This is a genomic window from Blautia coccoides, from assembly GCF_034355335.1.
Taxonomy (GTDB): domain Bacteria; phylum Bacillota; class Clostridia; order Lachnospirales; family Lachnospiraceae; genus Blautia; species Blautia producta.
In genome coordinates this window covers 5,622,228-5,737,570 of record NZ_CP136422.1, presented here as the reverse complement: position 1 = coordinate 5,737,570, position 115,343 = coordinate 5,622,228, and the positions used below count along the sequence as shown (strand labels likewise).

Below are 115,343 nucleotides of genomic sequence, written 5' to 3'. Positions count from 1 at the left end.
ACGGCCAGGGAAATTATGATGGACTGAAGATACAGCCGGGGGATACTATCACTTTAAAGGTACCAAAGGATCAGAAGGTTCCCGAAGAAGTATATAAGTTTCAGTCCGGGGAGGAGTGGTATCAGGAGAAAGAATTTACAGTAGCCGCTCTTGTGAACAGGACAATGGCAAAAACAGATTTCTATATAGGAAGCAGCCCTGATAATCTAAGTCTTATATTTACAAACAAGCAGATGAAAGACAATTTTGGCGTGGAGGGATATCAGATCATCAGCATGGAAAAAGAATCTGCCTCGGATGCTTACGGTGCGGAGAAACAGGTCAGGGAAGTTACTTCTAGTGTTCCGCACTGTGTTCTAAAGGACTACACGGCGGATATTGCCAGAGAGAATACTTTTTTAAAGCAGAAAATGTTATTTTTCTATGGTGTGGGTGTGATCCTTCTGATCATCAGTGTTCTGCATATTATGAACAGTATCAGTTCCATGGTACTTTCCAGGCGCCATGAGTTTGGGATTCTGCGTGCCATGGGTATCAGTGACAGGGGATACATGCTGATGATGCTCAAAGAGGCTCTGAGGTATGGAATCTATGCGAGCCTGGTCATGGGAGCAGGGTATGTGCTGGCGCGGCAGTTTCTGCTCTATATGATGCAGAAGGTTTACCTTTTTGTCCTGCCAAAGGAAGAGGTATCCGTGTGGCTTATTTTGGGATTGACAGCGGTGAATATCCTGCTTAGTATGGCGGCAGTGGCCATGCCGGTCAGGGCAGTTTTGAAGGACTCTGTTGTAGAGGAGATCAGGCGCTGAAAAAAATCTTGCTAATTTCTATCAACATATGATAATATGGTAAAAGCGTAAAAGCGTTTTTGACAAATTCATGCACAGCAGGGGCGGAAGTGGTACTTTCGTCCCCTTTTACCGTGTTATAGCCGGCATCCAACCCATGGTGAAGCAGTCTTTAATGGCAGGGTGTGGAACGGCTCAGCCTGCCTGAACTGTTACACCGGCTGGTTATCAGGACTGTACGGCGGTTATACTGACAAAATATAAATAAAAATTTTGATTTGAAAGGATGAGACAGAGATGACAAAGATTGACATTTTTTCAGGTTTTCTGGGAGCGGGTAAGACTACACTGATCAAGAAGCTTCTGAAAGAGGCATACAGCGGTGAGCAGGTAGTGCTCATTGAAAATGAGTTTGGGGAGATCGGCATTGACGGCGGATTTTTAAAAGAGGCGGGGATTGAGATCCGTGAGATGAATTCCGGCTGTATCTGCTGTTCCCTTGTAGGGGATTTCGGCGAGGCGTTAAAAGAGGTGATCCAGAAATATCAGCCTGACCGCATTATAATTGAGCCATCAGGTGTTGGAAAACTCTCCGATGTGATCAAAGCAGTGAAAAAGGTGGAGGGAGAGGTTGACATAAAACTAAACAGCTTCACAACCCTTGTGGATGTCATGAAATGCAAAATGTATATGAAGAATTTCGGTGAATTCTTCAGCAACCAGATCGAATACGCAGGAACGATTATCTTAAGCAGAACAGACAAGTCTACAGAAGAAAAGGTGATCGCTGCCCTTCAGTTGATCCGGGGACTGAATAAATCCGCAGCAGTTATCACAACACCTATAGAAAAGCTGTCAGGCGCAAAGATTCTGGATACTATGGAAAATAACCGTTCTCTGGAGAAAGAGCTGCTGGAGGAGGAAGTATGCCCGGTATGCGGCGGACACCATGACCACGAGCATCATCACCAAGAAGAATGTGATCATGAGCGTCATCATGACGAAGAATGCGGATGTGAGCACCATCACGGAGAAGAATGTGGTCATGAACACCACCACGGAGAAGAATGCGGATGTGAGCACCACCATGGGGAGGAAGGCAGCCATGAGCACCACCACGGAGAAGAATGCGGCCATGAGCACCACCATGACGGAGAATGCGGCTGCGGACACGACCATCATGACCATCATCACCACCATGCGGATGAGGTCTTCACAAGCTGGGGCCGGGAGACTGCCAAAACTTATACGGAGGAGGAAATCCGTACGATCCTGGAGGCCCTTTCCGATGATGAGGAATACGGCATGATCCTCAGGGCAAAAGGAATGGTGGAAGGCAAGAACGGCGGATGGGTTTATTTTGATATGGTACCGGGTGAGGCTGACGTGCGTGAAGGCTCACCGGAATACACAGGCAGAATCTGTGTAATAGGCTCAAAACTCAGGGAAGACAGCCTGGAAAAACTTTTTAAACTGGTATAAGAGCTGGAGTGTGGCACATTCTGCCAAGAGCAGCGGCTGATCACACTCGAGGGAAAGGATGTGTAGAAATGGATGAAATAACAGTACCTATTTATCTCATGGCGGGATTTTTGGAGAGCGGCAAGACATCTTTCCTGAATTTTACCATTGAACAGGATTACTTTCAGATAGATGGACCCACACTTCTCATTCTCTGTGAGGAGGGGGAAGAAGAATTTGATGAAAAGGCTTTGAAAAAGAGCAGGACATCAGTGGAAATCCTGGAGAATCCGGAGGATATGACACCGGAACGTCTGGTGGCATATGATGCTTTTTATAATCCTGCCCGCATTATTATTGAATACAACAGTATGTGGCAGTTGAGCAGACTGGAAGAATTGGATATGCCCAAAGGCTGGGGAATTGTCCAGCATATTGTGACGGTGGATGCCAGTACCTTCCAGGTGTATATGAACAACATGAAATCACTTTTTGTGGAGATGATAAGAAATGCGGACATGGTACTTTTTAACCGATGTGAACAGGGTATGCCTCTGGCAACCTTCCGCAGAAGCGTTAAAGTTGTGAACCAGGCAGCAGAGATCATCTTTGAGGACGAAGAGGGCGAGATTGAAAATATCTTTGAGGACGAAATGCCTTTTGACGTAAATGCGGATATCATAGAGATCATGGATGAGGACTACGGCATCTGGTTCATTGATGCCATGGACCACCCTGAGACTTATAAAGGAAAAAAAGTTTCCTTTACAGGTATGGTGTTAAAATCCAGGGAATTTGAAAAAGATATGTTTGTACCCGGCCGCATGGCTATGACCTGCTGCGCGGACGATACCACATTTATCGGCTACGTGTGCAAAAGTCCCGAGGCCCGTGCCCTGAGAACGGGAAAATGGGTGAAGGTTGTGGCAGCCGTGGACTATAAGTACATGGACTTCTATAACAAAGTGGGACCCGTGCTCACTGCCGTCTCTGTGGAACGCACAGAGCCCCTGAAAGAAGAACTGGTATATTTCAACTAAAAACCAGGATTCCTCCGCCCCAGCAGGCGGAAAATACCTAAGGAGAACTATATGTATTTAGTAGCAGGACTTGGAAACCCCGGAAAACAGTATGAGAGAACCCGTCACAATATGGGATTTGACACCATAGACGAGCTGGTTGACCGTCACAGGATTCCCGGCTCTGGCGTTCAGCACAAGGCAATGTACGGAAAAGGAATGATCGCCGGGGAAAAAGTGATACTGGCAAAACCTCTTACTTATATGAATCTGAGCGGGGAGTCTATCCGGGAATTTATCAATTACTATAAGATGGACCCCGAAACAGAACTGATCGTCATTTACGATGACATAGACTTGGAGCCGGGCCAGATACGTATCAGAAAAAAGGGCAGTGCCGGCGGACACAATGGCATGAAAAGCATAATCTCCCAGATCGGCACCCAGAATTTTTACCGCATCAAAGTAGGCGTGGGCGCAAAACCAGCAGGATGGGATCTGGCGGATTATGTCTTGGGCCGATTTTCCACCAAGGAGAGGGAAGAAGTGGACAGAGCTATAGAGGAGGCCGCAGACGCGGTAGAAGTAATCCTTACAGAAGGCATAGACGCTGCCATGAATAAATATAATGCAAAGAAGAAGTAGTGAAAACAAGATAAAAATATTGAACGGCAGGTAACAGGAGAGGGATATGCAAGCAGTCATACAGCCACTTTTAAATTTAAATGAATATCAGGAGATCAGGAGCCGTCTTCCTGAGAACAGAGGCGTTCTGCAGCTGTCCGGCTGCATTGAATCCCAGAAAGCCCATGTAATGTACGGACTGTTTGAAGGGATGAGGCAGGATGAAAAGCAAAAGAACGCCAACTGTCTGATCATTGCGGAGAACGACCTGAAAGCAAAAGAACTTTATGAGGACTACCGTTTTTATGACAGGGATGTGCTTTTTTATCCGGCAAAGGACCTTATTTTCTTCCAGGCGGATATTCACGGCAATCTTCTGACAAAGCAGAGGATGCAGGTGATCGCAGCCCTTCTGCAGAAAAAAGGCGTGACTGTCATCACCAGCATGGGCGGCTGTATGGACTATCTGCTTCCGCTTTCAGTCATTGAACAGCATGTGCTGCATTTCAAAAACGACAGTGTGCTGGATCTGGGAAAACTGAAAAAAGATTTGGTCAACATGGGATTTGAGTATAGTGCACAGGTGGAGGCACCGGGGCAGTTTGCCATCCGGGGCGGCATTGTGGACCTTTTTCTTCTCACAGAGGAGAATCCCATCCGTATAGAGCTTTGGGGAGATGAGATCGACTCGATCCGAAGCTTTGAGACAGAGAGCCAGCGCTCCATTGAGAACCTGGAGGAGATAACCATCTATCCCGCGGCGGAAATGGTGCTGACCCAGGAGGTGCTGGAGAAAGGCTTAAAAGCCATAGAGAAGGAAAAAAACACCACTGTGAAAAAGCTGCGGGAGGCATTTCTCACAGAGGAGGCAGCCAGACTGAAAAACGCGGTGGATGAAGCTGTCAATGCCATGAAGGAGTTTGAAGACTTTGCGGCGGCGGAGCACTTTATACGGTATTTTTACAAAGATCCGGTGACTTTTCTGGACTATTTTGACCCGGCAGACACCCTTATATTTCTGGATGAGACAAACCGTCTTCTGGAAAAAGGGGAAGCAGTGGAGAGTGAATTCCGGGAAAGCATGAAAAACCGCCTGGAAAAGGGATATCTACTGGCAGGTCAGACAGACCTGCTGTGCGGATACAAAAAGGTGGTTTACCGCCTCAACCGGAAAAACTGCGTATCTCTCTGTACTATGGAACAACAGAAGGCAGACTGGGAAATGAACGGTCAGTACCGCACAGTGACAAAGTCTGTGAATTCCTACAACAGCAGCTTTGAGCTGCTGGTGAAAGACCTGCGCTATTGGAAGAAAAACGGATACCAGGTACTTCTTCTTTCCGGTTCCAGGACAAGAGCGCAGAGACTTGCCCAGGACCTTCAGGAGGAGGGACTCAGCAGCTTTTATACGGAGGACCTGAACAGAACCATAGCGCCCGGCGAGATCATGACCTCCTACGGCCACGCAAAGCGGGGATTTGAATATCCCCTGATCAAGTTTGTCCTGATCACCGAGACCGACATTTTCGGCCAGGAGAAGAAAAAGCGCAGAAAGAAGACAGAGTACAGCGGAAAGAAGATCCAGAGCTTTTCCGAGCTGAATGTAGGCGACTATGTAGTCCATGAAAATCATGGCCTTGGTATTTACAGGGGTATAGAGAAGGTCACTGTGGACAAAATCGTCAAGGATTATATCAAGATTGAATATTCCGGCAAGAGCAACCTCTATATCCTGGCAACCCAGCTTGACATGCTGCAGAAATACGCAGGCGCGGATGCGAAAGCGCCAAAGCTCAACAAACTGGGCGGTCAGGAGTGGAAGAAGACAAAGACAAGGGTAAGAGGTGCAGTAAAGAATATCGCCAAGGATCTGGTGGCACTTTACGCGGTCAGGCAGTCTCAGAATGGTTATCAGTATGGGCCTGACACTGTCTGGCAGAAGGAGTTTGAGGAAATGTTTCCTTTTGAGGAGACAGAGGATCAGTTAAACGCCATCGAAGCTGCAAAACATGATATGGAGAGCCGGAAGATCATGGACCGTCTGGTCTGTGGGGATGTGGGCTACGGCAAGACAGAGATTGCCATCCGCGCAGCCTTCAAAGCCGTACAGGAAAGTAAACAGGTGGTATATCTTGTACCTACCACGATTCTGGCGCAGCAGCACTACAATACTTTTGTACAGAGGATGAAGGATTTTCCTGTCCGTGTGGATCTGCTCTGCCGTTTTAAGACACCGGCGGAACAGAAGAAAACCATATCAGATCTGCAGAAGGGGCTGGTGGATATTGTCATCGGCACCCACCGTCTCCTCTCAAAGGATGTAAAATACAAGGATCTTGGACTCCTCATAGTGGATGAGGAGCAGCGCTTCGGTGTGACACATAAGGAGAAGATCAAGAGCCTGAAGGAGAATGTGGATGTGCTCACCCTGACAGCCACTCCCATTCCAAGAACTCTTCACATGAGTCTTATAGGGATCCGTGACATGAGCGTTTTGGAAGAGGCTCCCATGGACAGAACCCCTATTCAGACCTATGTCATGGAATATAATGAGGAGATGGTACGTGAGGCGGTCAGCCGGGAAATTGCAAGGGGCGGTCAGGTCTATTACGTCTATAACCGGGTCAACGATATAGATGAGATCACCAACCGCGTGGCAAAGCTGATACCGGAGGCAAACGTGGCATTTGCCCATGGCCAGATGCATGAACATCAGCTTGAAAAGATCATGTACGGCTTCATCAACGGTGAGATCGACGTGCTGGTCTCCACTACCATCATTGAGACAGGACTGGATATTTCCAATGCCAACACCATGATCATCCATGATGCGGACCAGATGGGACTGTCCCAGCTCTATCAGCTCAGAGGGCGTGTAGGCCGCTCCAACAGGACTGCCTATGCATTCCTTATGTACAAGAGAAACAAAATGCTAAAGGAAGTGGCAGAGAAACGCCTCCATGCCATCCGTGAGTTCACGGATCTGGGCAGCGGCTTCAAGATAGCCATGCGTGACCTGGAGATCCGAGGCGCCGGAAATCTTCTGGGAGCGGAGCAGCACGGCCACATGGAAGCTGTGGGATATGACCTCTACTGTAAAATGCTCAACGAGGCGGTGAAAGAGGCAAAGGGAATCAAACAGCAGGAGGAGTTCGAGACAACCATCGATCTGGATATGGATGCCTTCATTCCGCCCCGCTACATTCCCAACGAATACCAGAAATTGGACATTTACAAACGCATTGCCGGTATAGAGAACCAGGAAGAATACGAGGATATGCTGGAAGAACTTATGGACCGGTTCGGGGAACCCCCGAAATCCGTTCAGAATCTGCTTGCCATCGCCAACCTAAAGGCTCTTGCCCACAAAGTCTATGTGCGTGAGATCAAGCAGAACGGTACAGAAGTGAAAATATCCATGTTTGAGCGGGCAAAACTGGACGCGTCAGGTTTTCCTGCTGTTCTGGAAAAATATAAAAACAACATGACCATGCGTATGGAGGGACAGCCTTATTTTCTGGTTTCCCTGAAAGGCCGCAGACCAAAAGAAATCCTGGACGCTATGGATATCGTGTCCGGTATTCTTCATGAATTTGAGGGGATTTTACAGGAAAAAGAGGAAAATCTCTTGCCCTGAACGTAAAAAAAGAATATACTATAAAACATCGGTGCCCTATCTGCCGATGCTTTATTTCAGACCCCTCGGGGGAACAGGAAGACACAGGAGGACTTTATGAATAAATTTACAAAAACTCTCGCCTGCGCAGGACTTGTGGCAGTTCTGGGAACTACAAGCCTTGCAGGCTGCGGAAAATCACTGGACGGAACCAAGATAGCTGCAACCTGCGGTGATGATAAGATAACTTTGGGTACAGCCAATATGATGCTTCGTATGACACAGGCGCAGATGGCTTCGTACTATTCCATGTTCGGCGGCTCTGCAGCCGGAATCTGGGACCAGGACGGGGAGGACGGCAAAACTTACGGTGAAAACACCAAGGACGACATGATGGACCAGATACATAACATGGTGCTTTTAAAACAGCATGCCAAAGATTATGATGTGTCCATCACAGAAGACGAGCAGAAAAAAATCGAAGAGGCAGCTAAAAAATTCATGGAAGACAACGATGCGGATACCATAGCCAAACTTGCTGTCAGCCAGTCTGACATTGAGACCATCCTGGAGTTTTATACCTACCAGGAAAAGATGTATGATCCTATGACCGCTGACGTGGATACGAATGTGGAAGATTCCGAAGCTGCACAGAGCAAAATAACCATCTGCCAGATTTCCACTGCCGGAACACAGGATGCGGAAGGCAAGACTGTAGATCTGACAGACGAAGAAAAACAGGCAAAAAAAGATCAGGCACAGGCTGTCCTTGACAAAATAAATGCACAGGAAGATCCGGCTGCCGCTGATATGGATGCCCTCGCCAAAGAAGTGGACGAGAATCTGAGTGCGTCTGTAAAAACCTTTGGCAGTGATGACACTTCCCTGGATGACAAGCTGAAAGAGGCTGTTAAGTCCCTTACTGACGGCCAGGTAGCCCCGGAAGTTATAGAAGGCGAAAATGCCTATTACGTAGCCCGTATGGACTCTGTCTTTGATGAGGATGCCACCAAATCGAAGAAAGAAAGCATTGTCAGCGAGCGCAAACAGGAGGCCTACAACAATCTTCTCGAGGAATGGGGCAAAGACACTAAAATAGAAGTGGACAAGAAAGTCTGGAAAAAAGTGACCCTTACGGATTCCGACGCCTATACTTTCAAACAGCCTGAAACTCAGGGCACTGACAACGGCTCATCTGATACAGGAGACACCGGAACCGGAGATACCGGGGCCGCTGACAACGGAGACGCTGAAACAGGAGATACAGGAGCAGCCGATACCGGAGATGCTGGAACAGGAGATACAGGAGCGGCTGATACCGGAAATGCTGAAACAGGAGATACGGGAGCTGCTGACAACGGAAATACCGGTGAGGCAAATGCTGAGTAGGCAACAGCACTTAAAAATTACAAAACTGCAGAGTTCAGCCAATAAGCTGAACATCTGCAGTTTTTTAATACCTGTCTTTTTTTCCAAGCGCTATTGCCATTTCCAGAAAAGCCTTTCCTCCGTCTGTCAAAAACTTATTTCTGTGCCAGACCACATAATGTACTCTGTGAAACTGCTCATCCTCAATTTCCCTGGTACACACATTTCCCTCCGCAATTTCTTTCTCTACCAGTCTCTCCGGCAGAACGGATATGCCAATCCCCTTTTTGACCCCTTTGATAATGGCCTGTGTGCTTGCGCTCTCCCAAAGCGGCTCCATTTTTATTCCCCTAACTGCAAACACGTGATCAAGCAAAGTCCTCCCCACACTTCCTTTCTCCCTGGCAAGAAAATCACACTTCTTTAAATCCTCCACAAACACTTTCTCCTTTTCTGCCAGTTCATGTCCCACAGGCAGGATCAGCACCAGCCGGTCTTCTGAGAAAGCCCGTGTCTCCAGCTCAGATTCTGAAATGCCCCCTTCGATCAGGGCCAGATCCAGTTCATTATCCAGCAGGCCCTTCTGCAGGTTCCCTGCATTGGAAACGGTGGCTTTCACTTTCATATCCGGCCGTTTTTTACGGAATTCACATATCAGCTCGGGGAGGAAAAAATTTCCCAGGGAGATACTCGCCCCTACCCGGAGTACGCCGAATGCATCTCCGTTTAGCAGACCCTTTTCCATCATATCAAAAGATTCCACAATAGGAAGGGACTGGGCGTAAAACTGCCGTCCCGCCTCTGTGACAAACAGCCTTCTGTTCATCCGGTCAAACAGCCGTACACCATAATGCCGCTCAATCTCCTGGATCGCCCTTGTAACGGCAGGCTGTGTCATGTGAAGCCTCTTAGCCGCCTGGGTGATGTTTTCCATGCGGTAAACTTCGAGAAAAATCCTCATATGCCGTATAGTCATTATTTTCCCTCAATTCATAACTGAAATGATATCATATCAATAAAATAATAGCATTTTACATATCCATGCACAAGGGATATGATGGAAAAAAGGGGGCAGAATAAAGATATGGAAAAGAATGAAATAAAAAATGAGTTAAATAATGAGTTAAAGAAGAAACATCTTCTGCTGGAATTGTTTTTAAGTACGCTTTATATAAGCAGTTTTACATTCGGCGGGGGATTTGTGATCGTTACATTTATGAAAAGGAAGTTTGTGGATGAACTTCACTGGATAGATGAACAGGAAATGCTGGATCTGGTGGCTCTGGCCCAATCATCGCCCGGAGCCATTGCAGTGAACGCCGCTATTTTAGTGGGGTGGCGGGTATGCGGGTTTGCCGGTATGCTTACAGCCGTACTGGGGACGATCCTGCCGCCTATGATTATCCTGTCAGTCATCTCGTTGTTCTATGCCGCGTTTGCCAGCAACGTATATGTGGCTTTGGTGTTAAAAGGAATGCAGGCAGGAGTTGCCGCCGTGATCCTGGATGTGACATGCAGTCTGGGCGGCAGTGTGCTGAAGGAAAAAAGTGTATTCAGCATTATCATCATGGCAGCAGCTTTTGCCGCTACATTCTTTTTTAATGTGAATGTCATTTATATTATTCTGACTGCCGGACTTCTGGGAGCCGGAAAAGCAGTCTGGATATACAGAAAGGGGAAATCGGCGTGATCTATATTAAATTGTTTTTAAGCTTCCTGCAGGTGGGGCTGTTCAGTATAGGCGGCGGCTATGCGGCATTGCCATTGATCCAGAATCAGGTAGTGGAGGCACATAAATGGCTGACTATGGGTCAGTTTACAGATCTGATCACCATAGCGGAGATGACACCCGGCCCCATAGCTGTCAATTCAGCCACATTTGTGGGAATCCATATTGCAGGATGGCAGGGGGCGGTCATTGCAACCTTTGGCTGTATTCTGCCCTCCTGTCTCATCGTATCCCTGCTTGCTTATATCTATTACAAATATAAAGGGGTGTCTGCCATGCAGTCGGTGCTGGCCTGTCTCAGACCGGCTGTGGTTGCCCTGATCGCGGCGGCGGGCATTTCCATCCTGCGGGTGGTGCTGTTCGCGGATTCAGGTGTGAGTCTGCACGCTGTCAACTGGATTGGAGCAGGATTATTCGTCGCGGCATTTGTGGTGCTGCGTAAGCTGAAATGGAATCCTATCCTGGTCATGGCTCTGTGCGGCGTTCTGAATCTGTGTATCAGAACCGTGATCAGATGAGTCTTCACCACTTTTATACAGCCGTTTAAACGCTATCCTTTTTTCTGTACTGCATAGGGGTCAGTCCATAGGCTCTGCAAAAAGCCCGGGTAAAGTAATTCTGGTCTCCGTAGCCGCAAGAAAACGCGATCTCCCCAATGCTGAGAGAGGTGCTGCGGAGCAGCCTGCACCCGTTTTCCAGGCGTACCTGGCAGATATAATCATGGATGGAGATATGATAGGTTTCTCTGAATTTTCTGGTCAGAGAGGCACGACTGCAGAAGAATTGGCGGCAGAGGTCATCAATGGTGAGCTTCTGGTCATAATGTTTCAGAATGTAGCTGTGGACCTCACTGACAAGTTCATTTTTGGAAAGGTTCATGCGGTTGCTGAGTGTAATATACTGGGCACAGACCTCCATTATGGTCACCAGGGAGTCAATGGTCCTCTGCTCCCGGACAGGAATCCGGGCAACCGCTTCTTTTAAAGCATCCGTATCAGATACCAGGGGAAGGGCCATTTCATACGGCGTTTTATCTGCCTCCGGTCCCGCTTCCAGGGTCTGTCCCATCATCAGATAGCCTGTGAGTGTGCCGAAGCTGTACAGAGGGGCGACTGCCTCGAACAGTCCGAAATGGCATTTATAGATATGGAGCTTTTCCTGCTCCCGCACACGTCCGAATGCCATGGTGTCATGTTCAACACAGAGGCGTTTCCCTTCAGGGTGCTTCTGTATGACCTGGCAGAAGCGTCCAAGTTCATGAGGGTAAGCGGCTATTTCACGAAAATTCGTGTCATAAATGCTGATGCGGAAACCGGATATATGATAAAGTTCTTTCAGGATTCGTTCAATAGACAGAGACTGTTCCATGGGTATTCTCCTTTGCATAAAAAAACTGGTGTACGACCGGATTTGTCCGTATCTTACGCCAGTTTTTTCTTTATGTCAAGTGATGTTCCACATACTTCATGGTGTCTGGGTAACAGTTCTGCCTTTCACTGTCCCGACATGGGTTTACACATATTTTGACACGATCCTCTGCATCTCTTCCATTTTACAATCCATATCGGCTACGAGGGTGATCTGTGTTCTGCACCGGTCCAGGTTGTGATGTTCCCTGTGGATGCGGAAATAAGTATCACCGTTTAAGTAATCTGTGAGAAAACGCATTCCGCACTCCAGTGTCAGAAGCTTGGCGGAGAAGGGGAGGAGTTCAATCTCTTCCCGGGTGAGAGAAGCCCCGGCTTCAGAGAGAAAGCCTGCAGTGTAAGCTTCAAAAAGTCCCAGATCCATGGAGACAAGGGAAAGGTCCTGTTCATCCTCATCAGCCGTGCTTGCGCCGAAACGAATACTGTCCCCAAAATCATAAAGTACGGAGCCGGGCATAACGGTGTCCAGATCAATGACGCAGATGCCCTCATCGGTATCATTGTCCATCATAATGTTATTTAACTTGGTGTCATTGTGGGTAACACGCAGGGGGAGGCGCCCCTCTGCGATGGCATCTGTCACAACGGCACCGTCTGCCTTCCTGTCCAGAAAAAATCGGATTTCTTTTTCTACAGATGCGGCCCGGCCTGCGATATCCCCGGCAACAGCCTTTTCAAAGAGGGCATATCTGTCTGCCGTGTTGTGAAAGTTCGCAATGGTCTCATGCAAGGTGTCAGCCGGATAGTCAGCCAATAGTTTCTGGAAACGGCCAAAGGCTCTGGCTGCGTTGGTGAAGAGGACCGGGCGGTCAACAGACTGATGGCAGGTGGCATTCTCAATAAAAGCATAACTGCGCCAGAATCCCCCTTGGCTGTCCTCGTAGAGAAGCTTTCCGTCCCGTGTGGGTATGAGGGTCAGTGTCTCACGTTCGGGATTTCCGCCCTGCTCCAGAATTTTTTTACGGAGGTGAGAGGTGACACCCTGGATATTTTCCATCAGACCCTGTGGATCTGTGAAAATAGTGGTATTGACTGCCTGCAGAATATAGCGCACAGGCGGTTTTGTCTCTCTTCGGAAATATACGGCATAGGTGGCGTTAATATGGCCGCAGCCAAAGGGTTCTGCGTAGATAAAATCTCCGTCAAAGAGAAACGCTTTTACAATTTCATTTTTGATTCTTTCCAGCATGTTCATTCTCCTTTTTCGTTCCACAGAGTTTCGGGGTATGTACCTTCATGGATCATCCGATCTATGAAATTTACAATCTTTTCTTTATCTTCATGGTAAGTGACTCCGTACCATTTGGCAGGGGTGTCCATGACCTTTACATCACATTTCTGGGTATCCATAAGTTCCTGCACCACGGAGGGAAGGAAAAATTCTTTTTTGGCAAGCCTGTCTGTGCTGTCAGCAAAAAATTCCCGCATCTGATCTTCGATTTCCCTGAATATATCAGGGGTAAAGCCCCAGCAGTTCATGGATACGATACTGTTCTCGTCAATATCTGTCCAGCCCCGGTCTTCCTCGTAAAACTGTGTCTGCCCTTGGTTCCGTTGTATTTTGGTCCGCTCCGTAACTGTGGTCAGATATCCGTCGTCCGCAGTGCAGATTCCTCTTGCCACGTGTCCGTTTTCCGTCAGAGTGTTTTTGAGAAGGTAGCCGGCCATGCAGAAATGATATTTTGAGGTATCCTTCGGCAGGTTCATGAAAAAGTCGTGCAGCAGAGTGAAGGCCTCTCTTCCATAGAAATCGTCCGCGTTGATCACTGCAAAGGGACCGTTCACCAGATTCCGGCAGCTCCACACCGCATGGGCAGTTCCCCATGGTTTTGTGCGGTCCTTGGGAACCCTGGCACCCTCGGGAACCTCTGTGATCTCCTGAAATGCATATTCTACAGGAATGACTTTTTCCAGACGTTTTCCCACAGTCTCCCGGAATACATCCAGGTTTTCTCTTTTGATGATAAAGATAACCTTGTCAAATCCTGCTTTGACGGCATCGTAAACGGAATAGTCCAGGATAAATTCCCCATGTCTTCCTACCGGGTCAATTTGTTTCAGACCGCCGTATCTGCTTCCCATACCAGCCGCCATTATAACCAATGTCATCATATCTGCATTCTCCTTTTCTTTGGGTGTTTTCTCTTGTTAGTTTTTATTATATCGAAAACAGGTGCGGTTTCTATGGAATATCGTATCAAAATTAGCAATAATGGACAAAAAGATTATTAATGCTAAATTTAAACAGTACATAAGCTGCTGTTAGGGGTTTAAGAAAGAGATAAAGGATTGCAGAAAAAGAATATAAGGTTCATAATAAAAAGGAACTGTAAGCACCGGAAGATAAGCGGCCCGTCTGTCTCCGCAGACAGAGCGCCTTGACAGCCTGCGGGATGTATTGCGCCTGACAGCATGGACTGCATAAAATAGCCGATGCCCATAGTTATACGTAAAAGAGGAGTTGTGATATATGAGCAGTTTTGAAAAAGATTTATCCAAGGGAAATGTTGTAAAACAACTGATCCTGTTTGCAGTCCCGTTTCTGGTGTCAAACATTATCCAGTCCTGCTACAACGTGGCAGATATGTTGATAGTGGGAAATTTCAGCGGTACTGTAAGCATGTCGGGAGTGAACATTGGAGGTCAGGTGACATTTATTCTGACGAACATTGTGGTAGGGCTGTGTACCGGAGGAACCGTACTTATAGCCCAATATCTGGGCGCGCAGAAGAGAGAGGAGATGCGCAGGGCAGTGGCCACACTGATGACTACCCTGATCTGCGCTGCGGTGATCATCACAGTGATTTCCCTTCTTCTGAAAACACAGATACTGGGGTGGATCCGGACGCCGGAGGAATCTTTTGAGGAAGCCAGCCGTTACCTGACCGTGACATTGACCGGTATTATTTTTATTTTCGGCTATAACGTGTTATCCGCAGTGATGAGGGGCATGGGTGACAGCAAAAGGCCCTTTTATTTTGTGCTGATCGCATGTGTGACTAACATTATCCTGGACCTGGTACTGGTTGCAGGACTTGGCTGGGGGGCATTCGGTGCTGCAGTGGCCACTGTGTTTTCTCAGGCGCTGAGTATGATACTGTGTATTATCTATATGGTAAGGAACGGATTTGTATTTGACTTCCGGCCTTCCTCCTTTCGTATTTATAAACATGAACTGGAGATGATCTTCAAGATCGGTACCCCGGCGGCCATCCAGAACGGTGTGACCAGTTTTTCTTTCCTGATTATTACCGCACTGGTAAATTCCATCGGCGGTGTCAATGCATCTGCGGCAGTGGGAGTGGTGGGAAAATTCAATGGATTTGCCATTATGCCCGCAGTGGCCATGGGAAGCTCTATCTCTACTATGTGTGCCCAGAATGTGGGTGCAGGGCAGTGGGACAGAGTGAAGAAGACATGCAGAGTGGGAACCTTGGCGGCAGTGGTGTGCAGTTATCTTATCTTTATTCTGGTTAGGATCTTTCCGGAGGATATCCTGCGGATGTTCGACAGCAGCAATACAGAGATGATACGGATCGGTGTGGAATATATCAGCACATTCAGCTTTGACTATCTGCTTGTGCCCCTGTGTTTCTGCCTGAACGGTCTGTTTATTGCCACAGGACACACGACATTTACACTGATGAACTCCATGCTTTCCGCGCTGCTTCTGCGCATCCCGGCCAGTTTTCTCTTTGGCAGCATTATGGGAATGGGAATCATGGGCGTGGGGATCGGTGCTCCCGCAGCGTCTGCGGGAAGCCTTATATTGATCCTGTGGTTCCTGCTCTCCGGAAAGTGGAAGACCAACGTGGTCAAAGGAGGCTGATCCGGGGCAGTGTCCCAGGAAGTGATCGGCTGAACGGATGCGGTGCAGGTACTTTTTTTGGCTGTTATTGCGTAAACTAGAAGAAAGACGGGACAGCCGGTGAGTATATGAGGGTTTTACTCTTTTTGTCGGAAGTTATCATTCCGCTTATTCTGTTTTACATAGTGGGATTCGGTATCCTGATGAAATGTGATGTGTACGAGGATTTTGTAAAAGGCGCAAAGGATGGTCTGAAAACAGTTGTGCAGATCCTTCCCACCCTGATAGGATTAATGGTGGCAGTGGGGGTTCTGCGGGCATCGGGATTTCTGGATATGCTGGGAGGACAGCTTGGCAGGCTCACAGGCGCGGTGGGATTTCCTGCGCAGCTGGTGCCGCTGACCATAGTGAAAATGTTCTCCTCCAGTGCGGCCACAGGGCTTGTGCTGGACATTTTCAAAGAGTTTGGGACGGACTCCAGGATCGGACTCATCGCATCTGTGATGATGTCCTGTACAGAGACAATTTTCTATACAGTGTCCGTCTATTTTATTGCCGCAAAAGTTAAAAATACCCGCTACACCATACCTGGTGCCCTGCTGGCAACGCTTGCAGGGATCATGGCCAGTGTATGGCTTGCGGGGATGATGGCTGTGTAGACAGCCTTTAAGTCCTACGGGCAGGACTTTTTTACGCTAAATACTTTTCAAGAATATTATACAGCTCACGGAGGTCAATAGGCTTGGAGATATGGCCGTTCATTCCGGCGTCAAGGGCCTGCTGCCTGTCCTCTGCAAAAGCGTCGGCAGTCATGGCGATGACAGGCAGGTCCTGCAGATCCGGTCTGTTGATCCTGCGTATTCTGCGACACGCTTCATATCCGTCCATGATGGGCATTCGGATGTCCATCAGGACAAGGCTGTAATATCCCGGGGCCGAGGAAGATACTTTATCCAGCGCCTCCTGTCCGTTTACAGCAGTGTCGATCTGAACATTTGTGGCTGAGATAAGTTCTTTTGCTATTTCCAGATTCAGCTCATTGTCCTCAACCAGAAGGAGATGACGGTTTGAATAGTCAGTATCCTTCCCTGTATGGCCGGAGTCAGAGGCAGCGGACTGGGGAAGGGAAAGTTCCTTAAAGGGATCAGGATGATATGGCTGGGGAGCACCCTTTTGGAAGGGGAGTTCAATATAAAATGTGGTTCCCTCACCCTCTTTGCTTTCTGCGCGGATACTTCCTTTCATTAACTCCGTGATATTTTTGGTGATCGCCATGCCAAGGCCGGTTCCTTCCATTTGAGACGCTCTTGGCACATCAGAGCGCTCAAAAGGCTGGAACATCCGTTTCAGAAATTCCGGTGACATACCTATACCTGTGTCAGAAAAAATAAAGCGCAGGCGCACAGGATCTTCTGAAGGGGAGGGCAGTTCCTGTACCTTTACTGCGATCCTGCCGCCCGGGTCCGTGAATTTTACAGAGTTTCCCACAATATTTAAAAACAACTGTTTGAAACGGAGAGGATCCCCGATGAGATCCAGGTGTTCCACGTCATTCATATCCACAGTAAAGTCAAAATGTCCGCTGCTGATCTGCGGCTGGATAATTCCGATCAAAGTATCCATTAAATCCTTCAGGTTAAATTGTTCGCTGTTCAGTGTAAGTCTACCGCTTTCGATTCTGGACATGTCGAGGACATCATTGATCAGGGACAACAGATGTGCCGAGGAGGCGGAAATCTTCACAAGGCAGTCCCGCACTTTTTCTTTTTTATCTATATGTGAGAGGGCGATTCTTGTCATTCCGATTATGGCATTCATGGGTGTCCGTATGTCGTGGGACATATTGGAGAGAAAAACGGATTTGGCCTGATTTGCCCGTTTCGCCTCTTCCAGGGCTGTCTCCAGCCTTTGTTTGCTGATCTGTTCTTTGGACAGGATCTCCCTGTTCTTTTCATCTATAATATGCTGTCTTCCGGTAAAATGGATGGTACAGAAGAACAGCAGCAGGACGATGGTCACAAGGATCGCGGCAATGATAAAATTGCGGAAAGAGCGCGCAGTGGTTTCCAGCACATGAGCGGGTACGGTGACAAGCAGATACCAGGAACTGCTGCCCACCGGCATATACACCAGATAGCTGCGCCTGCCCATCCGGGAAAAAATCAGGGAACCGGATTCACGGGCAGCCATATCCTGTTCCAACTGGATGTTAGGTTTCACTCCTCCCTGGTCAGAAAGCGCCAGGCTGTCCAGAAAATTGTCTGTTACCATCATGTTGTATTCATAATGGGGCTTGAGAAGGATATCTCCCTCCTGGTCAATGACCGTGGCATAGCCCTCTTCTGTGTATACATTCAGTGCCAGAAGATATTCCAGTTCATCAAAAGCAGGTGTTATAAAAATACCGGCTATCTCAGAGGCGGCATCCATGCCTTCTTTAAGCTCAACATAATATAGAAGTTCATCTCCAATACCGAAATTCACAATACTCATGCTGTCATTATCTATGTATCCCGCGTTCTCTTCTGTAAAGCTTAAATCTTTCAGCCTTCCGGTATCCCCGTCAATGGTCACATATTCCCCTTTTTTATCCATGACTCCGGCTGTACGGTAATTCCAGATATCATGTCTGTCCTTGAAATAGTCAAGAATATCTTCACGGCTGTCATAGCTGCTGCTGTGCACAGTCGCCAGGCAGTTTTCCAGAAGGGAAAAATATTTGTCGTTCATCTCATTAAAATGCGCATCCAATTGGGTGCCGAAAGCAGACAGATTGCTCAGATTGTCATCCTGCACACCAAGACGTATTTGGTGGAAGAAGTAGAAAGCAATAATGATAACCAGAACAACAGCAAGTGCTGATCCCAGTATGTAGATTTTCCGCTTCTTGTTCATATAGCCTCCGTTAATTTTCATGCGGCAGTTCCGCGTATTTATATGGATTCAGTATAACATAGGGAGCTGACCGGCCGCAATGATATAAGCGGAAAGGTGTTTTTTTGCATAAACATATGTAATTTCCCCAAAAAGCTTGTTGACAACTTTATGGTCAGATGGTAATATGGTAGCACGCTAAAGTGAGCGGAGTATAATTCCTCGCAAAACGGCAGAGGGATAAACCATCACCAATACATATATTGATAAGGCAGAGCATAAATGACATTATACAGATCACAGCGCAGCGAATGTGCAGCATACAGTAAGAAAAATAAAACAGAAAGGCAGGGGCAGCAAATGAGATATTATGATAAGGTTACACCGGACGGAACAAAAGATTTGCTGTTTGGAGAGTGCGACCAGCGTTCCCAGGTGACAAAGACCCTGAAGGACCTGTTTGGCGCTCAGGGGTATCGGCGGGTGATGACACCTGCATTGGAATTTTATGATGTGTTTGGAAAGGCGGCAAAATATCTGCCCAAGGAGTCCATGTACAAACTCACAGACCATAAAGGAAGACTTATGGTGCTGCGTCCGGATTGTACGGTTCCCGCGGCCAGATTGGCGGCTACCCGGTTGAAAGGGATGCCGATGCCGCTCCGTTTATTTTATAACCAGAATATTTACCGCATGTTTCCCGAACTGAAGGGAAAGAGTACAGAAATCAATCAGGTAGGTATTGAGCTGATCGGTGGCGTGCCCCTGAGAAGTGACCTGGAAGTGGTAGAGCTGGCATCCAGAAGCCTGGATATCATAAGCGGTGGCAAATACCGTCTGGAGTTGTGCCATATTGGATACTTCAAAGCGATCATGGACAGTCTGGATGTGGATGAGGATACAAAGGAAGATATACGTTTCCAGATCGAGCAGAAGAACTATGCTTCTCTCACCGATATGCTGGGACAATACCAGGACAGCCGCGCAGCCCAGGCGCTTTTAAAACTGCCCAGGCTGTTCGGCGGTTCAGAGGTATTTGAAAAGGCCTATGAACTGTTTGATGAGAACGGCGCGCGAGAGAGCCTGGATTACCTGAAGACAATCTATGAATACCTGCAGACACTGGGGCTGGGGGATAAGGTGATCATTGACCTGGGCCTTGTGAATCTGGCAGAGTATTATACGGATCTTATATTCCGGGGATATTTCCGGGGGATCGGAGAGCAGGTTTTATCCGGCGGGCGTTATGATACACTCATAAAAGAATTTGGGGAGGACCACTGTTCTGTGGGCTTCTGCATCAATGTAGATCTGGCCAGCCAGAAGGTTCAGCCCATGCCGGAGGCCATACCGGAGATTCTGGTGTTCGCACCGGATATGAAGTTTTTGTCAAAAGCAGTCCACCACCGCAGGACACTGGAAGACCAGGGCGTGCTGACGGAGAACTGTGTTTTTGATACCATGGAAGAAGCCTTTGATTATGCAAAAATGAGAGGGATACCGAAAGTACACCTGGTGGGAGAAGATATCACAGTTTGTTTAACAAGAAAAAACTGATACGGCGGCCCTGAATGGGCGGGCTGGAATCTTTCACTGGGAGGCAGAAAAATGAAACCGATTAGAATCGCTCTGACGAAAGGGCGTCTGGAAAGTAAGACAATAGATATGCTGGAGCGTCTGGGATATGACTGTACCAATGCCAGGAAAAAGGGTAGGAAGCTGATCATGCCCATAGGCGACGGCGAAATAGAGGTAGTGCTTGCAAAAGCGGCAGATGTGGTGACATATGTGGAGAGTGGTGTCTGTGACATGGGTGTTGTGGGAAAAGACACGATCATGGAAAAAGGTGGTACTTTTTACGAAGTGGCTGACCTGGGATTCGGAAAATGCAGGTTTGCACTGGCAGTCGTAAAGGGGAAAAATCTGTACGAGGGCTATCACAATCTGACCATTGCCAGCAAATATGTGAACGTGGCAAAGAACTTCTTTGAGCAGAAGAGTATGGATGTGGATATTGTAAAGATTGAGGGAAGTGTGGAGCTGGCTCCGGTTCTGGGCCTGGCAGATGCCATTGTGGATATTGTGGAGACTGGGACCACACTGAAAGAGAATGGCCTGGTGGTGGCAGAGGACGTATGTCCGGTCAGTGCCAGACTGATCGTAAATATTGCCAGCATGAAGCTGCGGAAAAAGGAAATCGAGAGTTTGATCGACAAGATGGAAAATGATGTGCAGAAGCGCAGGGCAAAGGAGGCGTAGATCATGGCGTATACGATCCCGGAGAAGTTGAAGAGACTGGAGATATATGAACCGGTAACGGAGATATACAATGTTCGCCTGGACGCAAATGAGAGCTTCCAGAACCTGCCGGATGATATCCGCAGGGATGTTCTGAAGGCTGTGGAACAGGTGGAATTCAACCGCTACCCGGACCCTTTTGCAGTAAAGCTCTGTGAAAAATTCGGACGGTTCTATCATGTGAAGCCTGAACTTCTGACTGCGGGAAACGGTTCTGACGAACTGATCTCCCTCATTGTTCCTAATTTTCTGGAGAGCGGGGATACCATGCTGGTGGCCCTTCCTGATTTCTCCATGTACACCTTCTATGCGCAGATGAACAATATCCGTGTGGAGGCGCTGCAGAAGGCAGAGGATATGGTGACCAGCGCCGCAGATATCCTGGAGCGGGCAAAAGATAAGAATGCCAGACTGCTTATTTTTTCCAACCCATGTAATCCCACATCCCTGAAGCTTTCCAGGGACGATATCATAAAGATCATTGAGGGTACTGACGCCCTGGTGATCGTGGACGAAGCGTACATGGATTTTGCCGAAGGTTCTGTTCTGGATGTGGTTGAAAAATACCATAATCTCATTGTGTTGAAGACATGTTCCAAGGCCCTGGGCCTGGCGGCTATACGCCTGGGTTTTGCCGCGGCCTGCAAAGAGCTGACAGATATCCTGCACGCCCTCAAGTCCCCATATAACGTAAACTCCCTGACACAGGCTGTGGGCTGTGCCGTCTTAGACCATCCGGACTACATTAAGAACTGTATCCGTTCGATCCAGAAGTCCAGAGATGAACTGTATCAGGGGCTGTTAAAGCTGAAGGAGAAAAAAACAGATATCCTGAGTTTATATCCGACTGTCACAAACTTCATCTTTATGAAGGTTAAAAACGCGGATAAAGTGTTTGAAGAGATGAAAAAGAAAAGCATTTCCATCCGTTACATGAACGGTTATCTGCGGGTGACAGCCGGCAGGAAGCTGGAGAATGAAGCAGTGCTCCGTGTACTGGATGAACTGTTGGATCAATAACTGTGTATTTGTTACTATTCAGCCTTTCGGCTTCATAGCAACAAAAGTATGCACACAGACTGCAAAAACCGCAGTCTGGCGCGTGGCTGCCTCGGGATTGCCTTGCAAATGCAAGGCAACACCTCGCGGGACAGTGGAAGGCTGAACTGTTACGTGTATTTACCGTCTGTGGATCGACAGGCATCTGTAACAGACATACAGAATGGAAAGGAGGAAGCTGATTGAGAATCGGAGAGATTGCAAGAGAGACAAAAGAGACAAGCATCAGACTGAGATGGAATCTGGACGGAAGCGGACGTTACATGGGAACCTGCGGAGTGGGATTTTTTGATCACATGATGCAGGCATTTTGTGTACACGGCGGATTTGATATGGATTTGGATATGAAAGGTGACCTGGAGGTAGACTGCCATCACAGCGTTGAGGATCTGGGCATTGTTATGGGGCAGACATTTGCAAAGGCTCTGGGAGAAAAGGGCGGTATCCGAAGATACGGCAGCTTCTGTATTCCTATGGATGAAGCACTGGGCTTCTGTTCCTTAGATATCAGCGGACGGCCTTATCTGGTGTTTGACGCGGAGTTTGCCAATCAAAGCGTGGGAACCTTAGACTGCTGTATGGTAAAGGAGTTCTTCCGGGCATTTGCATTTAATGGCGGTATCACTCTGCATCTGCGGTGTCCCTATGGGGAAAATGACCACCATAAGATTGAAGCCCTTTTTAAGGCGGCAGCCCATGCCTTGAGAGAGGCACTGGAACCAAATGGAGGAAAAATACTTTCGTCAAAGGGGATGCTGGCATGATAGCGATTATAGATTACGGGGCAGGCAATCTTTTCAGCGTGAAGAATGCCCTTGATTTTTTGGAAGAGAAGAGCGTCATCACAGCGGACTGTGAAGAGATACGCTGTGCGGATGCCATGATACTGCCGGGAGTGGGGGCATTTCCGGATGCCATGCGTATGTTGAATGAGCAGGGGCTTGCAGAGGTCATAAAGGAGGAGGCACAGAAAAAGCCCCTTCTTGGCATATGTCTCGGTATGCAGATGCTGTTTGAAAAGAGTTATGAATTCGGAGAGACAAAGGGCCTTGGGCTGATACCGGGCTGTGTGCAGCTCATTGACGGCAATGGCCTTAAAATACCCCATATGGGATGGAATGACCTGAGGGTCTTAAATCCCTGCGCCATGACAGAGAAGATGCCAAAGGATGCGTATGTATATTTTGTCCATTCCTTTAGGGCAGAGACGGGGGATGAGAATATATCCTGTTATACGGTATATCATGAGCGGATCCCTGCTCTGGTACACCGAGGATATGTATACGGTGCCCAGTTTCATCCTGAGAAAAGCGGTGCAGTGGGATTGGAACTTCTGAAAAATTTTGCAAGGCTGGTGAGAGAATGATTATATTACCTGCAATTGATATAAAAGACAAGACGTGTGTGCGGCTGGTTAAAGGGGATTATGCAACCGCCCATCAGGTGGCGGAAAGTCCCTATGACACGGCAGCTTCTTTCCGGACAGCAGGCGCTGCCTGGATACATATGGTGGACCTGGACGGAGCAAAAGACGGCAGACCGGTGAACGAAGAGATATTTGAGAGAACAGCCAAAGAGTCCGGCCTTAAAGTGGAGGTGGGCGGAGGGATCCGCAGCATGGAAACGATAGAAAGGTTTTTAGACAAAGGCATTTCAAGAGTCATCCTGGGCTCCGCGGCTGTAAAAAATCCGTCTCTTGTAAAAGAGGCAGTCCGGGAATTCGGTGAGAAAATAGCTGTGGGCATAGACGCTAAAAATGGTATAGTGGCCACTGAGGGCTGGCTTAAAAAGAGTGATGTCACCTATTTGGATCTGGCGCAGGCGGTAGAGGATGCTGGGGTCAGAACCATTATCTACACAGATATCTCCAGGGACGGCACCCTTACGGGGGTCAATACGGAACAGCTTGGGAAACTGAATGAAAGAGTATCCTGCAGGATCATAGCAAGCGGCGGGGTACGTTCCATTCAGGACATTATTGACTGTAAAAATCTTGACTTATACGGATGTATCTGCGGCAAGGCTGTATACACCGGGGCACTTGACCTGCGCGAGGCCATAGAGAAGGCAGGTGAGCAGTCATGTTAGCAAAGAGAATTATACCCTGCCTGGACGTAAGAGACGGCAAAGTGGTTAAGGGCGTGAATTTTGTGGGAATCAAAGAGGTGGGAGATCCAGTGGAATGCGCCATTGAGTACGACAGGCAGGGAGCAGATGAAATCTGTTTTCTGGATATCACAGCTACCCATGAGGGAAGAGGAACTATGGTGGATGTGGTATCCAGGACGGCAAAGCATGTATTTGTGCCCCTTACAGTAGGGGGTGGTATCCGCACAGTGGAGGATTTCCGGGAAATCCTCCGTGCCGGAGCCGACAAGGTTTCCGTCAATTCCGCGGCAGTTAAAAATCCTGAGCTTATCAGGGAGGCTGCGGTTGTTTTTGGAAGCCAATGCGTGGTAGCAGCCATTGATGCAAAAAGGGATGAGAAGGGCAGATTCAAAGTCGTGGTGAACGGCGGGAGGATAGATACAGGACTGGACGCAGTCCAATGGGCACAGAAGTGCCAGCAGTTGGGAGCGGGTGAGATCCTGCTCACATCTATGGATACAGACGGATGTCGCGACGGTTTTGATCTGGAACTGACCAATGCGGTCTGTGATGTGGTTTCCATACCGGTCATTGCTAGCGGCGGATGCGGTAAGCTGGAGCATTTTTCAGAGGTGTTTAAGGAGAGTAAAGCAGACGCGGCACTGGCGGCGTCCCTGTTCCACTTCCGGGAGCTCACTGTAGAGCAGGTAAAAGAACATCTGAAAGAGAAACAGATTCCGGTCAGGAGGTAGAGGATGAATTTAGAATGTTATTTTGAGAAGAGTGATTTGATACCTGCCATTGTGCAGGAGGCAGGCACTGGTGAGGTGCTGATGCTGGCCTACATGAACCGGGAGAGCCTTCAGAAAACCCTTGAGACCGGATATACCTGGTTTTACAGCCGTTCCAGACAGGAACTGTGGAACAAGGGTGCGACTTCCGGACATGTTCAGAAGGTGATGGATATAAAAGCAGACTGTGATAAGGATACTTTGCTGGTAACGGTGGTTCAGACAGGCGTTGCCTGTCACACAGGGGCACACAGCTGTTTTTTTAACAGGATAGAGGAAATATAAATTAGGAAAAGGAGGGCGGCTTTTATGATGGATGTGATAAAGGGGCTTTATGATGTGGCTTTGGAACGTAAGGCTGTAAAACAGGAAGGTTCTTATACCTGCTATCTTTTTGAGCAGGGACTTGATAAAATATTGAAAAAGTGCGGCGAGGAGTGCAGCGAGGTAATTATTGCTGCTAAGAATGGGGAGAATGAGGATACTGCAAATGAGATCTGTGATCTTCTCTATCATTTGGTGGTTATGATGGTGGAGAGCGGGATTTCAATTGATGAGGTGGAAGGGATTCTGGAGGAGAGACGGCAGAAAATAGGGAATCTTAAGAAGTTTCACGTAAGTGACCATGAGTCTTGACAGAGGCATGGGATAGGATAATGGAAGAATAGAGGGCGGCTGGTCCGGGAATCTTGCAGATGGTGTGCGGGATGACTGGGGCGGCTGCCTTTTTTGTGACTTGGCAGCGGACGGAAGAGGCCGGAAGAGGGACAAAGGAGAGAGATGCCTGGGAGCGAAGCGTTCCGCTGTTACGGAGCTGGCCTGCTCCCATTTACTATACTCTTGGAAAGGAACTTCTACATTAAGCTGTTGGGGCAGGCGGATCTCCCCGGCGGTATTGGGTGGGGGAGAGGCCCACAGAACGTTTGAATGCTCTGGAAAAGTAGTATTCGTCTTTCATGCCCACATAGGAACAAATTTCCCGGACTGTGTAGTCTGTACGTTCAAGTAGAAGTTTAGAGCGCTGGATGCGGAGGTTCAGGAGGTAGTTCTGGGCTGTGGTTCCAGTGAATTTGTGGAATATCTTGGAGAAGTAACTGCGCTCCAGGCCTACATGATCCACAATGTCCTGGACGGTAATGGGATAGATATAGTTGGATTTTATATAGGATTTGGCCTTCCCTATATGCTCGAAGAGGACGGTCTGGCTCTCTTTCTGGTAATTGCCTGAGAGACTGTAGGACTGGGCAATATTAGAAAAAATGGAGTATATAAGGGACTGGATCGTAAAGTCATTGCAGAAGCCTGCAGAGGACAGTTGTTCCGCCAGAGTTTGAATGTCTTCAGATATGGAGTATTGGGGGTGTAGCTTATGAACCGGGGCGTTGTGGGAAAAGCCCAGCTGGTCCGTGAGGGTATCGGCATGGTCTCCGGTGAAGGCAATCCAGGAAAAATGCAGCGGCTCCTCTGGTGAAGTGTGGTAGCTGACAAGCTGTGAGGGGTATATGATAAACAGTTCTCCCCGGCGGATGGGATACGTCCGGCCTTCACAGATATAGGTTCCCCGGCCCTGGGTGATATAGTGGATTAAGTATTCCGAGCGGGTGTGGGGAGGCATGCGGAAATCGGATGCGCATTCTTCATAGCCGCAGTATCTTAAATTTACATCTCTCTTTGTTTTTGATGCGTAATATTCCTCAATTTTCATAATGAATCCCCCTTTTATGAACAGTATAATGTAAACGTTCAGTACATTCTGCGCATTCGTGGCTTTGGCCTGCTGATTAGTTACAGTATAATACTGAAATGTACAAAAAACAACATGAATCCATCATAAGGACAAGAGAAGGTATTCTGTTTTGAGGGGAATCTTTTATAATGAGAAGTATAAAGAAATGCTGATGGAAACATGGAAAACAGAGAAGGTATTGCCTAAGGAGGTAAAAGGTATGTTGAGAAGAAAAATGTTAGCGGCAGCATTGGCAGTAGGATTGGCAGGGGCTTTGGTGCTTGGGGGCTGCCAGAGCAGCGGCAGTAAGGGAAAGACTGCCGATGGAAAGAACAGCGTGCGGTTCATGGTCGGGGGTTCGGCAGCTGAGCTGGAGCAGTATAAGAAGGCTGTGGATGCCTTCAATGAACAGAGCGAAGATGTTGAAGTGACATTTGTGGGAGTACCGGGGGATAACTACAACGAAAAGATCATGACACAGCTCAAGTCAAAGGAAGCACCGGACTGTTTTTATTCGGAGGAGGCATCCTATGGAGAATTGAACAAATCCGATATGCTTCTGGATATTTCCAAATATTTGGACGAAGATGATTCTAATTTAAAGAGAGGGGATGTACCGGAAAATTTACTGGAAAATTATACATTTCAGGATAAAGTCACAGGAGTTCCGGTGGACTGCAACCCTATGGTGATTTATTACAATGCGGATTTATTCAAGGAGCTGAACATAAAGACGCCCCAGGAATATGCGGATGAGGGGAAATGGAATTTTGAGGCGCTCCAGCATGTGTCGGAACAGCTTAGGGATGCATCAAAGGTGGGATTCGTCTATGAGAACTGGTGGGGGCCTCTCTATTCCTTCCTTTTTTCCGCAGATAAACCGATCTATTCAGATGACATGACAAAAGCGGAATTCGGTTCTGAACGGGCCAGAGCCGGTCTGACTTATCTGGACAGTAATATCAAGTCAAAGGCTTTTACTTTTGCAGGATCCCTGACAAGCGGAGAGTCACCGGATACGCTTTTTGTCTCAGGCCAGGCCGGGATGCTGTACGCAGGGCGCTGGTACGTGGCTGATTTTACAGATTTGAGCTTTGAATATGATGTGGCTCCGTTCCCGTACTATGAGGAGCCGTCTCAGGCAGTCTGTGCCATGCCCGCAACACCCCTGGTTATAAACAAGAAGACATCTGATCCCGATGCGGTGTGGGAGTTTGTATCCTTCTACTGCGGAGAGCAGGGACAGAAGATCAGGATGGAAGGCCAAGGAAACGCAGTTCCCACCGTTGACGGACTGGACGAGATCGTATTGACAGGAACTCCGGAGCATGCACAGAATTTCCTGGATGCTGTGGATATTGCACTGGTGTATCCGAAAGCAGAGGCACTTCATCCGGGCATGACAGATTCCATCACAGGCGAAGTGGAAAAACTGCTTGTGGGAGAACAGGATGTGGAGCAGACTCTGACCAATATGGTACAGACAGTAAACGATGAACTACAGAAATGATAAGGTATGTGCGGAAGGGATGGACATATGAAGAAAAGTAAACTGGAAAAATCCAGAAACAGATGGGGAATTGTGTTTATTCTTCCCCAGCTCATCAGTCTGGTCTGCCTTGGGATCATACCCATTGTGATCGCGTTTGTCCTGAGTTTCTTTGATTGGAACGGGTTCAGCTCACCGGTATTTACAGGCTTTCAGAATTTTAAGGCAGTGTTTACAGATCCGGACACAGCTATTGCCATAAAGAATACCCTTATCTATTCGGTTATCTATGTGCCATGTTCCATTGCCCTTTCACTGGGACTTGCCATGCTTCTGAATAAGGCATGGGGAAAAATGTTTTACCGCGCAGTTTTTTTCCTTCCCCAGATCGTTACCTCTGTGGGTATTGCGGTGGTATGGTCCTGGATTTACCAGCCGCAGTTTGGAATTCTGAACATGATATTGAGGTTTTTGGGGATAGAGGGGAAGGAATGGCTGCGCGATCCCTCCACGGCCATGGGGGCAGTCATTGTAATGAGTATCTGGTGGGGGCTGGGATATAATATTGTGCTTTTTCTGGCGGGATTGCAGAATGTTCCAAAGACTTATGTGGATGCGGCAAAGATTGACGGTGCAAATGAACGTCAGGTGTTTTTCAATATTACGATTCCGCTTATCTCACCAACCACATTACTGGTGACCATCACTACAATGATCAATGCTTTCCAGGTCTTTGACCAGATGTTCCTGCTGACATCAGGGGGGCCGGCAAAGAAAACTTATACCATGGCCATTCATATCTATCAGACAGCATTTAAGAGCTATGAGTTGGGCAAGGCGTCTACAGCGGCGCTGATATTATTCTTTGTAGTAGTGGCTGTGTCTGTGATACAGTTCAAGCTGTCTGACAAATGGGTTCATTACGGGTAATGGTTCAGCTTGTCTGAACTGCTGCTATTACGGAAAGTAGGTGAGAAGATGGAAGACAGAAAGAAAAAAATCACTAAAGGCAGAAGGGCTGGCGTGAAAAAGAAGTTTTATGTCCTGTTGGTCCAGGTGGTGCTTATTGCAATGACTGTTCTTGCGTTATTTCCGTTTCTGTGGATGATATCCACTTCCCTGAAAGGGTCTGAGGAGGCATTTGCCTATCCGCCGAAACTGATACCGAAGATTTTCCACTGGGATAATTACAGAAAAGCCATAACAGCACTGCCCTTTGATAAAGCTTACCTGAACAGCCTGAAACTGGCGGTCATCAATGTAACGGGACAGGTGCTCACCTCCGCTATGGCGGGATATGCCTTGGGAAAGCTGAGGTTTAGAGGTTCAAATGTAGTGTTTGGAGGATTTATTGCGGTCATGATGGTACCTTATACGGTGATTTCCATTCCGCTGTTCCTGATTTTCAGTCAGCTTAATCTGATCGACACACATTTGTCCATTATTTTGATGACAGTGGCTTATATGCCTATGGGGGTATTTCTGTGCAGGCAGTTTATTATGGCTCTGCCCGATGAATTGATGGAGGCCGGGATCATTGACGGGGCAAACTATGGCTCCATGTTTTTCAGGATTGTGCTTCCGCTTGTGAAACCGGCACTGGCATCCCTGGGAATATTCTCATTCATGTGGAACTGGAACAGTTTCTATACGCCTCTGATATTCTTGAACTCCCAGGAAAAATATACAGTGCCCCTGCTGCTCAATATGTTTAAAGGAAAATACACAGTGGACTGGTCGCTGATCATGGCCGCGTCCACCATCGCAGTGATCCCTGTGCTGGCGGTCTACCTGTTTGCACAGAAATATATCATTGAGGGAATTACAATAACAGGAATGAAGAGCTGATGCGAGGAAAAAGAAGAGTGGAAGACAGGAGGAGTTTATGCCAAGAATAGCTTTTATGGGAGCAGGCAGCACAATATTTGCCAAAAGTGTGCTGGGTGACTGCATCCTGACACCGGAGATAAAGGATCTGGAGATTGCGCTGCACGACATTGATCCTGTGCGGCTGGAGGATTCCAGAAAAATGCTGGAAAACATAGCTTCAAATACGGGACGTAAAGTGAGGATTGAGGCTCATGCTGACAGAAAACAGGCTCTGAGAGGGGCAAAATACGTGGTAAATGCCATTCAGGTTGGGGGATATGACCCTTGCACGATCACTGACTTTGAGATTCCGAAAAAATACGGACTGCGTCAGACCATAGGGGATACATTAGGGATAGGAGGTATATTCAGGGCACTGCGCACTATACCGGTGTTGGAGGAATTTGCAGCAGATATGCAGGAGGCATGCCCGGACGCCCTCTTCATCAATTATTCCAATCCTATGGCTATGCTGACAGGATATCTGCAGACATACACCCCAATCCGTTCTATTGGCCTGTGCCACAGTGTGCAGGTCTGTATTCCTCAGCTTTTCAAGGCACTTGATATGGAGGAACTGGTTCCGGAAACCAGATGGGAAATTGCGGGCATCAACCATCAGGCGTGGCTTTTAAAGGTACAGGACGGCAGAGGAAATGATTTATATCCGGAGATTAAAAGGAGGGCGGCGGCTTTTCTCAGCGGTGAGGCTGTATACGACGGGGACTGGGATAAAGTACGATACGAGATGATGCTGAAATTTGGCTATTACATAACGGAGTCATCCGAACATAATGCAGAATACACCCCATGGTTTATAAAGGAAAGATATCCGCAGCTCATTGAGCGGTACAACATCCCTCTGGACGAATACCCGAAACGCTGTATTAAACAGATCGGAGACTGGAAACAGATGCGGGAGGATCTGGTTCAGAATGCAGAGATAAAGCATGAGAAGAGCCGTGAATTTGCATCTTTTATCATAAACGCCATGGAAAATGATATTCCCTACCGTGTACACGGAAATGTACAGAATACGGGCCTGATACCAAATCTTCCGCCCAATGCCTGTGTGGAGGTACCCTGTCTTGTGGACCGGGACGGAATCCATCCCTGCTATGTGGGTAATCTTCCCGAGCAGTGCGCTGCCATTAACCGAACCAATATTAATGTGCAGCTTTTGACCATTCAGGCGGCTAAGTCCAGGAAAAAAGAAGATTTGTATATGGCCGCCATGATGGATCCCCATACAGCAGCAGAACTGTCTATGGATGATATTAAGGCAATGTGTGACGAGATGCTGGAGGCACATGGTTCGTGGATGCCGAAATACAGGTAAAAATACGTTACTATTCAGCCTTACGGCTTCATAGCAACAAAAGCATGCATACAGACTGCAAAAAACGCAGTCTGACGCGTGACTGTCTCGGGATTGCCTTGCAAATGCAAGGCAACACCTCGCGGGATAGTGGAAGGCTGAACTGTTACAAAAATACAGAGGGCATATAAAAATAAGGAGAACAGTTACATGGAGAAAGTGTTGAGAGTAGGCGTGCTGGGCATGGGAAATATGGGAAAAGCGCATGCGCGCAGCATGATGAAAATGGAAAATGTGGAGATTGCAGGGCTGTGTTCCTGGCCGGAAGAGGATGCCAGGGCGTTTGCACGTGAGAACCATCTGGACTGCGGCGTGTACGATGACGGGTTTCGTATGATAGAGGAGGCAGAACTTGACGCCCTATATATCTGCCTGCCGCCCTTTGCCCATAGCGGACAGCTTGAAGCGGCAGCGGACAAGGGGATCCACGTGTTCATTGAAAAGCCCGTGGCCCTCAGTGTGGAGAGAGGAAAATCCATGGCAGAGGCAGTGGAGCGAAATCATATTGTCTCCCAAGTGGGATACCATATGAGATTTGGAAGCGCCGTCAGAAAATTTAAGGAATATCTGGACAATGGAACTGCCGGAAGGCCTACACTTTATATGGCAGATTATGAGTGCAACAGCCTGCACGGTCCCTGGTGGCGTGATATTACAAAATGCGGCGGACAGGTTTTTGAGCAGGTGATCCACCTGTATGATATGGCACTTTATCTGATGGGGGATGCTGACTGTGTGAACGGACATATTGCCAATCTCTGCCATCAGGATGTGGAGGGGTATACCATCGAGGACACCAGTGTCTGCAGCATACATTTTAAAAACGGCTCCCTGGGTTCCGTATGTGGCTCCAATTGTGCTGTGAAGGAGCAATGGAACGGCAGGTTCCGGGTTATCTGTCAGCATATGACTGCAGATTTCAGTGACCATAACCATGCTGTCTTCACCTTTACAGATGAGGAAGAACCCCGTACAGAAACAGTTTCGGAGGATGCGGACGCCACATACCTGGAGGACTGCTGTTTTATAGAAACCATACGGGGCAGGAGAGGAAACACGGCAGGGGTTTTAGAGGGGCTGAAGGGCCTGCGTCTGGTAAGCGCAGTGGTGGAATCGTCATCAAAAAACGGCGCGTGCATTGTGCCGTAAATTAGCAGACATGCGGAACCGTTATCATAATTCAGTATTTAAAGGAGAAGGTAAAATGGCAGGTAAAGAGATTGTTTCAACAGAACCAAGAAAGGCATTCCTGAGGGAATATGAAGATGTTCCGGTAAAGGAGAATGAAATCAGAGCAGAGGTGGATTTTGCCGCAGCTAAACACGGAACAGAGTTTACTCACTTTCGCGGGGAGGACCCGTTTCTGGAAAATGTTTTTGATGAAGAGTATCTTTTGTTCAGAGAGAGCAGGGAGGCGGCGGAGAAACCATTCTTTATGCGGCCAGGTAATATGTGGATCGGTCGTATCACTGAGATGGGAAATGAAGTCAGCGGGTTTGAGATCGGAGAACGGATCGCCGGCTATGGTCCTCTGAAAAGTACCCATACCCTAAAAGCTGAGGAAGCCTTTAAAATGCCTGAGCGTATGACCTGGAAGGAAGCTGTGTGTTATGATCCGGCACAGTTTGCGCTGGGGGGGATTCGCGACGGTCAGGTGAGAGTCGGAGATAATGTGGTGATCTCAGGTCTGGGAGCCATCGGCCTGCTTGCGGCACAGTTTGCAAGGCTGGCAGGAGCGGCAAAGGTTATTGTGTGCGACCCCATCGAAAAACGCCGGAATGTGGCTCTGGAAAACGGTGCGGATCTGGCTCTTGATTCCGCTTCTGTGGATGTTGGACTTGAGATCAAGAAGGCCACCGGAAAACGCGGAGCCGATGTGGTGATAGAGACCAGCGGAAACTATTATGCGCTCCAACAGGCTGTCAGAGGTGTGGCATATAATGGAAATGTGGCAGTCGTGGGATGGTATCATGAATGTCAGGGCGGTTTGAATCTGGGCAGGGAGGCTCACTTTAACCAGCCCAATATCATTATATCCAGAGCATGCAGTGAACCAAACCGAGAATACCCCAGATGGAGTTTTGAAAGGATTTGTGATACCTGTTGGGACATGCTGGCAAAAGGACTGCTGAAATGTGAAAATATTGTTGACCCGGTGGTACCCGTGGACAAGGCGGCAGAGACTTATATGAGTATTGACAACAATCCTGCCAGCAGTGTGAAAATGGGTGTGGCATTTTAAGACGTTGGGGTAATTTTCCATCAGAACAAATAGAGTTTTTATATGAGACGGCCCAGCGGGGGATTCCCCGCCGGCCGTTATTTTTATGTTTCTCTTTCTTCTGTTGGAAGATTGTGTTAAACTAAAGTGTATTTAAGGATTACTTTCTGCAGGATAAAAGCTTTTATATGTCGGAATGTGTCCGGCTTGTGGGAGAACGATTAAGGGATAAAGAGATGAAGATTTTGAAAACGATTGGGAAAGTGATAGCAGCACCTGTGTTTTTATGTGTATTTTTACTGGCAAGGTGTTTTCAGTTTTTTTTAAAGGTCTGCGGGGCTGTGGTGACATTTGTGTGTATACTGGCAGCCGTAGTGCTGACTATCGGCATAGTTACGCAGATTGCTCTGCAGATGCAGGGCCGGGGGCCGGGAATCGCCGCGATCATTATCAGTGTTTTCGTGGCAGCGGTTCTGGCATATGTGCCGGGGGCCGGTGTAGGTGCTGTAATGGTGGTCCTGGAGGGGATATGCAGCTGGATCATGAAGTTCTATAAAGCCGCTCTGGAGAGTGTACATATTGACCACAAAAAGACAGGTTACAAATGGGCGGATTACGACTGGGACAGCAATAAAGTCTACAACAGTGTGAGAAATTCCACAGTTGGTGAGAGCGAGCGGAAGATACATTACTTTAAGGGAATCCGCACCCAGGAGGAATTAAAGAGGCGTGCCTGGGCACTGCTGAAGATATACCAGCCGGACAACCGGTTCGGGGAGGATGAGATCACAAGAAGTATTATGGCTGAGTATGATTATTTAAAAAAGAAACTGCCCAAAAGCAGCATGGAGGAATAACTGCGGATAGTTTTTTGAAGGTGGCATACTTAATTCCATGTACCGTGAAAAATGCAAAAAGTACCAAAAGAATCCCCACCGATGCGTTGACAAGCCTTTAAAAAAAGCTATAATAATAAATAGAGAATGATGATTGCAGCAGAAATAAGGCTGCTGTGTGATTCTGAATTTATTTCTGGGTTTATATAAATTCAGAATGTGATTGAAGTTCATTAAAAATTGTGTGGAGGATATGAAATGAAAGTATTAGTTGAAACATCTGCAAGACATTTACATTTATCCCAGGAACATCTGGAGATCCTGTTTGGAAAAGGACATGAACTGACTGTAAAAAAAATGCTGAGCCAGCCAGGACAGTTTGCCTGTGAAGAAAAAGTTGAAGTGATCGGCACCAAGGGCAGCCTGAAAATGTCTGTTTTAGGACCTGTAAGAAAAGATACTCAGGTTGAAGTGTCCCTGACAGATGCAAGAAGCCTTGGTGTAGCAGCTCCTATCCGTGAGTCCGGCGATATCGCAGGCACAGGTGCATGTAAGTTAGTGGGACCGGAAGGCGAAGTGGAACTGACAGAAGGTGTTATCGCCGCAAAACGTCACGTACATATGACTCCGGAAGATGCTGAGAAGGCAGGCGTAAAAGATAAAGACATTGTAAAACTGGATATCGAGTCTCCCAACGGAAGATCTCTTACATTCGGTGATGTAATTGTCCGTGTAAGCGCTTCTTATGCAACAGCAGCACATATTGATACAGACGAAGCCAACGCTTTAGCTCCGGGAAAAGAGTGCTACGGAGAAATGACGAAATAATTCAAAGAATCAAACATCAAAACATTTGGTTTGGCGGATTTGCGCCCGGTCTATCCGGGCGCTTTTTTGGAAATCAACTTGACAGAATCATCCGGTTCTGTTACCCTATGAACATATTCAAAATCGAAGGCGTTCTGCTTTCTATATCTGCGCAGTATCTGCGGTTATCCATTTTTAACAAATCCATAGAAGAAAGTTGGTGGTTACCGGTCATAGAGTAAACAACAACAGACTTTTGACGGAGTCTGTCTTTTTGTATTGTAATTCCCATTTTAAAAAGATATAATAAAAGGAGGAATGTATGAGTGACATTGCATATCAAAATAAAGATATTGCACTTAAGTATTTTGGCGATGCACTGAAAAATAAAGACCTGACTGTATACGGCCTGCCGCATATAAGGATCAAAGATACCAGGCCCACAAACCTTCCGGCTATAGAAGTCAATGAGTTAAGGATGGACAATTTGTTTATCCTTGAGGACAGCTCTTTTGCGCTGATCGACTATGAGAGTACCTTCGGGATCCACGATATTGTGAAATACGTGAACTACATAGCCAGGATATTGAAGCGTTTTGTCAGACAGGAAGGCGGCCGGAATTCGGAAAGAGGCAGGAAAAGACTGCCTGTTATCCATTTGATCATTATTTTTTCAGCGGATATAAGCGATATAGATCCCAATATTCTGGATGTGGGGTGTATGCAGTTGAAAATAGAACCTGTGTACCTCCTGCGTATGGAGACGGAAAAAGTATATAGTAAAATTCAGTACAAAGTGGAAAATAAAGAAACTTTAAATGATGATGAGATGTTGGAAATGATCGTTCTGCCGCTCACCGTGAAAGGAAAAGAAGAAAAGCGGGCATTGGTGGAGGAAACAGTAAGGCTGGCGCAGGAGATACAGGATGAAGAACAGCGCATGCAGGCTTTGGCCGGAATTCTGACTTTTGCGGATAAGATTTTAGATAAGGAATATGCAAAGCGGATAAAGGAGGTGATCGGGATGAATAAAGTGGAAAAGCTGTTTTATGATGAAGGTGTTGAGACGGGAATAGCGAAAGGCGTTGCGGAGGGCAGAGCGGAGCTGATCCGGTGTATAAGAAAGAAATTAAAGAAAGGCTATGCAGTGATGGAAATTGCCGAGGTACTGGAATTAGATGACCTGTATGTTAAGAAGACTGCGGATCTGATACAAAGCCGTCCGGGTGATTCTGATGTGGAAATTGCGGAGAAGCTTTTCAGGGAAGAAAGGATTCAGAGAACTGCCGGATAAGACATGAATAGAAATGAAATGTAATTATATGGTATAGGAAAGCCGAAGAAAGAAGATATTAAAGACAGATATCTTTTTGACTTCGGCTTTTTCTGTTTTGCTATGGCAGTAAAAAGTGTGAGTGATCGAAATTGACCGGATATAATTAAAAACCCTAAAAACGAATTCAAAACAATCAAAACTGTGCATATTGCACCAAAATAAATCGCCATTTTCGTGAATTAATTTGATTGAATTTGAACGAATATGGTTGTATAATACAGATAGTTAAGAAACAGAGACAACCGGGATAACCGGACAGGAGGGAAGCCATATGATTTACACGGTCACATTCAATCCGTCACTGGATTATATCGTTTCCGTCAAGGATTTTCAGCTTGGTATGACAAACAGAACAGATTCCGAACTGCTGCTTCCGGGCGGCAAGGGTATCAACGTATCCACAGTGCTTATGAATCTGGGGATTGAGAATACAGCACTGGGATTTACCGCCGGATTCACCGGCGATGAGATCCGCCGGAAAGTGGAGGAGATTGGCGTGAAGGCAGATTTCATTCCAATACAGAAAGGAGTCTCCAGGATCAATGTGAAGCTGAAGTCTATTGACGGTACAGAGATCAACGGGCAGGGACCGGATATAGGAAAAGAAAAGGTGGAGGAACTGCTTGGACGGCTGGATGGCCTGAAAGAAGGCGATGTACTTGTTCTTGCAGGCAGTATTCCGTCATCCATGCCGGACAACATTTACAGGAACATTATGAAACGTCTTTTGGGAAAAGGCATTATGATCGTGGTGGACGCCACCAGGGATTTGCTGGTCAATGTACTGGAGTACCACCCATTTCTGATAAAACCCAATAACCATGAGCTGGGAGAGATATTTGACACAGAGATCAAAACCAGGGAGGAAGTCCTCCCTTACGCCAGAAAGCTGCAGGAGAAGGGGGCGCGTAATGTGCTGGTCTCCATGGCAGGAGAAGGGGCTGTGCTGGCAGCAGAGGATGGAAGCTGCCATATGGCACCGGCTCCGAAAGGAAAACTGGTAAATGCAGTGGGAGCAGGGGACTCCATGGTAGCCGGATTTTTGGCCGGATGGATGGAAAAGAAAGATTATATCCACGCATTTCGTATGGGGATCGCAGCGGGAAGCGCCAGCGCATTCTCAGAATATCTGGCGAAACGCGAAGAAGTAGAAGCTGTCTATGAAACCATATAAAGGAAGGAAACAGGTATGAGAATAACGGATTTACTGGATAAGAGGAGTATTTCCCTGAACGGTGCGCCTAAGAGCAAGGAGGAGGCACTTGATCAGGTAGTTGCTCTGATGGCAGAGAGCGGGAAGATCAATGACGAGGAGGCCTACAGAAAGCAGGTCTACGCCAGAGAAGAGGAGAGCACCACAGGAATCGGGGAGGGGATCGCAATTCCCCACGGAAAGTGCGATGCAGTTGACAGACCGGGCCTTGCGGCAATGGTTGTGAAGGATGGAGTTGATTTTGATGCACTGGACGGTGAACCGGTCACTCTGATCTTCCTGATCGCCGCACCGAATACAGAAGACAATGTACATCTGGATGTGCTCAGTAAGCTTTCCGTTCTTATGATGGATGAAGAATTTTCCGACTCCCTGCGAAATGCAAAATCTCCGGATGAATTCCTGGAGATTATAGATAAAGCAGATGATGAGAAGCCCGATATTGACCAGCGCCTGGCGGAACCGGCAGAGGAACAGAAAGGACAGGCGAAGATCCTTGCTGTCACATCCTGCCCTACAGGTATTGCTCACACCTATATGGCCGCTGAGGGTATTGAAAAGGCTGCCAAGGCAAAGGGATGTTTCGTAAAAGTAGAGACAAGGGGATCGGGCGGTGCAAAAAATGTGCTGACGGATAAGGAGATCCAGGAAGCAGACTGTATCATTGTGGCAGCGGACGCACAAGTTCCCATGGACCGCTTTGACGGTAAGAAGGTGATCGAGTGTCAGGTCTCTGACGGAATCAGCAAGGCAGACGCACTGCTGGAAAGAGCTGTCAATGGGGATGCGCCTGTATATCACGCGTCCGGGGCAGTGCAGAAAAGCTCTCAGACAAAGAGCGGCGGTAGCGTGGGCCATCAGATCTATACCCAGCTCATGAATGGTGTATCTCACATGCTCCCCTTTGTGGTGGGCGGCGGTATCCTCATTGCCATTGCGTTTTTGATCGACGGTTTCAGTGTGGATATGAATTCCCTGCCCATGGACCAGAGGGCGGATTTCGGTACTATCACACCGGTGGCGGCTCTGTTTAAGAGTATCGGCGGCACAGCATTTGCGTTTATGCTTCCGGTTCTGGCAGGCTTCATTGCCATGGCCATCGGTGACAGGCCGGCTCTTGCAGTCGGTTTTGTGGGCGGCATGATCGCATCCCAGGGACAGTCCGGTTTTCTGGGAGCATTGGCGGCCGGATTTGCGGCAGGTTATCTTATCAGGCTTCTCCGCAAGCTGTGCGATAAGCTTCCCCAGGCCATTGAGAAGATCGCGCCGGTACTGATCTATCCGGTGGTGGGTATCCTAGTCATGGGACTACTTATGACATTTGTGGTGGAACCTGTCATGGGCTTTATCAACACCTCCCTGAACAATGGATTGACAAGCATGGGCGGCTCCAGTAAGATTGTTTTAGGATTGATTTTAGGAGCCATGATGGCAATTGATATGGGTGGCCCGTTCAACAAGGCAGCCTATGTATTCGGAACAGCATCTATTGCCGCAGGCAATTACGGTATCATGGCAGCGGTTATGATCGGCGGTATGACACCTCCCTGTGCCATTGCCCTGGCTACACTGTTGTTTAAGAATAAATTTACAAAAGAACAGAGGGAAGCAGGCCCTACCAACTTTATCATGGGTCTGGCATTCATCACCGAAGGGGCAATTCCCTTTGCGGCATCAGATCCTCTTCACGTGATCCCCGCGTGTATGATCGGCTCCGGTGTTGCCGGTGCGCTGAGCATGCTCTTTAACTGTACACTGATGGCACCCCACGGTGGAATCTTTGTCTTCCCTGTTGTGGGCAATGCTCTGATGTATCTGGCAGCACTTGTGATCGGAACCCTGGTATCCGCGGGACTGCTGGGAGTTTTAAAAAAGAAAGTAGAAGAGTGACGGTTTCCCATGAATTTCGGCCCATAACTGTGGGCGCGCGGAACAGCCTCGTAAAAGAATAAAAACATCACAAAAGGAGAGAAATACTATGAAAGAATTTAATTACACTATCACAGATCCGGAAGGTATCCATGCACGCCCTGCAGGGGAGTTAGTTAAAGTGGCAAAAGGATTTGCCAGCAGCATCAAGCTTGCAAAGGATGGAAAAGAAGGAGACTGCAAGCGGATTTTTGGCATTATGGGCCTTGGTGTGAAAAAGGGGCAGGAGGTAACCCTGACATTTGAGGGGGAGGACGAAGAGGAAGCATTTGCAGCAGTCAGCAAATTTATGCAGGAAAATCTGTAATTCGGAATAGAAAAGTGTTTGAGTAGGCAAAAAGCTGCTGCAGAGAAAAGCTGCGGCAGCTTTTTTTAAAACCTAAACGTGTCTATATAGTTATTCCCACTATTGTTTTGGGAAGAAAGGAGAACAGGGATGAAGGAATATAGAGGAAAAAGTGTATTTGGCGGTATTGCCATCGGAAGGATCTGTGTTTACCAAAAAGGTGAGCAGCAGGTAAAGCGTGTAAAGACAGAGGATACAGACGGGGAAATGCAGCGCTACACACAGGCAAAGGAGACTGCTGTGAGTCAGCTTAAAGATCTGTATGATAAGGCAGTAAAAGAGGTTGGAGAGGCAAACGCAGCTATTTTTGAGATTCATCAGATGATGCTTGAGGATGACGACTACAGGGAATCCATTGAGAATATGATCAGGACACAGAAGGTGAATGCAGAGTATGCTGTTGCCGCAACCGGCGACAATTTTTCCCAGATGTTTGCATCTATGGAGGATGATTACATGAGGGAACGCGCCGCTGATGTGAAGGACATCTCAGAGCGTATCCTGGCAATCCTTGGGGGAAGCTCCAAAAGTACGGTGAATACGGAGGAACCGGTTATTATCCTTGCTGATGATCTGGCCCCTTCTGAGACTGTTCAGCTTGATAAGGATAAAGTCCTCTCTTTTGTCACGGTCCACGGCTCGGTAAACTCCCACACAGCTATCCTGGCCCGAACCATGGGAATCCCTGCCCTCATCGGAACCAGCATTCCCCTGGATGATCAGGTGGATGGAAAACTGGCTGTAGTAGATGGTGCAAACGGTATGATCTATGTGGACCCTGACCGTAAAACCCTGTCAGAAATGCAGAGGCGGCAGCAGGAGGAAGAGGAGAAAAAAGAACTTCTTCAGCAGTTAAAAGGAAAAGAGAATATAACGCTTGACGGTAAAAAAGTGATGCTATATGCTAATATTGGAAATATAAAAGATCTGGCCACTGTTGTACAGAATGACGCCGGCGGAATCGGGCTATTCAGAAGCGAATTCCTCTATCTTGAGAAAGAGGATTACCCCACAGAGGAGGAACAGTTTAAGATATACAAAACGGTTGCCGAGACCATGGCAGGAAAACGTGTTATCATCCGCACTCTGGATATCGGTGCTGACAAAAAGTGCGGTTATTTTGAAATGGATGAAGAGGAAAACCCTGCACTGGGCTATCGTGCCATCCGAATCTGTCTGACCCGCCCCCAGGTATTTAAGACACAGTTACGAGCCTTGTTCCGTGCGGCTGTGTATGGAAATCTGGCGGTTATGTATCCCATGATAACAAGCCTTTGGGAGATAAAGAAGATTAAGGATATTGTGGGAGAGGTGAAAGCAGAGCTGGAAGAGCAGGGCATGGAGTACAGGATACCTGAGCAGGGCATCATGATCGAGACTCCCGCTGCGGTCATGATAAGCGCAGACCTGGCTGAGGAGGTGGACTTTTTCAGCATCGGTACTAATGACCTGACCCAGTACACCCTGGCAGTTGACCGTCAAAATCCAAAGCTGGATGCGTTTTATGACCCCCATCACCCTGCAGTCCTGGCCATGATCCGGATGACCGTGGAAAATGCCCACAGAGCAGGAATCTGGGCGGGAATCTGCGGGGAGCTGGGAGCTGACTTAGGCCTTACCAGAGAGTTTTTGGCCATGGGGGTAGATGAGCTTTCCGTTTCACCCGGACGTATCCTCCCGATCCGCAGGATCATTCTGGAGACAGATGTAGAAGAATACAAGAGGAAGAAAAATGCTGACTGAGAAACGTTATGAAGAAATACTGAAACTTCTGGATGAGAAGAAAAGCATCACGGTCACGGAGATAAAGGAGATGCTGAACACCTCAGAGTCTACGATCCGCCGTGACCTTACAGCCCTTGACCGTGCCGGAAAGCTGGTAAAGGTTTTTGGCGGCGCTGTGTCTGCAGACGCGGCCTTTACGGCCGCAGAGCCTTCCGTGGCCCAGAAGGTGGGGGTCAACAAGGAAGAAAAGCAGGCCATCGCCCGCTATGCCGCTTCCCTAATCGTACCGGATGATTTTATCTATCTGGATGCAGGGACAACCACAGGATACATGATAGAATATGTCACAGAGCGAACCGCAACCTTCGTGACAAACGCAGTATCCCATGCCCAGCGCCTGGCAGCCCTGGATTTCCGTGTCCTTTTGATTGGCGGAGAGCTGAAGGGAACCACAGAGGCAGTGGTGGGAAATCAGGCGATCCTAAGTCTCCAAAGCTTCCATTTCACCAAAGGCTTTTTCGGAACAAACGGAGTCAGCAGAAAATCAGGCTACACAACCCCTGACTGCAATGAAGCCCTGGTAAAAAAGACAGCCCTGGAACAATCCGCAAAACGCTACATCCTGGCAGACACCGCAAAGTTCGGAAACATCAGCTCCGTCACCTTTGCCCCCTTTGATTCCGCAGATGTCCTAACCGACCAGCATCCCCCGGAAGCCTTTACAGGCTGCAAAAACATCATTGTCATCAGCTAGTAATACAGCGAACAGGTGGGGAAAAGGGACGGAAAAAGCAGCGGTCTTTGGGGAGACTTGCATTGGGTTCTGGAGCCTCGAGCAGAACCCAATGCAAGTCTCCCCAAAGACCGCTGCTTTTTCCTGGTTTTCGCAAACGGAAGGTGTGACGCACAGCTTACCAAAAACAACTTTCACATACACCCCAGTGTTCCATCCGCCCCGAAATCATAGTTTCGGCATCGCCTATTCTGTCATCTGCCATGTTGCCATTAGTCAGCGGAGGAACTATTCCTCTTCCCTCTCCCGCCTTGCAGATTGACAAAGTATTCAGCACATTCCTATTCAGCTTTTCGGCTCCATAGCACCAAAAGTATGCACACAGACTGCAAAACCCGCAGTCTGCCGCATCGCTGCAAAAGTTAAAGGACCATATTCTTCACAATAAGTGCGTCCGCCGCAGGCGCAGCCCGTATGCCTTTTGCTTAGAAAACCAGCATGCAGCAGAGGAAAGGGGTGGGGAAGGATTCAGTAGGTTAAGTGGAGCGGCGGGCAGATCCACCTGCGGCAGTCACTTAATGAGGAGGCCAATGCCGACGAATTTAGTGAATGCCAGCAGGTTAGCTGCCCACCAGCGGAACGTCGGATGAATCTTTCCCCACCCCTTTCCCCTGCTGTATGCGTCCACCTCCTTTCACATACATTTCTTTTGATTATCAAAAATTTTGATTGTTTTATATAAATAAATCATATATAATAGAATCAAACACAAAAAAGGAGTGATAAAGTGGAACCTTACGAAGTCTTTCATGACGTCCTGGTCAATCTCTTCCAGGAAATCATGGACATAGAAGAGAAGGCCCTTATTACTTCTGAATTCAAAGATATTTCCGTAAACGACATGCACATTTTAGAAGCGATCGGAGTAAAGAGTCCCCGAAACATGTCATCCGTGGCAAAGACCCTGTCCGTGACCGTGGGAACCCTGACGATCGCCATAAACAGCCTGGTGAAAAAAGGATATGTAAACCGAGTCAGAAGTGAGGAGGACCGTCGGGTAGTGCTCATATCCCTGACAGAAAAGGGAGAAAAGGCAAACACCCACCATATGAAATTCCATGACGGAATGATTCAGGCTCTGATGAAGGACCTGGATGAAGAGCAGCAGAAGATACTGGTGAAGTCATTGCTGAACCTGAGAAAATTTTTTGATTCCTACAGGGATAAAAAAGAATAGCTGTAGCTGTGGGGGTACTGAACAGATACAACATAGTTACGAAATAGAAACTAAAAATCGCCGTAAGAACAGTCTCTAAAGCCAGAAGCTGTTTTTACGGCGGATTTTTTATTCTTATTTATATTCCATGAGCAGATATTTTTTCAGAACAGGAAACTGCGCCGGGCCAAGTTCCAGAATATACTGGTGAAACTCCTTTAACTGAAAGGATTTTCCAGCGGCTGTCTGCGCTTCTTTTTTCAGATCGATAAAATTTAGATATCCCAGATAATACTTCAGATAATTTCCCGGGTTTTCCACGATATACTGGTAGATCTCCCCGCAGGTGTCCTGTGAGGCAATACCAAAAGAATTCAATGTCTTTGTGACGGTTCCCAGGTCCCATCCGTGGTCATGGATCCCGATATCCAAGAGTGAATAGAGACACAGGCTCACAGAGCGGTTCAGCCACAGAAGTTCCATGAGGGAGTCATCCAGCTTCAGATAATCTGCCCCATACCCGTAAGACAAGGATTCCACATAGGTGGCCCAGCCCTCCACATAGCCGCCAAAGCTCAGGAGATGCCGGATATCATCAGGCTCTGTTTTGCCGAAATACAAAGTCTGATACAGATGCCCCGGAAAACCTTCGTGTGCCAGTGTGGTGAAAAGCTCCGCTTCCGACACCTGGCTGCTCTTGTTGATATATATGACATTGGGACTCAGGGTATCAGCGGGTGGTGTGAGATAAAAGGCCGGACTGGAAAAGTCCTCCATGGATTCGTGTACGTATTTGACCTTATAGGAAGGTTTTCCGCTGTCGGGGAAATCCTGACTTATGGCTTTGTTCAGGTAATCCAGCATCTGCGCAGGTGTACTGCTGCATGTCTCCGGCAGGGAAGAGGCGTCTGTGAGCAGCTTGGGATCAGCCACGATCAGGCTCTGCATTTTTTTATAATCTGTCAGAAGCTGTGTGTACAGCCGTTCCTCAATCTCTTTGATGCTTCTGTAATCTCCAGTTCCACTGCGTATCAGATAACGGTAATAGGCAGTTCCTCCCGGAAGATTTGAAAGCCCTCCGGTATTTGTTCCGTTTCCTTTTAAGTCGGCCAGGCCTTTGGCCAGGGATTGATAAGCGGGGAAGACACGTTTTGCCATGATCTTTTCATGCATTTTTATGTAAGAATCAGCCTGTTTTTGTGTCATGGCCTTCCGGGAAACGAAGCCTTTCATTTTATCCTTAAACATGGTAGAGAGATAATTGGCGGACAGATCCTCTGTAAAAGCATTGCACTGTTCGATGATCCGGTCCACACTAGTATCACTCATGAACAGCCCTTCCCCGGCTTTTTTCTTTTCAAACTCCAGGATTTCATCAAAATATCCGGTCATGGAGGAGAGCAGAGTGAAATAGTCCTTGATATCATCAGCAGTGCGGAAGGTATATTCTGCCAACAGTACAGGAAGCTGGGACTGGATACCCAGATTGGGGCTGAGAGGCTCCTGCAGCATATAATTGTCCTTTATGGACAATTGCGTGGAGAAGTCCAGCTTCAGAATGTCATAGGTGATCCGGTTCTCTTTGGAAAGCTCCTTGTAGGTGAAGTCTTCCAGTTTTTCCTTATACTTTTCCACGGAATCATAGCTTTCTTCCAGTTTATCCGGGTCCATGGATCCCAGTTTGATGGGATAACTCTTGATCCCGTAATTTTCAGGGTAAGCCAGGGTATAATGGAGGTTTAAAGTATTGGAGGTCACTTCTTCGGTAAAAAGCTGCTGTGTAAATTTTTTAAAACGGGCATCTTCTGTAAGAAAGCGGTCTTTTTGGGTAAAAATAATAAGGAAGAGGAAGACAGCCAGGACAATAAAACCAGGTACCAGAAATCTCCTCTTGGAAGATAAGAAATTTTTCAAAAGATGCTCCTTGGATAATGCTTGAGAACTCTTTAACAGTTTATGAAAAAATCATGTATGTATGCGTATTTTCATTGTAAAAAGGCACAGGGATGTGATAAACTTTTGATAGTGGAAGTGAGGGAGGTGACTGGTTTGAACAAAAAAATATATGCGGTATGTATGCTGGCAATGCTTCTGACGGCCGGATGCACACAGAACAAGCAGGAAACTGTGCCTGAGGATGAAGACGTGGTAAATTTGCCCGAAGAAGAACAGCAGGATGAAGAGACAGGAGAAGAACAAAAAGAATATGACGTAGAACTTTCAGACAAACTTTCAGATTTTCAGTTTTCCATCAACGATACAGTCTATACACTTCCGGCAAAGCTAGAGGAATGGAAAAAGGCAGGATGGGCCTACGAAAAAGATGACGGCAAAAAAGCCCTTGATCCGGAATCTTTCCTGGAAGGTGAGACCCTGGACAGTGAGAGCGGTGCTCTTTTTGTGGATGTGGTCAATCTGGATGGGGAGAAAAAACTGCTGGGAGAATGCTATGTAGGCGGCGTACAGCTGGAGAGCCAGGAGGAGGACAGCCGTGTTTACCAGCTTCCCGGAGGGATCAAAATGGGAACCTCCACATTGGACGATGTCACAGAGGCATATGGCATGCCCACGGACCAGTATGAGGAAAAAGATAATATATACCTGACTTATGAATATGGAATCTACAAACAGGCTGACTTGGTCTTTGATGTACAGGATGAAATATTGTATAAGGCAGTGCTGAAAAATTACAGGGAACCTGAGGACAGCAGTGAGGAAGTGAGCAGGGAGACACCTGTGGAAGTAGAAAGCTATCAGGCACCGGGGGCATTTCCGGAGGATATTATGCAGTTCGTGGTGCGGTATGGCGGCGATTTCTATAAGCTTCCGGCACCGGTCTCTGAATTTACGAAAAACGGATGGAAAATATCAGAGGACGGTTCTGACAGCATTGTAAAGCGGGGCCGCCACGGTTATGTGACCCTGGAGCGCGACGGACAGATGCTGTACGCGGTGGTGAATAATTACGCTGATATGGCGGTTCCTCTGGAAAACAGCTTTGTCATCAGTGTGCACGGCGACTTTGATGTTACCAAGGTATCTGTGGAGATCTACAGGGGGATCACTCTGGGAATGAGTGAGGAGACTATGAAGGCTCTGCTTGGGGACAATGCTTATGAGACGGAAGAGACGGACAGCGGTGTTTCCTATTTCATATATGCAGATGAGGAAAAGCGGAATTACACCAGGATCTTTGTGGATAAGGATTTAAAGCTGGTCAGGGAGATTGAGCTGTCCAACAGTCCGGACACACTTTCAGCGGCAGCCATCGGTATGCCCAAGGAGGAGCCGGACAGTGTGGATGCGGCAGCCATGTACGGGGATGATGATTTTCCCGGCGAGGCCAACGAAGAATAGAAAACAGAGGTAAAACAAAATGGAGCAGAAAATATATGACATTATCATTATCGGTTCAGGCCCGGCCGGCCTTTGCGCGGCGATCTATGCAAAAAGGGCACAGCTTGACATGCTGGTGATCGAAAAAGATTTTTCCAGCGGGGGACAGATGGTGAAGACCTATGAGGTGGACAATTACCCGGGACTTCCCGGTATGAGCGGCTACGATATGGCGGAATCCTTCCGCAGCCATGCGGACAAATTGGGGGCCGCGTTTGTCAGGGAGAATGTGAAGGAGGTACGTACAGACGGTGACCTGAAAGAGATCACTACAAATAAGAATCAGTATCTTACAAGAACCCTTGTCATTGCAGCCGGCGCCAGACACCGGACATTGGGAATACCAGGTGAGGAAGAATTTTCCGGAATGGGTGTTTCCTACTGCGCGACCTGTGACGGCGCATTTTTCAAAAACGGAGTCACGGCTGTGATCGGAGGCGGTGATGTAGCTGTGGAGGATGCCATTTTTCTTTCCCGGATCTGTAAGAAAGTGTATCTCATACACCGCAGGGATGAACTCAGAGCCGCTGGTATTCTGCAGGAAAATGTAAAGGCTATTGAAAACGTGGAGATTGTGTGGGATACTATTCCGAGGGAAATCAGGGGCACAGACCAGGTGCAGAGTCTTGCGGTGGAGAATGTCAGGACAGGTGAGACAAAAGAGCTTGCCGTTGACGGGGTATTCGTGGCAGTGGGTATTCTGCCCAACACGGAGGAATTCGGCAGTCTTGTACAGCTCAATGAGGCCGGCTATATCCAGGCAGGAGAAGACTGTGCAGCCAGTGTTCCCGGCATCTATGCCGCCGGTGACATACGGACAAAGCAGCTGCGCCAGATCGTGACAGCAGCGGCAGACGGGGCCAATGCGGTTGATTCTGCCCAGAGATACCTGATGGAACATAAAACCATAGGAAAAATGTAACTGCGGGATACTGAACAGCTCCCGGAATAAGCAGATACCATGCGAAGCAGCAGGATAAAGGAGGAATTACAAATGAAAAACATGAAGGTTCTGGCAGAGGAAATACACCAGGGAAAACACGATGAGATCCTGAAAGAGATCTATGTGGACGAAAGCGTTCTGGAATATCAGAGGAAACGTTATATAAAGGCTATTGAAGAGTTTGAGAATACTTTTGGTGAGGGTGATGTGGAAATCTACAGCGCACCCGGAAGATGCGAGGTCGGCGGCAATCACACAGACCACCAGCACGGCATGGTACTTGCCACATCCATCAACCAGGATGCATTGGCTGTTGTGGGCAGATCAGGGGACGGCATGATCCATGTTCTCTCTGACGGATACGATATGGTAGACGTGGATGTCAATGATCTGGAGGAGCGTTACGATGAAGAGGGCACAACAGCAGCCATTGTACGCGGCGTTGCGGCCGAGTTGAAAGCGAGAGGCTATGAGGTTCAGGGATATAACGCCTATATTGTCAGTGATGTGCTGATTGGCGCCGGTCTGTCATCCTCAGCAGCATTTGAGGTTATTCTGGGCACTATTATTTCGGGACTCTTTAATGAAGGCAGTATTGACCCGGTTGTGATCGCACAGGCAGGCCAGTTTGCAGAAAATGTTTATTTCGGAAAGCCCTGCGGTCTGATGGACCAGATGGCATCCTCTGTAGGCGGTATGATCCATATTGACTTTAAGGAGCCGGGCAGTCCCGTTGTGGAAAAGGTTCCATCCGATTTTGAGGATTACCAGTACAGCATGTGCATTGTGGATACCAAAGCTTCTCACGCCGATATGGGTGATGATTATGCGTCCATCCCGGAAGAGATGAAGAAAGTAGCTAAATTTTTCGGAAAGACATATCTGCGCGAGGTTGAGGAGGATGACTTTTATAAGCAAATCTCAGGCCTGAGAAGTGTTCTGGGTGACCGTCCCATCCTGCGTGCCCTTCATTTTTTTGAGGAAGAGAGAAGGGTTGAAGGAGAGGTGAAGGCTCTGAGAGAAGGGGACTTCAAGGAATTTTTAGAGCTGGTCAAGGATTCAGGAAATTCATCCTTTAAGTATCTCCAGAATATTTACAACAGCAGCAATGTGCAGAAACAGGCCATGTCCATTGCCCTTGCCGTAAGTGATAAGATCCTGAGAAAGCATGGGGTGTCACGTGTACACGGCGGTGGTTTTGCAGGTACCATTGAAATATTTGTGGAAAACAGTTTTGTGGATGAGTATAAGACCAGGATGGACAGGGTTTTTGGAAAAGGCTCCTGTCAGATCCTGAAGGTTCGTCAGTCAGGCGGAAGAAAAGTTTTATAAGTTTAGAAGATACTGCATCGAATATTCCTTTTGGGGATGTCCGGTGCAGTTTTTTTGTAAATGGTTTACATTGGTTTACGTAATTTTACAGACAGGTTACATAATGATATTTGGGACAAGGGGATGCCGTCGAAGAGAGAAAATTGAAGAAAACAGTAGGATTTTCCCAGGGTTATTTTCAGAATATTCATAATTGTAGAATATGCACAATGCTTGTCGAAAAAACCAACATTTACCACATTCCGTCCTCAAAGTTATCCACATATAAAAATCCACAAAACCCCGTAAAAACAAAGTTATCCTCAAAGTTATCCACATTCTCCACAAAAATGTGTGTGGATTAATGTGATTTACATAATAAAAGAAAGAACAAAGGTTTTGTACACTTGTGATAAAAAGAAGAATTTTGGGGAAAAGTGGGGAAAAGGCATTGACATTTTTGAAATCTATTTTTTGACAGGGTGCGACAAAATATGCTAAAATCCAGGGAAAACTGCTGATATTTTCTGAAAATTATTGGTTTCCATAAAGTTGCGGAGCAGAAAATGGCTTAACGTTATGCGGGAGCCGTGAGAGTGTGTCCATATATAAGAGTTTTTATTTGGATATCGCAGGGCTGAGGAATGTGATATTGACAGAACGAGTATCTTGCATTACAATATAGTCAACTACATTGTAATACAAGATAGAGGGAGGGTGAGCGGATGATCTCCACACAGATGCTGAAAGGAACCTTGGAGGGGTGTGTGCTGGCTGTAATTGGGCAAAAGGAGACTTATGGATATGAAATTTCAGAGCAGCTTGGGAAGTATGGGTTTGGGAAAGTAGCGGAGGGGACCATTTATCCGCTTTTGCTGAGACTGGAAAAGAACGGGTTCATAAAGGCTGTTTTCCGGGATTCTGAGAGAGGACCGAGAAGAAAGTATTATTCCATAACAGAAAAGGGAAAAGAGGAATATACCAGATTCGTAGAGAGTTACCTGGAGTTGTCTGGCGCTGTTTCCAGATTGTTGGAAGATATGAAAGGGGATATAAGAGATGAGCAGACGGACGAAACTGTTAATGAAGGAAAATAATGATTTATCTTCTCAACTTAGAGCAGAGGATAATAGGGTTCTGACTGATATGGTGGTCTACATCCGCGGGGCGGATATCAGTGAATATCAGCAGGAGCTGGTAAGACGGGATATCACGCAGATGCTGATCGACGGAGAGCAGAGAGGAGATACCCTGGAGGAGATAATAGGCGGTGACTATAAAGATTTCTGCGACAGTGTGCTGAATGAGGTGCCTCACCTTACCCGTGCGGAAAAAGCTGTTTCATTTCTGGGAGTTGTATCTGCTGCTCTGGCAGTTTTGCTTGGGATCCAGCTTCTTTTCAGCCTGATGGATCTTGCAGGAGAGAATGGCACCTGGCCTTACGTTCTGATGACAACTGGAAATATCACGAGCCTTGTCCTTATTTTGTGTTCTGCCCTTTTGCTCTACAGTGCCATTACCAAAAATTCCTTCAATACAGGATTCTTAAGGGGCAAAAAGCTTTTGTTTCTTCTTGTACTTGTCTTATCCGCATGTATATGCATCAATGTATTTTTCAATACAGTTGTTCTGTCTCTTCATGTATTCGTCATACTGGTTATGATCCTGGTACTGTATATGATATATAAAATAACAGATGCCGTCAGTTAAAGTTACAGATAACTTTCCTGAGTCATGAATACAGCCTCCGGTCTATGACTCCGGAGGCTGCTGCCAATATAAAAGACAAATCTTTAACTTAAACTGCTGTTCTTACCCCATATCAGCCGGAATACACTGCCCTTATCAAGCTGGCTGTCCAATTCCACCTTAGCCCCCAGATAAGCGGCTCCATGCTTTACAATAGACAATCCCAGACCGGTGCCTCCGATTTCCTTTGAGTGGCTTTTATCCACCCGATAGAAACGCTCAAACACTCTGGCCTGATCCGCGGAGGGAATACCGATTCCGGTATCCGCCACAGAGAGGCTGACAGTATTCTTTCCGTTCAGCACAGTGACCGTTACCTTCCCGTTGGGATGGTTATATTTGATGGCATTGTCACACAGGTTATACAGGACTTCCTCTAAAATAGGCTGTGTGGTGGCCAATACTGCATGCTCTCCCTCCAGGAACAGAGAAACCTGTCTGCGCTTTGCAGGGTCCCGCAGGCGTTCCAGGGTATCTTTAGCCAGAACATAAAGGTCTGTCTCTTCCTTTTGATACGGAAGACATCCCTCATCAAGCTGCGATATCTTGATGACATCACCAACCAGAGCGATCAGACGCTGGGCTTCCACGAAAATCTTGCCTGCGAATTTTTTTATGTCTTCCGGTTTCACAAAACCATCCTGTATGATCTCAGCAAAACCGGAGATAGATGTGAGCGGTGTTTTTAATTCGTGCGATACATTGGCAGTAAATTCCCGGCGAAGGTTTTCACGCTGGATTTTTTCAGTTATGTCAACCAATAAGAGCACGGCACCTGTCACTTCCTTGTCCCTGAGGACCGGATTGGCGATCACCTGGCAGAAGTTGTCTCCGATCTGCAGATTAGATGAGGTGTGTCTGCCGGAAAGGACAGCATCCACAGCCTGCTGGAAAGGCTCACTTCGGTTAAGAGACAGCACACTGGTGTGTGCCTGTGTTTCCGCTGCGTCCAGAAGCCGAAGGGCGCTGGAGTTGTAGGAGAGAAGGTCCGTCTGGGCATCGATGACCAAAAGGCCTTCACTCATGTTTTCTGTGATGATGGAAAATTCTTGCTGCTGCCGTCTGGCGTCTGCCAGTTGTTTTCTGATGGTGCGCTGCTGCTTGTTGATCTTGGTGAGCAGCGGGGATATCTCGTCATAAGCCTCTGTGCGTTCCGGCTCTTCCAGGTCCAGATCGTTGATGGGTGAGACGATCTTCTTGGAAATACGCGCGGCAAACAGAGCGGAGAGGACCACCATCATGAGCAGTACATACAGCATTGGCTGCACCAGCTCCCCGATCAGGGCCGCTACTGTATATTGGGTACTGGAAACACGAAGGATCTGGCCGTTTGTCAGTTGTTTGGCATAATAGATGGTTTTTTCCGCAAGGGTGTCGGACTGACGGGTGGCTTTTCCGGTCCCCTTTAACTTCGCCGCGATCACTTCCTGGCGGTCAGCGTGGTTTTCCATGCCTGCGGCATCGGCCTTGTTGTCAAAAAGAACAGTGCCGTCCTCATCTATTAAAGTGACTCTGGCGGATTCCGCGGGGAGTTTATCCAGTGCAGATAAACCCATGTTTTCCACGGAGATAGCCAGATATGCAGTCTCAGACTTCAGCTCTTTTTCAATCTGACTGCCGAAATAGTGATATAGAATGCCCATAATGAAACCCAGCCCAATGACCAGTACCAGGGCGGATACAAGCATTATGGAGCGGAAGATACGTTTTGTCATGCGGTTTTTCCTCCAATTTTATAGCCTACACCCCGTACAGTTTTGATGCAGTCACCGGCGTCTCCAAGCTTTTGGCGCAGGGTTCGGACGTGGACGTCAATGGTTCGGCTCTCCCCGTCAAATTCGTACCCCCAGATGCGGTCCAGAAGCTGAGCTCTCGTGAATACGGTTTCCTGTTCCGACAGAAGCAGGCAGAGCAGTTCAAATTCCTTTAAAGTCAGGATGATCTCTTCACCATCCACCCGCACAATGTGGCGTGAGGGGCAGACGTAGAGGGAGCCGAGGCGGTATTCCAGAATCTTTTCCTGTTCCTGGCTGCGGCGCAGCAGGGCACGGATGCGGGAAATAAGTTCCATCATCCGGAAAGGCTTTGGAATATAGTCGTCGGCTCCGTTGTCGAGTCCCAGTACGGTGTCGTACTCACTTCCTTTGGCTGTCAGCATGATGACCGGGAGCTTCTTTGTATCCCTGGATGTACGGAGTTTTTTCAGAATGCTCAGTCCGTCTTCCTCCGGAAGCATGATATCCAGGAGAACCAGGGAGGGAACAGCCATTGACACGGCTTCCCAAAAGTCAGAGGGCCGTGCAAATCCCTCTGCTTCCAGTCCCTGACTGTTCAGGGTGTATGTGACCAGTTCCCGGATATTTTCATCGTCCTCTACAAGATAGATCAATTTATTCACCTCATTCTTTTTCGATATCCAGATGGTGTTCATCGCTCTCGTGGATACCGGTTATGGAATACTGTACCCATTCAGCCACGTTTACTGCATGGTCCCCGATGCGTTCAAAGTATTTGGCTGCCATCAGGATATCCAGGGCTGCTCTTGGGTCTGCGTTATTTTTCTGGATCAGTTCCAGCAGTTCGCCTTTTACTTTGTTAAAGAGGTCATCTACAATATCATCAGAAATAATGACAGATTCGGCCAGTTCCAAATCATTTTTTACGAAGGCATCCACGCTAAGAGTTACCATGCGGATGGTTGCGGAAGCCATGTCGTGGATCTGTACTTTGCTGCTGATATCACTTTTGACAATGTAAGGGGCCAGGTCTGCGATATCGGCGGCCTGATCGCCGATGCGCTCCAAGTCGGATATCATTTTAAGCGCAGCCGATATGATCCTTAAATCACGGGCTACGGGCTGCTGCTGGAGCAGAAGACGCATGCAGATATTCTCAATCTCCCGCTCTTTTTCATCTATTTCACCCTCCATGGCGGCCACTTTTGCGACCACGTCGTTTTCCGGCTCATCCAGGGCCTGTGCGGCCAGAGTGATAGCCTGCTCACACAGGCTTCCCATTTTGATCAGTTCTACATGAAGCTGTTCCAACTGTTTGTCAAATCTTGTGCGCATATTATCCAAACCTCCCTGTGATATAGTCCTCGGTACGTTTGTCCTGAGGCATTGAGAATATCTGTTCTGTCTCCCCGTACTCTACGATCTCTCCCAATAGGAAAAATGCTGTCTTGTCTGAAATACGGGCTGCCTGCTGCATGTTATGGGTTACCATGACAATGGTGTAATCCTTTTTCAGCTCCACAGCCAGGTCTTCAATCTTGGAAGTGGAGATGGGGTCAAGGGCAGAGGTGGGTTCATCCATGAGAAGAACCTCGGGCTGAACTGCCAGTGCTCTGGCAATACAGAGCCGCTGCTGCTGCCCGCCGGACATGCCAAGGGCATTTTGTTTCAGGCGGTCTTTTGTCTCATCCCATATGGCAGCGTCCCTCAGGGATTTCTCCACAATATCATCCAGCTTTGTCTTGGAACGGATTCCATGGGTACGAGGGCCGAAGGCAATATTGTCGTAAATACTCATGGGGAAGGGGTTTGGCTTTTGAAATACCATGCCAACTCTTTTTCTCAGGAGATTAACGTCCATTTTGCCGTAGATGTCCTCACCGTCCAGTAAGATGCTGCCCTCTATGCGGCATCCCTCAACCAGGTCATTCATTCGGTTCAGGGATTTGAGAAGTGTGGATTTGCCGCAGCCCGAGGGACCGATGAAGGCGGTTATTTTGTTTTCCGGTACTTTTAAATTTATGTTTTTCAGTGCCTTAAAATCTGTATAGTATAGATCCAGGCTGCTGATAGATATCTTTTCCGTATTATTCATTTTACTTTCCTTTCACCAGTTTTTTTGCCAGTGCGCCGGAGAACCAGTTGATGACCAGCACAAGCAGAAGCAGTATGACAGATACAGCGTAGGCCTGATCCATATACAGGCCCTCTCTGGAGAGATTGTACATGTGGACAGCCAGTGTGGAGCCTGAGGACATAACACTTGTGGGCACCTGGGCAACGGCCCCGGCGGTATAGATCAGAGCGGCTGTCTCTCCCACGATCCTGCCCACGGCCAGGATGACACCTGCCAGTATGCCTGGAATGGCACTGGGCAGCACGATTTTAAAGACTGTCCTGAGCTTGCCGGCTCCCAGACCAAAACTACCCTCCCGGAAGGTATCCGGGACAGATTTCAGGGCCTCCTCTGTTGTACGCATGATGAGGGGAAGGATCATGATGGACAGTGTCAGGGCACCGGCCATGAGTGAGTATCCCCATTTCAGCGTTGTCACAAAGAAGAGAGCGCCGAACAGGCCGTATACGATAGAAGGAATACCGGATAGAGTCTCTGTTGTGAGCCGGATGACCTCCACGAACTTGTTTCCGCGTTTGGCGTATTCTACCAGATAAATAGCAGAGAAGATGCCAAGGGGTACAGCGATCAGCAGAGATAAAAAGGTGATGATCAGTGTATTGATGATGGAAGGCATCATGGATGCGTTCTCTGATGTATAGTTCCAGGCAAATAGTTCCGGTTTCAGGTTGGGAACTCCGTTTATTAAAATATAGGCGATCAGGAAAAACAGAACGGCAAAGGTAATGGCAGCGCAGAGCAGGACCAGCAGCATCAGGATAAATGAGCCAGGCGTGCGTCTGTATTCTTTTAATTTTTGACACAGATTTTTTTTGTTATGCATTGTGTTTCCTCCGATTGAGCAGGGCTACACAGAAATTGATGAGAAGAATGAACACGAACAGGACAACACCTGTGGCGATCAGTGCTTCCCTGTGCAGATCAGCGGCATAGCCCATTTCCAATACAATATTGGCGGTCATAGTGCGGACACCGCGGAGGAGTCCTCTGGGCATTCTGGGCTGGTTGCCGGCGATCATGACAACAGCCATGGTCTCACCAATGGCACGGCCGATACCTAATACGACACCGGCAATGACACCGGATTTGGCAGCAGGCAGCATAATGGAGAAAATGCTCCTCTCATGTGTAGCACCCAAAGCCAGTGCTCCTTCATAGTAACTGCGGGGAACAGAACGCAGTGCGGATTCACTGACCCCTATGATCGTGGGCAGTATCATGATCCCAAGTAAAATGGAGGCAGTCAGCATACTGCTTCCGTTTCCCTCGCGGAACATGCCGCGGATCAAAGGCACAAGCACTACAAGGCCGAAAAAGCCATATACCACTGAGGGAATCCCGGCCAGCAGCTCTGTGGCTGATTTTAAAAAGGGATAGATTTTTTTCGGACAGTATTCAGCCATGAAGATGGAAGTGAGGATGCCTATAGGAACGCCTATGACAATGGCTCCTGCTGTCACGTAGATACTTCCCATGATCATAGGAAAGATACCAAAGATATCGTTGCCCGGTTTCCAGCGCTCTCCCAGAAGAAAGTTGAAAAGGCCGATTTCTTTCATGGCCGGTATGCCGTTTACAAAAAGAAAGAGGCAGATCAGCGCAACTGCGAATATAGATGCGCAGGCAGCTATAAAAAAGACTGCCTGCATTACTTGTTCTTTATGTTTTTTCATGTTTTTAACCTCGGATATGAGTTCATGATCACGATCAAAGTGCTTCATCCCATGCCAGAGCGTCACCGGTGAAGATGGATTTTACCTGGTCAGAAGTCATTTCATCGGTAGGATTGTTGTTGTTGACAATAACAGCAATACCGTCCAGGGCAATGACTGTAGGGGTAAGACCTGCTTCCAGTTCGGAATCCTTCAGCTCTCTGGAGGCCATTCCGATGTCGCAGACACCGTCGATGGCGTTCTGCATGCCGGTAGTGGAATCGCTTGTCTGGATTTCAATCTCAACACCGCTGTTGGCGTCAGCGTAAGCTTCTTTCAGTTTCTCCATGACAGGTGATACGGAGGAAGAACCGGCTATAACAACTTTTCCGGAAGCTCCGTTTGAGCTATAGGCCTCAGCGTTATCCAACGGGATGTAATTATTGTCTGCCACAACAGCCTGACCTTCTTTGCTCAGAATATAGTTCATGAAATCCTGTCCTGCTTCACTTAAACCTTCTTTTACTGCAATATTAAAGGGTCTGGAAATTTTGTAGGTACCGGCTTTGATATTGTCTGCTGTGGCTTCTGTGCCGTCAATCTTCAGCGCTTTTACCGTATCATTTAATGAACCAAGAGAGATATAGCCAATGCTGTATTCATCCTGTGCTACAGTGGACATCATGACAGAGGTACTATTGGTGATGTTTGCCTCCTCTGTTGTCATATCCATTTTCTCTCCGTTTACTTCTTCCTCAATCCCAAACAGTTCCACAAAGGCGCCGCGTGTACCGGAACCGTCTTCTCTGGAAACGACCGTGATGTCATTGCTGGTGTCCCAGTCACTGTTTTTCTCACTTCCCGCATCTGAAGTGCTGTCAGAAGTGCCCGCACTTCCTTTATCAGTGCTGTTCTCTGCGTTGGCAGTGGAGTTTGTATCTGTACTGTTTCCTGTGTCGTTATTGCTGCCGCATGCTGCAAGTCCGAATACCATTACACCTGCGAGTACGATTGCTGCTAATCTTTTCATAGTTTTGATCTCCTTTTTCCTCGAAATGTCTGATGATCTGCAACAGTCCAGACTGTCCGGATTGTTGCGATGATTTGTCGTTGTTACGAGTTTCAGTATAAAGGGGGAAAGTAAAATACAAAATCTTAGTTATGTTAAATGTAAGTAAAGTGAGAAATGTAAAATTTGAGAAATGTAAAATAATAAAGCATCGCCACAGGCGATTCTGCTTGGATTTTGCTCGTAATCGTGAGGGTACTGAACCATTACAATAATAGATATAACACAAAAAGGCTGCCGCACAAATGACTTAACAATCATAAGTGAGGCAGCCTTTTTGTATTATCCCTTATTCTGCATCCGTTTGATCACCTTCAGCCTGGTGAACTCCTCCCTCTCCTTTTCCTCCAGAGCGTTGGAAATGGATTTGGTCAAGTCCTCAAACTTAGGGATCGTGATATTTTTCAGCGCATTGGCACGCTTTTGTGTTTTCTTAATATTGATAGCCAGCCTGTAGGCTGAATTCTCTACCATGGACAGGCGGATCGTGAGCAGTTTTACCTTCTCAAAGGCCGCTTTTGCTTCATCCAGAGAGGCTTTGGTACCGTAATAGGCATATGTGGGAGCCCCTGACGGCGGATCAGACTGCACCAGGGGAATCTCGGTTCCCATGACACTTCTGGTCTTGACGCGGATGGAATCCTCCACAGGCACCGTGCGGGAGATCTCCTGCACATGGTTGATGCCGATTTCCATATTGGCCTTCTGGAGAGCCGCATAGGCGGTACGGAAGGTGATATCGATCTGGTCCTGGATGTCCTTGGCCTGATCGATTAATTCCATCAGCTCACGGATCAGGATGTTTCTCTTTTTATCCATCAGGTCAAAGCCCTGCCTGGACAGCGCCAGGGAATTCTTGGCTAATATGAGATTGCCTTTGGTTGGAAAGGTATTTGGATCCATAACATCACCCTTTCTGTAAAGTCTTTGCTGTTTTGTGTCTGGTTGTAACGATTCAATGGGACCGCGCATCTACAGCGCTGCCCGTACGTCCGGTTTACTCTTCTTCCACGGGATGATAGTATTGATCCAGGATCTTGGTATCGATACGGTCCAGTTCGTCTCTTGGGATCATGCCCAGAAGCTGCCAGCCCAGGTCAAGGGTTTCTTCAATGCTTCGGTTCTCATCCGGTCTCTGGCCTACAAAATCATGTTCAAAGGCATCGCCGAATTTCAGGTACTTTTTATCCAGAGGTGAAAGCTCATCCTCACCGATAACAGATGCCAGTGCCCTAGCGTCTCCAACCTTAGCGTAGCAGGAGAAGAGCTGATTGGCTACGTCCTGATGGTCGCCCCTTGTATAGCCCTCTCCGATACCATCCTTCATAAGCCTGGACAGGGAGGGAAGTACATTGATCGGCGGATAGATCGCCTGCCCGTGGAGCTGCCGCTCCAGAACGATCTGTCCCTCTGTGATGTAGCCTGTAAGGTCCGGGATGGGGTGTGTGATATCGTCATTGGGCATGGTAAGAATCGGTATCTGTGTTACGGAACCGGAGCCGCCTCTTACAATGCCGGCGCGCTCATACAGAGTTGCCAGCTCGCTGTACAGATATCCGGGATAACCTTTTCTGGAAGGAATTTCCCCTTTTGAGGAGGAGACTTCACGCATGGCCTCCGCAAAAGATGTGATATCTGTCAGGATGACCAGAATGTGCATGCCTTTTTCAAATGCCAGATACTCCGCAGCAGTCAGTGCTACTTTAGGGGTGATCAGACGCTCCACCACCGGGTCATTTGCCAGGTTCAGATACATGACCACGTGATCTGCAACACCGCTTTCTTCAAAGGTACGGCGGAAAAATTCGGCCACGTCGTATTTGACACCCATGGCAGCAAATACGATGGCAAATTTTTCATTGCTGTCACCGCCAAGGGAAGCTTGCTGTACGATCTGGGCAGCAAGCTGATCGTGGGGAAGGCCGTTTCCTGAGAAGATCGGAAGCTTTTGCCCTCTGATCAAAGTAGTCAGTCCGTCAATGGCGGAAATTCCGGTCTGGATATAGTTACGGGGATATTCCCTGGTTACCGGGTTAAGCGGAAGACCGTTGATGTTGGAGCGGACCTCGGGCATAACAGGACCAAGGCCGTCAATGGGTTTTCCGATACCGTTAAAGGTTCTTCCCAGGATATCGGCAGAAAGCTCTACCTCCATGGGATGACCTGTCAGCTTTGTGTGGGTGTTCAGAAGAGACATATTTTCTGTGCCCTCGAACACCTGGATCACTGCTTTATCTTCATAAATTTCTACAATTCGGCCCAGCTTTTTGGAACCGTCGTCCACCTTGAACTCCACAATTTCATCGAAGGAGGCATCACGTACGCCCTCCAATACAACCAGAGGTCCATTGATTTCGCTCAAGCCGAGATATTCAATTGCCATGATCGTTCCTCCTTATGCATTCTTTTCCATGACCGTGTTGTAGAAATCGTCAACGGCCTTCATGTAGTTGTCGATCAGTTCCAGCTTGTCATTTGGAACATCATATTTGATGGAAATGATCTTCTCGAATATATTCTCCCTGCGGAGCACTGACATGGGCATACCCATGGCGATCAGGCTTCTGCAGCGCTTGTACAGATACAGGATGACTTCCATCATCTTAAACTGCTTATCCAGGGATACGCAGGTGTCATCAGGGTGGAAGGCGTTCTGCTGCAGGAAGCCCAGACGGATAACCCTAGCAATCTCCAAAGTCAGCTTCTGGTCATCCGGGAGCACATCACTTCCGATCAGCTTTACAATTTCCATCAGGCTGCTCTCCTGGTTCAGGATAGCCATCAGGCGGTTTCTGTCATCTACAAATTTGGGTGAAACATTTTCACTGTACCAGTGGGACAGATCTCCCAGATATTCGCTGTAGCTGGTGAGCCAGTGGATAGCCGGGAAATGTCTGGCATAGGCCAGGGATTTATCAAGACCCCAGAAGCAGCGCACAAAACGCTTGGTATTCTGGGTCACAGGCTCGGAGAAGTCACCGCCCTGGGGCGATACGGCTCCGATGATGGAGACGGAACCCTCCGTGCCGTTTAAGTTCTGCATCATGCCTGCCCTCTCGTAGAAAGCGGAGAGGCGGGAGGCCAGATAAGCCGGGAAACCTTCCTCGGCGGGCATTTCCTCCAGACGGCCTGACAGCTCACGCAGAGCCTCAGCCCACCTTGAAGTGGAGTCAGCCATGATCGCCACGTCATATCCCATATCCCGGTAATATTCTGCCAGGGAAATGCCTGTGTAGATGGATGCCTCACGGGCAGCCACGGGCATGTTGGAGGTGTTGGCGATCAGCGTGGTACGGGCCATGAGGGCATTGCCGGTCTTGGGATCGTGGAGCTTTGAAAAGTCCTCCAGAACCTGCGTCATCTCATTGCCGCGCTCGCCGCAGCCGATGTAGACAATGATGTCTGCGTCTGACCATTTGGCGATCTGGTGCTGTGTCATGGTCTTGCCTGTTCCGAAACCGCCGGGAACGGCTGCTGTGCCGCCCTTGGCAATGGGAAACAGAGTGTCCAGGATACGCTGTCCTGTTACCAGTGGGATGGTTGCCGGGTAGCGCTTATTTGTGGGGCGCGGAATACGGATAGGCCATTTCTGCGCCAGTTTAAGGGGATATTCGCTGCCGTCGGCAAGCTGAACCACTGCCAGAACGTCAGTTACAGTGTAAGAGCCGTCCTTGACTACTTTGGATACGATCCCCTCCACCTGGGGTGGAACCATGGATTTATGCACAATGGACGGGGTTTCCTGCAGCTCCGCAATGATGGTGCCGCCGTGAACCTCCATACCGTCCCGGATTGTCATGTGTACGTCCCATTTTTTCTCTGTGTCCAGGGAATCTACCTGCATGCCGCGGGAGATGTATTTGCCGGACTGTTCAGCAATGACAGAGAGGGGACGCTGGATACCGTCGAAAATGTTGTCCAGGATTCCGGGGCCAAGCATAACAGAGATGGCATCACCTGTGGCAGTGACCGTCTCCCCGGGTCTTAAACCGCTGGTCTCCTCAAAAACCTGAACAGTGGTGGTATCCTTTTTCAGGGAAATAACCTCGCCTACCAGGTTTTCCTTTCCCACGTATACCATTTCCGACATCTTGAAGCCTGTATTGCCTTTCAGATAAATGACGGGACCGTTGATGCCGTAGATAATTCCTGTTCTATTCATGTAGCAGCCCTCCGTCAAAATTAAATTCTTCTTTCTCGTTTTCGTATAAAGTCTTGAATGTGTGGTCGATCAAAATATTCTTTGCGGGGATCACGGCCCGCACGCCGCCCATAAAGGGAGTCTGTGAGACCAGGAGAGGAGTCCCGCATCTGGCAGCCAGAGTTTCCAGCAGGGAAGTGTCCGCAGGAGTCAGATAAATCTGTACTTCATCCTCGCCGGCAATGGTAAGAGCCTCCCTGATCTTTTCTTCCAGCCAGACAAGGTATTCGGGGCTGCTCATGAAAGCTTCTAGTTTATTTTTAACCTCCACAAACAATTCCTCGCGCAGTTCCTGCTGCTTTTTGGACAGACGTCTTTTGATGTGAAGCTGTTCCGCAGACAATGCCTTGTTGATCTCACGCTTCGCGTTCTCTGTCTCCAGTTTTAACTGGCCGCCGGCATTTTTCTGTTTATCTTCTTTATGTTCAGCGAGCATCTGAGAGAGGGCGGCGCGGTATTCTTCCAGGGCCTTTTCAGACTCCTCCCGTGCGCTCTCCATGGATACTTCGTAGAAATGCTGCAGTTTTTCTTCGGTTGTCATGTCGTTCACCTTCTTTATCTATAATTTCAAACCGATTGCCTCATTGACATAAGAGAGAATAAAATCGGGTGCACGGCCGGTACCATGTCGGTCGGGGATTTCTATAATAAGCGGCAGACGATGGTTCAGCCGCATGTCGTCAATGATATCCGGAAATTCTCTGCCGAACTTTTCAGTCAGCAGGATGATGCCGTTTTCCTTGTTGGCAATGGCGTCTTCCAGGGCTTTTCTCAGTTCCTCCCGTTCATGCACCACAACACCTTCCACGCCTGCAAGGCGCATTCCCGTGTAGGTGTCTATATTATCGCTGATCAAAAACATTTTCATAATGCATCAGTCTCTTTCTATTCTGAATATAAGGCAGCCCGCATCATCCCAGTTTTCCTAAGATCATGAAGGAAATAATAAGTCCGTACAGAGCAATACCTTCTGCCATGGCTACGAAGATCATGGATTTACCAAACAGAGAGCCGTCTTCACTGATCGCACCCAGAGCAGCACTTGCAGAGGAGGCAACAGCGATACCGGAGCCTATGCCGGAAAGTCCAGTAACCAGAGCGGCACCGATGTAGCCAAGGCCGGTTGCAAGGCCTGCGGAAGCTGTATCAGTGGCAGCGCTTACAGAAGCGGTTCCGCCCATCATTACAATGGAAGCCACCAGAAGGGTTCCAAAGAAGAAGAAGCAGTTGACACCCAGTGATTTTTTATAACGTTTTTTATTTTTCTCTCCCAGGAAAAAGTATCCGAAGGGAACAATGATGCTTAAGATCAATGCGGCTGCTATAGTAAATTGAATTAATGTTGTCATAATAATGAATCCTCCTTAGGTTTATGCATTTTTCTTTTCTCTTTTTACACGCTTTAAGAATGGGTGGAATTCCCTGCCGCTGCCTTTATAGAAACGGCTGAACATTTCATAATATTCCAGACGGAGTACCTGGATACCTACGATCAGGCCCTCCATAGCGCATACGAAAGCGTTGCCAAGCACGATGACAAGCCAGTTGATGCTGCCTCCGCTTTCAGCGCCTGCCAGCATAAGCACAACGCCCATCATGGCGGCATGGCTGACAGCGAATGCACCGATACGGACGAAAGAAAGGGTATTGGAGAGATAACTCAGCATTACCTCAAAAAGTTCAAAGAAGCTCTGAACAAAGAACATAACCTTTCCGCCCTCCACAACAGGCTGTTTCTTCTTGATGATACGTGTAAGCGGCTCTTTCAGCATGATCAGGATAAGCGGTACCCCGAACATGACGACCAGGATCGCTGTTGCAGGAAGAGAGTGTCCTGTCAGATACAGCAGGATCATAATGGTCAGTGCCCCGTAGAAGACCAGACCGCAGACGGCATTCTGGTCAAACAGGATATTTTCCGTATCATGGCTTCTCACCGCATTGATGATATGGAAGATCATGGTCAGCAGGATAAGGAACATGCCGAAGACGATCGCCACGATGAAAACGGTGTTCATGTTGCCAAGGCCGGGTACATTGGTCATGGCATCCACAGGCCGCAGCCATATGGGTTCCAGCACATCTTCAAATCCAAAAATGCTGCCGAACATGAAGCCGAAGAAGGTGGAAAAGATTCCGGCTGTGCCGATGATGGCAGCCAGATCCATTTTTTTGAATTTGTAAAGCAAAAATCCGCCGATGGCCAGCAGAAGCCCCTGTCCCACATCACCGAACATGGCGCCGAAGATGAAGGAATATGTGATGGCCACAAACATGGTGGGGTCCATCTCATTGTAGGCGGGAAGGCCGTACATTTTCACATACATCTCGAAAGGCTTGAACACCTTGGGATTTCTCAGCTTTGTGGGCGGCTGTGTACGTATATTGTTCTGGTCATCTTCAATAATGCAGAACAGTTTGGCGTCGTTTTCTATATCTTTTTGGAAAGCCAGGGCGTCCTTCTCTGTCATCCATCCGCAGAGTATATAGAAGGTCTCCTGATGCTCTCTGACACAGGCAGCTACCTTTCGCACATCAAAGTTGGTGGAAAGGGCGCTTAAAGCTTCCTTTGCGGAGAGTATGGCTGAGGCGTCGCCGCGGAGCAGCAGACGTATCTCTTCCTGGCAGGAGGCCATGTGTTTGTCAATGGTCTCCAGCTTTATTTTCAATTCCCGGTGTATGGCCTGGGGAGTACCGTGGTAGTAATCCTTTTTCAGATAGATCCTTTCAAAATGCATGGAGGAGAAGACAGCATCCACTTCCTCCATTTTTGTCCAGGGCACGAAATAGACACCCCAGACATATTCATCTTCATGGCAGGGATAAAACCAGGTATCCAGGTCATCATATACATACTCTTTGAACTTGTTATAATATTCCTTGGCGATCCGGCCGAAACGAACCTGAACAAAACGGTAATGCACCAGTTTATCCACATCTTCCGGCAGGTTCAGGAAGGGGGTGATACGGTTCAAGTCTTCCACAACTGCCGTCCGCTTTGCCTTCAGGTCATCGCATTCCGCATTGATGTCAGAGAGCTTCTGGCTGAGGGAGTCAATAAGATCAGTGGCTTCATCCAGGGAAATATCCCGGATTGGCACGTCCTCTGTATCCTGCAGCAGCCCTGCAAATTCTGTGGCCTTGTTCAGGATCTCCTTATAAGGGTTGATCTGAATATAGGGGGACAGGTGCTGCACCTGCGTCAGCTGTGCCATGGCATTTTCCAGATGGATCTCATATTTAGCCAGGTATTCGTTGACTACTCTGTCAATGTCAGACTTCGGACCGGTAATGCTCAAGAATTTCATTTTCTCAATCATGTCAATTACCTCCGAGGTTAATTTTTGTGAATATAATCCAGCGTCTCAGCCGGGGACAGTCCGTAGCGGATACACTCGATCGCAGTGGTGAGCCGGTCTACTTCGTGTTCTTTATGATAAAAATAAGAATAGATCATAATGACTGAGTGCGGATATTTTCTTGCCTCTGACTCCAGGACATTCCTGAGATTCAGAGTATAGTATTCTTCCAGGTTATCCGGCGCAAGTTCAGGATAACGTTTTTTATAAGCAGTAGTATCCAGCACGCGGCGGAATTCATCATTGTCCGCTGCCTCCACCAGTGCGGTAACCTCTTTGTGGGAGAGCTTATAGTGCACGGGTATGAGCAGTGCGTAGATATCAGCCGGGGCCATATGGTAATACCTGCGGGAGCGGTAGATCCACTGCAGGTTGAGCATATCGAATTTATTGCCGTAGGCTTTGATAATTTCTTGCAGATCTCTTTTGCTGAACAGCTTATCTTTTACAGACCAGATATTTGCAAAATAATACTGGTCAAGCGCCATGCCGTAATCAAAAAGGAGCGGTGTATATTCTTCCCCGATCTTTGACAGAGGGGAGTAATATTCCGTACCTTTCAAACAGTTTACAAATTCTTCAATTGTAGTTGCCTGGGTCAGTTTATCCAGATCCAGTTTGGAATGCCGGTCAAAGAAATCCTTGAACAGCGACAAATCCAGTCCTTCCCGGGTCTTGTCAAAGACCTTTCTCAGACAGTCCTTCATAACATCAATCTCATATCTCTTAAAATACAAAGCCATAAAGGTGCGCTGGGAGGGATTTGCGAATTTGTAAATTTTAGCAAAGTTCTGATGGATCGTGTGGGTAAGCAGTTTTTCAATATCACCCCTGTGAAGGGAGTTTTCATCCAGGTCGGCCCACAGTTCTTTGAACCCGGGCTGCTTTTTCAGGTAAGCAACCACCTGGGGAACAGATTCTAACTGAGAGATTTCCTGATACTGCTTTTCCGTCATGAGCTTGCTCTGCATGGCACGGATTTTTGTTGAAAGACCGCTGTAAGATAACAGGGTTCCCATATCATCACATCCTTAATATTTTGTCATACAGTTTTTGAGCCATCTCTTCGTGATGAGCTTCATAATACTTTTCCATTTTACGCAGGATTTCATCCGTTTCCGCTTTCTGGTTTTCTAATTCTTTTTCCATGTTGATCTCCAGATCCCTGCGGATGGATTCCAGTTCTTTGGCTGTCTGCCGGTCTGCTTCTTCGTCAAAGGCTTTGATCTGGGCATCATTCTCTTCGGAAAGCCTTTTTTTCTGGACGGCAACGTCCTCCATAATCCGGGAAGCAGCGGCTTCTATTTCCGCCAGTTTGCTGATAACATCTTCCATAGATCTTCCTCCTTGTGTCTTCTTTATATCATACACCTTTTTCAGAAAAAATCTATAGAAAGTTTCATAATTTTTAAGCTAATTTATACAAAAGATATAATAGATACCCGCTTATTTCTCGTGTTTTTTGGCGAAATTTGCGGTTATCTTTGACAAAGCAAAAAGTTTTCAGTTATACTGAAGGAAAGCAGAAAAAACCGCACACTGAGCCGGGCGGCTCTGTCTGCAGGAATGACTTTAAGAAAGGCTGGATATAAGATGCGTTTGAGAAATATACCCGGGGCAAAGGATGCCATTGCCGAGAGCGCTTACGTGATACAGAGTCCTGAGGAAAATGCAGGAAAGTGGCATGAGGTATTTAAAAACGGAAATCCTGTCCATATAGAGGTAGGAATGGGAAAAGGCCGTTTTATCATGGACATGGCTGCCCAAAATCCGCATATTAATTATGTAGGGATCGAGATGTACGACAGCGTTCTTCTGCGTGCGCTTCAGAAAATGGAAGAGCGGGAAACAGAGACGGGAGCGCCGGAGAATCTGTTTTTCATGAGAATGGATGCCAGAGAGCTGCCGCTTGTATTTAATCGGGGAGAAGTGGACAGAATATATTTAAACTTTTCCGACCCATGGCCCAAGGAGCGCCATGCAAAGAGAAGACTCACTTCAAGGCAGTTTCTGGAGCGCTATGACGCTGTTTTGGCAAAGGACGGCACTGTGGAGTTCAAGACCGACAACAGGGATCTTTTTGATTTCTCTGTGGAGGAGGTTAAGGAAGCCGGCTGGAAACTTCTGGCCTGTACCTATGACCTGCACCACGATGGAGAGCTGAACCTGGGAAATGTGATGACTGAATATGAGGAGAAGTTCTCCTCCATGGGCAATCCCATACACAAACTGATCGCGGCCAGGTAGAGAAGTAAAGTTTTGGTTCCTGGCGGTCACCGCTGGAATCGTGATCTCTGGTTTCGGCACAGGATTTTTGTCATATGATATAGAGAAGCAGTTTTACCTGAAAGGAAGTATCCTATGGCGAAGAAGAAAAATATGCAGAACTCCCTCTTTGAATGGGCATATACGAACAGGAAAATGGGCAGCAAAACTGCTGATATCTTAAAATCAGTCGGAGAAGTAAATAAGCTTTTAGATTCAGTCGGTAAAAAGAAAAAGTAAAGGTACCGAACAGTTACGAAGAAACAATATGGGGAAAGTAGTAAAAACTACCATAGGGAAGCGTACAGCGCTTAACCGGAAAGGAGAAGATCATGGTTGAAGTGATTACGGAACAGAATTTTGACAAGGTTGTGATGGGGGCGGATCTGCCTGTACTGGTGGATTTTTATGCGACCTGGTGTGGCCCATGCAAACAGATGGCGCCGGTGATCGAGGAGCTGTCAGAGGATTTGGAGGGCAAGGCCCTGTTCGGCAAGGTCAATGTGGATGAAAACATCAATCTCGCGCAGAGATATAAAATTATGCAGGTTCCCACCTTCCTGTTTGTTAAGGACGGCAAGGTGATGAGCCGGGAAACCGGCGGGATCAGCAAGGAAGAGCTGGCAGAGGAACTTGGGGTGTGGCTGTAAAGCCGCCCCCGGCCTGCGGCCGGCAGTCGAAAAATAGTGAAAAATGCGTTAATGGAGTGCAGTGCTAAATGTATATGATAAAAAACATAAAAAAATGTAAAAAAGATACTTGCATTTTTCCGGGATATCGCTTATAATATGTCTTGCGTTACAAAATATGCGCCTTTAGCTCAGTTGGTAGAGCAGTAGACTCTTAATCTATTTGTCCAGGGTTCGAGTCCCTGAAGGCGCACTAAAAAGCACTGTTTTTGCAGAGTTGGAGCTGCGGGGACGGTGCTTTTCTTTTGCGTCTCCAAAAACATATCTTATATATTCATTTTCATAAGCCCGTGCCGGTTGCAGTATGCGTACAGGATTCCGTGTCCCTTTTTGGAAAACCAGGCTTCCGGGTTCTGTTCAGGATAGAGCTTGACAAGCTCAAAACGGCTGGAAGTCACATAGGCAAAAAAGGAGATGAAGTGTGTCTTAGTCATTTCATGTTCTGCTGTGACGTAATATTCCCCATCCATAACCTCTGCGATAAAGGTGTGTTCTTTATCCGGGATTTCGGCTTCCAATACCGGCAGGGTGATGCCGCAGCAGCTTACAACGCTTTCCCCCATGGTGTGTATTACATTTCCGCATACAGGGCAGACATAGAGCTTTGAGCGGAGCATATTGCTGGATATATTGCTGTTGGAAATGCAGTCTCCTGTCATCAGCTCCACAACGGATATGCCAAGCACCCTGGCAAGCGGTTCGATCAGGCTGATATCGGGAAGGCCTTTGGCGGTTTCCCATTTGGAGATTGTCTTATGGCTTACATCCAGCCTGCCTGCAAGCTCTGCCTGGGTCATTTTTTTCTTTTCCCGCAGTTCCCGTATAGTATTTCCGGTAATATAGTGGTTCATATTCGGTACTCCTTTGTTTTTCTTTATAGTACGTTACAAGCTGGAAAAATACAACCTGCGTTGCGTAGAGTGTGTTTATCTGCTGCGGCTGCGGCGTTCGGGCCGGGAAACGGATTGTATCCATACAGATTTTTTGCTATAATTTCTATCATATAGTTAAAAAAGACAGGGAGGCCAGAGAGTATGAATCATGAGACCGGATATAAGATCATGCAGAACAGGGAGCTGCTGAAAGCCTACAATGTCTCCGACGCCGGAGCAGAGGCCACGGACCAGGAGCAGAAGCTTCCGGCAGCACCTTATGTGAAAGAGAAAAAAGGAGAGCGTATAATATCTCTGACAACTGATTTTGACGGCATTGCAGGCAGTGCCGATCTGTTTGGACTTTTACAGGGCAGGGTGAGCCGCAGAAAATATAGTGATGAGGCGGTCACTTTGAGGGAATTGTCGTTTCTTTTGTGGGCTGTTCAGGGGATCAGGAAGGTAGTGGGAAGGAATAACTTTGCCACATTCCGGAATGTTCCGTCAGCCGGTTCCAGGCATGCCTTTGAAACTTACTTGTTTGTGAATCATGTGGACGGGCTTGAGAAAGGGATTTACCACTATCTCCCCATGGAACATGCGCTGGAAGTGTGGGATGAGAGGCAGGATTTTGAGGGGGAATTGACTCAGGCGCTCTGTGGGCAGCATTTTGCGGCTGCGGCCCCTGTGACCTTTGTGTGGAGCGCGATTCCCTACCGGATGGAATGGAGGTACGGGCTGAAGGCGCATAAGTATATCCTTCTTGACGCAAGGCATGTGTGTGAAAATCTGTATCTGGCATGTGAGGCTGTGGGGTGTGGAACCTGTGCCATCGGCGCTTACGACCAGGATGCCCTTGACGAGCTTCTGGGATTTGCTCTGGGACCTTCCGCGGATACGGATTATGAATGCGCGGTGTACGCGGCCAGTGTGGGAAAGGCTGCAGCTAAGGAGCATTTTTGTGCAGAGTAATGCTTGTGTGCCGGAAAGTTCCGGGATATAATAAAAGTTACAGGCTGGGTGTAGAAAAGGCCGGTAATTTTATGATTCGGGAGGAAATGACAAGATGAAAGTGCTATTTATAGGCGGAACCGGAACCATCAGCATGGCGATCACCAAAAGGCTGCTGGAAGAAGGACACAAAGTGTACCTGCTGAACAGGGGAACACGGAACGGAGAACTGCCCGCAGGGGCTATAGGACTTACCGGGGATATTGAGGATGAGGAGCAGATATGCAAGCTCACAGAGGGTATGAAATTTGATGTGGTAGCTGATTTCATAGCATTTGTGCCGGAGCATGTGGAGCGTGACTACAGGATGTTTAAGGGAAGGACCGGACAGTATATTTTTATCAGCTCCGCGTCTGCGTACCAGAAACCGCCTTCTGATTACAGGATGACAGAGGGCACACCACTTTCAAATCCAAAGTGGCAGTATTCCAGAGATAAGATCGCCTGTGAAGAGCTTCTTATGAAGAAATACAGGGAAGAGGGATTTCCTGTGACTATCGTCCGTCCAAGCCATACCTATGATGAACGGAGCGTGCCCATGGGCCTTCACGGTGACAATGGCAGCTACCAGGTGATCAAACGGATAAAAGAGGGAAAACCTGTGCTGATACCGGGAGATGGCACGTCACTTTGGACTGTAACACATAACTCTGATTTCGCAAAGGGATTTGTGGGACTTATGGGAAATATCCATGCCATTGGGGAGGCTGTGCAGATCACCTCAGATGAGACGCTGACTTGGAACCAGATTTACCAGACAATAGCGGATGCCCTGGGGGTTCAGCTTCATCCTGTACGGGTTTCCAGTGATTTTTTGGATGCCTGCAGCGACTATGACTTCAATGGAAGCATGATGGGAGATAAATCCAATTCTGTGGTATTTTTAAATGACAAGTTGAAACGGCTGGTGCCCGGATTTAAAGCTGTGAAACGCTTTGACCAGGGTGTTAGGGAAAGCCTTGCGTACATAGAAAGCCATCCGGAATGTCAGAAAGAGGACCCGCATTTTGACGCATTTTGTGACAGGGTAGTAGAAGCCTTGGAACGGGCAAAAGAATTTGTAAGAGAAGGTTATTGATCAGAAATGGCCGGGAATCGTATCCCCGGCCATTTTTTACAAATATTTTAGTTCATCATACTGCCCAGAACCTGGTTTACCAGCTTGCCGTCCGCAATACCTTTTACTTTTGGCATTAGAACTTTCATGATCTTTCCTTTATCTTTACCTGTGGGAGCCTGGATATCCAGCTCTTTCAGCACACCGCTGATAACCTCTTTTATCTCCTCCTCGCTGAGCATTTTAGGGGCAAATTCTTCATACACGGCGATACGCTTTGTGCACTCATCAATGATGTCGCTTCTATCTGCAGGAGTCATTTCCAGAGTTTCTTTGGTCTGTTTGATCTCTTTTAATACCACTTCGTTCTCTTCAGCCTCGGTCAAGTCCTCTCTTTTGTCAATGGCTTTGTTTTTCAGGGCTGACAGCAGCATGGACAGGGAATCTTTGCGTTCTTTTTCGCCTGCTTTCATGGCAGCGACCATGGCTTTTCTCACTTCATCAATTTTACTCATTGTCGGAATCTCCTTTTCTTTTTTATAATGATAGAAATCCTGGGTTGGAATCCTACTCTGACTTATCAGTATACCACTATCGTTTGAAGCTTTCCACATTTTTATTTATGAAGGGCAGATAAAAAAATGCCTCGCGGGGCAGAGCGGCCTTCGCTATCGTACCCGCAGCAAATTCCACCTGAAATAAGCCGCCAACATCCGGATCACCACTGTAACGATCAATCCAAGTATAACTCCTGCCGGCTCTCCCATAGAATCCCGGCACACAACACAGACGATCCCTCCTGCAATAGAGGCGCAGGCATAAATCTCCCGCACCAGGATATAGGGTGTCTCTCCAGCCATGATATCCCTCAGCACACCTCCGCCGACTCCGGTAAGAACGCCTACGAAGACGAAAAAGAAAGTATTATTTTCCGTTACCACGTTTGCGGCAGCCTGGATGCCGACCACAGTAAAAATACCGAGACCCAGGGTATCGCAGAGCATCATGACATTGTCATAATATTTGTTCTTGGCTCTGGACTTTAAAATCTCCGGGTTCGTGTAGGTGATGGCAAAGAGCAGCGTGGACGTCAATATGGCAAAAAGTACGTAGACCGGCTTGGCGAAAGCAGTAGGCGGGGTGATTCCCAGGATGATATCCCGCATCATACCACCGCCCACCGCCGTAGTAGCCCCCAGAATATTTACACCAAAGATATCCATTTTTTTCTCAATGGCGATCATAGCGCCTGATGAGGCAAAGGCCACTGTTCCTATTATTTCCAATACAAAGATAAAGGTATCCATATTTTCCCCTCTGAAATAGATTTTGTTATCCATTATACAGCATACATGTAAAAAAATCGTCAGAAACGGGGAAAATAAAACTGGATTTGACTTTTTCTACAGTCTTTGATACATTAAAGCTACATACTTCAAAAAGCTAACGCATCAACCGGTCAGGGGAGGAAAGCTGGCTTCCCCGGCAGCCGGATCACACGGAGGAAAAGAAAATGCAAAAACACAAAAATGGCAGCTTTACCAGCTCACTTGGCTTTGTTCTGGCCTGTGTGGGCTCTGCGGTAGGGCTTGGGAACATATGGATGTTCCCATACAGACTGGGAGAATACGGGGGTGCGGCTTTTTTGATCCCCTATCTCTTTTTTATCTGCCTGTTCGGCTTTGTAGGCCTGTCGGCTGAATTTGCCATTGGACGAAGGGCGGGAACAGGAACACTGGGTTCTTATGAATACTGCTGGGAATCCAGAAAGAAAGGAACTGTCGGCAAGGTTCTGGGCTGGATACCCCTTCTGGGATCTCTTGGCATCGCCATCGGATATTCTATCATAATCGGCTGGGTGCTTCGCTTCCTGGCAGGTTCTGTGACAAATACTGTGCTCACTGAGGATTCAGCGGAATTTTTCGGACAGGTTACTGCCAATATGAAAAACCTGCCCTGGCATATTCTTGTCATTGCAATTACAGTGATCATTCTGATCACCGGAGCTGCGAACCAGATCGAGAGGGCGAATAAGATCTTGATGCCTCTGTTTTTTATCCTGTTTGCCATTCTGGCGGTGAGAGTATTCTTCCTGCCGGGTTCCCATGAGGGATACCGCTTTCTGTTCGTGCCGAAATGGGAGGCGCTGGCCAAGGTGGATACCTGGGTCATGGCTATGGGACAGGCCTTTTTCTCTCTGTCCATCACAGGCTCCGGTATGATCGTTTACGGGTCTTACCTGAGCAAAAAGGAGGATATCCCCAAATCTTCCATACAGACAGCGGTCTTTGACACAATTGCTGCCATGCTGGCTGCTTTGGCCATTATGCCCGCTGTGTTTGCTTTTGGCATTGAGCCGTCTGCGGGACCGTCCCTTATGTTCATCACCATTCCCAATATTTTTAGGCAGATGCCTATGGGACGCCTGTTTGCGGTGATCTTCTTCCTCTCTGTATGCTTTGCGGGGATCACGTCTCTTATCAATATGTTTGAGGCGGTGATCGAGAGCTGGCAGCAGAAGTTCAAGCTTCAGAGGACAAAAGCTGTTGCTTTCTGCGGCGGCATTGCACTTTTGGTGGGGCTTTTCCTGGAAGAGGAGTCAAAGGTAGGAAAATGGATGGATTTTATAACCATCATTGTTGTGCCCTTCGGAGCCGTACTGGGTGCTGTTTCCATTTACTACATTCTCGGATTTGACAAGATTAAGGGAGAACTGGAGGAGGGCAGAGAAAAGCCTCTTCCCGGAGCTTTTCGTGTGGCAGCAAAGTATCTGTATGTGCCGCTGGCAGTGATCGTGTTTATTCTGGGCCTTGTCTATAAGGGAATCGGCTGACAATTGAATCAAAAGCTGTAACAGTTCAGTGCCCTTACAGTTACAAGCAAAAATCCATGCAAATCACCTTTGGCGATGGGAGTTTTGCCTGGCTGCTGAACGTTTTCTTACGGTCAGCGCAGTAAATGCGCAGACCTACTGAATGGTTACCAAAAGCTTTACTATATTTCGGAATGCTGTTCTCTGTACGCAGAGGGCGGCATTCCGATTTTCTTTTTAAAGCTGTTGCTGAAATAGTATTGGTTGGCATATCCGCAGCGGATGCTGATCTCTTTCAGGGAAAGGGTGGAATTTTTCAGATACTGGCATGCGGCCTCTGTCCTGTGGGCTGCAATGGTGTCACTGATGCTCTGCCCGTATACTTTTTTAAAGAGAGCGCTCAGATAGGCGGGGCTTACCCCTGCATGTCCTGCAATATCATTGAGGCAGAGGGTGTTGTCCTCAAAATTCTCCCTGATGTAGCACAGTACCAGCTCACAGATCTGGTCATGGTAAGTCTGCAGCGAGGTATCCAGCTTTTGGCATACCTGAAGGCAGAGATGGTTCATCCATTTAAAAAATTCCTCATAGGTGTTAAACAGTTCAAAGTGGTTGTAAACAGAGACAATATCGTTTTCCAGGTCACCGGTGTCAATGTTCAGCTCATATAAGAATTTCAGGATCCGGCCCAGAAGGGAGTAAATTCTTATAAACACAATATTCTTGGTCTGGTACTTCAGTGAAACCTCCTGAAAGAAGCCTCGAAGCCATTCCTCAATAGCAGGCGCGTTCTTCTGGCACAGGAGGCGGATAAGCTCTTCCTCTTTAGACTCGGAGAAGGAAAACAGGCTGAACTCCCGTCCAAGGGCCTCCCGTGCATCGAAAATGTTCTTGTGCGGGAAGAAAAAACGGTATTTCAGTGCGTGGGAGGCGTTCTCATAGGAGACGTGCAGATCCCAGAAATCATCCACAACAGTGCCGATCCCCACATTCAGGGAGAACAGCCCATCCCGGTATTTTTCCAGCAGGCCGGAAACCGCCCTGTGGGCAGCCTGGAGAAAATGACTGGGGTTACTTGTGTTCTGCGCAAGAACAGCGATGATGCCATTGAATTCTTTTACAAAATATACCTGTCCGAAGACCACACATTGTTCCTTTAACAGGTCACAGACATTTAAAAGCTCGATCTGGTACTGGGTAATGCCCAGTTCATCTTCCGCCGATGAGGCGTTCTCCACCTCCAGTTTCAGCACATTAAAACAGGAGTAGTCAAGATCCAGGTTCAGGTATCCGGGATAGCGGCCCAGATGCCCGGCGGCGTCTTTGCCTGTGTAGTGCAGGAGGTCCGAGAAAAATTTTTCGGTCATGAGCGGACGGCTCTGTTCCACAAGCTCCCGGTTGCGCTGCTCTCTGTCGATGGCGCTGAACGCATTGCGAATTTTTTCTGTCAAATAGCTGTAATCCAGCGGTTTTTCAATGTAGTCGCAGACACCCAGACGGATGGCTCGTTTGGCGTACTCGAATTTGTCATAGGCGCTGATGAGAATGATCTTCACCAGGGGATTGACGGACAGGGCAAGGCTGCTCATGGAGATGCCGTCCAGGTTGGGCATTTCAATATCAGAGATGATAAGATCCACAGGGACGCGCCGCATGGATTCAATGGCCGAATCCCCGTTATTTTCCACATGGACCACCTCTGCGTCCAGCAGTTCCCAGTCTATATTCCGGACAATACCCTCAGCGGAGAGTGTATTGTCATCCACGATCATTACTTTCTTCATCACTTTCCTCCATCTGTTCAAATGTGATCACAATTTCAGTTCCCTCATTCAGTCTGCTTTCCACCTGAACCGTTCCGCTGCCGAAGGAAGGACTGGAAAGTCTTTTGTTTACGTTTCCGATGCCGAAATGTTTCTGGTAATCCACTGTTTTATTTTTCAGTGTGGCGCGCAGTTCTTCTAACTGTCTTGGGGCAATACCGGCCCCGTTGTCTTTGATGGTGATGATAACAGTGTCATCACCGTAGGAGACATCCAGTAAAATGTGTACGCAGGGCGTCTGCCGGGAAATACCGTGCTGGATACTGTTTTCCAGGAAAGGCTGCAGGGTAAAGCGGCAGATGAGAAAGTTCTGGATTCCGTCCTCTGCCCGGATCTCCCAACTGAGGCTGTCCTTGTGGCACAGCTTCTCCATCTCCAGATACAGGCGCGCGATCTCCAGCTCATCCTTAATGGTGATCAGATCTCCAGACTTTCTCAGGGTCAGCCGGTAAAAACGGGTCAGATCAGTGATCATCTCCTGTGCCGTGTCCAGGCGTTCCAGGCTGATACAGGTCTTGACAGAGCCGAGAATGTTGTAGAGAAAATGCGGATTGATCTGGGACTGGAGAAGCTGGTATTTCAGCCGTTCTTCTGACAAAGAGAGTTCCAGGATGGAATCCATGTTTTGGTTGAGGGACTCCTGCATGTTCTGGAATGTGATCCCAAGCCTGTCGATCTCGTCGTAAGAGGACGGTGACTTTGTATGGGGGACCAGCTCCGGTACCGGGGAGGGGGAGCTTGTTCCCAGATGAAAGGTTTTCATGGCAAGAGAGAGCTTTTTCAGCCTTTTTGTCAGGTTGCCGGAGATCATGATGATGACCAGGACTGTGAGAGGCAGAGATACCAGAAGCGTGAAGATAATGGTCTTTAGAAGAATTTGTGTGTTCTTCCGTATGTAACTGCCAGGAATCTCCGTAACGTGATACCAGCCGTTGTCCAGCCGGGCAGTGTGGTAATTGATGTCTTCTTCCCTGTGTGTTCCGGTTTCCCTGCCTGTGATGAGGCTCAGGGTGTCCCCATCCAGAACCGTACCGCAGAGTGCTTCATTGCTGTGCGCCATGATGGTTCCGTCCTCTGCCGCCAGGTAGCTTGTAATGTCCGTGCCGCTGAAGGTGTCGGACAGGGCATCAGAAAATTCAGAGGGGTCTATGAGGATAGTGTAGGCATATTCCGTGTTCCTGGTGCCCTGGTCGCGCAGAATACGGCAGCAGACGATCACATCCCGGGAGGTATAGCTTTCGGACAGGATGAAGGGTATCTGCATATCCGGATGATAGAACCAGATGGAATCTGTTCCGGGATTGAGCCTTTTTTGCCGGGGAATGCGGAAACTTTCCAGCTCCTCCAGAGGATAAAAGTAAAGTCCCTCGCCGGCTCCTGTCTGATCACGGGGGAGAAATATAGATATATGATAATAGCCGAAGGTGGTCTTAAACATAGAGATATCATTTCTTACACTGCCGAACACAGACAGGGACTGGGTGGAAGAGCTGTCTGTCTGCGACAGTGTGTACATGTCATACTGAATGGAATCTGCCACATTTTCCGTCTGTCGTATGCGGTCATTCATCTGTACATTTAACTGGTCGTCTGCCAGAAGGGCAGAACTCATGATCTTATCTTCAGCAATCTCATAGGTCACGCGGTAAAAGATAAAACCGATGATTCCCAGCGGAAGCAGTGTGCAGACGAGAAAAGCCAGCAGCAGCTTTGCCTGGAAGTGGGAAAAGACGGATTTAATCCTATCGGAAAATTTTTTCATACCGGACTCCTTCTTGATATCTTGTACTTTTATGGCTCTCATTATAAAGCACGGAACTTCCCCATTTCAACAGAGATAAAAATAATATAAACGAATCAAAAAATATTGTATTTAGAAAGAAATAGATATCTGGTATTTTTATGCTATCAAAAAACAATGCAGACGGCACGAAAGAGAATGCCGGAAATGGAGGAATTATGAAAAAGACAGTAAGTATTTTACTCACAGCAGCGGTGGCAGCCGGTATGCTGACAGGATGCGGGGGAAATTCCAACAATACGCAGGGAGAGGGCAGCAGCACTAAGAAAGGCGATTATGACCTGACTCTGTACAGCATCAACACCACAGATCCTGATTTTGATGACTGGCTGAAAAATGTGGAGGATGCCACAGGACTGAAGATCAATGTCATTGCAGCGCCTACGGATTCCGATACACGTCAGCAAAAAATAACTACGATCCTCTCAACAGGGGACAACAGCGTGGACATCATAGAGATCAATGATGAGATGAGCGCTTCATTCAAAAACTCCGGCTGGCTGGAAGGCTTAAATGATACCGTCATGACAGAGGACATCCGCGGCGAATTCCCTCAGGGCTACCTGGAAGATATGATCACGGATAAGGACGGAAACCTTGTAGGGGTACCGGGATATTCCGGATATCTGGCATTCTGGGTGAACCAGGAGATCATGGATGAGGTGGGCATTGCTTCCATTGATACAAAAGAAGATTTTATGAAATATATGGAAGCAGCTTCAGGGGACGGCAGATACGGCTACGGCGGTTCCTGGGAAAAAACTTATGTATTCAATGAAATTGCCCAGTTTGTCAACATGTTCGGAGGGGATTATTTTGACTGGACCAATCCGGCCAACAAAGAAGCCATCCAGTTTCTCCATGACATGGTGCAGAACGGACAGACACCCATCGACCAGATCGCTGACAAGTACGAGCAGATGAATCCAAAGGCCAATGACGGAAAATACGGAAGCTGGTTCATGTGGGGACTTGGAACTGATTATGAGAAGGCCGATATGCTGGGAGCAGACAAGATCCATATGGCCATGGTTCCTGACTTCAGCGGGAAAGGTGAGCGGGCTATCTTCACAGATTCCTGGAGTTATGTTTTGAACAAAGCTTCTGACAATAAGGAGGCAGCAGTCAAATTCCTGAAATATATGGCTGACGAGGGCGGTATGGAAGCCTCTTACAAGGCCTTTGACCGTTATCCGGCAAGAGCTGATGTGGCAGAGAAGATAGTTCCGGACACAGACCCTGCAAAGGAGATGTACAGCAGATATGCCGGGGAATGCAGGGTACAGGGGCGTCCCATGCTTCCTCAGACCATGGAATTCATCACAGATATGGGAACCATATACCAGTCCTGTATGAAGGATGAGATCACAGTGGATGAGTTCTGTGAGAAAGCACAGGAGCTTGTGGATAAATACAGTAAATAATGTCTGGCACAGGCACCGCAGCGGACACCTCCCCGCGGTGCCTTTTTGAGAGGAGGAACCAAGTTGACCATCAGTAAAAAATCAATGAAATGGATACCGTGGATACTGATTCTGCCGGTTATTCTGATCCGTGGATTTACAACCCTGTATCCCATCGGTGCAACCCTTAAAAATAGTCTGTTTGACATTAAGGTACTGTCAGGGATCAATGAATTTGTGGGTTTGAGCAATTATGTAAATGTGTTTAAAGACCCGAAGATCATATCATCTATCAGTTTTACCGTGATCTTCGTGGTGGTATCCATGGTTTTTCATGTTGTTCTGGGAGTGATGCTGGCACTTATCCTGAACATGAAGTTTAAGGGCCGCCGTTTTTTGAGGACCATTGTGCTGATCCCCTGGGCCATGCCCGCCGTAGTCATTGGCATGGCGGCAAAATGGGGATTCAATAACGACTATGGTATGATAAATGATTTTATCCGCCGGTTTGTGTCAGACTTTCAGTTCAACTGGCTGATCAATACCGGGTCTGCCCGGGCAGCGGTCATTGCCATGGACCTTTGGAAGGACCTGCCCTTTTTTGCCATACTGGTACTGTCAGGCCTGCAGTTCATATCCGGAGATATCTATGAGGCAGCAAAGGTGGATGGGGCAAACGGGATACAGAGCTTTTTCAGGATCACGCTCCCTCTGATCATGCGCAATGTGATCACGCTGTGCATTCCCTTTACCCTGTGGAGGCTGACCACATTTGATCTGGTGTATGCCATGACATCGGGCGGACCGGGGGAGGATACATCCCTGATCGCCTACAGGATCACCATGGAGGCATTTACCAACCTGAATGTGGGATATGCAGCCACCCTGGCAGTGATGCTGTTTCTTGTGATGGCGCTGTTTTCCTGGTTTAACATAAAAGTGATGAACCGGTTATCTGATTAGGAGGGTGAACATGAAAGAGAACAAGAAATACAGAATTTACAGAGGATGCGTGACAGCCGGCAGGTGGCTGCTGTTTGCAGTTGTGGCTTTCCTCATACTCTTTCCGGTGTACTGGATCTTTATTTCCTCCATCACACCGCCGGGTGAGCTGTTTCAGACGCCGATTGAGTATCTGCCGAAGCATCCCACACTGGAGAGTTATAAATTTTTGATTGAAAATGTAGGATTACTTGCTAAAATAGGAAATACAGTATTGATCGTGGGTGTGACGCTGATCGTCAGTACCGTGCTGTGCGCTATGGCGGCCTACGGTTTCTCACGGTTTCAGTCAAAAGCTGTCAGCATTGCGTTTGCATTCATCATTGCAACCATGCTGATCCCTGAGGTGGTGACTGCAAGACCCCTGTATGAGTTCATGCGGAAAGTGGGGCTGTATGATACATATCCGGGACTGATCATTCTCTATATCAGTGCAGTGATCCCCTTTACAGTGCTGATCCTGCGGAATTTTGTGTCGGAGATACCGGTATCCCTGGAGGAGGCGGCAGCCATTGACGGGGCCAGTTTTTCCCAGAGGCTTTTTCTAGTGGTCCTGCCCCTTATGAAACCAGCCATCGCAACTGTGTGTATCATTAATTTTATCACATGCCTGAACAACTTTTTCACACCGTTATATTACTCCAACGGCATTCAGGTGCTCTCCGTGGCTATCGTGCAGCTTCCGCTGCGGGACAATATGTACGGAGTACCGTGGGACCTTGTAAGTTCAATGGGATGGATCATCCTTCTGCCTATTATCATATTTGTAGCTGTATTTGAAAAACAGATCATGGATGGGATCATGGCAGGCGGAGTGAAAGCTTAAACAGAAAAAAGAAGGGTAGTTATTCGGCAGATCTGAATGATTACCAGGGAGGTAAAGAATATGTATGATTTTTTAGGAGGAAGTCTGGGATCTCTGGTATATGCAAGACATGGACAGAGCAGAGCCATTAACGCGGAGAATCCCACAGGAGAAAAGGGAAAGGGGGGAATGGCGGCAAGCCATCTTGGGCCTTCCAGGAAGGGTAGTCCCTGCCTTCATGACATAGCAAGCGGGGAGACAGTGACCCTGGCGGAGATAGAAGGCCCTGGTGTGATCAACCATATCTGGGTCACTGTGGCGGACAGGACCACAGACGCGGATTGTTTTGTGCTTCGGGACCTGGTGCTCCGCATGTACTGGGATGACGAGACAGAACCGTCTGTGGAGAGTCCTCTGGGAGATTTTTTCTGCTGTGGATTCGGCAGGGAATGTATTGTCAATTCCCTTCCCATGGCGGTAGTGCCAAGCAGGGGAATGAACTGCTATTTTCAGATGCCCTTTAGGAAAAAGGCCAGGATCACCTTGGAGAACCAGCACGCGAACCCTATACCCGCGTTTTTCTACCAGGTGGACTACTGTCTGTATGAAGCGCTGCCGGAAGACACTGCATATTTCCATGCCAGATGGAGACGGGAAAAAATAACCAGACTGCAGGAGGATTATGTGATCCTGGACCAGGTGAAGGGAAAGGGACATTATGTGGGAACTTACATGGCGCTGACCACCCTGGAACGTTACTGGTGGGGGGAAGGTGAGATCAAATTCTATCTGGATGGAGATGAAGAATATCCCACAATCTGCGGCACCGGGACAGAGGACTACTTTGGCGGCTCCTGGAGCTTTGCGAAACAGGTGGACGGCAGGACAGTGGAGCAGAATTACTGCACACCGTATCTGGGATATCCCTATTATTCTGCCCATGATGAAGCAGTCCACAATTTTTACCATAATGATGACTGCCCGCCCATGCGGGGATTTTACAGATGGCATATTCAGGACCCGGTCTGCTTCGAGGAGGACCTGCGTGTGACAATACAGCAGATCGGTGTGGGGCACAGAGGATTGTTTGAACGTCAGGATGATGTGGCCAGTGTTGCGTACTGGTATCAGGCCGAACCGCACTGTGCGTTTCCGGTTCTGATGAAAAAAGAGGACCGCTGGCCAAGATAAGGTGTAAAAGGTGAAAACATACAGATTGGGGATTTTATTGGGAGTTGGTATTTTATGCGGAGGATGCGGTCCAAAGGACGGCAGAGCGCAGGTAATACCTGAGGATGAGGACGTATGCAGGGAGGAGATAACACTGATGCATACAGATGCCGACAAGGAGGAATTCAGGCAGTACATAGAGGAGGCAGAGAAAAAACTCAACATGAAGATCAACCTGCTTTCCAGTCCGATCCATGCGGATAACCGGCATGCCAGGATTTCTACTATACTCTCATCCGGGGATGACTCTGTCGACGTGATCGCGGTCAACGACGAGATGATCACTGAATTTAAATATCAGGGATATCTGGAACCTCTCGGGGATGATGTGATGACGGAGGACATACGTTCCTGTTATCCTGAGGACTATATGGAGAAAATTGCCATGGCGGAGGGGGAAGTCTATTCTGTTCCCTACATGATGGACATTATGGTTTTCTGGGTAAATGAAAAGTTTCTGGACAGGGCCGGACTCTCCTCTGTAAATGACCGGGAGGACTTTGAAAAACTTCTGGACGGCAGATATGGGTACGGAAACTATGGGTACGGAAGTGCCTGGGAAACCAGCTATGTGTATAATGAATTATCGCAGTTCATCAATATGTTCGGAGGGACCTATGGGGACTGGTCGGATGATAATACCAGAGAGGCTCTGCAATTTCTGCACTACATGGCAGCAGAGGATAAGACACCCAGAGAACAGATGGTGGATCAGTATGAACAGATGGAGCAGAAATTCATACAGGGAAAATACGGAGCTGTCTTCATGTACAGCGGAGCCATGGATACTTTTTTGAGGGCCGGGGTTTACGGGAAGGACAAGATCCATGCTGCCCCTATGCCTGTGTTCAAAAAGAATGCTGCAAATGTGGCTACATGGCAGTATGTTCTCAACAAAGCCTCCGGTCACAAGGAGGCGGCAAAGAGGTTCCTGTCCTATGCGGCGGGGAGCGAGGGGAGCACTGCCTATGCAGACCACATGAAGAAGCTGCCCGCCCGTCTTGACGTGATCAGGGAAGGCAGTCTGGATATACCGGATCTGGATATTCTGAAAAAATATGCCGAAGAGCTGGAGCTGAAACCCCGTCCTTTGTGGAGAACACCCATGAGGGATATCAAGGCCACAGGGGAACTTTTCCAGAAATATATCACGGATGAGATCAGCCTGGATGAATTTTGCCTGAGGGCAGGCGGGACATAAAACAGACAGGAAGAAACGTGTTGCCCCGAGGCTTTTCTTATGCTAAAATAAAAGCGCATGCAGACCTGCCGGATAGTTACAAAGCGGCTGCATCTGTACCAGAGTATGTCTGAAGAAATATTTCCGCGGTCCGTACACCTGTCGGAGCGCAGAGCTAAGACATACTTAAGCAAACAACATGAGGTTCCATAAGAAAGGGAGATAAATCATGAACGCAAAAGAATTCGCTTTAAAACAGCATGAGGAATGGAATGGCAAAATTGAAGTCATCAGCCGTGCAAAGCTGGAGACCCCGGAGGATTTGGCAGTGGCTTATACACCCGGTGTAGCTGAGCCGTGTTTAAAAATATCCGAGGATGTAGATTTATCCTATAAGTATACAAGACGCCATAATATGGTAGCAGTTGTGACCGACGGAAGTGCGGTTCTGGGTCTGGGTGATATCGGGCCGGAGGCAGGTATGCCGGTTATGGAAGGAAAATGTGTACTCTTTAAAGAATTCGGAGATGTAGATGCATTTCCTTTATGTATCAGAAGCAATGATGTGGATGAGATCGTAAATACAGTACGCCTGCTGGCAGGAAGCTTTGGCGGTGTGAACCTGGAGGATATCTCCGCGCCCCGTTGTTTTGAGATAGAGAGAAGGCTGAAAGAATGCTGTGATATTCCTATCTTCCACGATGACCAGCACGGCACAGCGGTTGTCACAGCAGCGGCAATGCTCAATGCCTTAAAGCTCACAGGCAGAAAGCTGGAGGATATCAAGGTAGTCACATCAGGGGCAGGCGCAGCCGGAATTGCCATCATTAAACTGTTGGTAAGTCTGGGACTGAAGACTGTCATCATGTGTGACAGAAACGGCGCCATCTACGAGGGCCGCAGCGGCCTGAATGCCGAGAAAGAGGAGATGGCCAAGATCAGCAACCGCGGCATGGAAAAAGGCAGTTTGGCAGACGTGCTGAAAGGCGCTGACGTATTTATCGGTGTTTCCGCTCCGGGAACTGTGACAGAGGAGATGGTTAAGACCATGGCTCCAAGCCCCATCCTCTTCCCTATGGCAAATCCTGTACCGGAGATCATGCCTGATCTGGCAAAGGCGGCGGGAGCAGCCGTTGTGGGAACCGGCAGAAGTGATTTCCCGAACCAGATCAATAACGTTCTGGCATTCCCGGGTATCTTCCGCGGTGCCCTTGACGTGAGGGCAAAAGACATCAATGATGAAATGAAAGTGGCAGCCGCGTATGCAATCGCAGGTCTCATTGATGAAAAAGAGCTGACACCGGATTACATTATCCCGAATCCTTTTGACAAACGTGTGGCAAAGGCAGTTGCCGAGGCAGTGGCAAAAGCAGCCAGAGACACAGGAGTGAGCAGGATCTGAAATAACCGTACAAAATAAAATAGCTGCATTTCCATCATCCATACGGATGACGGAAATGCAGCCTTTTTTGTATCCTTTTTCCAAACCCCGTAAAGTTTCCTGTAAAATGCCCTGAATTTTTTCCTGAACCGTTCCCGAAGAAGGAGGGAACAGGGAGGGAGGAAACCTTTGTCACAAAACGGTTAGGCCCATCCATGGACAGAAGCCGGGTAAGTGCCAGACAAAATCCGATGAGCAGAGCGCCCTGCCAGATTTCGGACACGGATTCCAGGATCGGTGTGGCATTCAATACACTGTACACAATACCGTGGAACAGATAGATTGGCATGGTACGCTGTCCGAGCTTTGAGAAGCTTCGGGGGTTCCTGGAGACCACGGTACTTACCAGGAAAATAGCCAGAAAAGAAACGCCATAACAGGCAAGCCTTATGAGGATTCCCTCTCCGTATCCAGTCTCCATCTCCTCATAGGAATATCTGCCGTAGAAAATTTTTGGTGTCAGATGTACTTTAAAGGCATAGGCAAGTGTCAGGCAGCCGCCCAGATATATGGAAAAAACAGCCAGCAGCTTTCCGGCATTTTTCTTTATTTTTTCAAACCAGTCCCTTTCAAACCGGTATCCTGCCAGGAAGAAGGGGAAGAATACCAGAATACGCGGGATACTGAAGAAGTTGTCCAGCTCTGTCATGCCTACCAACAGCCCTGCGGTGACAGCGATGAACATATATCCCGGAATCCTTTTCAGATAAGGGGTGACCAGCCGCCAGAAAAACAGAGCCATCAGGTACCACAGGGAAAATTTAGGTCTTGCAAAGTAAAGGCCGGTATCCTTGTGTATGATGAAAACATATAAAAAATAATAGATAAGCTCATAGATAAAATAAGGAATGACCAGTTTCTGTACCAGCTTTCCAAAGGTTATCTCTCTTTTTGAAAAGTAACCGGATATGAAAATAAATGCTGGCATGTGGAAAGAAAATATCATCCATTTCAGTCCCGACAAAAACAGATTGTTGTCATAGCAGGGTTCTATAAAGTGCCCTATTACCACCAGGACAATGAGGAGGGCTTTATAATTATCGAAAAAGTAGTCGCGGTTTTTAGTTGACATAATAGTACCTCTGACTTTTGCAGATAAGATCAACAGTCTCGTTTTGTATGATACACCGTATGGAGAACAGGCGCAAATAGAAATTCAGGCCTGTTTTAGAGCAGATATTGGATAAATTGTTACAATTTCCCTATCCGGTTTGAGGCAGCAGGAACTTGTACAGAGACCGTAAAAAATGCTGTCCGGCGTGTGGATATAGTGGAATTGTGCCGCATTTGCAAGGCAAAAACCAGCGGGACGGCAGAAGGCGGAGCTGTTGCGATAAATTTACATAGAAATAGAATTGTGTTTTACAAAATATTTGTTATAATAGTTGTTAATAGTGCAGAATAAAACTGACACTGGCAAATATCTGATATCCGTAACGGCAGAAAGTGAACTTTCTAAATCGAATCAGGCAGAAAAGGGTGAATATATGAACGAAGATGAAAAAAGAGAGATTGAGAGAAAGAAAAGGATTCAGGCCCGTGAAATGAAACGCCGTCAGCAGGTGATGAAACAGAGGATGATCCTTGCAGGGACAGTCGTTTTAATATTGCTGGTGGTGATCGTGAGCGCTTCTGTGAGCAACCACAGGAAAAAAGTAAAACAGGAAGAAGAGATCAAAGCTGCCCAGCAGAAAAAAGCTGAGGAAGAGGCAAAGAAGCAGGAGGCAGACAGTGAGCTGCACTTCATTGCAGTGGGAGACAATATTCTGCAGGACGCCTTGCTTGAAGCAGGGAAAGAGAATGAGGAGACCTGGAATTATGATGCCCTGTATGCGCAGGTGGCAGGTGATATCCAGGCAGCCGACCTGGCAGCCGTCAATCAGGAGACACCTCTGGTCAATGACCACAAGGATGTGTCGGGAAGCGGGCTTATGGGAACTCCGCTTGAGGTGGGTGACGCTCTGGCAAAGGCGGGATTTGATATAGTCACACAGGCGACCAACCATGCTTTTGACAAAGGCAAGCCGGGAATACTCAATTCTGCCGCCTTCTGGCAGACACAGCATGCAGACGTTCAGCTTCTGGGGATTCACGGGGATGAGGCGGATGCAGAGAACCGTGTGAAAGTCATTGATAAGAAGAACATGAAGATCGCGGTGATGAATTATACTTACGGCGTGGACGAGGATGCAGGATTTTCCGAGGCGGATTCCTATATGATAGATGTCTATTCTGAGGACAAGGTAAAGGCGGATGTGGAGAAGGCAAAAGGGGAAGCTGATTTTGTCATGGTATTTCTTCACGCGGGAGCTGAGTATTCAGAGGAATTTTCCGACACAGCAAGACAGAGGATAGATTTTCTGGCAGCACAGGGTGTGGACGCGGTGATCTGCAGCAATCCCCATGTTCTGCAGTCTTACGGCATGATGCCCAGGCAGGATGGGAAAAATATGCTGGTTTACAGCTCTCTCGGCAATTTCGTTTCCGCAGATGTTCAGGTGAGAGGTCTTGTGGGAGGTATGGCAGATATTACCCTGAAAAAAGACGGCAAGACAGGTGAGGTATCTGTCAGTGATTACAAGCTGGTGCCTCTTGTGATGCATTATGACAGCGAAAAGAAAAACTGTGCGGTATATAAGGTTTCAGATTATACAGAAGAGCTGGCAAAGGCCCATGGAATCCATCAGGAGACAGATGAGACCTTTACCCTGGACAGTATTAAGGAACTGGCTGCCAAATACGAGTCACCTCAGGCGTTTTCCTCATCAGGAGATACCGGTTCAGATGGAGCGGAGACAGAGGTAAAGGGCAAGGGTTTAACTGATACGGAAACAGAAAATGCTGATAGTAAGACTGAGAACACAGACAACAGCAAAGAAAACACAGACAACAACAAAGAGAACACAGACAACAAGAAAGAGAATACAGACAAAAATGACAGCACTTCAGGTGACTGAGACAGAACCTGAACTTAGGGCGGAGATGTGATAGAACACAGCTCCGCCCTTTATACGGGAAAAGATTTATTCTTCAGTGTATTCTTCCGGGGAGAAGGGATAGACCTCTTTATAGGATTCCAGTTCCGCTTCACTGACCGGAGGCTTATACATAAGTCCTGTCATTTCCATAGCTGCCTGTCCGTCAAGGTCATCAGAAGAGCTGGATTCCACGTGGTAGATATCTTTGCTGCCGCCTTTTCCGCCATTTCCATTTCCCTGGCCTTTTCCGCCGCCTCTGTGGCAGTTTTCGGAATTCTCATTTTTCACTGATGTTGTAATATCTTTCATTTCGCACATTTCCTTTCTCCGTTTCTTTTAGTATGTGCGAAAAACATGAGAAAATGCATTGACAAACAAAACAGCCATAGTCTATGCTTTTATCTGATAAAGAGAATCGGAAAATTTAAAAGGAGTGATCTCACATGGAAAATATCAAAAAAAGCGCTGCCCAGCTTATCGGCAATACACCTCTTATGGAATTATGCAATTACGAAAAAAAATATGAACTGCAGGCGCGTTTGATCGCAAAACTGGAGTATTTCAACCCGGCAGGAAGTGCAAAGGACAGAGTTGCCCTGAGCATGATCGAAAGGGCGGAGCAGGAAGGCAGGTTAAAGCCGGGAGCCACGATCATAGAACCTACCTCTGGAAATACGGGAATCGGCATTGCCTCTGTAGCTGCCGCAAAAGGATATCATGCGGTCCTCACCATGCCGGAAACCATGAGTGTGGAGCGCCAGAAACTGCTTCGCGCCTACGGGGCCGAAGTGATTCTGACGGAAGGCAGTAAGGGAATGCAGGGCAGTATAGAAAAGGCTGAAAAGCTGCAGAAAACTATTCCGGGATCTGTCATTATGGGACAGTTTGACAATGAGGCAAACCCGGCAGCACATGAGGCTTCCACAGGTCCGGAGATTTACAGGGACACAGACGGGAAGGTGGACATCTTTGTGGCTACAGTGGGAACAGGGGGGACCCTGACAGGCACAGGCAGATACCTGAAAAAGCAGAATCCGGAAATTCAGATCATTGCCGTAGAGCCTGCTGAATCTCCGCTTTTGTCCGGAGGACAGGCGGGAGCACACGGAATCCAGGGAATTGGCGCTAATTTTATTCCGAGTATCCTGGACAGAAATATTTATGACGAGGTTATCTGCGTTACCACAGAGGATGCCTGCAAAACGGGCAATGACATTGCAAAGTGCGAGGGGATTCTTGTGGGAATCTCCTCCGGTGCGGCTGTGTGGGCTGCGGCTCAGCTCGCAAAACGTCCGGAGAATAAAGGGAAAAATATAGTGGTGCTTCTCCCGGATACTGGAGACCACTATCTTTCAACGGATATGTATGATCAGGAGTAACGGATCGTAAGCGTTCTGCCTTCTGCTGGAAAAGTGATAAATAAGATTAGGAAATAAGATTTAGAAATAAGGTAAAGGATTGACTAAATATGAAACAGACAGAAAATATCATGGGAACAAAAAAGGTACTTCCTCTTCTCGTTTCCATGTCCATACCGCCTATGGTATCCATGATGATCCAGGCACTTTATAATATTGTGGACAGCATGTACGTGGCAAGGGTCAGCGAGGACGCCCTGACAGCAGTTTCCCTGGCCTATCCGCTTCAAAATCTGATACTGGCAGTGTCCGTGGGCTTTGGCATTGGTCTGAATGCTTGTGTTGCCAGGGCTTTAGGGGCAAAGAATGTAAAAGAGACAGAGGCAGCCGCGGCTCACGGTGTTGTGCTGACAGGCCTGCACAGCGTTCTCTTCATACTGATCGGACTTTTACTGGTAAAACCTTTTATAGGAATGTTCACAGAGGATGCGCAGATTTACAGGATGAGTTGTGAATATGCCGGTATTGTACTCTGCTTTTCCTTTGGAAGCATGTATCACCTGTTTGCAGAGAAAATTTTTCAGTCTGTGGGCAATATGGTTTTCCCCATGTTCTTTCAGGCAATCGGTGCAGTTCTGAATATTATTCTGGATCCCATCATGATTTTCGGTCTGTTGGGATTTCCCGCCATGGGGGTCAAGGGCGCGGCTGTGGCCACTGTCACAGCACAGATCACTGCGGGTATCATAGCTATGGTTTGTTATCTGAAGAAATGTACCCAGGTAAAATTGGATTTTCACGGATTTCATTTTGACTGGGAAATTGTTAAGAAAATTTATATGGTGGGCATCCCCTCTGCCATTATGATCTCTATGCCGTCTCTGCTTGTGGGGGCATTGAATTCCATATTGACGGCGTTTTCGGGGACAGCTATTGCAGCTTTTGGGCTTTACATCAAGATCCAGTCCTTTGTGTATATGCCGGCAAACGGTGTTGTACAGGGCATGCGCCCGATCATGAGCTATAATTATGGGGCAGGCAGCAGGAAGCGGATGATGGAGACACTGAAAAGCAGCCTCCAGGTGGCGGGAGCCATTATGCTTCTGGGCACAGTCCTTTTCCTGGCGTGTCCTGGGTGGATCATGAAGCTGTTTGACGCAGGGGATGAAATGATGCGGCTGGGTGTTCCTATGCTGCGGATCATCAGCCTAGGTTTTGTGGTGTCAACGGTGGGGTGCGTGCTCTCCGGGTCTTTTGAAGCTCTGGGGCAGGGGATGCACTCTCTATTGATATCCATGCTGAGGCAGCTTGTGATCATTGTGCCGCTGTCTGCATTGTTCAGCAGAATATGGGGGATTTACGGGGTTTGGATGACATTTCCCCTGGCAGAGGTCATTGCGGCGGCAGCGGCAGTGATTCTCTTTAAGCGGTTCATGAAGAAATTAAAAGTTTAGGAGGGAGATAAAATGGCAAAAAACAAGGACAAAGAAGTGAAGACAAATGCCATGAGAATTCTGGATAAGAATAAAATCTCTTATGAGACGCTCACCTATGAGTGTGATGAATTCATAGACGGACTGCACACGGCAGAAAAGACAGGAGCGCCTGTGGAACAGTCTTTTAAAACTCTGGTAGCACAGGGAAAGAGTAAGGAATATTATGTTCTTGTCCTTCCCATTGCAGAGGAGGTAGACTTAAAAGCCGCGGCCAGGGTACTGGGGGAAAAGTCCATTGAGATGATCCATGTAAAAGATATCACGGCAGTGACCGGGTATGTCAGAGGCGGATGCAGTCCCCTGGGTATGAAGAAACAATATAAGACCATTATCCAGGAGAGTGCTGAGAAATATCATGAGATTTATGTGAGCGGCGGGAGGATCGGCTCCACCATAAAGTTAAATCCGGTGGATTTAGCTCGGGCTGCCCATGCAGAGTTTGCCGCATTTACGGCTGAGGAGTAAAAAGGTAATTATACGGTAAGTCTGCCCATCATACGCAGGAGCAGAAAAAAAATAGAACTGCTGCGGAATATTGAAGCACCTGTTTCCAAGGTGTTTCAACATTCCGCGACAGTTCTTTTCATGTAGATATCAGCGGTTTGACCGGTTATAATTTAAACGCGTTTCTGACAATATCCGCCAGGATCTTCTGACCAAGGACAGTCAGGTGAATACCATCCGTTGTGACAGCGTCATAACCATGCTTTTCGATCTCTTCTTCCAGGGGCTTCTGCAGCGGAACAAAGTGTGCGCTGTAATTTCTGGCAAGCTTGCGGATATTTTTGGACATCTTATGCTGCCAGGGAACCCAGTCATGGTATTTGCCGCATTTTGGAAAAATAAATGGTTCCAGTGTGATGACTGATGCAGTGGTCTCTCTGGATAAGTCAAACAGCATTTCGTGGTAAGCACGGATACTGTCCTCCAGCATGTAGAGCTTCTCCTGCTCCGGCACATCGGCCTGTACGATCAGCCCCACATCATTGATCCCTACCAGGATGCTCACATAATCCGGATGATAAGAAATGCAGTCCCTCTGCAGTACACCGGCGATCTGTTCTGTGATATTGCCGTCAACACCTTTATTCAAAACCCGCCAATTGGGGTCAGCTTCAGTAATATAGGCCGCGAACTCGCTGACATATCCGTTACCCAGAGGATTGTCAGATGTCATTCTGCCGGCGTCGGTAATGCTGTCTCCTAAAAATACAATGATACCCATAGCGATTCTCCTTCGGCATATAACCATTTTCAGGCCATCTGATTGTATAATATACTATTTTAACTGAAAATGACCGTTATTGCAAATAGTAATTTTGTGAAGGGTTGCCAAAAAGCCGTTTTGGTAAAATTTTCTATGGACAAGAGGCGCCGGGAAGTATATAATCATTTTCAAGCTAAGTCGTTAGCTTTTCTATTTTTTATCAGCCGTTCGGCAGATGGATTCCATGTTGATTTAACAAAATAAGCGGAAATTCCCCTATCTCTATAGACAGAGGGTAATTCTGAAAAGGCTTATGGGCAGCCGCACTTTATAAAAGTATGGGCGGAGGCCGGAAACAAAATGCAAATAGTGAAAGAGGTGTTTTTATGTCTTTAGCGACGGGTATGGCACTGTTCTTTTCTGCAGGCGCGGTCTGCACGGACTTATTTTTGGAAAAGGTGCCCAACAGATGGATCGCTCTGGGACTTGCGGCAGGAGCTGGATGTCAGGGATTCTTACACGGTGCCCGGGGAATGCCGGTGTATCTGGGCGGGGTATTTTTACCGGCGGTATTGTTGTTTCCACTGTTCTGTTTCCGAATGATGGGAGCAGGTGATATTAAGCTTATGGCTGTGATGGGAGGATTCCTGGGCAGTAGCGGAATCATAAAAGGTATGTTCTGCGTCTTTCTTCTGGGCGCTGTACTTTCTTTGGCATTTCTTATTTCCTGCGGGAATCTGCAGGAACGTTTTTCTTATTTTTTCCATTATCTGAAGATTTGTAAAAAGAAACGTTGTCCTGTTCCCTATATGAGAAAGGACAGCAAGGAGGAGAATCTGCACTTTACGGTGCCGATACTTCTGGGAATTATGCTGTATGCGGGAGGTTTTTGTTGAGAAAAAAAGTAATGGCAGTGTGTGATGAGGAGGCCTCTTATGCCTGCAGCTTCACCGCATGGCTGGAAAGAAAGGGGCGCTATCCCTTTGAGTTTGCTGCATTTACAGGAGCGGATAAAGTCTGTGCATATATACAGAAAAATCCTGTAGAGCTTCTGCTGATCGCGGAGCGGAGTATGTGTCCTGAGATTGGAGAGCTGCCTGCCTGCAGAATCATCATTTTAGATGAGGAGAACGGCACAGTACCGGAAGGGTTTCCGTCTGTACGGAAATACCAGTCCTGTGAAAGGATCATGCAGGAGGTGAGCGCCATCTACGGGGAGGCTGCGCGTTCAGAAGAGAGAGCGGCATCTGCGGGAAGGAAGATGTACATTCTGGGAGTCTATTCTCCTCTGGGACGTGTGGGCAAAACATCTTTTGCTCTGGCACTGGGGCAGGTGCTGGCCGGGAGGTATTCCGTGCTTTTTCTTAGCCTTGAACCCTACTCCGGTTATGAAAATCTGCTTTCCTGCAGCTTTGAGCGAAATCTGGGGGATCTGTTTTACTGTATACGGCAGAAAAACGGACAGCCGGCAGTGCAGCTTGCAGCTATGGTGCGGGAGGCCGGAGGACTGCATTATGTCCCCCCGGTCATCACCCCGGAGGATGTGGAGCAGATAACCCGGGAGGAGTGGCAGATGCTTTTTGAGGAGCTGAGGCTTTACAGCGGGTATCAGGTCATCATTCTTGATTTTGGTACAGGAGTCAGCCAGACACTGGGGCTGTTGGAGGAATGCAGCCGGATTTACACGCCGGTTTTGCAGGACCCGGTTTCCGCGGCAAAGATGGGTCAGTATGAGGCATGGCTTGAAAGTGCGGGAAAAGGGGATGTACTTGCAAGGACGGAGAAGCTTACCCTTCCGCCGGTGGCTGAGAAGGGGGAGGACCCATGGCCGGAGTGCCTTGCCGGCGGAAGATTTGGAGATCATGTGAGAAAGCTGGTGCAGGATGGAGATATTTTCTGAACTTAGGAACCGCCTGATGGAGAGGCTGGACAGTATGTGGGAGAGCACAGATGAGGAAGTGATGGAACTGATCGACAGTCTGATCATGGAGGAGGGAAGAAGGCTGGGACTGAATCTCCGACAGAAAAGTGAACTGAGGCGGGAGCTGTTCTGCTCCGTGCGAAAACTGGATGTATTGCAGGAGCTTTTGGAGGATTCCGGTATTACGGAGATCATGGTGAATGGATGGCAGCACATTTTTGTTGAGAAAAACGGCCGGATCTTTCCCTGGGAAAAACATTTTACATCTCCGGAAAAGCTGGATGATGTGATACAGCAGATCGCAGGCAGATGTAACCGGGTCATCAACACACTGCATCCTATTGTGGATGCCAGACTGGACAACGGCTCCAGGGTCAACGCAGTCATAGCACCTGCGGCGCTGGATGGTCCTGTCCTCACGATCCGTCAGTTCCCGGAAGAGCCGGTTACTATGGAGCGGCTCCTTGCATATGGGAGTGTGACAGAGGAGACACTCAGACTTCTGATACCGCTGGTGCGGGCCAAGTATACCATTCTTATCGGAGGAGGAACAGGGGCGGGCAAGACAACTATGCTGAATGCCCTGTCTGCCTTTATTCCTGAAGACGAAAGGATCATAACCATAGAGGACAACGCAGAGCTTCAAATCCAGGGGATTCCCAACCTGGTCAGACTGGAATGCAGGGCAGCCAATATTGAGGCGTCACAGGAAATTACCATGGCGGACCTTTTGAAGACGGCGCTTCGTATGCGTCCGGACAGGATAATCGTGGGGGAGGTGAGAAGTGATGCGGAGGAACTGCTGCAGGCTGTTAATGTGGGGGCTGAGGGGAGTATGTCGACCATACATGCCAATAGCTGCCGTGACATGATCACAAGGCTGGAAACATTGGTCCTCATGGGTATCAATCTTCCCCTTCCCGCTATCAGGCGTCAGATCGCAGCGGGATTTGATATATTTGTCCATCTGGGAAGACTCAGGGACAAGAGCCGCAGGCTTCTGGAGATCTGTGAGATAGATGGCATAGTTGAGGATGAAGTGGTTTTGAATCCACTGTTTTTGTATGAGGAGGAATGCGGTCTTGTACAGAAAGGGAAACTGAAGCACAGGGGTAAATTAGAAAGGGCGGGGATAACACTTGAAGATGGATTATGAACACTACAAATTGACAATTCTGGAATGGGCCAGATATCTGGGGGAGAGCGTACTCATCTGCGTGATCATAAATGCTCTCTGCTACCAAAGCTTTATCACATTTTTGTTTATGCTCCCCATTCCCTTCTGGTATATCAGGCAGAGAAAAAGACAGCTTTTAATGCTGCGGCGCAGGAGGCTTCATCACCAGTTCAGGGATGTGCTGAATGCACTGGGAGCCGGAATCGCGGCAGGATATTCTTTGGAAAACGCTGTTTTGGAAGCGGGAAAGGATATGAACCGAATACACGGGCCTGACAGGGAGATATCAAGAGAAATGGCATATATGGCAGCGCAGATGCGTGTCAGCGTTCCGGTGGAAAAACTGTTTTACGATCTGGGGAGTAGAAGTCATGTAGAGGATATCCGCAGTTTTTCAGAGATTTTAGCACAGTCCAAACGTATGGGCGGCAATATGCGAGAGACAATACAGAATTGTGTGAGGATCATGGAGGATAAGATCGATGTCAAAAAAGAAATTGACGCTATGCTGGCTGCCAGGAAAATGGAACAGAACATTATGAGTTTCATGCCCATTGGGATCATCCTCTATATGCGAATGACTTCGCCGGGGTTTATGGATATGCTGTATCACAATGCAGCCGGGGTCTGTATCATGACCATTTGTCTCTGCTGTTATGCGGTGGCTTTTATCTGGGGCAGGAGGATCGTGGAGATTGAAGTTTGAGAAGATTTTTGTCGGAGAGAAAAAGGCACTTGCATTGGGAATCACAGTGGTTTTACTGGCAAACACGGCTGGTCTCATCCTGTATTTCCTGGAAAACAAATCTGCAGAGAAGAGAAAGACAGAATATCTGGAGCGGCGTGGATACGGCCAGGGAGATTATGAGGAGAAACTGACAGTCCGGTCAGAGAAAGGAAAGCAGAATATAACAGTATACGTCCGGGAGAAAGAATACAATCCGGAAGAGGCAAGGGAAATTTTAAACCAGGTAAAAGAAGAGATGGAGATTCTTATCCGTGGGGAAAATGAAAGTCTGGATAAAATTCAGCATCCTCTTTATCTGCCGGACAGCAGCCCGGATTTCCCTGTTAATATGTCCTGGAGCACAGATACTCCGGAGGTACTGGACTGGGAAGGGAAAATCGGAGAAAATACTGCACAGCATGGCACAAAGGTAAAGCTTATGTGCGGCCTCGGCCTGGGCGGTGAGACTGAGGAATGGGAAAAAGAAGTGACAGTTTATCCGGAGCTGATTTCCGATGATATAAGACTTCAGAGGGAAGTACAGAGGGCAGTGGATGCCGAAAATAGTGCCTTTACGGAGAAAGTGAAACTGCCGGAAAAAGTAAATGGGACCAGGGTTATTTTCCGGAGCGAACAGAGCAGTACCGGGGTTCTCATATGTCTGTTTGGGACATTTTTAGGTCTGTTGATCCTGCCGCTATACAGAGAGAAAGAGAAGGAAAAAGACAAGAAGAAAAAGGTTCAGATGCAGGCTGATTATCCGGACATTGTGAGCAGAATTTTATTATTTCTGCAGGCAGGGCTGACGGTGCGCAGCGCGGTGGAAAAGATTGCAAAAGACTATATTAATACATGTAAAAGATACGGTTACAAGAGGCGGACGGCCTATGAGGAATTAGTGGAAATTTATGGTGAAATGGAGGGCGGACTGCCGGAAGCGCAGGCATATGAACGGTTGGGAAACCGCTGCGGCCTATCGGAATACAAAGTCCTTTCCGTGCTCCTTATCCAGAACCTGAAGAAAGGAAACCAGGGGGTTCTAACACTCCTTGAACGGGAGTCCGCTGCCGCTATTGAAGAGCGGAAAAGGAAGGCTAAAATAAGTGGGGAACAGGCATCTGCAAAGCTTTTGGGGCCTATGTTTATGCAGCTTGCACTGGTGATGGCTTTGGTTATGATCCCTGCTTTTTTAAGCTTTTATTAACCTATAGCAGAGCAAAAATACACGGAAAGGGGGTGATGATCATGAGGGTGTTCAGGGATTTTTACGAGGATGAGTCTGGGATCACTGTGATAGAAATCGTGCTTGTGTTAGTGGTTTTGATCGGGCTTGTTATCATATTTAAAAAGCAGCTTACCAGTCTGATACAGAGTATTCTGTCAAAGATCACAAGCCAGAGCAACAGCATTTAGAGAGGTTGTTATGAGACAAAAAGGAAGTATGACGATCGCCATGTGTATGATGCTGTCTGTTATGCTTGGTATCCTGGCAGCGGGTATTCAGCTCTGCAGAGAGCAGTATGCCCGGGTACAGGCAGTGAATGCAGCAGATACAGGGCTGTACTCCGTGTTCTCAGAGTATGAGAGAGATTTGCTGGAGGAATACGATTTATTTTTTCTGGACAGCGGATACGGTAGAGGCAGTATAGATGCCTTCCATGTGGTGCAGCAAATGGAAAATTCCATGGCACTGACACTGGAAAGCGGTATCAGGGGAAGTACACAGGAGAGTTGTTCTATTACAGGGTACAGTCTGGCCTCGGATAACGATGGGGAGGTATTTTGCGCACAGGCAGCGGCGGCTGTCAGAGAGCATCTGGGTACAGAAGCTGTTAAACGCCTGAAGGAGTATCTCAGTGATACAGGAAAAGTAATAGAACAGCAGCAGGAGCAAAAGGATGCCGGTGCGCCTCCGATGCCGGAGGAACCGGAGGCGGAAGGTGCGGGTATGCCGGAGATCACCCCGGAAAATAATCCTCTGGAGATCATAAAGCGAATCCGGGCTATGGGAATTCTGGGATTAGTTCTTCCAAACGATGCAGTTATTTCCGAAAAGGAAACAGACGTTTCCACTTTCACTTCAAACCGAAATCTGCAGAAAGGTATGGGAGATATGAAAGAACAGAAAACTGGAGCCGCTGACAAACTTTTTCTCCAGACCTATGTTATGAATAAGCTTGGTACTTACAGGGTGCCCGGGAATCCGGGAGCCCTTGATTATCAGGTGGAATACATACTGGGAGGCAGGGGCAGCGACAGGGAGAACCTGAAAAAAACAGTAAACAGGATTTTACTGCTGCGTGAGGCAGCCAATGCGGCGTATCTCTATACGGACCCGGAAAAACGAGCGCAGTCCAGTGCACTGGCGACGTCATTGTGCACAGCGCTTCTGATACCGGAAGGTGCCTTTGTGGTGGAAAAGCTGCTTCTGCTGGGATGGGCCTACGGAGAGAGCCTTTTGGATGTGCGTCAACTGATGGCCGGAGGAAAAGTTCCGTTGGTAAAGACAGGTGCTGACTGGAAGCTTGAACTTTCCCATATAGGACAGATTTTTACATTGCTGCAGAATGGACAGACAGAAAATACTTCCGGATTAGATTATAATGACTATCTGCAGATACTGTTGTTCACAACCTCCAGGCACAGTCTGGCATTCCGCTGTATGGATATGATAGAGCAGAATATACGGCTCAAACCGGGAAAAGAAAATTTCCGGATAGATTCCTGTATGGAAGGTCTGGAGATCGAGACAAGTTTTCTAAGCCCGTCCGGGAAGCGATGGACGGCAGTCAGAAGCTACGGATATGATATGTAAAAGGCAGAGAGGGGGAGCATATGCCCAGGACAAAAAGCAGACAAGGATGTAATAGAAAGGATTGGTACTCTCTTCAGCAAAAAGGCAGTCTTACCCTGGAAAGCGCAGCTGTTCTCCCTCTCTATTTTCTGGCAATGGTAATGCTGATCAGTATGATGGACATTTTTCGGATTCAGACGATTTTGGTGTCGTCTATGAGCCAGAGTGCCAAGGAACTGGGCATGTATGCCTATAGTATAGACGGTGAAAGTAAATCTCCCGTAGGGGCAGTGACAGATGCAGCTTGTATTGCCTATGCCTCAGCAGAGGTACAGAAAAGATTAAAGGGTGAGAATCTAGCAGGAATTGTGGGAAGACAGGCAGGAGTCACACTACTGGGGTCTCATTACAGGAACGGTGTTGTAAGCATAAGGGCAAATTATCTGTATAAAAGTCCAGTGGCTCTCTTTCCGGTTTTTCCGGTAAAGATAGAGGCGGCAGCCTGTGCGCAGGCTTGGCTTGGATATAATGGGGACAAATACGGCAGTGCGGATAACAGCTATGGGGAAGAGATGGTCTATGTTACGGATTATGAAAGTGTATACCACACTTCATCGGACTGCACCCATATAAAGCTTACGACAAAACGGGTGGCAATGCAGAACGCGGCACAGAGCAGGAATGAGTATGGGGATAAATATTATCCATGTGAAAAGTGTATGAAAGGGCACGAGAAGGATATGTTTGTATATATTGCGGACAAGGGGAACCGTTATCACAGTGACAAGTCATGCGGCGGCCTTTCGCGCCATGTGCGGATTATGAAAAAATCAGAAGCGGACAACAGAAACCTCTGTTCACGCTGCGGACAAAGAAAAGGGGATTAGATGGCAGAAAAAATAACAGTAGGTATTTTTCTTGGGTTTATGGGATGGGAAGATTTAAGAAGTAAAACTGTTGCAGTATGGAAGATTCTTTTATTTCTGGCAGGCAGTTTAATATGCACAGCAGTGAAAACTAAGGGCATTCCAAAAGAGATGTGGAATGTGGTGACGAGCCTGATACCGGGCGGCCTGCCGGGATTACTTCTATTGGTTCTGGGCAGGGTATCCGGCTGGGCAGTGGGCAGTGCAGACGGGATCATTGTGTTAATATTGGGAACTTATCTGGGGTTATGGCAGACTTTGAGTGTATTGTCCGGTGCTTTTTTACTGGCTGTATTGACAGCAGGTTTTTTGATGGCTGTACAGAAAAAAGACAGAAAATATGAGATGCCTTTTGTTCCGTTTTTATTTGGAGGCATGGTATTTCATTTCATTATAGGTTAAGGCGGGGGGTATAGAGGACATGGTGGATATGGAGGACATGGGGATATAGAGGACATGAGGACATGGGGGGATATGGAGGACAGGGGGACATGGTGGATATGGAGGACATGGGATATAGAGGACATGAGGGGATATGCGGGGATATAAGGACATATGGGGGAATATGCGGGGATATAGGAGATATGAGAGATATGAGGTATCCAAGAAGAAAAAGCAGAAAAAAGAACAGAAGAAGGAATAAAGGAAACTTAGTATGCAGGGGGAGCTATACACTGGAAGCTGCCTGTATCAGTGGTGTATGGATGCTGACAGTGTTTGCAGTTCTGCTGCTGCTGGTCGGAACTATAAAAAAGGGCGTATACACGGCAAAAGCATATGAGGCGGCTGTATCAGGCAGTACAGAGGCAGTACGCAGGCAGGGAGATGGAGTGACTGCTGCCCGGGAACGGCTTGCAGGTGAAAGCGGGCATTATTCCGTAAACGGCAGCAAAAGAGAAATTACTGTCAATTATGAGGAATATATAAAATATCCTTTTGCAGGGTTGCAGTGGCATATTCAGGGCAATGCAAAAAGTAAAGTGATCCGGCCGGTATTGTTTATAGAAAAGGTAAGAAGTGTAAAAAAATGGATGGGACACTGACACTACAGCGTAATAAGCAGTAAGTTCCAAAACGAAGAGGAAAAATGCACAGGTTATTTAGAGGATAAGGAGGGGAAAATGTGAAGGCAGAGTACAGAAGGGAAATGAATCACAGCTATCTGATGCTGAAGACTGACGGAGAACTAAATATGCAGGGATATGAGATGAAAATGCTTTTACACAACCAATTGGCAGGCCTGCTTCCCCTTTCTGTGCGTTATATAGATGGAGTACCTCTGTTTTATTATGAGGTAACGTCCAGACAGAGTCTTTTGCTGAATTATGAGGCAAAAAAATTCGGAAAGACGGATTTGGAGAGGATTTTCAAATCCGTGGCAGATATCATGGAAGAGCTGGAGGAATATCTTCTGGATGCGGAGACTATCTTGTTTAATCCAAAATATATCTATATGGATACAGATTGGCAGCATCTTTATTTTTGTTGTTTTCCTGTGAGCCGGGAGGCAGGAAGGAACGGAGTTTTAGAGCTGACAGAGTATATACTTCCCAAAATCGATCACAAGGATGCGGAAGCAGTTGTTCTGGGCTATGGGGTATACAGGGAGAGCGTGGAGGCAGGAATTGGGGCAGATGAGATTCGCAGAGAACTCAGAAAAGTCTCCATGGAGACAGCAGATGAGAAAAAGAATCAGCCGGAAAATTCATATGATGGACTGGATTATTCGGGAGAGGAAACAATAACGGAGGAAAAAAGAAAACAGGCATTGGATGATTTTTTTCAGGAGGAGGAAGAGATAGAGGACAAACATCCGCTTTTAAATGCTGTGGGGTGCATTTTTACGCTGGCGGCCGCAGCAGTTTGTATCTATCTTCTGTTGCACTACGAGATAGCCAATATACTCCAGATCAGTATAGGCGTGTCTGCAGCGGCAGCCGCTGCTGTTGGTGCATTTATAGTGTTTCGTCTGAAGAACGCGAGGGAAGAGAAAAAAAGGAAGAAACGGGAACTGGACCAGTTGGAAGCGTGGGGATGGGAGAGGGAGTCCGAATATAAAGAGGATAATGGTGAAAGAGAAAAACAGGGAAAGGCAGGTCTGGAAAAGGAGAATGCCAAAACCGGTGATTTTGATACATGTGAGCCTACCATTCTGCTGTCACCGAAAAAAGCAGATGAGAGAAACGCATGTTTACTTTGGGACGAAGAGGAAAAGCCAAAGAGACATGTACTTGATAAAGAGATACAGATTATTGGAAAATTGGCGTCTGCAGCAGATATCTGCCTGAGGCATCCGGCAGTGAGCAGGATCCACGCAAGAATACGAAGAGATGAAAATGATTACTTTTTATCTGATCTGAATTCAAAAAACGGAACCTTCTTAAACGGCAGAATACTGGAACCGGAACGGGAATATTTACTGCATAATGATGACAGGATAAGTATTGCGGGAACAGAGTTACAGTACTGTAATTTTCAGAATAAGGAGGTTTAATTCGCTTATTTTAAACCGTAGAAATGGAAGGATATGGTTGCGTTAATCTGGGAAAGAGCTTATAATGATGCTATGTCCTGCAGGCAGGGAGTGATGAGTGGTTTGTGGTTATCGCAGGGCTGAAGACTATATCAGAGAAGAAGAAAAAGGCAGGTAGTGCATGGTGGATTACAGTAACTGGAACCAGAGGCCGGAATCCGATTTCAGTCGGTTTTTACGGATGCGGAAGAGTGTTCTGATGAACACAATTATGATAGCTGTCAATATCCTGGTGTTTCTGCTGACGGAGATAACAGGGTCATCGCTGGACAGCCGGCATCTTGTAAACTGGGGAGCTGCATATACACCCTTCATAGAACAGGGACATGAATATTATCGGCTTTTTACCTGTATGTTTCTTCATTTCGGACTGGCACATCTGGGAAATAATATGTTGGTGCTTGTATTTCTCGGTGACAGCCTGGAAAGAGAAGTTGGCAGAATACGCTATCTTCTTATTTATCTGATTGGCGGAATGGGTGCAAGCTATATTTCTTATTATGCAGAAATTAGAGGAGGGGAGGCGGTAGTCTCCGCAGGTGCTTCCGGAGCGGTGTTTGCTGTGATCGGAGCACTGATTTATGTAGTAATGAGAAATCGAGGAAGACTGGGTGAGTTTACAACAAGGCAGCTTGTTTTTATGGCTGCGCTTACACTTTATCATGGCTTTACAAGTGCCGGAGTGGATAACGCAGCTCATTTTGGCGGGCTTTTATGCGGATTTGCCCTTGGTATAATTCTTTATCACGGAAAGAAAAGGCTGCCTTCATACTGAAAGGCAGCACATTTTTGTGTAGTTAGCTGACCGGAAGAACGATTTTGAATGTGGTGCCTTCACCGGATTTGGATTTGAAAGAGATAGTGCCTTTGTGGGCACAGACAATACGCCGGCATATAGGCAGACCGAGACCGGTACCTTCCTGTTTGTGTGTGATAAACGGTTCAAACAGGTCGTCCTGATATTCAGACGGAATGCCATTCCCGGTATCCGATATAGTAAAAGTGACAGATTCACCGTCAGACTGTATGGTACAGAATATATGGCCTTCTGTTTCAATGGCGTCTGATGCGTTTCTTATCAGGTTGAGAAAAAGTTGACGGAGCTTTGTGCCGTCAGCTTTTATAACGGGTATTGGAGATGTTTTTTGTAAATCTATGGTTATATGCCGTTCATTCAAAGCTGGGGTCACAGATTCAATTACATCGCAGAATGTAGTATATATGTTGGAATTCTGCAGATTTAGTTTTTCTGAGTTGTTGAAGGCGGATAATTCGTTGAGAAGTGATTTTAGAAAATCCATATTCTCCATGATTTTTTGCCAGTAGTTGTCCTGGATAAGTTCAGGATGCCGCCCTTCTAAAAGCTGCATAAAGCTGTTGATCAAAGTGACAGGATTTCTTATTTCGTGAGAAACCTGGGAAAGCATAAACTGATGCTTCATTTTTAATTGCTGATAAAGCATCTTATAATCAGCAGTTTCGGGCATCCTGGTGCTCTGGTCAGTGCCGGATTGTATAGTCATTAGGTGTCCCCCCTGTTCTTTCTTTACGTTGATAGTGTAGCACTGTTACTGCCAAATATCAAATAATTTCATAACCTAAAAAGCGCCAAAAAACGACAAACTTATGACAGAATGCCGTCGAAAAGAGCCGGCAAAAGCAGCACAGAAAGGAGAAATAAATATGTCGGATTGTATTTTTTGTAAGATTGCAAACGGCGAGATTCCGTCTGCAACGCTCTATGAGGATGGGGACTTCCGGGTTATACTGGACCTGGGACCAGCGAACAAAGGACATGCTTTAATTCTGCCGAAACAGCACTATGCCAATCTCTATGAAATCCCTGATGAGCTGGCAGGTAAAGCGATGGTGCTTGCAAAGAAAATAATCACCAGGATGAGAGATGTTCTCGGCTGCGATGGTTACAATGTTGTGCAGAACAACGGGGAAGCAGCCGGTCAGACGGTCTTCCACTTCCATATCCATCTGATTCCACGCAGTGTTGGGGATAATGCTGGGATTACATGGACGCCGGGGAAATTAACAGAGGAGGATAAGCAGGAAATCCTTGAGAAGTTTTCAATGGATTAGACTTCAGGAAAAGGGTTAAAATGACAGAAGAAAAATTTCGTGAAATCTTTCGTCAATATTATCGTTTAGTTATGAAAGCGGCATACTGTGTCTTGTATGATACAGATCTTTCACAGGATATCTGCCAGGAAACATTTCTGACTTTTTTGGAAAAGGTGGACACTGTGGACAAAACACGTTTTGCGGAATGGTTTGCAGTCTGTTCAAGAAGAAAAGCCATAGATTATTGTAAGAAGGCATATCAGGTGCATGAAGTAGTTACGGCTGACCGCGCCGAAAAAGAAGACACGGATAAAATGACACAAAAGAACGACAGCGGAGGAAAGAAAGCCGGATATTATAATGATGATATGGCACAGATGATAGTGCACAAAGAATTTACCGGTAAGATTCTGAATTCTCTGAAGGCAAAGAATATGGACTGGTATGAGATTGTGATGAGAACATATGTCATGGGAGAAAGCGACGAAGAGATTGCCCGTGCTCTTGGCATCACCATAGGAAATGTGCGTACCAAGAGACACAGGATGATGGAATGGCTGAAACAAAGATATCAGTCAGAGTATGATTCCTTATGAATTACCTGTTCACGGCCTGTTCAAAAAGCTGGACGATTTCTTCAATAGAATCAGTCAGTTTGCTTTTGGACATGGCTTCTGTATAGGCGGCGCGTTCTTTATAGAGGGAGTTAATGGTCTCAACAAGTTTTTCATTGGTGATTTCCTCCTCCTCCAGAACTACGCTGTAGCCCATGCGTTCAAAGGAACGGGCATTCAGTATCTGGTCACCGCGGCTTGCGCGTGCAGAGAGCGGAATCAGGAGATTCGGTTTTTTCAATGCACTCAGTTCACAGATGGCATTGGCGCCGGCTCTTGATATGACAATGTCCGCAAGGGCAAATAAGTCAGCCAGCTCCTTTTTGATATATTCATACTGTACATAGCCTTTTGTGTTTTTTAACGATTCGTCCAGTTTCCCTTTGCCGCACAGATGGATAATCTGGAAATTTTTTAGCAGTTCAGGAAGTACGGCACGGACGGCGTCATTTACGGCCGCAGCACCAAGGCTTCCGCCAATGATCATAATAACCGGTTTGTCAGAAGTGAAACCGGTAAATTCCCGTGCCCTCTCAGGGCTTCCTTCCAGCAGCTCCTGACGTATAGGAGTTCCTGTCAGTACAGCTTTGTTGGCTGGCAGTTCAGACACGGTCTCAGGAAAGTTGCAGCACACTTTTGTGGCAAAAGGAATGGATATTTTATTAGCCAGACCAGGTGTCATGTCTGATTCGTGGATAAAAGTCGGGATTTTTTTTCTGCTTGCCGCAATCACCACAGGTACGGTAACAAAACCGCCCTTGGAAAAGACAACATCAGGTTTTAACTGCTTCATAAGTTTTTTAGCTTCCGCAAAGCCTTTCATAACTTTGAATGGGTCAGTAAAATTTTTGACATCAAAATAGCGTCTTAATTTACCGGATGAAATTCCATAATAAGGGATACCCATTTCCTCTATCAGTTTTTTTTCGATTCCTTCATAGGAACCGATATAAGAAATGGTATAGCCGAGTTCCTTAAGGCGGGGAATCATTGCAATATTGGGGGTAACGTGTCCGGCAGTACCGCCGCCGGTAAGTACGATATGTTTCATGGTGTCCTCCTGCTCATTCAAAAATAATAGTTAAAAAGATAAATACTATAAGATAATATGATACACTTGTCAGGAAAAGTCAAGGAAAGATAGGAGTTTCATGAGTAAATTGGACGAAAAGCAAATTGAAAAAACACATAAGTCTGCGGCAGGCCAGGAAGACAAAGCGTTTGAGGAATGGATCAGCCAAAGAGTCCTTGATGAAACCGCAGAGATGATAAACGGGTTGGAAAACGACCCGGACTTAGATGATTTTGAGCCCTCCGAAGAGCTGTTCCAGAAAATCGTTGGAGTAGCTAAGGAAAGGGGCCTCCTGGCCGAAGCTGATGAGACAGCAGAAGGCGAGACAGATAAGATTGTTGAGAAGATAGAACTTTCAGATGAGAAGAAGGAAAAGATAGTCGCTGATAACATTCCAATTAAGAAAGGTATTCGCAGTGATGAAAAAGGAAAAGTAGTAGAGTTTACTCATCGTAGGCGGATGGCAGTGAAGTGGGTTGCTATGATAGCCGTAACATTGTTAGGTGTATTTGGAGTGTCTATGAGTAGTCAAGCAAACCGAACTTTTGTCATGCAAAAAGTGGAGAAAGTTTTGGGAGATGGAAAGACGACTGTAATTGAGAATAATACCGATAGAATGGAGAGTGATATCACAGAAGAAAGGGATAGAAATGAAGTGGAAAACAAGTTGCAAATCAAGCTACCTGAATTCTTTTATATGCCAGATGAAATGATATATAAATCTTATATATTGGAGGAAGACGCGCAATATGCATGTTTAGAATATTCGTATGGCGATGAAACCATTTTTCTTACAATATTTACAAATTGTAAAGATGCAAGTGGAGTATCTAAGAATGATCGGGGAGTGAAAATTGGAGATTTGAAAAGTCAATTTGTTGATATTTCTGTCCAATTAAATGAAGTGATGGAAAAAGAAGATAAAAAACCAACATATATCGCAGATTGGATATACAAAAACATCTATTTTGAAATAATGGGAAAATTGGATAAAGAGGAAATGATTAAGATAATTGAAAATATTTTAATGTGATACTAAGGAGGATAAACAAGTGAAAAGAGGATTAAAAAAAATAATTGTATTATTACTATGCTTTACAATGTTAGGAACAACATCTGTTGTGGTTTCAGCTGACGGTATAGATGATGTTGGAAAAGTAGTTGACGGTTCAGAACTTACTTTGGAAAATAGTGCAGAGAAAGTAATAAATACTTTAGTCAGAGGTAATATACTCAATCAAGGGACTGTAAGAATAACAAATAATGAAAATGGAACAGTTAATGTTTTTGGCGCCGTGTATGGAAGTGTAAAGTGTGATAAGATGACTTTGAGCTTAACATTACAGAGATATTCAAATGGTTATTGGTATAATGTTGGAACCTATGGAGACTCAGCTTATAATACAACTTCTTTGACAAGAAGCTACAACGTTAGTGTATCGAGAGGATATTATTATCGCATAAAAGGTGCTTGCATTGCACAGAAGGGTGGTACAACAGAATCGCAATCTCCTGTGACAGATGGTATTTGGATCGGATAGCATTCATCTATGGTAATGCCTTAATGTTATAATTTAATAAAATAATCTGAAAAGTTCTATTAAACTCCCCCCCTTTACGGTATAATGAAAGTAATCATACTTTTATATAACCGCAAAGGGGGTTCTTTTATGAAACTGACTTTTATAGGTGCGACTCATGAGGTTACGGGAAGTTGTTATTTCCTGGAGGCGGCGGGAAAGAAGTTTTTGGTGGACTGTGGAATGGAGCAGGGGCCGGATCAGTATGAAAACCAGGAGATTCCGGTGGCATTGTCCGATGTGGATTTTGCTCTGCTGACCCATGCTCACATTGACCACTCCGGCAACTTCCCGCTGGCTTATGCAAAAGGATTCCGGGGACCTATTTATGCGACAAATGCTACCTGCGATTTGTGTGACATTATGCTCCGTGACAGTGCGCATATCCAGATGTTTGAGGCTGAGTGGCGCAACCGTAAGGCACAGAGAAACGGACAGGCGGATTTTGTGCCGGCATATACTATGGAAGATGCTCTGGGTGTGATCAAACAATTTGTGGGATGTGAATACAGCAGAAAAATTCAGATTGCGGACGGAATACAGGTGAGGTTTGTAGATGCCGGACATCTTCTGGGATCCTCCAGTATTGAACTTTGGATCACAGAGGAGGGCGTGGAGAAGAAAATTGTCTTTTCCGGTGATATCGGCAACCTGAACCAGCCTCTGATAAAAGACCCGGAATATCTGGACAGCGCAGATTATGTGGTCATGGAATCAACATATGGGGATAGGAGTCACGGTGAAAGGCCTGATTATGCCAGAGAACTGGTGAAAATTCTGAAAAGAACCTTTGACAAAAACGGGAATGTAGTGGTGCCTTCCTTTGCTGTGGGTAGGACACAGGAGATGCTGTATTTTCTCAGGCGGATCAAAGAGGAAAATATGCTGCCGGAGTATCCGTATTTTGATGTGTATGTGGATAGCCCGCTGGCTGTCCAGGCCACTAATATTTTTAAGGAGCATTATACGGACTGTTACGATGAGGAGGCTATGGAGCTTATTGAGAAAGGCATCAATCCAATTGCTTTTCCGGGATTGAAGCTCTCCATTACCAGTGATGAGTCCAGGGCTATCAATATGGATGACAGCCATAAGGTGATCCTGTCGGCCAGTGGTATGTGTGATGCAGGCCGAATCAAGCATCATCTTAAACATAATCTCTGGAGACGTGAGTCTACCATTGTATTTGTGGGATACCAGGCAGTAGGTACTTTGGGCCGCGCACTGTTGGAAGGCGCTACAGATGTGAGACTGTTTGGCGAGGATATCCACGTCTGTGCAGATATTGTGAGACTTCCGGGTATCAGCGGCCATGCGGACGATGCAGGACTGATGCGTTGGGCATCCTCGTTTAAGGAGAAGCCAAAACGTGTATTTGTCACCCACGGGGATGACCAGGTATGTGATCTGTTTGCGGAAAGGCTGAAAAATGAACTGGGATACAATGCCATGGCACCTTTCAGCGGAACAGAATTTGATATGCTGGCAAATGAAATTGAGAAGGAAACAGTTGGAATTGTGATCAAACATGCAAAAGAGAAGGCAAAAGCCCGCAAGGCTTCCGGTGTTTATGCAAGACTTCTTGCAGCCGGACAGCGGTTAATGACGGTTATCCGTCATAATGAGGGCGGTGCAAATAAAGACCTGGCTAAATTTGCGGACCAGATCAATTCCATGTGTGATAAATGGGACCGCTGACAGATAAAATACAGCGGCAAAAATTATTTTACAAATAGAATGGGGGATTCTACATGAAAACAAGTGAAGACGTGAGAAAACTGTGTGAGGAAAAGCAAATCCGTATGATAGATTTTAAAATGACGGATTTAAATGGCCGTTGGCGTCATGTGACCATCCCGGTGGAACGATTTGATGATGACATTTTTGTTTACGGAATTGGTTTTGACGGCTCTAATTACGGCTATGCTCCCATAGAAAAAAGCGATATGGTATTTATTCCGGATCCGGAAACAGCTACTGTGGATCCTTTTGCAGAAATTCCTACTTTGACTATGTGCGGAAATGTCTGTACTATTGGGGATGACAAGAATCTTCCGTTTGACCAGTATCCAAGAAATGTGGCCCTCAAGGCAGTGGAATACATGAAGGAAGAACAAATTGCAGACCGGATGGTCATCGGGCCGGAATTTGAATTTTATCTGTTGGACCACGTGAGTTACAGCGTAACGCCTCAGAGATGCAGCTACAATATTGACACCAGACAGGCGGAGTGGAACAGCGGTATAGACAATGGACAGAATAACGGTTACCAGGTTCCATACCAGGGTGGATACCATGCAGCAGCACCTCAGGATGTGGGATATAATCTCAGAAGTAAAATGTGTATGCTGTTGGAAGAGTGGGGCGTGAAAGTAAAATATCATCACCACGAGGTAGGGGGTCCCGGTCAGATGGAAATTGAAGTAGAGCTGGGCGACATGGTGGAAATGGCAGATAAGACTATGATCGTTAAATATGTTCTGAAAAATGCAGCAGCGGCAGAGGGCAGAACAGTCACATTTATGCCAAAGCCGATTCATAAAGAGGCAGGTAACGGTATGCATGTGCATATGCTGCTCATGAAGGACGGAAACCCGATTTTCTACGATAAAGACGGTTATTCAGGATTGAGTGAGACGGCTCACTACTTTATCGGCGGACTGCTCAAACATGTTGCTTCCCTGTGCGCATTCACCAACCCATCTACCAACTCTTTCAAACGTCTGGTGCCGGGATATGAAGCGCCTGTTACTATTGGATATGCAACGTCCAACAGAAGTGCAGTTATCCGCATTCCGGCATATGCAAAGAAGCCGGAGGCCAAGAGATTTGAACTGCGCAACCCGGATGCAACCGCCAATCCATACTATGCGTATTCCGCAATCCTCATGGCAGGACTGGATGGGATCAAGAATAAAATAGACCCGCGCAGTCACGGATGGGGACCTTTTGACTATAACCTGTATTCTCTGTCTCCTGAGGAGCAAAAAAAGATTCAGAGCCTGCCCCGTTCTATGGGAGAGGCGCTGGATGCTCTTGAAAATGACCACGAATACCTGACAGCAGGCGGGGTATTCCCTCAGCGTCTTATTGACATCTGGCTTGACAGGAAGAGAAAAGAGCTGCAGGAGATTGAACAGATCCCCAGCCCTTCAGAATTTAAATACTACTATGACTTATAAATAATAATACTACGAAAATAACAATAACATGAGCGGTTACAGGCGGGATTTCCGAGAAATTCCGCCTGTGATAAAATATAATTGATAGACGGAATTTAGTTTACATAATTATGACAGACGGAGGTACATCATGGAGAACACGGGAAACCAGCCCAGACGCTTCTGCAGAAAATGCCTTCTTCAGGACATGGACGAAGGGCAGTATTTTGACGATATGCGAAAATATATTGAGAATCTGGATGCAGATTTGAAGGTCACTTCAGAGCTTTATGATGAGAGACTTGCATTTTGCAGGGAATGTGATAATTTAATAAGCGGAATGTGCAGAGTCTGCGGCTGCTTCGTGGAGATGCGCGCAGTCATGAAAAAAAACAGTTGTCCGGGAATGCCTAGTAAGTGGTAAGAAGGAGGGCATGGTATGAATTTTGAAGAAGATTATATCATGAGAATGATCAAGGATATGGTGAAAGCGCTGGCCAGTGTTGTTCTGGGTAGAAGATTCACTGAGTATGAGGTGGAAGAGGAAAAAGCCAGTGACACGGATTTTCTCTACCGGGATATTATCGAAATGGCAGACAAGGGAAAAATTAATGAGGCGGAAAATATACTTCTCACAGATATGGACCAGTCTGACAGCAGATACTTGGAGATGGCTATGAGCTTTTATATTCATATCAACAAGTACACAGATGAATTTCTGGCTGCGAACGGTTTCAGCAGACAGGAAATTTTGGACGGTGTGGAAGCGCTTGCAGAGGCAAACGGTATAAAAGGTTTGGACGGACTGTCTGACACATTATAGTCAGACAGTCCGTTTTTAAATTATTGATTTCGGAGATTACAGATTTGGGTGGTCACTAGCTTCAAAGGTCACAAATTTCGGGAGTGTGAAACTTTTTCTGTAAATATGTGATTGAAGGGTTCTTCTATGATAAAATCAAAATAATCATAGGAGGGCCTTTTATTATGGCAAGAGAGAAAAAACCTGTACATCGGGTACAAATGACAGAAGGAAAACGTAACATTATCCATCAGCTCCTGGAAGAATACGATATTCAGACAGCTGAAGATATTCAGGATGCTCTGAAAGATCTTCTGGGTGGAACAATCAAAGAAATGTTAGAAGCAGAAATGGAGGATCATCTGGGATATGAAAAATCTGAACGCTCTGATAACGAGGATTACCGAAATGGCTACAAACGCAAACGCGTAAACAGCAGTTATGGTACCATGGAGATTGAGGTCCCTCAGGATCGCAAATCCACTTTTCAGCCTCAGGTCGTAAAAAAACGCCAGAAAGATATTTCAGATATTGATCAGAAGATCATTTCTATGTACGCCAAAGGGATGACCACCCGACAGATTTCTGAAACGATCGAAGATATTTACGGCTTTGAAACTTCGGAAGGATTTATTTCTGATGTAACAGATAAGATCCTTCCTCAGATCGAAGACTGGCAGAACCGTCCCTTAGATGAAGTATATCCGATCCTTTTTATCGATGCGATCCACTATTCTGTCCGGGATAACGGGGTGATCCGCAAACTAGCGGCATATGTGATCCTGGGGATCAATACGGAAGGAAAAAAGGAAGTCCTTACCATTCAGGTTGGAGATAATGAAAGCTCTAAATATTGGCTTTCTGTTCTGAATGAATTAAAAAACCGGGGTGTAAAAGACATCCTGATCCTTTGTGCCGACGGTCTGGCCGGGATCAAAGAAGCCATCGCGGCTGCCTTCCCCAAAACAGAATATCAACGCTGTATTGTCCATCAAGTAAGAAATACCCTGAAATATGTTCCGGATAAAGACAGGAAGGCTTTTGCAACGGATCTGAAGACAATCTATCAGGCGCCAGACGAAAAGAAAGCTCTGGCAGCCCTTGAGAGGGTAACAGAGAAATGGACACCAAAATATCCGAATTCCATGAAACGCTGGAAGGATAACTGGGATTCTATTTCTCCGATCTTCAAGTTTTCAGCAGATGTCCGGAAGGTCATATACACGACCAATGCCATAGAATCCCTGAATTCCACGTATCGGAAATTAAACCAGCAGAGAAGTGTATTTCCGAGCGATACAGCGCTGCTGAAAGCCCTGTATCTAGCCACTTTTGAAGCAACAAAAAGGTGGACTACCACCATCCGGAACTGGGGCCAGGTCTACGGTGAACTGAGTATTATGTATGAGGGACGGCTTCCAGAATAAAAAACAGTTTGGTTAAAACAGGCGGAAAAGCCGCCTGCTATTGACATGCCATCCTCTGGATGGTATATATAAAACAAAGGTGGAATACCTAATTTCTAAGCATTCCACCAAGTCTTATCATAGAAGAATCCTATTTACAGACTTTTCTTCATACCCTCCAAATTTCAGCATCCACTAATTTCCACAGGCCCCAATTTCTGTAGTCACTGATTTTGGCGGTCATTGGTTTCAAAGTTTTCTATTTTCAGTGGTTACAAATTTCTACAGCTATTAATTTTCATAGTCACAAATTTCAGCAGTCACCAAATTCCACATTCATTAAGTTTGACAGTCATAAACTCCGGCAGTCACCAAGTCTCATAGTCACTAAGTTTGGCGGTCACTAAGTTTGGCGGTCACTAAGTTTGGCGGTCACTAAGTTTGGCGGTCACTAAGTTTAACAGTCGCAAATTCCTAAAGTTACTAATTTCCGTCGTCCCTAATATTTCTATCTTCCAATCATTCTCACCAATATAACGATTGTATCGTGTTTATCCTATTTCAGAAAAATTCCAGACATCAAAAAACATCCAATATCTCCAATAAATCCTATAACAGTCCCCAATACCAATTTTTTTCAAAATACTACTTGACACATTATACTATGCAATGTATAGTATAATGCATAAGGAGGCGATATCATGGACACACAGCTAAAAAAAGGTTTTCTGGAATTTTGTGTTCTTGCTGCATTATACAGATCGGATTCCTACGGCTACCAGATAATAAAGGATATATCCTGCTGCATTGAGATATCAGAGTCAACACTGTATCCGATACTAAAGCGTCTGGAATCGAATGGGAGTCTGGAGACGTATTCCGTGGAACATAACAGCCGTCTGCGCAAGTATTACAGGATAACAGAGGCAGGCAAAAAACATATCCAGGAGTTTCTCGACGACTGGCAGCAGGTGACAGATATATATGAATTTGTGAAGGGAGCAGTTGAATATGAGGAAGGATGAATTTTTGAGCAGTCTGGAACGGCTGCTGCGGAGTCTGAAGAGGGAGGAGCGAAACAAGTTCCTGTCCTATTATTCGGAAATGATTGATGACTATATGGAGGACGGATGCGGAGAGGAAGAAGCTGTGGAGCGGATCGGAAGTCCCGGTGAGATAGCCCAGGAAATCCTCACCGACAGAGAGGAACGGCCCGCAAAGCCTACCCCTGCCTGGCTTAGGGTTGGAGTTATTGTGCTGCTGATCCTGGGTTCACCGCTCTGGGGCAGTCTGGTTCTGGCAGCTCTCTGCTGTGCGCTTGCTGCTGTAATTTTAGTATTGAGTGCCTATGTGGTCATCTGGTGTATTCCTGTTATTTTCGGTGCGTTATCGGTATCCAGTCTTTTGCTTGCACTGGTAAGCACAGTGGGTTCAGCCATTTTACTGTTTCAGGATACAGCTACAGGCTTGGTACAGATGGGAGCAGGGATTTTATCTGCCGGCATCTTTGTCGTGGCAGCACTGATCACCTGGGAACTGGGCAAAAGATTCGTGGTAGTTACAACAAAATTCAGCAAATGGCTTGCAAGTTTGTTTCAGAAAATGAGAGGTGTTAAGGCATGAATATAAAATCATTAAAAAGTAAAATCCTTCTGCTTGGTATTATTTTTATGCTGGTGGGAACTACTGTGGGACTCATCGGTTTCGGGATCACCGGGTTTGAGCCGGATAAGCTGTTAAAATGGAGTGAAAACAAATGGTACCAGACAGTTAACTATGATAACGGACGTTTCTGGATGGGGATAAGGCTGAATGACGGGCGCTATATCACCAGCTTTGGCAGCTTTTGACAGATAAAAGATCAGTCATCCATATTTTTATAATAAAAAACGGCAAGCTGGGTTCTGTCCCGCAGGCTCAGTTTGTCTAAAATAGTGCTTAGATAATTCCGCACAGTGCCCTCACTGAGATAGAGGCTCTGTGCGATTTCTTTGTTATTCAGGCCTTTTGCCACCAGTTCGATCACATCCATTTCCCTGTCCAGGATTCCATATTTGCCCAGGTCTCTTTGCTGGGTTCTTTCCATCATTTTAGGGATTTTTGTGATGATCTCACTGCCGAATACGCTCTGACCGGACATGACAGAGTGCAGGGCAGGGGCAATAGTCTCAATATCCTGTTTGATCAGATAACCCTTGGCACCGATACGCAGGGCACGGATAATATATTCATCGTCGGAAAATGTGGTCAGAAAAAGAATCCTGGCATCAGGATGCTTTTCCAAAATCTTGGCGCCTGCGTCCAGTCCGGAGCAGCTTCCCATCTGGATATCCATGAGCAGAATATCGGGAAGCATTTCTTTATACAGGCGGACGGCTTCCTCTCCGCTGTTTCCTGAGGCACATACCTCAATTCCTGGCTCTGCCTGCAGGATGGTTTTCAGCGAAATACATACAAAAGGGTCATCATCAACAATTATTATTTTCATGAAAAAACACCTCACATCAATTCATTTTGACGGTTATCATGGCTTCTGTCCCTGCTTTGGGATAGAAATAAAGATACGAAAGCCATTGTGTATCTCTATTCTGAAGATACCGTGAAAATCCTCCACCCGTTCCCTCATATTTATAAGGCCGATACCGCCCGTTTTTGCGGCTGTTGTCTGTGTTCCGTTGTCACGGATGATCACCTGATAAAATCCGGGATGCTCCAACACTGACAGGAAAGCTTTGGTGGCATTACTGTGCCGGGAGATATTGGACAAGGCCTCACGGACAATAGCTATAATGCAATATTT

At 47.2% G+C, this 115,343-nt stretch carries 115 protein-coding genes and 1 tRNA gene (2 of these 116 cut by a window edge); 81 read left to right on the top strand and 35 right to left on the bottom strand.

The genetic code is table 11. The annotated features are described in order from the left end of the window. The 6 genes from BLCOC_RS25870 to BLCOC_RS25845 form a co-directional block, all read left to right on the top strand. Positions 1-809, top strand: partial view of an ABC transporter permease gene (locus BLCOC_RS25870; RefSeq protein WP_115623816.1) — the final stretch only. 1,819 nt of this gene lie to the left of the window's left edge; the window shows 809 of its 2,628 coding nt (coding positions 1,820-2,628); its start codon lies off the left edge, out of view; the stop codon is at positions 807-809. A 276-nt stretch (positions 810-1,085) separates the two neighbouring features. Next, positions 1,086-2,270: a GTP-binding protein gene (locus BLCOC_RS25865; protein ID WP_115623815.1), complete on the top strand. Its 1,185-nt coding sequence runs from the start codon at positions 1,086-1,088 to the stop codon at positions 2,268-2,270. A gap of 68 nt (positions 2,271-2,338) precedes the next feature. Further along, positions 2,339-3,289 carry a TIGR03943 family putative permease subunit gene (locus tag BLCOC_RS25860; protein ID WP_115623814.1) on the top strand — a complete coding sequence of 317 codons (951 nt, stop codon included), beginning with the start codon at positions 2,339-2,341 and terminating at the stop codon, positions 3,287-3,289. Between the two features lie 51 nt (positions 3,290-3,340). Further along, positions 3,341-3,913, top strand: coding sequence for an aminoacyl-tRNA hydrolase (pth, locus tag BLCOC_RS25855; protein ID WP_018595483.1), 573 nt, complete (start codon positions 3,341-3,343; stop codon positions 3,911-3,913). 46 nt (positions 3,914-3,959) lie between these two features. After that, positions 3,960-7,529 (top strand): transcription-repair coupling factor, encoded by a 3,570-nt coding sequence (gene mfd / locus BLCOC_RS25850; RefSeq protein WP_115623813.1) that lies wholly within the window; start codon positions 3,960-3,962, stop codon positions 7,527-7,529. A 96-nt stretch (positions 7,530-7,625) separates the two neighbouring features. Continuing rightward, complete coding sequence (locus tag BLCOC_RS25845) at positions 7,626-8,897, top strand: peptidyl-prolyl cis-trans isomerase (RefSeq protein WP_029471415.1); 1,272 nt, start codon at positions 7,626-7,628, stop codon at positions 8,895-8,897. Between the two features lie 64 nt (positions 8,898-8,961). Here BLCOC_RS25845 and BLCOC_RS25840 read toward each other — a convergent pair whose 3' ends face one another. Further along, complete coding sequence (locus tag BLCOC_RS25840) at positions 8,962-9,852, bottom strand: LysR family transcriptional regulator (RefSeq protein ID WP_115623812.1); 891 nt, start codon at positions 9,850-9,852, stop codon at positions 8,962-8,964. Between the two features lie 108 nt (positions 9,853-9,960). Between BLCOC_RS25840 and BLCOC_RS25835 the strand changes: the two genes are divergently transcribed. Both BLCOC_RS25835 and BLCOC_RS25830 read left to right on the top strand, forming a co-directional pair. Next, positions 9,961-10,566 (top strand): chromate transporter, encoded by a 606-nt coding sequence (locus BLCOC_RS25835; protein WP_026255499.1) that lies wholly within the window; start codon positions 9,961-9,963, stop codon positions 10,564-10,566. Then, complete coding sequence (locus BLCOC_RS25830) at positions 10,563-11,123, top strand: chromate transporter (RefSeq protein ID WP_115623811.1); 561 nt, start codon at positions 10,563-10,565, stop codon at positions 11,121-11,123. The genes BLCOC_RS25835 and BLCOC_RS25830 overlap by 4 nt, the downstream gene beginning before the upstream one ends. A gap of 25 nt (positions 11,124-11,148) precedes the next feature. Here the strand turns inward: BLCOC_RS25830 and BLCOC_RS25825 are convergent, their stop codons facing one another. The 3 genes from BLCOC_RS25825 to BLCOC_RS25815 all read right to left on the bottom strand — a co-directional run bounded on the left by BLCOC_RS25825 (position 11,149) and on the right by BLCOC_RS25815 (position 14,144). Further along, the gene (locus BLCOC_RS25825) at positions 11,149-11,973 is read right to left on the bottom strand and encodes a PocR ligand-binding domain-containing protein (RefSeq protein WP_029471411.1); all 825 of its coding nucleotides are present in this window, start codon (positions 11,971-11,973) and stop codon (positions 11,149-11,151) included. Between the two features lie 144 nt (positions 11,974-12,117). After that, the gene (locus BLCOC_RS25820) at positions 12,118-13,221 is read right to left on the bottom strand and encodes a phosphotransferase enzyme family protein (protein ID WP_242999007.1); all 1,104 of its coding nucleotides are present in this window, start codon (positions 13,219-13,221) and stop codon (positions 12,118-12,120) included. A gap of 2 nt (positions 13,222-13,223) precedes the next feature. Next, positions 13,224-14,144 carry a nucleotidyltransferase family protein gene (locus tag BLCOC_RS25815; RefSeq protein ID WP_115623809.1) on the bottom strand — a complete coding sequence of 307 codons (921 nt, stop codon included), beginning with the start codon at positions 14,142-14,144 and terminating at the stop codon, positions 13,224-13,226. 358 nt (positions 14,145-14,502) lie between these two features. Here BLCOC_RS25815 and BLCOC_RS25810 point away from each other — a divergent pair, with 358 nt between their 5' ends. Next, on the top strand, positions 14,503-15,861 hold the full coding sequence (locus BLCOC_RS25810) for an MATE family efflux transporter (RefSeq protein WP_029471408.1): 1,359 nt from the start codon (positions 14,503-14,505) through the stop codon (positions 15,859-15,861). 107 nt (positions 15,862-15,968) lie between these two features. Then, on the top strand, positions 15,969-16,499 hold the full coding sequence (locus BLCOC_RS25805; RefSeq protein WP_018595493.1) for a spore maturation protein: 531 nt from the start codon (positions 15,969-15,971) through the stop codon (positions 16,497-16,499). Between the two features lie 31 nt (positions 16,500-16,530). On the opposite strand, the gene BLCOC_RS25800 is transcribed toward BLCOC_RS25805, so the two are convergent. Continuing rightward, positions 16,531-18,735 carry an ATP-binding protein gene (locus BLCOC_RS25800; RefSeq protein ID WP_165907231.1) on the bottom strand — a complete coding sequence of 735 codons (2,205 nt, stop codon included), beginning with the start codon at positions 18,733-18,735 and terminating at the stop codon, positions 16,531-16,533. A 339-nt stretch (positions 18,736-19,074) separates the two neighbouring features. Here BLCOC_RS25800 and hisZ point away from each other — a divergent pair, with 339 nt between their 5' ends. The 9 genes from hisZ (at position 19,075) to hisE (ending at position 25,586) form a co-directional block, all read left to right on the top strand. Continuing rightward, the gene (gene hisZ / locus BLCOC_RS25795; RefSeq protein WP_029471406.1) at positions 19,075-20,271 is read left to right on the top strand and encodes an ATP phosphoribosyltransferase regulatory subunit; all 1,197 of its coding nucleotides are present in this window, start codon (positions 19,075-19,077) and stop codon (positions 20,269-20,271) included. A gap of 51 nt (positions 20,272-20,322) precedes the next feature. Then, positions 20,323-20,973: an ATP phosphoribosyltransferase gene (gene hisG, locus BLCOC_RS25790; RefSeq protein ID WP_018595496.1), complete on the top strand. Its 651-nt coding sequence runs from the start codon at positions 20,323-20,325 to the stop codon at positions 20,971-20,973. A gap of 3 nt (positions 20,974-20,976) precedes the next feature. Continuing rightward, positions 20,977-22,032: a histidinol-phosphate transaminase gene (hisC, locus tag BLCOC_RS25785; RefSeq protein ID WP_115623807.1), complete on the top strand. Its 1,056-nt coding sequence runs from the start codon at positions 20,977-20,979 to the stop codon at positions 22,030-22,032. Between the two features lie 221 nt (positions 22,033-22,253). Then, a complete protein-coding gene (gene hisB, locus BLCOC_RS25780) occupies positions 22,254-22,835 on the top strand; it encodes an imidazoleglycerol-phosphate dehydratase HisB (RefSeq protein WP_115623806.1) in 582 nt (193 codons plus the stop codon). Then, on the top strand, positions 22,832-23,437 hold the full coding sequence (gene hisH, locus BLCOC_RS25775) for an imidazole glycerol phosphate synthase subunit HisH (RefSeq protein WP_115623805.1): 606 nt from the start codon (positions 22,832-22,834) through the stop codon (positions 23,435-23,437). The genes hisB and hisH overlap by 4 nt, the downstream gene beginning before the upstream one ends. Next, positions 23,434-24,159, top strand: coding sequence for a 1-(5-phosphoribosyl)-5-[(5-phosphoribosylamino)methylideneamino]imidazole-4-carboxamide isomerase (gene hisA / locus BLCOC_RS25770; protein ID WP_115623804.1), 726 nt, complete (start codon positions 23,434-23,436; stop codon positions 24,157-24,159). The genes hisH and hisA overlap by 4 nt, the downstream gene beginning before the upstream one ends. After that, positions 24,153-24,911: an imidazole glycerol phosphate synthase subunit HisF gene (gene hisF / locus BLCOC_RS25765; RefSeq protein ID WP_029471402.1), complete on the top strand. Its 759-nt coding sequence runs from the start codon at positions 24,153-24,155 to the stop codon at positions 24,909-24,911. Before hisA ends, hisF begins: the two co-directional genes overlap by 7 nt. A gap of 3 nt (positions 24,912-24,914) precedes the next feature. Further along, positions 24,915-25,235, top strand: coding sequence for a phosphoribosyl-AMP cyclohydrolase (hisI, locus tag BLCOC_RS25760; protein WP_115623803.1), 321 nt, complete (start codon positions 24,915-24,917; stop codon positions 25,233-25,235). 24 nt (positions 25,236-25,259) lie between these two features. Next, the gene (hisE, locus tag BLCOC_RS25755; protein WP_018595503.1) at positions 25,260-25,586 is read left to right on the top strand and encodes a phosphoribosyl-ATP diphosphatase; all 327 of its coding nucleotides are present in this window, start codon (positions 25,260-25,262) and stop codon (positions 25,584-25,586) included. Positions 25,587-25,809: 223 nt separating this feature from the next. Here hisE and BLCOC_RS25750 read toward each other — a convergent pair whose 3' ends face one another. Further along, complete coding sequence (locus BLCOC_RS25750; RefSeq protein ID WP_029471399.1) at positions 25,810-26,655, bottom strand: AraC family transcriptional regulator; 846 nt, start codon at positions 26,653-26,655, stop codon at positions 25,810-25,812. A gap of 241 nt (positions 26,656-26,896) precedes the next feature. Between BLCOC_RS25750 and BLCOC_RS25745 the strand changes: the two genes are divergently transcribed. The 15 genes from BLCOC_RS25745 to BLCOC_RS25675 all read left to right on the top strand — a co-directional run bounded on the left by BLCOC_RS25745 (position 26,897) and on the right by BLCOC_RS25675 (position 43,795). Beyond that, positions 26,897-28,186, top strand: a complete 1,290-nt coding sequence (locus BLCOC_RS25745) for an ABC transporter substrate-binding protein (RefSeq protein WP_165907230.1) — start codon at positions 26,897-26,899, stop codon at positions 28,184-28,186. Between the two features lie 27 nt (positions 28,187-28,213). Then, entirely contained in the window at positions 28,214-29,095 is an 882-nt protein-coding gene (locus BLCOC_RS25740; protein WP_044954596.1) for a carbohydrate ABC transporter permease, read from the top strand. 93 nt (positions 29,096-29,188) lie between these two features. Further along, positions 29,189-30,013 (top strand): carbohydrate ABC transporter permease, encoded by an 825-nt coding sequence (locus BLCOC_RS25735; RefSeq protein ID WP_207660198.1) that lies wholly within the window; start codon positions 29,189-29,191, stop codon positions 30,011-30,013. Between the two features lie 37 nt (positions 30,014-30,050). Next, positions 30,051-31,373, top strand: coding sequence for an alpha-glucosidase/alpha-galactosidase (gene melA / locus BLCOC_RS25730; protein WP_115623799.1), 1,323 nt, complete (start codon positions 30,051-30,053; stop codon positions 31,371-31,373). Between the two features lie 189 nt (positions 31,374-31,562). Then, a complete protein-coding gene (locus BLCOC_RS25725; RefSeq protein ID WP_115623798.1) occupies positions 31,563-32,561 on the top strand; it encodes a Gfo/Idh/MocA family protein in 999 nt (332 codons plus the stop codon). Between the two features lie 55 nt (positions 32,562-32,616). Then, positions 32,617-33,654, top strand: coding sequence for a zinc-dependent alcohol dehydrogenase (locus tag BLCOC_RS25720; protein WP_115623797.1), 1,038 nt, complete (start codon positions 32,617-32,619; stop codon positions 33,652-33,654). A 215-nt stretch (positions 33,655-33,869) separates the two neighbouring features. Then, the gene (locus BLCOC_RS25715; RefSeq protein WP_131918331.1) at positions 33,870-34,490 is read left to right on the top strand and encodes a DUF2502 domain-containing protein; all 621 of its coding nucleotides are present in this window, start codon (positions 33,870-33,872) and stop codon (positions 34,488-34,490) included. A 237-nt stretch (positions 34,491-34,727) separates the two neighbouring features. Continuing rightward, on the top strand, positions 34,728-35,297 hold the full coding sequence (pduL, locus tag BLCOC_RS25710) for a phosphate propanoyltransferase (RefSeq protein WP_029471391.1): 570 nt from the start codon (positions 34,728-34,730) through the stop codon (positions 35,295-35,297). A 301-nt stretch (positions 35,298-35,598) separates the two neighbouring features. Then, a complete protein-coding gene (locus BLCOC_RS25705) occupies positions 35,599-36,570 on the top strand; it encodes a hypothetical protein (RefSeq protein ID WP_115623796.1) in 972 nt (323 codons plus the stop codon). 313 nt (positions 36,571-36,883) lie between these two features. Continuing rightward, positions 36,884-37,786, top strand: a complete 903-nt coding sequence (gene pfkB, locus BLCOC_RS25700; RefSeq protein WP_029471389.1) for a 1-phosphofructokinase — start codon at positions 36,884-36,886, stop codon at positions 37,784-37,786. A gap of 15 nt (positions 37,787-37,801) precedes the next feature. Continuing rightward, positions 37,802-39,715 carry a PTS fructose transporter subunit IIABC gene (locus BLCOC_RS25695; protein ID WP_018595509.1) on the top strand — a complete coding sequence of 638 codons (1,914 nt, stop codon included), beginning with the start codon at positions 37,802-37,804 and terminating at the stop codon, positions 39,713-39,715. Positions 39,716-39,803: 88 nt separating this feature from the next. Continuing rightward, positions 39,804-40,061, top strand: a complete 258-nt coding sequence (locus BLCOC_RS25690) for an HPr family phosphocarrier protein (RefSeq protein ID WP_018595510.1) — start codon at positions 39,804-39,806, stop codon at positions 40,059-40,061. A gap of 129 nt (positions 40,062-40,190) precedes the next feature. Then, on the top strand, positions 40,191-41,843 hold the full coding sequence (gene ptsP / locus BLCOC_RS25685) for a phosphoenolpyruvate--protein phosphotransferase (protein ID WP_115623795.1): 1,653 nt from the start codon (positions 40,191-40,193) through the stop codon (positions 41,841-41,843). Continuing rightward, a complete protein-coding gene (locus tag BLCOC_RS25680) occupies positions 41,833-42,579 on the top strand; it encodes a DeoR/GlpR family DNA-binding transcription regulator (protein ID WP_115623794.1) in 747 nt (248 codons plus the stop codon). Before ptsP ends, BLCOC_RS25680 begins: the two co-directional genes overlap by 11 nt. Before the next feature lie 766 nt (positions 42,580-43,345). Then, entirely contained in the window at positions 43,346-43,795 is a 450-nt protein-coding gene (locus BLCOC_RS25675) for a MarR family winged helix-turn-helix transcriptional regulator (protein WP_018595513.1), read from the top strand. A gap of 114 nt (positions 43,796-43,909) precedes the next feature. Here BLCOC_RS25675 and BLCOC_RS25670 read toward each other — a convergent pair whose 3' ends face one another. Then, complete coding sequence (locus tag BLCOC_RS25670; RefSeq protein ID WP_018595514.1) at positions 43,910-45,688, bottom strand: DUF885 domain-containing protein; 1,779 nt, start codon at positions 45,686-45,688, stop codon at positions 43,910-43,912. Between the two features lie 126 nt (positions 45,689-45,814). On the opposite strand from BLCOC_RS25670, the gene BLCOC_RS25665 reads away from it, so the two are divergent. The 5 genes from BLCOC_RS25665 (at position 45,815) to BLCOC_RS25645 (ending at position 51,134) form a co-directional block, all read left to right on the top strand. Further along, entirely contained in the window at positions 45,815-47,131 is a 1,317-nt protein-coding gene (locus BLCOC_RS25665; protein ID WP_242999108.1) for a hypothetical protein, read from the top strand. 19 nt (positions 47,132-47,150) lie between these two features. Continuing rightward, a complete protein-coding gene (gene trxB, locus BLCOC_RS25660; protein WP_018595516.1) occupies positions 47,151-48,092 on the top strand; it encodes a thioredoxin-disulfide reductase in 942 nt (313 codons plus the stop codon). Between the two features lie 72 nt (positions 48,093-48,164). Next, on the top strand, positions 48,165-49,445 hold the full coding sequence (locus BLCOC_RS25655; RefSeq protein WP_115623792.1) for a galactokinase: 1,281 nt from the start codon (positions 48,165-48,167) through the stop codon (positions 49,443-49,445). A 704-nt stretch (positions 49,446-50,149) separates the two neighbouring features. Next, the gene (locus BLCOC_RS25650) at positions 50,150-50,521 is read left to right on the top strand and encodes a PadR family transcriptional regulator (protein WP_018595518.1); all 372 of its coding nucleotides are present in this window, start codon (positions 50,150-50,152) and stop codon (positions 50,519-50,521) included. After that, entirely contained in the window at positions 50,484-51,134 is a 651-nt protein-coding gene (locus tag BLCOC_RS25645) for a hypothetical protein (RefSeq protein WP_131918330.1), read from the top strand. The genes BLCOC_RS25650 and BLCOC_RS25645 overlap by 38 nt, the downstream gene beginning before the upstream one ends. Positions 51,135-51,217: 83 nt before the next feature. On the opposite strand, the gene BLCOC_RS25640 is transcribed toward BLCOC_RS25645, so the two are convergent. The 16 genes from BLCOC_RS25640 to BLCOC_RS25565 form a co-directional block, all read right to left on the bottom strand. Then, entirely contained in the window at positions 51,218-52,888 is a 1,671-nt protein-coding gene (locus BLCOC_RS25640) for a sensor histidine kinase (RefSeq protein WP_115623790.1), read from the bottom strand. After that, a complete protein-coding gene (locus BLCOC_RS25635) occupies positions 52,885-53,562 on the bottom strand; it encodes a response regulator transcription factor (RefSeq protein WP_018595521.1) in 678 nt (225 codons plus the stop codon). The genes BLCOC_RS25640 and BLCOC_RS25635 overlap by 4 nt, the downstream gene beginning before the upstream one ends. 10 nt (positions 53,563-53,572) lie before the next feature. Continuing rightward, positions 53,573-54,244 carry a phosphate signaling complex protein PhoU gene (gene phoU, locus BLCOC_RS25630; protein WP_029471380.1) on the bottom strand — a complete coding sequence of 224 codons (672 nt, stop codon included), beginning with the start codon at positions 54,242-54,244 and terminating at the stop codon, positions 53,573-53,575. Between the two features lies 1 nt (position 54,245). Beyond that, positions 54,246-55,004, bottom strand: coding sequence for a phosphate ABC transporter ATP-binding protein PstB (pstB, locus tag BLCOC_RS25625; RefSeq protein WP_018595523.1), 759 nt, complete (start codon positions 55,002-55,004; stop codon positions 54,246-54,248). A gap of 1 nt (position 55,005) precedes the next feature. Continuing rightward, positions 55,006-55,869, bottom strand: coding sequence for a phosphate ABC transporter permease PstA (pstA, locus tag BLCOC_RS25620; RefSeq protein WP_115623789.1), 864 nt, complete (start codon positions 55,867-55,869; stop codon positions 55,006-55,008). After that, complete coding sequence (gene pstC, locus BLCOC_RS25615) at positions 55,862-56,719, bottom strand: phosphate ABC transporter permease subunit PstC (RefSeq protein WP_029471378.1); 858 nt, start codon at positions 56,717-56,719, stop codon at positions 55,862-55,864. The genes pstA and pstC overlap by 8 nt, the downstream gene beginning before the upstream one ends. Before the next feature lie 34 nt (positions 56,720-56,753). After that, the gene (locus tag BLCOC_RS25610) at positions 56,754-57,728 is read right to left on the bottom strand and encodes a substrate-binding domain-containing protein (protein ID WP_115623788.1); all 975 of its coding nucleotides are present in this window, start codon (positions 57,726-57,728) and stop codon (positions 56,754-56,756) included. A gap of 321 nt (positions 57,729-58,049) precedes the next feature. Continuing rightward, positions 58,050-58,670 carry a V-type ATP synthase subunit D gene (locus tag BLCOC_RS25605; protein ID WP_115625494.1) on the bottom strand — a complete coding sequence of 207 codons (621 nt, stop codon included), beginning with the start codon at positions 58,668-58,670 and terminating at the stop codon, positions 58,050-58,052. Between the two features lie 94 nt (positions 58,671-58,764). After that, on the bottom strand, positions 58,765-60,150 hold the full coding sequence (locus BLCOC_RS25600) for a V-type ATP synthase subunit B (RefSeq protein WP_018595528.1): 1,386 nt from the start codon (positions 60,148-60,150) through the stop codon (positions 58,765-58,767). A 12-nt stretch (positions 60,151-60,162) separates the two neighbouring features. After that, a complete protein-coding gene (locus tag BLCOC_RS25595; protein WP_018595529.1) occupies positions 60,163-61,929 on the bottom strand; it encodes a V-type ATP synthase subunit A in 1,767 nt (588 codons plus the stop codon). Then, positions 61,922-62,509 carry a V-type ATP synthase subunit E gene (locus tag BLCOC_RS25590; protein ID WP_018595530.1) on the bottom strand — a complete coding sequence of 196 codons (588 nt, stop codon included), beginning with the start codon at positions 62,507-62,509 and terminating at the stop codon, positions 61,922-61,924. The genes BLCOC_RS25595 and BLCOC_RS25590 overlap by 8 nt, the downstream gene beginning before the upstream one ends. A gap of 18 nt (positions 62,510-62,527) precedes the next feature. Further along, positions 62,528-62,836, bottom strand: coding sequence for a V-type ATP synthase subunit F (locus tag BLCOC_RS25585; RefSeq protein ID WP_018595531.1), 309 nt, complete (start codon positions 62,834-62,836; stop codon positions 62,528-62,530). Between the two features lie 43 nt (positions 62,837-62,879). Further along, complete coding sequence (locus BLCOC_RS25580; RefSeq protein WP_018595532.1) at positions 62,880-63,317, bottom strand: ATP synthase subunit C; 438 nt, start codon at positions 63,315-63,317, stop codon at positions 62,880-62,882. A gap of 21 nt (positions 63,318-63,338) precedes the next feature. Next, complete coding sequence (locus tag BLCOC_RS25575) at positions 63,339-65,288, bottom strand: V-type ATP synthase subunit I (RefSeq protein ID WP_029471376.1); 1,950 nt, start codon at positions 65,286-65,288, stop codon at positions 63,339-63,341. Between the two features lie 17 nt (positions 65,289-65,305). Next, positions 65,306-66,346: a V0D/AC39 family V-type ATPase subunit gene (locus BLCOC_RS25570; RefSeq protein WP_018595534.1), complete on the bottom strand. Its 1,041-nt coding sequence runs from the start codon at positions 66,344-66,346 to the stop codon at positions 65,306-65,308. Positions 66,347-66,350: 4 nt separating this feature from the next. Beyond that, entirely contained in the window at positions 66,351-66,662 is a 312-nt protein-coding gene (locus tag BLCOC_RS25565; protein WP_018595535.1) for a hypothetical protein, read from the bottom strand. A 258-nt stretch (positions 66,663-66,920) separates the two neighbouring features. Here BLCOC_RS25565 and trmB point away from each other — a divergent pair, with 258 nt between their 5' ends. From trmB to BLCOC_RS25545, 4 genes are all read left to right on the top strand, one after another. Further along, the gene (gene trmB, locus BLCOC_RS25560) at positions 66,921-67,574 is read left to right on the top strand and encodes a tRNA (guanosine(46)-N7)-methyltransferase TrmB (RefSeq protein ID WP_115625493.1); all 654 of its coding nucleotides are present in this window, start codon (positions 66,921-66,923) and stop codon (positions 67,572-67,574) included. Between the two features lie 114 nt (positions 67,575-67,688). Continuing rightward, positions 67,689-67,832 carry a hypothetical protein gene (locus BLCOC_RS25555; RefSeq protein WP_018595537.1) on the top strand — a complete coding sequence of 48 codons (144 nt, stop codon included), beginning with the start codon at positions 67,689-67,691 and terminating at the stop codon, positions 67,830-67,832. A 92-nt stretch (positions 67,833-67,924) separates the two neighbouring features. Beyond that, positions 67,925-68,242, top strand: coding sequence for a thioredoxin (trxA, locus tag BLCOC_RS25550; RefSeq protein WP_018595538.1), 318 nt, complete (start codon positions 67,925-67,927; stop codon positions 68,240-68,242). 159 nt (positions 68,243-68,401) lie between these two features. Then, positions 68,402-68,474: transfer RNA gene (locus BLCOC_RS25545), tRNA-Lys, on the top strand. A gap of 73 nt (positions 68,475-68,547) precedes the next feature. Here BLCOC_RS25545 and BLCOC_RS25540 read toward each other — a convergent pair. Further along, positions 68,548-69,132, bottom strand: coding sequence for a helix-turn-helix domain-containing protein (locus BLCOC_RS25540; protein WP_115623787.1), 585 nt, complete (start codon positions 69,130-69,132; stop codon positions 68,548-68,550). Between the two features lie 183 nt (positions 69,133-69,315). Between BLCOC_RS25540 and BLCOC_RS25535 the strand changes: the two genes are divergently transcribed. Further along, positions 69,316-70,125: a SagB/ThcOx family dehydrogenase gene (locus tag BLCOC_RS25535; RefSeq protein ID WP_115623786.1), complete on the top strand. Its 810-nt coding sequence runs from the start codon at positions 69,316-69,318 to the stop codon at positions 70,123-70,125. Between the two features lie 94 nt (positions 70,126-70,219). After that, entirely contained in the window at positions 70,220-71,242 is a 1,023-nt protein-coding gene (locus tag BLCOC_RS25530) for an SDR family oxidoreductase (RefSeq protein WP_115623785.1), read from the top strand. A gap of 47 nt (positions 71,243-71,289) precedes the next feature. On the opposite strand, the gene BLCOC_RS25525 is transcribed toward BLCOC_RS25530, so the two are convergent. Both BLCOC_RS25525 and BLCOC_RS25520 read right to left on the bottom strand, forming a co-directional pair. Beyond that, positions 71,290-71,736: a GatB/YqeY domain-containing protein gene (locus tag BLCOC_RS25525; protein ID WP_018595542.1), complete on the bottom strand. Its 447-nt coding sequence runs from the start codon at positions 71,734-71,736 to the stop codon at positions 71,290-71,292. A gap of 153 nt (positions 71,737-71,889) precedes the next feature. Continuing rightward, positions 71,890-72,528, bottom strand: a complete 639-nt coding sequence (locus BLCOC_RS25520; protein ID WP_018595543.1) for a trimeric intracellular cation channel family protein — start codon at positions 72,526-72,528, stop codon at positions 71,890-71,892. Between the two features lie 206 nt (positions 72,529-72,734). Here BLCOC_RS25520 and BLCOC_RS25515 point away from each other — a divergent pair, with 206 nt between their 5' ends. Next, positions 72,735-74,054, top strand: coding sequence for a sodium-dependent transporter (locus BLCOC_RS25515; protein WP_018595544.1), 1,320 nt, complete (start codon positions 72,735-72,737; stop codon positions 74,052-74,054). Between the two features lie 161 nt (positions 74,055-74,215). On the opposite strand, the gene BLCOC_RS25510 is transcribed toward BLCOC_RS25515, so the two are convergent. Beyond that, on the bottom strand, positions 74,216-75,817 hold the full coding sequence (locus tag BLCOC_RS25510) for a helix-turn-helix domain-containing protein (protein ID WP_115623784.1): 1,602 nt from the start codon (positions 75,815-75,817) through the stop codon (positions 74,216-74,218). After that, positions 75,792-77,618: a sensor histidine kinase gene (locus BLCOC_RS25505; RefSeq protein ID WP_242999006.1), complete on the bottom strand. Its 1,827-nt coding sequence runs from the start codon at positions 77,616-77,618 to the stop codon at positions 75,792-75,794. Before BLCOC_RS25505 ends, BLCOC_RS25510 begins: the two co-directional genes overlap by 26 nt. Positions 77,619-77,815: 197 nt before the next feature. On the opposite strand from BLCOC_RS25505, the gene BLCOC_RS25500 reads away from it, so the two are divergent. From BLCOC_RS25500 to BLCOC_RS25475, 7 genes are all read left to right on the top strand, one after another. Further along, positions 77,816-79,081, top strand: coding sequence for an ABC transporter substrate-binding protein (locus BLCOC_RS25500; protein WP_305147263.1), 1,266 nt, complete (start codon positions 77,816-77,818; stop codon positions 79,079-79,081). 84 nt (positions 79,082-79,165) lie between these two features. Next, complete coding sequence (locus BLCOC_RS25495) at positions 79,166-80,023, top strand: carbohydrate ABC transporter permease (RefSeq protein WP_044911682.1); 858 nt, start codon at positions 79,166-79,168, stop codon at positions 80,021-80,023. Between the two features lie 10 nt (positions 80,024-80,033). Next, a complete protein-coding gene (locus BLCOC_RS25490) occupies positions 80,034-80,888 on the top strand; it encodes a carbohydrate ABC transporter permease (RefSeq protein ID WP_018595549.1) in 855 nt (284 codons plus the stop codon). A gap of 60 nt (positions 80,889-80,948) precedes the next feature. Next, positions 80,949-82,058 (top strand): glycoside hydrolase family 172 protein, encoded by a 1,110-nt coding sequence (locus tag BLCOC_RS25485; protein ID WP_115623782.1) that lies wholly within the window; start codon positions 80,949-80,951, stop codon positions 82,056-82,058. Positions 82,059-82,068: 10 nt separating this feature from the next. Further along, entirely contained in the window at positions 82,069-83,298 is a 1,230-nt protein-coding gene (locus tag BLCOC_RS25480; protein WP_115623781.1) for an ABC transporter substrate-binding protein, read from the top strand. A 57-nt stretch (positions 83,299-83,355) separates the two neighbouring features. Then, positions 83,356-83,490, top strand: coding sequence for an AlpA family phage regulatory protein (locus BLCOC_RS27845; RefSeq protein ID WP_369123939.1), 135 nt, complete (start codon positions 83,356-83,358; stop codon positions 83,488-83,490). Between the two features lie 16 nt (positions 83,491-83,506). Beyond that, positions 83,507-84,679: an NAD(P)-dependent malic enzyme gene (locus BLCOC_RS25475; RefSeq protein WP_018595552.1), complete on the top strand. Its 1,173-nt coding sequence runs from the start codon at positions 83,507-83,509 to the stop codon at positions 84,677-84,679. Between the two features lie 34 nt (positions 84,680-84,713). Here BLCOC_RS25475 and BLCOC_RS25470 read toward each other — a convergent pair whose 3' ends face one another. After that, positions 84,714-85,790, bottom strand: a complete 1,077-nt coding sequence (locus BLCOC_RS25470) for an acyltransferase family protein (RefSeq protein WP_115623780.1) — start codon at positions 85,788-85,790, stop codon at positions 84,714-84,716. Positions 85,791-86,205: 415 nt separating this feature from the next. On the opposite strand from BLCOC_RS25470, the gene BLCOC_RS25465 reads away from it, so the two are divergent. Then, positions 86,206-87,675, top strand: a complete 1,470-nt coding sequence (locus tag BLCOC_RS25465; protein ID WP_115623779.1) for a CapA family protein — start codon at positions 86,206-86,208, stop codon at positions 87,673-87,675. 66 nt (positions 87,676-87,741) lie between these two features. Here the strand turns inward: BLCOC_RS25465 and BLCOC_RS25460 are convergent, their stop codons facing one another. Further along, positions 87,742-88,005: a GTPase gene (locus tag BLCOC_RS25460; RefSeq protein ID WP_226826369.1), complete on the bottom strand. Its 264-nt coding sequence runs from the start codon at positions 88,003-88,005 to the stop codon at positions 87,742-87,744. Positions 88,006-88,139: 134 nt separating this feature from the next. Here BLCOC_RS25460 and cysK point away from each other — a divergent pair, with 134 nt between their 5' ends. The 3 genes from cysK to ybaK all read left to right on the top strand — a co-directional run bounded on the left by cysK (position 88,140) and on the right by ybaK (position 91,015). Continuing rightward, positions 88,140-89,075 carry a cysteine synthase A gene (gene cysK / locus BLCOC_RS25455; protein WP_115623778.1) on the top strand — a complete coding sequence of 312 codons (936 nt, stop codon included), beginning with the start codon at positions 88,140-88,142 and terminating at the stop codon, positions 89,073-89,075. Between the two features lie 89 nt (positions 89,076-89,164). Then, complete coding sequence (locus BLCOC_RS25450) at positions 89,165-90,508, top strand: MATE family efflux transporter (protein ID WP_029471361.1); 1,344 nt, start codon at positions 89,165-89,167, stop codon at positions 90,506-90,508. A 12-nt stretch (positions 90,509-90,520) separates the two neighbouring features. After that, positions 90,521-91,015 (top strand): Cys-tRNA(Pro) deacylase, encoded by a 495-nt coding sequence (gene ybaK, locus BLCOC_RS25445; protein WP_018595557.1) that lies wholly within the window; start codon positions 90,521-90,523, stop codon positions 91,013-91,015. 145 nt (positions 91,016-91,160) lie between these two features. Here ybaK and BLCOC_RS25440 read toward each other — a convergent pair whose 3' ends face one another. After that, positions 91,161-91,775, bottom strand: coding sequence for a GDSL-type esterase/lipase family protein (locus BLCOC_RS25440; RefSeq protein ID WP_018595558.1), 615 nt, complete (start codon positions 91,773-91,775; stop codon positions 91,161-91,163). Between the two features lie 368 nt (positions 91,776-92,143). On the opposite strand from BLCOC_RS25440, the gene BLCOC_RS25435 reads away from it, so the two are divergent. The 12 genes from BLCOC_RS25435 (at position 92,144) to BLCOC_RS25380 (ending at position 102,610) form a co-directional block, all read left to right on the top strand. Then, positions 92,144-92,653 carry an A24 family peptidase gene (locus BLCOC_RS25435; protein WP_018595559.1) on the top strand — a complete coding sequence of 170 codons (510 nt, stop codon included), beginning with the start codon at positions 92,144-92,146 and terminating at the stop codon, positions 92,651-92,653. After that, positions 92,650-93,657, top strand: a complete 1,008-nt coding sequence (locus BLCOC_RS25430) for a P-loop NTPase family protein (protein WP_115623777.1) — start codon at positions 92,650-92,652, stop codon at positions 93,655-93,657. Before BLCOC_RS25435 ends, BLCOC_RS25430 begins: the two co-directional genes overlap by 4 nt. After that, on the top strand, positions 93,641-94,834 hold the full coding sequence (locus BLCOC_RS25425; RefSeq protein WP_115623776.1) for a CpaF family protein: 1,194 nt from the start codon (positions 93,641-93,643) through the stop codon (positions 94,832-94,834). Before BLCOC_RS25430 ends, BLCOC_RS25425 begins: the two co-directional genes overlap by 17 nt. Then, complete coding sequence (locus BLCOC_RS25420; RefSeq protein ID WP_049924654.1) at positions 94,824-95,561, top strand: type II secretion system F family protein; 738 nt, start codon at positions 94,824-94,826, stop codon at positions 95,559-95,561. The genes BLCOC_RS25425 and BLCOC_RS25420 overlap by 11 nt, the downstream gene beginning before the upstream one ends. After that, on the top strand, positions 95,551-96,786 hold the full coding sequence (locus BLCOC_RS25415; RefSeq protein WP_115623775.1) for a type II secretion protein F: 1,236 nt from the start codon (positions 95,551-95,553) through the stop codon (positions 96,784-96,786). Before BLCOC_RS25420 ends, BLCOC_RS25415 begins: the two co-directional genes overlap by 11 nt. Before the next feature lie 41 nt (positions 96,787-96,827). Then, entirely contained in the window at positions 96,828-96,995 is a 168-nt protein-coding gene (locus tag BLCOC_RS25410) for a Flp1 family type IVb pilin (RefSeq protein WP_044954583.1), read from the top strand. Positions 96,996-97,005: 10 nt separating this feature from the next. Continuing rightward, entirely contained in the window at positions 97,006-98,397 is a 1,392-nt protein-coding gene (locus tag BLCOC_RS25405) for a DUF5702 domain-containing protein (protein ID WP_115623774.1), read from the top strand. Between the two features lie 20 nt (positions 98,398-98,417). Beyond that, on the top strand, positions 98,418-99,263 hold the full coding sequence (locus BLCOC_RS25400; RefSeq protein WP_115623773.1) for a hypothetical protein: 846 nt from the start codon (positions 98,418-98,420) through the stop codon (positions 99,261-99,263). Further along, a complete protein-coding gene (locus BLCOC_RS25395; protein ID WP_115623772.1) occupies positions 99,264-99,704 on the top strand; it encodes an A24 family peptidase in 441 nt (146 codons plus the stop codon). It begins immediately after the preceding gene. Positions 99,705-99,766: 62 nt separating this feature from the next. After that, on the top strand, positions 99,767-100,345 hold the full coding sequence (locus BLCOC_RS25390; protein WP_115623771.1) for a hypothetical protein: 579 nt from the start codon (positions 99,767-99,769) through the stop codon (positions 100,343-100,345). A gap of 80 nt (positions 100,346-100,425) precedes the next feature. Next, entirely contained in the window at positions 100,426-101,796 is a 1,371-nt protein-coding gene (locus tag BLCOC_RS25385; RefSeq protein ID WP_115623770.1) for a DUF6382 domain-containing protein, read from the top strand. A gap of 220 nt (positions 101,797-102,016) precedes the next feature. Continuing rightward, positions 102,017-102,610, top strand: coding sequence for a rhomboid family intramembrane serine protease (locus tag BLCOC_RS25380; RefSeq protein WP_165907235.1), 594 nt, complete (start codon positions 102,017-102,019; stop codon positions 102,608-102,610). Positions 102,611-102,632: 22 nt separating this feature from the next. Here the strand turns inward: BLCOC_RS25380 and BLCOC_RS25375 are convergent, their stop codons facing one another. Continuing rightward, complete coding sequence (locus tag BLCOC_RS25375; RefSeq protein ID WP_115623768.1) at positions 102,633-103,358, bottom strand: sensor histidine kinase; 726 nt, start codon at positions 103,356-103,358, stop codon at positions 102,633-102,635. A gap of 160 nt (positions 103,359-103,518) precedes the next feature. Here BLCOC_RS25375 and BLCOC_RS25370 point away from each other — a divergent pair, with 160 nt between their 5' ends. Together BLCOC_RS25370 and BLCOC_RS25365 are read left to right on the top strand one after the other, a co-directional pair. Beyond that, positions 103,519-103,926, top strand: coding sequence for an HIT family protein (locus tag BLCOC_RS25370; RefSeq protein WP_115623767.1), 408 nt, complete (start codon positions 103,519-103,521; stop codon positions 103,924-103,926). A 20-nt stretch (positions 103,927-103,946) separates the two neighbouring features. Beyond that, positions 103,947-104,504 carry an RNA polymerase sigma factor gene (locus BLCOC_RS25365; protein ID WP_115623766.1) on the top strand — a complete coding sequence of 186 codons (558 nt, stop codon included), beginning with the start codon at positions 103,947-103,949 and terminating at the stop codon, positions 104,502-104,504. Between the two features lies 1 nt (position 104,505). On the opposite strand, the gene BLCOC_RS25360 is transcribed toward BLCOC_RS25365, so the two are convergent. After that, entirely contained in the window at positions 104,506-105,573 is a 1,068-nt protein-coding gene (locus BLCOC_RS25360; protein ID WP_115623765.1) for an undecaprenyldiphospho-muramoylpentapeptide beta-N-acetylglucosaminyltransferase, read from the bottom strand. Between the two features lie 100 nt (positions 105,574-105,673). Here BLCOC_RS25360 and BLCOC_RS25355 point away from each other — a divergent pair, with 100 nt between their 5' ends. The 10 genes from BLCOC_RS25355 to BLCOC_RS25310 all read left to right on the top strand — a co-directional run bounded on the left by BLCOC_RS25355 (position 105,674) and on the right by BLCOC_RS25310 (position 114,393). Further along, positions 105,674-106,627: a DUF4367 domain-containing protein gene (locus tag BLCOC_RS25355; RefSeq protein ID WP_115623764.1), complete on the top strand. Its 954-nt coding sequence runs from the start codon at positions 105,674-105,676 to the stop codon at positions 106,625-106,627. Between the two features lie 19 nt (positions 106,628-106,646). Continuing rightward, positions 106,647-107,135: a DUF6147 family protein gene (locus tag BLCOC_RS25350; RefSeq protein ID WP_115623763.1), complete on the top strand. Its 489-nt coding sequence runs from the start codon at positions 106,647-106,649 to the stop codon at positions 107,133-107,135. Between the two features lie 129 nt (positions 107,136-107,264). Further along, on the top strand, positions 107,265-108,872 hold the full coding sequence (locus BLCOC_RS25345; RefSeq protein ID WP_115623762.1) for an MBL fold metallo-hydrolase RNA specificity domain-containing protein: 1,608 nt from the start codon (positions 107,265-107,267) through the stop codon (positions 108,870-108,872). 53 nt (positions 108,873-108,925) lie between these two features. Next, positions 108,926-110,356: a type I glutamate--ammonia ligase gene (gene glnA, locus BLCOC_RS25340; RefSeq protein ID WP_115623761.1), complete on the top strand. Its 1,431-nt coding sequence runs from the start codon at positions 108,926-108,928 to the stop codon at positions 110,354-110,356. Between the two features lie 130 nt (positions 110,357-110,486). Then, positions 110,487-110,759 carry a DUF6171 family protein gene (locus BLCOC_RS25335; protein ID WP_029471345.1) on the top strand — a complete coding sequence of 91 codons (273 nt, stop codon included), beginning with the start codon at positions 110,487-110,489 and terminating at the stop codon, positions 110,757-110,759. Between the two features lie 15 nt (positions 110,760-110,774). Next, the gene (locus BLCOC_RS25330) at positions 110,775-111,158 is read left to right on the top strand and encodes a DUF6483 family protein (protein WP_115623760.1); all 384 of its coding nucleotides are present in this window, start codon (positions 110,775-110,777) and stop codon (positions 111,156-111,158) included. Positions 111,159-111,322: 164 nt separating this feature from the next. Then, on the top strand, positions 111,323-112,564 hold the full coding sequence (locus BLCOC_RS25325) for an IS256 family transposase (RefSeq protein WP_115623313.1): 1,242 nt from the start codon (positions 111,323-111,325) through the stop codon (positions 112,562-112,564). Between the two features lie 680 nt (positions 112,565-113,244). Next, the gene (locus BLCOC_RS25320) at positions 113,245-113,568 is read left to right on the top strand and encodes a PadR family transcriptional regulator (protein ID WP_018593428.1); all 324 of its coding nucleotides are present in this window, start codon (positions 113,245-113,247) and stop codon (positions 113,566-113,568) included. Then, complete coding sequence (locus BLCOC_RS25315) at positions 113,555-114,166, top strand: DUF1700 domain-containing protein (RefSeq protein ID WP_029471342.1); 612 nt, start codon at positions 113,555-113,557, stop codon at positions 114,164-114,166. Before BLCOC_RS25320 ends, BLCOC_RS25315 begins: the two co-directional genes overlap by 14 nt. Next, on the top strand, positions 114,163-114,393 hold the full coding sequence (locus BLCOC_RS25310; protein WP_018593426.1) for a hypothetical protein: 231 nt from the start codon (positions 114,163-114,165) through the stop codon (positions 114,391-114,393). The genes BLCOC_RS25315 and BLCOC_RS25310 overlap by 4 nt, the downstream gene beginning before the upstream one ends. 11 nt (positions 114,394-114,404) lie before the next feature. Here the strand turns inward: BLCOC_RS25310 and BLCOC_RS25305 are convergent, their stop codons facing one another. Further along, positions 114,405-115,031, bottom strand: coding sequence for a response regulator transcription factor (locus tag BLCOC_RS25305; protein WP_115623759.1), 627 nt, complete (start codon positions 115,029-115,031; stop codon positions 114,405-114,407). 36 nt (positions 115,032-115,067) lie between these two features. Beyond that, positions 115,068-115,343, bottom strand: the final stretch of a protein-coding gene (locus tag BLCOC_RS25300; RefSeq protein ID WP_115623758.1) for a sensor histidine kinase. Its footprint extends 798 nt past the window's final position; only the last 276 of its 1,074 coding nucleotides appear in the window; its start codon lies beyond the right edge, outside the window — the gene reads right to left on this strand; the stop codon is at positions 115,068-115,070.

What these genes read in the sequence shown, in the direction of transcription:
- BLCOC_RS25525 (WP_018595542.1), bottom strand. Translation starts at nt 71,736, where the DNA reads ATGAGTAAAATTGATGAAGTGAGAAAAGCCATGGTCGCTGCCATGAAA.
- BLCOC_RS25725 (WP_115623798.1), top strand. Translation starts at nt 31,563, where the DNA reads ATGGAGAAAGTGTTGAGAGTAGGCGTGCTGGGCATGGGAAATATGGGA.
- BLCOC_RS25815 (WP_115623809.1), bottom strand. Translation starts at nt 14,144, where the DNA reads ATGATGACATTGGTTATAATGGCGGCTGGTATGGGAAGCAGATACGGC.
- BLCOC_RS25840 (WP_115623812.1), bottom strand. Translation starts at nt 9,852, where the DNA reads ATGACTATACGGCATATGAGGATTTTTCTCGAAGTTTACCGCATGGAA.
- BLCOC_RS25590 (WP_018595530.1), bottom strand. Translation starts at nt 62,509, where the DNA reads ATGACAACCGAAGAAAAACTGCAGCATTTCTACGAAGTATCCATGGAG.
- BLCOC_RS25565 (WP_018595535.1), bottom strand. Translation starts at nt 66,662, where the DNA reads ATGGAAGATGTTATCAGCAAACTGGCGGAAATAGAAGCCGCTGCTTCC.
- BLCOC_RS25310 (WP_018593426.1), top strand. Translation starts at nt 114,163, where the DNA reads ATGAATATAAAATCATTAAAAAGTAAAATCCTTCTGCTTGGTATTATT.
- pstB (WP_018595523.1), bottom strand. Translation starts at nt 55,004, where the DNA reads ATGAATAATACGGAAAAGATATCTATCAGCAGCCTGGATCTATACTAT.
- BLCOC_RS25835 (WP_026255499.1), top strand. Translation starts at nt 9,961, where the DNA reads ATGGAAAAGAATGAAATAAAAAATGAGTTAAATAATGAGTTAAAGAAG.
- melA (WP_115623799.1), top strand. Translation starts at nt 30,051, where the DNA reads ATGCCAAGAATAGCTTTTATGGGAGCAGGCAGCACAATATTTGCCAAA.
- BLCOC_RS25460 (WP_226826369.1), bottom strand. Translation starts at nt 88,005, where the DNA reads ATGAAAGATATTACAACATCAGTGAAAAATGAGAATTCCGAAAACTGC.
- BLCOC_RS25610 (WP_115623788.1), bottom strand. Translation starts at nt 57,728, where the DNA reads ATGAAAAGATTAGCAGCAATCGTACTCGCAGGTGTAATGGTATTCGGA.
- hisG (WP_018595496.1), top strand. Translation starts at nt 20,323, where the DNA reads ATGAAACCGATTAGAATCGCTCTGACGAAAGGGCGTCTGGAAAGTAAG.
- BLCOC_RS25515 (WP_018595544.1), top strand. Translation starts at nt 72,735, where the DNA reads ATGCAAAAACACAAAAATGGCAGCTTTACCAGCTCACTTGGCTTTGTT.
- BLCOC_RS25345 (WP_115623762.1), top strand. Translation starts at nt 107,265, where the DNA reads ATGAAACTGACTTTTATAGGTGCGACTCATGAGGTTACGGGAAGTTGT.
- pstC (WP_029471378.1), bottom strand. Translation starts at nt 56,719, where the DNA reads ATGAAAAAACATAAAGAACAAGTAATGCAGGCAGTCTTTTTTATAGCT.
- BLCOC_RS25715 (WP_131918331.1), top strand. Translation starts at nt 33,870, where the DNA reads ATGAAGATTTTGAAAACGATTGGGAAAGTGATAGCAGCACCTGTGTTT.
- BLCOC_RS25355 (WP_115623764.1), top strand. Translation starts at nt 105,674, where the DNA reads ATGAGTAAATTGGACGAAAAGCAAATTGAAAAAACACATAAGTCTGCG.
- BLCOC_RS25605 (WP_115625494.1), bottom strand. Translation starts at nt 58,670, where the DNA reads ATGGATCCAAATACCTTTCCAACCAAAGGCAATCTCATATTAGCCAAG.
- BLCOC_RS25805 (WP_018595493.1), top strand. Translation starts at nt 15,969, where the DNA reads ATGAGGGTTTTACTCTTTTTGTCGGAAGTTATCATTCCGCTTATTCTG.
- BLCOC_RS25490 (WP_018595549.1), top strand. Translation starts at nt 80,034, where the DNA reads ATGAAAGAGAACAAGAAATACAGAATTTACAGAGGATGCGTGACAGCC.
- BLCOC_RS25440 (WP_018595558.1), bottom strand. Translation starts at nt 91,775, where the DNA reads ATGGGTATCATTGTATTTTTAGGAGACAGCATTACCGACGCCGGCAGA.
- BLCOC_RS25410 (WP_044954583.1), top strand. Translation starts at nt 96,828, where the DNA reads ATGAGGGTGTTCAGGGATTTTTACGAGGATGAGTCTGGGATCACTGTG.
- BLCOC_RS25740 (WP_044954596.1), top strand. Translation starts at nt 28,214, where the DNA reads ATGAAGAAAAGTAAACTGGAAAAATCCAGAAACAGATGGGGAATTGTG.
- BLCOC_RS25510 (WP_115623784.1), bottom strand. Translation starts at nt 75,817, where the DNA reads ATGAAGAAAGTAATGATCGTGGATGACAATACACTCTCCGCTGAGGGT.
- BLCOC_RS25810 (WP_029471408.1), top strand. Translation starts at nt 14,503, where the DNA reads ATGAGCAGTTTTGAAAAAGATTTATCCAAGGGAAATGTTGTAAAACAA.
- BLCOC_RS25845 (WP_029471415.1), top strand. Translation starts at nt 7,626, where the DNA reads ATGAATAAATTTACAAAAACTCTCGCCTGCGCAGGACTTGTGGCAGTT.
- BLCOC_RS25575 (WP_029471376.1), bottom strand. Translation starts at nt 65,288, where the DNA reads ATGATTGAGAAAATGAAATTCTTGAGCATTACCGGTCCGAAGTCTGAC.
- hisA (WP_115623804.1), top strand. Translation starts at nt 23,434, where the DNA reads ATGATTATATTACCTGCAATTGATATAAAAGACAAGACGTGTGTGCGG.
- BLCOC_RS25365 (WP_115623766.1), top strand. Translation starts at nt 103,947, where the DNA reads ATGACAGAAGAAAAATTTCGTGAAATCTTTCGTCAATATTATCGTTTA.
- hisC (WP_115623807.1), top strand. Translation starts at nt 20,977, where the DNA reads ATGGCGTATACGATCCCGGAGAAGTTGAAGAGACTGGAGATATATGAA.
- ptsP (WP_115623795.1), top strand. Translation starts at nt 40,191, where the DNA reads ATGAAGGAATATAGAGGAAAAAGTGTATTTGGCGGTATTGCCATCGGA.
- BLCOC_RS25360 (WP_115623765.1), bottom strand. Translation starts at nt 105,573, where the DNA reads ATGAAACATATCGTACTTACCGGCGGCGGTACTGCCGGACACGTTACC.
- glnA (WP_115623761.1), top strand. Translation starts at nt 108,926, where the DNA reads ATGAAAACAAGTGAAGACGTGAGAAAACTGTGTGAGGAAAAGCAAATC.
- BLCOC_RS25825 (WP_029471411.1), bottom strand. Translation starts at nt 11,973, where the DNA reads ATGGAACAGTCTCTGTCTATTGAACGAATCCTGAAAGAACTTTATCAT.
- BLCOC_RS25580 (WP_018595532.1), bottom strand. Translation starts at nt 63,317, where the DNA reads ATGACAACATTAATTCAATTTACTATAGCAGCCGCATTGATCTTAAGC.
- BLCOC_RS25530 (WP_115623785.1), top strand. Translation starts at nt 70,220, where the DNA reads ATGAAAGTGCTATTTATAGGCGGAACCGGAACCATCAGCATGGCGATC.
- BLCOC_RS25335 (WP_029471345.1), top strand. Translation starts at nt 110,487, where the DNA reads ATGGAGAACACGGGAAACCAGCCCAGACGCTTCTGCAGAAAATGCCTT.
- BLCOC_RS25315 (WP_029471342.1), top strand. Translation starts at nt 113,555, where the DNA reads ATGAGGAAGGATGAATTTTTGAGCAGTCTGGAACGGCTGCTGCGGAGT.
- BLCOC_RS25680 (WP_115623794.1), top strand. Translation starts at nt 41,833, where the DNA reads ATGCTGACTGAGAAACGTTATGAAGAAATACTGAAACTTCTGGATGAG.
- phoU (WP_029471380.1), bottom strand. Translation starts at nt 54,244, where the DNA reads ATGCGCACAAGATTTGACAAACAGTTGGAACAGCTTCATGTAGAACTG.
- hisE (WP_018595503.1), top strand. Translation starts at nt 25,260, where the DNA reads ATGATGGATGTGATAAAGGGGCTTTATGATGTGGCTTTGGAACGTAAG.
- BLCOC_RS25555 (WP_018595537.1), top strand. Translation starts at nt 67,689, where the DNA reads ATGGCGAAGAAGAAAAATATGCAGAACTCCCTCTTTGAATGGGCATAT.
- BLCOC_RS25860 (WP_115623814.1), top strand. Translation starts at nt 2,339, where the DNA reads ATGGATGAAATAACAGTACCTATTTATCTCATGGCGGGATTTTTGGAG.
- BLCOC_RS25595 (WP_018595529.1), bottom strand. Translation starts at nt 61,929, where the DNA reads ATGAATAGAACAGGAATTATCTACGGCATCAACGGTCCCGTCATTTAT.
- cysK (WP_115623778.1), top strand. Translation starts at nt 88,140, where the DNA reads ATGGAAAATATCAAAAAAAGCGCTGCCCAGCTTATCGGCAATACACCT.
- BLCOC_RS25400 (WP_115623773.1), top strand. Translation starts at nt 98,418, where the DNA reads ATGCCCAGGACAAAAAGCAGACAAGGATGTAATAGAAAGGATTGGTAC.
- pfkB (WP_029471389.1), top strand. Translation starts at nt 36,884, where the DNA reads ATGATTTACACGGTCACATTCAATCCGTCACTGGATTATATCGTTTCC.
- BLCOC_RS25535 (WP_115623786.1), top strand. Translation starts at nt 69,316, where the DNA reads ATGAATCATGAGACCGGATATAAGATCATGCAGAACAGGGAGCTGCTG.
- BLCOC_RS25405 (WP_115623774.1), top strand. Translation starts at nt 97,006, where the DNA reads ATGAGACAAAAAGGAAGTATGACGATCGCCATGTGTATGATGCTGTCT.
- BLCOC_RS25745 (WP_165907230.1), top strand. Translation starts at nt 26,897, where the DNA reads ATGTTGAGAAGAAAAATGTTAGCGGCAGCATTGGCAGTAGGATTGGCA.
- BLCOC_RS25320 (WP_018593428.1), top strand. Translation starts at nt 113,245, where the DNA reads ATGGACACACAGCTAAAAAAAGGTTTTCTGGAATTTTGTGTTCTTGCT.
- BLCOC_RS25865 (WP_115623815.1), top strand. Translation starts at nt 1,086, where the DNA reads ATGACAAAGATTGACATTTTTTCAGGTTTTCTGGGAGCGGGTAAGACT.
- pth (WP_018595483.1), top strand. Translation starts at nt 3,341, where the DNA reads ATGTATTTAGTAGCAGGACTTGGAAACCCCGGAAAACAGTATGAGAGA.
- trmB (WP_115625493.1), top strand. Translation starts at nt 66,921, where the DNA reads ATGCGTTTGAGAAATATACCCGGGGCAAAGGATGCCATTGCCGAGAGC.
- BLCOC_RS25330 (WP_115623760.1), top strand. Translation starts at nt 110,775, where the DNA reads ATGAATTTTGAAGAAGATTATATCATGAGAATGATCAAGGATATGGTG.
- BLCOC_RS25540 (WP_115623787.1), bottom strand. Translation starts at nt 69,132, where the DNA reads ATGAACCACTATATTACCGGAAATACTATACGGGAACTGCGGGAAAAG.
- BLCOC_RS25695 (WP_018595509.1), top strand. Translation starts at nt 37,802, where the DNA reads ATGAGAATAACGGATTTACTGGATAAGAGGAGTATTTCCCTGAACGGT.
- trxA (WP_018595538.1), top strand. Translation starts at nt 67,925, where the DNA reads ATGGTTGAAGTGATTACGGAACAGAATTTTGACAAGGTTGTGATGGGG.
- BLCOC_RS25305 (WP_115623759.1), bottom strand. Translation starts at nt 115,031, where the DNA reads ATGAAAATAATAATTGTTGATGATGACCCTTTTGTATGTATTTCGCTG.
- BLCOC_RS25690 (WP_018595510.1), top strand. Translation starts at nt 39,804, where the DNA reads ATGAAAGAATTTAATTACACTATCACAGATCCGGAAGGTATCCATGCA.
- BLCOC_RS25395 (WP_115623772.1), top strand. Translation starts at nt 99,264, where the DNA reads ATGGCAGAAAAAATAACAGTAGGTATTTTTCTTGGGTTTATGGGATGG.
- BLCOC_RS27845 (WP_369123939.1), top strand. Translation starts at nt 83,356, where the DNA reads ATGCAGACCTGCCGGATAGTTACAAAGCGGCTGCATCTGTACCAGAGT.
- BLCOC_RS25500 (WP_305147263.1), top strand. Translation starts at nt 77,816, where the DNA reads ATGAAAAAGACAGTAAGTATTTTACTCACAGCAGCGGTGGCAGCCGGT.
- BLCOC_RS25585 (WP_018595531.1), bottom strand. Translation starts at nt 62,836, where the DNA reads ATGAAAATGTTTTTGATCAGCGATAATATAGACACCTACACGGGAATG.
- hisF (WP_029471402.1), top strand. Translation starts at nt 24,153, where the DNA reads ATGTTAGCAAAGAGAATTATACCCTGCCTGGACGTAAGAGACGGCAAA.
- BLCOC_RS25465 (WP_115623779.1), top strand. Translation starts at nt 86,206, where the DNA reads ATGAACGAAGATGAAAAAAGAGAGATTGAGAGAAAGAAAAGGATTCAG.
- BLCOC_RS25495 (WP_044911682.1), top strand. Translation starts at nt 79,166, where the DNA reads ATGAAATGGATACCGTGGATACTGATTCTGCCGGTTATTCTGATCCGT.
- BLCOC_RS25645 (WP_131918330.1), top strand. Translation starts at nt 50,484, where the DNA reads ATGAGCAGACGGACGAAACTGTTAATGAAGGAAAATAATGATTTATCT.
- BLCOC_RS25470 (WP_115623780.1), bottom strand. Translation starts at nt 85,790, where the DNA reads ATGTCAACTAAAAACCGCGACTACTTTTTCGATAATTATAAAGCCCTC.
- BLCOC_RS25325 (WP_115623313.1), top strand. Translation starts at nt 111,323, where the DNA reads ATGGCAAGAGAGAAAAAACCTGTACATCGGGTACAAATGACAGAAGGA.
- BLCOC_RS25820 (WP_242999007.1), bottom strand. Translation starts at nt 13,221, where the DNA reads ATGCTGGAAAGAATCAAAAATGAAATTGTAAAAGCGTTTCTCTTTGAC.
- ybaK (WP_018595557.1), top strand. Translation starts at nt 90,521, where the DNA reads ATGGCAAAAAACAAGGACAAAGAAGTGAAGACAAATGCCATGAGAATT.
- BLCOC_RS25520 (WP_018595543.1), bottom strand. Translation starts at nt 72,528, where the DNA reads ATGGATACCTTTATCTTTGTATTGGAAATAATAGGAACAGTGGCCTTT.
- hisZ (WP_029471406.1), top strand. Translation starts at nt 19,075, where the DNA reads ATGAGATATTATGATAAGGTTACACCGGACGGAACAAAAGATTTGCTG.
- BLCOC_RS25505 (WP_242999006.1), bottom strand. Translation starts at nt 77,618, where the DNA reads ATGAAAAAATTTTCCGATAGGATTAAATCCGTCTTTTCCCACTTCCAG.
- BLCOC_RS25375 (WP_115623768.1), bottom strand. Translation starts at nt 103,358, where the DNA reads ATGACTATACAATCCGGCACTGACCAGAGCACCAGGATGCCCGAAACT.
- BLCOC_RS25720 (WP_115623797.1), top strand. Translation starts at nt 32,617, where the DNA reads ATGGCAGGTAAAGAGATTGTTTCAACAGAACCAAGAAAGGCATTCCTG.
- BLCOC_RS25435 (WP_018595559.1), top strand. Translation starts at nt 92,144, where the DNA reads ATGTCTTTAGCGACGGGTATGGCACTGTTCTTTTCTGCAGGCGCGGTC.
- hisH (WP_115623805.1), top strand. Translation starts at nt 22,832, where the DNA reads ATGATAGCGATTATAGATTACGGGGCAGGCAATCTTTTCAGCGTGAAG.
- BLCOC_RS25750 (WP_029471399.1), bottom strand. Translation starts at nt 26,655, where the DNA reads ATGAAAATTGAGGAATATTACGCATCAAAAACAAAGAGAGATGTAAAT.
- BLCOC_RS25475 (WP_018595552.1), top strand. Translation starts at nt 83,507, where the DNA reads ATGAACGCAAAAGAATTCGCTTTAAAACAGCATGAGGAATGGAATGGC.
- mfd (WP_115623813.1), top strand. Translation starts at nt 3,960, where the DNA reads ATGCAAGCAGTCATACAGCCACTTTTAAATTTAAATGAATATCAGGAG.
- BLCOC_RS25570 (WP_018595534.1), bottom strand. Translation starts at nt 66,346, where the DNA reads ATGGGAACCCTGTTATCTTACAGCGGTCTTTCAACAAAAATCCGTGCC.
- BLCOC_RS25390 (WP_115623771.1), top strand. Translation starts at nt 99,767, where the DNA reads ATGGGGGGATATGGAGGACAGGGGGACATGGTGGATATGGAGGACATG.
- BLCOC_RS25425 (WP_115623776.1), top strand. Translation starts at nt 93,641, where the DNA reads ATGGAGATATTTTCTGAACTTAGGAACCGCCTGATGGAGAGGCTGGAC.
- BLCOC_RS25800 (WP_165907231.1), bottom strand. Translation starts at nt 18,735, where the DNA reads ATGAACAAGAAGCGGAAAATCTACATACTGGGATCAGCACTTGCTGTT.
- hisI (WP_115623803.1), top strand. Translation starts at nt 24,915, where the DNA reads ATGAATTTAGAATGTTATTTTGAGAAGAGTGATTTGATACCTGCCATT.
- BLCOC_RS25640 (WP_115623790.1), bottom strand. Translation starts at nt 52,888, where the DNA reads ATGACAAAACGTATCTTCCGCTCCATAATGCTTGTATCCGCCCTGGTA.
- pstA (WP_115623789.1), bottom strand. Translation starts at nt 55,869, where the DNA reads ATGCATAACAAAAAAAATCTGTGTCAAAAATTAAAAGAATACAGACGC.
- BLCOC_RS25450 (WP_029471361.1), top strand. Translation starts at nt 89,165, where the DNA reads ATGAAACAGACAGAAAATATCATGGGAACAAAAAAGGTACTTCCTCTT.
- BLCOC_RS25370 (WP_115623767.1), top strand. Translation starts at nt 103,519, where the DNA reads ATGTCGGATTGTATTTTTTGTAAGATTGCAAACGGCGAGATTCCGTCT.
- BLCOC_RS25650 (WP_018595518.1), top strand. Translation starts at nt 50,150, where the DNA reads ATGATCTCCACACAGATGCTGAAAGGAACCTTGGAGGGGTGTGTGCTG.
- trxB (WP_018595516.1), top strand. Translation starts at nt 47,151, where the DNA reads ATGGAGCAGAAAATATATGACATTATCATTATCGGTTCAGGCCCGGCC.
- BLCOC_RS25655 (WP_115623792.1), top strand. Translation starts at nt 48,165, where the DNA reads ATGAAAAACATGAAGGTTCTGGCAGAGGAAATACACCAGGGAAAACAC.
- BLCOC_RS25420 (WP_049924654.1), top strand. Translation starts at nt 94,824, where the DNA reads ATGGATTATGAACACTACAAATTGACAATTCTGGAATGGGCCAGATAT.
- BLCOC_RS25600 (WP_018595528.1), bottom strand. Translation starts at nt 60,150, where the DNA reads ATGGCAATTGAATATCTCGGCTTGAGCGAAATCAATGGACCTCTGGTT.
- BLCOC_RS25380 (WP_165907235.1), top strand. Translation starts at nt 102,017, where the DNA reads ATGCGGAAGAGTGTTCTGATGAACACAATTATGATAGCTGTCAATATC.
- BLCOC_RS25485 (WP_115623782.1), top strand. Translation starts at nt 80,949, where the DNA reads ATGTATGATTTTTTAGGAGGAAGTCTGGGATCTCTGGTATATGCAAGA.
- BLCOC_RS25705 (WP_115623796.1), top strand. Translation starts at nt 35,599, where the DNA reads ATGAGTGACATTGCATATCAAAATAAAGATATTGCACTTAAGTATTTT.
- pduL (WP_029471391.1), top strand. Translation starts at nt 34,728, where the DNA reads ATGAAAGTATTAGTTGAAACATCTGCAAGACATTTACATTTATCCCAG.